98 protein-coding genes and 1 pseudogene (2 of these 99 running past the window's edge) are annotated in these 114,333 nt (G+C 73.6%); 60 read left to right on the top strand and 39 right to left on the bottom strand.

All coding sequences use genetic code 11. From position 1 onward, the window contains the following. Together nadE and ftsH are read right to left on the bottom strand one after the other, a co-directional pair. Nucleotides 1–276, bottom strand: partial view of an ammonia-dependent NAD(+) synthetase gene (nadE, locus tag AB0O91_RS06390; protein WP_363428479.1) — the 5' portion only. 564 nt of this gene lie to the left of the window's left edge; only the first 276 of its 840 coding nucleotides appear in the window; the start codon lies at nt 274–276; its stop codon lies off the left edge, out of view. A 270-nt stretch (nt 277–546) separates the two neighbouring features. After that, entirely contained in the window at nt 547–2,547 is a 2,001-nt protein-coding gene (gene ftsH, locus AB0O91_RS06385; protein WP_363428477.1) for an ATP-dependent zinc metalloprotease FtsH, read from the bottom strand. Nucleotides 2,548–3,110: 563 nt separating this feature from the next. Between ftsH and AB0O91_RS06380 the strand changes: the two genes are divergently transcribed. Beyond that, nucleotides 3,111–3,710: a DUF1707 domain-containing protein gene (locus tag AB0O91_RS06380; RefSeq protein ID WP_363428475.1), complete on the top strand. Its 600-nt coding sequence runs from the start codon at nt 3,111–3,113 to the stop codon at nt 3,708–3,710. 18 nt (nt 3,711–3,728) lie between these two features. On the opposite strand, the gene AB0O91_RS06375 is transcribed toward AB0O91_RS06380, so the two are convergent. Next, nucleotides 3,729–4,343, bottom strand: a complete 615-nt coding sequence (locus AB0O91_RS06375; protein WP_363428589.1) for a DsbA family protein — start codon at nt 4,341–4,343, stop codon at nt 3,729–3,731. Between the two features lie 172 nt (nt 4,344–4,515). Beyond that, the gene (locus AB0O91_RS06370; protein ID WP_363428473.1) at nt 4,516–6,087 is read right to left on the bottom strand and encodes an alpha/beta hydrolase; all 1,572 of its coding nucleotides are present in this window, start codon (nt 6,085–6,087) and stop codon (nt 4,516–4,518) included. A 470-nt stretch (nt 6,088–6,557) separates the two neighbouring features. Between AB0O91_RS06370 and AB0O91_RS06365 the strand changes: the two genes are divergently transcribed. Next, nucleotides 6,558–6,986 (top strand): PadR family transcriptional regulator, encoded by a 429-nt coding sequence (locus AB0O91_RS06365; protein ID WP_363428471.1) that lies wholly within the window; start codon nt 6,558–6,560, stop codon nt 6,984–6,986. Then, nucleotides 6,983–7,582, top strand: a complete 600-nt coding sequence (locus AB0O91_RS06360) for a hypothetical protein (protein ID WP_363428469.1) — start codon at nt 6,983–6,985, stop codon at nt 7,580–7,582. Before AB0O91_RS06365 ends, AB0O91_RS06360 begins: the two co-directional genes overlap by 4 nt. A gap of 436 nt (nt 7,583–8,018) precedes the next feature. Here the strand turns inward: AB0O91_RS06360 and AB0O91_RS06355 are convergent, their stop codons facing one another. The 3 genes from AB0O91_RS06355 to AB0O91_RS06345 all read right to left on the bottom strand — a co-directional run bounded on the left by AB0O91_RS06355 (nt 8,019) and on the right by AB0O91_RS06345 (nt 10,971). Continuing rightward, nucleotides 8,019–8,696 carry a DUF6461 domain-containing protein gene (locus AB0O91_RS06355; protein ID WP_363428467.1) on the bottom strand — a complete coding sequence of 226 codons (678 nt, stop codon included), beginning with the start codon at nt 8,694–8,696 and terminating at the stop codon, nt 8,019–8,021. Nucleotides 8,697–8,903: 207 nt separating this feature from the next. After that, nucleotides 8,904–9,332, bottom strand: a complete 429-nt coding sequence (locus tag AB0O91_RS06350) for a hypothetical protein (protein ID WP_363428465.1) — start codon at nt 9,330–9,332, stop codon at nt 8,904–8,906. A 184-nt stretch (nt 9,333–9,516) separates the two neighbouring features. Further along, nucleotides 9,517–10,971, bottom strand: coding sequence for a cytosine permease (locus tag AB0O91_RS06345; protein ID WP_363428463.1), 1,455 nt, complete (start codon nt 10,969–10,971; stop codon nt 9,517–9,519). A 71-nt stretch (nt 10,972–11,042) separates the two neighbouring features. On the opposite strand from AB0O91_RS06345, the gene AB0O91_RS06340 reads away from it, so the two are divergent. From AB0O91_RS06340 to AB0O91_RS06325, 4 genes are all read left to right on the top strand, one after another. Continuing rightward, nucleotides 11,043–11,708, top strand: a complete 666-nt coding sequence (locus AB0O91_RS06340; protein WP_363428461.1) for a TetR family transcriptional regulator C-terminal domain-containing protein — start codon at nt 11,043–11,045, stop codon at nt 11,706–11,708. 173 nt (nt 11,709–11,881) lie between these two features. Next, complete coding sequence (locus AB0O91_RS06335) at nt 11,882–13,579, top strand: amidohydrolase (protein WP_363428459.1); 1,698 nt, start codon at nt 11,882–11,884, stop codon at nt 13,577–13,579. A 358-nt stretch (nt 13,580–13,937) separates the two neighbouring features. Beyond that, nucleotides 13,938–15,353: an erythromycin esterase family protein gene (locus AB0O91_RS06330; RefSeq protein ID WP_363428457.1), complete on the top strand. Its 1,416-nt coding sequence runs from the start codon at nt 13,938–13,940 to the stop codon at nt 15,351–15,353. 148 nt (nt 15,354–15,501) lie between these two features. Further along, entirely contained in the window at nt 15,502–16,509 is a 1,008-nt protein-coding gene (locus AB0O91_RS06325) for a chlorophyllase (protein ID WP_363428455.1), read from the top strand. Nucleotides 16,510–16,573: 64 nt separating this feature from the next. On the opposite strand, the gene AB0O91_RS06320 is transcribed toward AB0O91_RS06325, so the two are convergent. Further along, nucleotides 16,574–17,986 (bottom strand): hypothetical protein, encoded by a 1,413-nt coding sequence (locus AB0O91_RS06320; protein ID WP_363428453.1) that lies wholly within the window; start codon nt 17,984–17,986, stop codon nt 16,574–16,576. A gap of 112 nt (nt 17,987–18,098) precedes the next feature. On the opposite strand from AB0O91_RS06320, the gene AB0O91_RS06315 reads away from it, so the two are divergent. Next, nucleotides 18,099–18,386, top strand: coding sequence for a hypothetical protein (locus AB0O91_RS06315; protein WP_363428451.1), 288 nt, complete (start codon nt 18,099–18,101; stop codon nt 18,384–18,386). A gap of 55 nt (nt 18,387–18,441) precedes the next feature. On the opposite strand, the gene AB0O91_RS06310 is transcribed toward AB0O91_RS06315, so the two are convergent. Beyond that, entirely contained in the window at nt 18,442–19,866 is a 1,425-nt protein-coding gene (locus AB0O91_RS06310; protein ID WP_363428449.1) for an MFS transporter, read from the bottom strand. A gap of 343 nt (nt 19,867–20,209) precedes the next feature. Between AB0O91_RS06310 and AB0O91_RS06305 the strand changes: the two genes are divergently transcribed. Beyond that, on the top strand, nt 20,210–21,334 hold the full coding sequence (locus AB0O91_RS06305) for an MFS transporter (RefSeq protein WP_363428587.1): 1,125 nt from the start codon (nt 20,210–20,212) through the stop codon (nt 21,332–21,334). A gap of 147 nt (nt 21,335–21,481) precedes the next feature. Here the strand turns inward: AB0O91_RS06305 and AB0O91_RS06300 are convergent, their stop codons facing one another. Together AB0O91_RS06300 and AB0O91_RS06295 are read right to left on the bottom strand one after the other, a co-directional pair. Continuing rightward, entirely contained in the window at nt 21,482–24,601 is a 3,120-nt protein-coding gene (locus AB0O91_RS06300) for a phosphocholine-specific phospholipase C (RefSeq protein WP_363428447.1), read from the bottom strand. Nucleotides 24,602–24,837: 236 nt separating this feature from the next. Then, a complete protein-coding gene (locus tag AB0O91_RS06295) occupies nt 24,838–26,043 on the bottom strand; it encodes an amidohydrolase (RefSeq protein ID WP_363428445.1) in 1,206 nt (401 codons plus the stop codon). A 392-nt stretch (nt 26,044–26,435) separates the two neighbouring features. Between AB0O91_RS06295 and AB0O91_RS06290 the strand changes: the two genes are divergently transcribed. Next, the gene (locus AB0O91_RS06290; RefSeq protein ID WP_363428443.1) at nt 26,436–27,065 is read left to right on the top strand and encodes an ankyrin repeat domain-containing protein; all 630 of its coding nucleotides are present in this window, start codon (nt 26,436–26,438) and stop codon (nt 27,063–27,065) included. 65 nt (nt 27,066–27,130) lie between these two features. Here AB0O91_RS06290 and AB0O91_RS06285 read toward each other — a convergent pair whose 3' ends face one another. Together AB0O91_RS06285 and AB0O91_RS06280 are read right to left on the bottom strand one after the other, a co-directional pair. Continuing rightward, the gene (locus tag AB0O91_RS06285) at nt 27,131–27,916 is read right to left on the bottom strand and encodes a maleylpyruvate isomerase family mycothiol-dependent enzyme (protein WP_363428441.1); all 786 of its coding nucleotides are present in this window, start codon (nt 27,914–27,916) and stop codon (nt 27,131–27,133) included. Nucleotides 27,917–27,925: 9 nt separating this feature from the next. Beyond that, nucleotides 27,926–28,456: an SRPBCC family protein gene (locus AB0O91_RS06280; RefSeq protein WP_363428439.1), complete on the bottom strand. Its 531-nt coding sequence runs from the start codon at nt 28,454–28,456 to the stop codon at nt 27,926–27,928. A 296-nt stretch (nt 28,457–28,752) separates the two neighbouring features. Between AB0O91_RS06280 and AB0O91_RS06275 the strand changes: the two genes are divergently transcribed. Beyond that, on the top strand, nt 28,753–29,649 hold the full coding sequence (locus AB0O91_RS06275) for a LysR family transcriptional regulator (RefSeq protein WP_363428437.1): 897 nt from the start codon (nt 28,753–28,755) through the stop codon (nt 29,647–29,649). A gap of 130 nt (nt 29,650–29,779) precedes the next feature. Here the strand turns inward: AB0O91_RS06275 and AB0O91_RS06270 are convergent, their stop codons facing one another. From AB0O91_RS06270 to AB0O91_RS06260, 3 genes are all read right to left on the bottom strand, one after another. Continuing rightward, nucleotides 29,780–30,550, bottom strand: a complete 771-nt coding sequence (locus AB0O91_RS06270) for an N-acetyltransferase (RefSeq protein WP_363428435.1) — start codon at nt 30,548–30,550, stop codon at nt 29,780–29,782. Between the two features lie 288 nt (nt 30,551–30,838). Further along, nucleotides 30,839–31,330 carry a hypothetical protein gene (locus AB0O91_RS06265; RefSeq protein WP_363428433.1) on the bottom strand — a complete coding sequence of 164 codons (492 nt, stop codon included), beginning with the start codon at nt 31,328–31,330 and terminating at the stop codon, nt 30,839–30,841. Nucleotides 31,331–31,429: 99 nt separating this feature from the next. Beyond that, nucleotides 31,430–32,464 carry a YafY family protein gene (locus tag AB0O91_RS06260; RefSeq protein WP_363428431.1) on the bottom strand — a complete coding sequence of 345 codons (1,035 nt, stop codon included), beginning with the start codon at nt 32,462–32,464 and terminating at the stop codon, nt 31,430–31,432. Nucleotides 32,465–32,561: 97 nt separating this feature from the next. Here AB0O91_RS06260 and AB0O91_RS06255 point away from each other — a divergent pair, with 97 nt between their 5' ends. Then, nucleotides 32,562–33,104: a DinB family protein gene (locus tag AB0O91_RS06255; protein ID WP_363428429.1), complete on the top strand. Its 543-nt coding sequence runs from the start codon at nt 32,562–32,564 to the stop codon at nt 33,102–33,104. 97 nt (nt 33,105–33,201) lie between these two features. Here the strand turns inward: AB0O91_RS06255 and AB0O91_RS06250 are convergent, their stop codons facing one another. Next, complete coding sequence (locus AB0O91_RS06250) at nt 33,202–33,417, bottom strand: heavy-metal-associated domain-containing protein (protein ID WP_363428427.1); 216 nt, start codon at nt 33,415–33,417, stop codon at nt 33,202–33,204. A gap of 279 nt (nt 33,418–33,696) precedes the next feature. On the opposite strand from AB0O91_RS06250, the gene AB0O91_RS06245 reads away from it, so the two are divergent. Together AB0O91_RS06245 and AB0O91_RS06240 are read left to right on the top strand one after the other, a co-directional pair. Then, complete coding sequence (locus AB0O91_RS06245; protein WP_363428425.1) at nt 33,697–34,395, top strand: DUF3152 domain-containing protein; 699 nt, start codon at nt 33,697–33,699, stop codon at nt 34,393–34,395. Between the two features lie 147 nt (nt 34,396–34,542). Then, the gene (locus AB0O91_RS06240) at nt 34,543–35,448 is read left to right on the top strand and encodes a glutaminase (RefSeq protein ID WP_363428585.1); all 906 of its coding nucleotides are present in this window, start codon (nt 34,543–34,545) and stop codon (nt 35,446–35,448) included. Between the two features lie 126 nt (nt 35,449–35,574). Here the strand turns inward: AB0O91_RS06240 and glmS are convergent, their stop codons facing one another. Both glmS and AB0O91_RS06230 read right to left on the bottom strand, forming a co-directional pair. After that, on the bottom strand, nt 35,575–37,401 hold the full coding sequence (glmS, locus tag AB0O91_RS06235; protein WP_363428423.1) for a glutamine--fructose-6-phosphate transaminase (isomerizing): 1,827 nt from the start codon (nt 37,399–37,401) through the stop codon (nt 35,575–35,577). Between the two features lie 35 nt (nt 37,402–37,436). After that, a complete protein-coding gene (locus AB0O91_RS06230; protein WP_363428421.1) occupies nt 37,437–37,709 on the bottom strand; it encodes a hypothetical protein in 273 nt (90 codons plus the stop codon). 193 nt (nt 37,710–37,902) lie between these two features. Here AB0O91_RS06230 and asnB point away from each other — a divergent pair, with 193 nt between their 5' ends. The 7 genes from asnB (at nt 37,903) to AB0O91_RS06195 (ending at nt 45,590) form a co-directional block, all read left to right on the top strand. Further along, nucleotides 37,903–39,753 (top strand): asparagine synthase (glutamine-hydrolyzing), encoded by a 1,851-nt coding sequence (asnB, locus tag AB0O91_RS06225; RefSeq protein ID WP_363428419.1) that lies wholly within the window; start codon nt 37,903–37,905, stop codon nt 39,751–39,753. Between the two features lie 287 nt (nt 39,754–40,040). Continuing rightward, nucleotides 40,041–41,156 (top strand): hypothetical protein, encoded by a 1,116-nt coding sequence (locus AB0O91_RS06220; protein ID WP_363428417.1) that lies wholly within the window; start codon nt 40,041–40,043, stop codon nt 41,154–41,156. Between the two features lie 185 nt (nt 41,157–41,341). Beyond that, nucleotides 41,342–42,781, top strand: coding sequence for a pyridoxal-dependent decarboxylase (locus AB0O91_RS06215; protein ID WP_363428416.1), 1,440 nt, complete (start codon nt 41,342–41,344; stop codon nt 42,779–42,781). A gap of 77 nt (nt 42,782–42,858) precedes the next feature. Then, a complete protein-coding gene (locus AB0O91_RS06210; protein ID WP_363428415.1) occupies nt 42,859–43,284 on the top strand; it encodes a hypothetical protein in 426 nt (141 codons plus the stop codon). Between the two features lie 219 nt (nt 43,285–43,503). Next, complete coding sequence (locus tag AB0O91_RS06205; RefSeq protein ID WP_363428414.1) at nt 43,504–43,719, top strand: hypothetical protein; 216 nt, start codon at nt 43,504–43,506, stop codon at nt 43,717–43,719. Between the two features lie 75 nt (nt 43,720–43,794). After that, entirely contained in the window at nt 43,795–45,042 is a 1,248-nt protein-coding gene (locus AB0O91_RS06200; RefSeq protein ID WP_363428583.1) for a response regulator, read from the top strand. A 50-nt stretch (nt 45,043–45,092) separates the two neighbouring features. Further along, nucleotides 45,093–45,590 carry a phosphoribosyltransferase gene (locus AB0O91_RS06195; protein WP_363428412.1) on the top strand — a complete coding sequence of 166 codons (498 nt, stop codon included), beginning with the start codon at nt 45,093–45,095 and terminating at the stop codon, nt 45,588–45,590. Nucleotides 45,591–45,623: 33 nt separating this feature from the next. Here AB0O91_RS06195 and AB0O91_RS06190 read toward each other — a convergent pair whose 3' ends face one another. Continuing rightward, nucleotides 45,624–46,436 (bottom strand): polysaccharide deacetylase family protein, encoded by an 813-nt coding sequence (locus tag AB0O91_RS06190; RefSeq protein ID WP_363428410.1) that lies wholly within the window; start codon nt 46,434–46,436, stop codon nt 45,624–45,626. An 823-nt stretch (nt 46,437–47,259) separates the two neighbouring features. Between AB0O91_RS06190 and AB0O91_RS06185 the strand changes: the two genes are divergently transcribed. Together AB0O91_RS06185 and AB0O91_RS06180 are read left to right on the top strand one after the other, a co-directional pair. Continuing rightward, on the top strand, nt 47,260–47,757 hold the full coding sequence (locus tag AB0O91_RS06185) for a hypothetical protein (RefSeq protein WP_363428408.1): 498 nt from the start codon (nt 47,260–47,262) through the stop codon (nt 47,755–47,757). A 239-nt stretch (nt 47,758–47,996) separates the two neighbouring features. Beyond that, nucleotides 47,997–48,800 (top strand): SAM-dependent methyltransferase, encoded by an 804-nt coding sequence (locus tag AB0O91_RS06180; protein WP_363428406.1) that lies wholly within the window; start codon nt 47,997–47,999, stop codon nt 48,798–48,800. 31 nt (nt 48,801–48,831) lie between these two features. Here the strand turns inward: AB0O91_RS06180 and AB0O91_RS06175 are convergent, their stop codons facing one another. After that, complete coding sequence (locus tag AB0O91_RS06175; RefSeq protein ID WP_363428404.1) at nt 48,832–49,779, bottom strand: helix-turn-helix transcriptional regulator; 948 nt, start codon at nt 49,777–49,779, stop codon at nt 48,832–48,834. Between the two features lie 123 nt (nt 49,780–49,902). Further along, nucleotides 49,903–50,142: a DUF397 domain-containing protein gene (locus tag AB0O91_RS06170; protein ID WP_363428402.1), complete on the bottom strand. Its 240-nt coding sequence runs from the start codon at nt 50,140–50,142 to the stop codon at nt 49,903–49,905. A gap of 382 nt (nt 50,143–50,524) precedes the next feature. Between AB0O91_RS06170 and AB0O91_RS06165 the strand changes: the two genes are divergently transcribed. Next, nucleotides 50,525–51,151 (top strand): hypothetical protein, encoded by a 627-nt coding sequence (locus AB0O91_RS06165; protein ID WP_363428400.1) that lies wholly within the window; start codon nt 50,525–50,527, stop codon nt 51,149–51,151. Nucleotides 51,152–51,201: 50 nt separating this feature from the next. Here the strand turns inward: AB0O91_RS06165 and AB0O91_RS06160 are convergent, their stop codons facing one another. Continuing rightward, nucleotides 51,202–51,429, bottom strand: a complete 228-nt coding sequence (locus AB0O91_RS06160) for a hypothetical protein (RefSeq protein WP_363428398.1) — start codon at nt 51,427–51,429, stop codon at nt 51,202–51,204. 321 nt (nt 51,430–51,750) lie between these two features. Here AB0O91_RS06160 and AB0O91_RS06155 point away from each other — a divergent pair, with 321 nt between their 5' ends. The 5 genes from AB0O91_RS06155 (at nt 51,751) to AB0O91_RS06135 (ending at nt 57,293) form a co-directional block, all read left to right on the top strand. Next, nucleotides 51,751–52,431 (top strand): GNAT family N-acetyltransferase, encoded by a 681-nt coding sequence (locus tag AB0O91_RS06155; protein ID WP_363428396.1) that lies wholly within the window; start codon nt 51,751–51,753, stop codon nt 52,429–52,431. Nucleotides 52,432–52,699: 268 nt separating this feature from the next. After that, nucleotides 52,700–53,962 carry a MurT ligase domain-containing protein gene (locus AB0O91_RS06150; RefSeq protein ID WP_350505619.1) on the top strand — a complete coding sequence of 421 codons (1,263 nt, stop codon included), beginning with the start codon at nt 52,700–52,702 and terminating at the stop codon, nt 53,960–53,962. A gap of 46 nt (nt 53,963–54,008) precedes the next feature. Further along, complete coding sequence (locus tag AB0O91_RS06145) at nt 54,009–54,737, top strand: glutamine amidotransferase (protein ID WP_363428394.1); 729 nt, start codon at nt 54,009–54,011, stop codon at nt 54,735–54,737. 396 nt (nt 54,738–55,133) lie between these two features. Further along, nucleotides 55,134–56,159: a 6-phosphofructokinase gene (locus AB0O91_RS06140; protein WP_363428392.1), complete on the top strand. Its 1,026-nt coding sequence runs from the start codon at nt 55,134–55,136 to the stop codon at nt 56,157–56,159. Nucleotides 56,160–56,297: 138 nt separating this feature from the next. After that, on the top strand, nt 56,298–57,293 hold the full coding sequence (locus tag AB0O91_RS06135; protein ID WP_363428390.1) for a 2-hydroxyacid dehydrogenase: 996 nt from the start codon (nt 56,298–56,300) through the stop codon (nt 57,291–57,293). A 41-nt stretch (nt 57,294–57,334) separates the two neighbouring features. Here AB0O91_RS06135 and AB0O91_RS06130 read toward each other — a convergent pair whose 3' ends face one another. The 3 genes from AB0O91_RS06130 to AB0O91_RS06120 form a co-directional block, all read right to left on the bottom strand. Continuing rightward, nucleotides 57,335–58,603, bottom strand: a complete 1,269-nt coding sequence (locus tag AB0O91_RS06130; RefSeq protein ID WP_363428388.1) for an MFS transporter — start codon at nt 58,601–58,603, stop codon at nt 57,335–57,337. A 62-nt stretch (nt 58,604–58,665) separates the two neighbouring features. Then, entirely contained in the window at nt 58,666–59,700 is a 1,035-nt protein-coding gene (locus tag AB0O91_RS06125; RefSeq protein ID WP_363428386.1) for a GNAT family N-acetyltransferase, read from the bottom strand. Between the two features lie 238 nt (nt 59,701–59,938). Beyond that, nucleotides 59,939–60,619, bottom strand: coding sequence for a class I SAM-dependent methyltransferase (locus AB0O91_RS06120; RefSeq protein WP_363428384.1), 681 nt, complete (start codon nt 60,617–60,619; stop codon nt 59,939–59,941). Nucleotides 60,620–60,813: 194 nt separating this feature from the next. On the opposite strand from AB0O91_RS06120, the gene AB0O91_RS06115 reads away from it, so the two are divergent. Genes AB0O91_RS06115 through AB0O91_RS06050 form a run of 14 tightly spaced genes read left to right on the top strand, consistent with a single transcriptional unit; the run spans nt 60,814 to nt 76,710 of the window. Further along, nucleotides 60,814–61,068 carry a phosphopantetheine-binding protein gene (locus tag AB0O91_RS06115; protein ID WP_363428382.1) on the top strand — a complete coding sequence of 85 codons (255 nt, stop codon included), beginning with the start codon at nt 60,814–60,816 and terminating at the stop codon, nt 61,066–61,068. Then, nucleotides 61,065–62,402 carry a hypothetical protein gene (locus AB0O91_RS06110; protein WP_363428380.1) on the top strand — a complete coding sequence of 446 codons (1,338 nt, stop codon included), beginning with the start codon at nt 61,065–61,067 and terminating at the stop codon, nt 62,400–62,402. The genes AB0O91_RS06115 and AB0O91_RS06110 overlap by 4 nt, the downstream gene beginning before the upstream one ends. Continuing rightward, nucleotides 62,399–64,690, top strand: a complete 2,292-nt coding sequence (locus AB0O91_RS06105) for a condensation domain-containing protein (RefSeq protein WP_363428378.1) — start codon at nt 62,399–62,401, stop codon at nt 64,688–64,690. Before AB0O91_RS06110 ends, AB0O91_RS06105 begins: the two co-directional genes overlap by 4 nt. After that, nucleotides 64,687–66,363, top strand: coding sequence for a GH3 auxin-responsive promoter family protein (locus tag AB0O91_RS06100; protein WP_363428376.1), 1,677 nt, complete (start codon nt 64,687–64,689; stop codon nt 66,361–66,363). Before AB0O91_RS06105 ends, AB0O91_RS06100 begins: the two co-directional genes overlap by 4 nt. Continuing rightward, complete coding sequence (locus tag AB0O91_RS06095; protein ID WP_363428374.1) at nt 66,360–67,409, top strand: phytanoyl-CoA dioxygenase family protein; 1,050 nt, start codon at nt 66,360–66,362, stop codon at nt 67,407–67,409. The genes AB0O91_RS06100 and AB0O91_RS06095 overlap by 4 nt, the downstream gene beginning before the upstream one ends. Further along, the gene (locus AB0O91_RS06090; protein WP_363428372.1) at nt 67,402–68,256 is read left to right on the top strand and encodes an alpha/beta fold hydrolase; all 855 of its coding nucleotides are present in this window, start codon (nt 67,402–67,404) and stop codon (nt 68,254–68,256) included. Before AB0O91_RS06095 ends, AB0O91_RS06090 begins: the two co-directional genes overlap by 8 nt. Before the next feature lie 34 nt (nt 68,257–68,290). Further along, entirely contained in the window at nt 68,291–69,535 is a 1,245-nt protein-coding gene (locus tag AB0O91_RS06085) for an enolase C-terminal domain-like protein (RefSeq protein WP_363428370.1), read from the top strand. Next, nucleotides 69,532–70,296 (top strand): SDR family oxidoreductase, encoded by a 765-nt coding sequence (locus AB0O91_RS06080; protein WP_363428368.1) that lies wholly within the window; start codon nt 69,532–69,534, stop codon nt 70,294–70,296. The genes AB0O91_RS06085 and AB0O91_RS06080 overlap by 4 nt, the downstream gene beginning before the upstream one ends. Continuing rightward, nucleotides 70,293–71,102 (top strand): SDR family oxidoreductase, encoded by an 810-nt coding sequence (locus AB0O91_RS06075; protein WP_363428366.1) that lies wholly within the window; start codon nt 70,293–70,295, stop codon nt 71,100–71,102. Before AB0O91_RS06080 ends, AB0O91_RS06075 begins: the two co-directional genes overlap by 4 nt. A gap of 40 nt (nt 71,103–71,142) precedes the next feature. After that, nucleotides 71,143–72,576, top strand: a complete 1,434-nt coding sequence (locus AB0O91_RS06070; RefSeq protein WP_363428364.1) for a 3-isopropylmalate dehydratase large subunit — start codon at nt 71,143–71,145, stop codon at nt 72,574–72,576. A 12-nt stretch (nt 72,577–72,588) separates the two neighbouring features. Next, nucleotides 72,589–73,203: a 3-isopropylmalate dehydratase small subunit gene (locus AB0O91_RS06065; protein WP_363428362.1), complete on the top strand. Its 615-nt coding sequence runs from the start codon at nt 72,589–72,591 to the stop codon at nt 73,201–73,203. A gap of 4 nt (nt 73,204–73,207) precedes the next feature. Further along, a complete protein-coding gene (locus AB0O91_RS06060) occupies nt 73,208–74,218 on the top strand; it encodes an NAD(P)-dependent oxidoreductase (RefSeq protein WP_363428360.1) in 1,011 nt (336 codons plus the stop codon). Then, complete coding sequence (locus AB0O91_RS06055) at nt 74,215–75,789, top strand: amino acid adenylation domain-containing protein (protein ID WP_363428358.1); 1,575 nt, start codon at nt 74,215–74,217, stop codon at nt 75,787–75,789. Before AB0O91_RS06060 ends, AB0O91_RS06055 begins: the two co-directional genes overlap by 4 nt. Nucleotides 75,790–75,837: 48 nt before the next feature. Beyond that, entirely contained in the window at nt 75,838–76,710 is an 873-nt protein-coding gene (locus tag AB0O91_RS06050) for an FAH family protein (protein WP_363428356.1), read from the top strand. 6 nt (nt 76,711–76,716) lie between these two features. On the opposite strand, the gene AB0O91_RS06045 is transcribed toward AB0O91_RS06050, so the two are convergent. The 3 genes from AB0O91_RS06045 to AB0O91_RS06035 all read right to left on the bottom strand — a co-directional run bounded on the left by AB0O91_RS06045 (nt 76,717) and on the right by AB0O91_RS06035 (nt 79,676). Next, a complete protein-coding gene (locus AB0O91_RS06045) occupies nt 76,717–77,445 on the bottom strand; it encodes a hypothetical protein (protein ID WP_363428354.1) in 729 nt (242 codons plus the stop codon). Nucleotides 77,446–77,601: 156 nt separating this feature from the next. After that, nucleotides 77,602–78,882, bottom strand: a complete 1,281-nt coding sequence (locus tag AB0O91_RS06040; RefSeq protein WP_363428352.1) for an aminotransferase class I/II-fold pyridoxal phosphate-dependent enzyme — start codon at nt 78,880–78,882, stop codon at nt 77,602–77,604. A gap of 32 nt (nt 78,883–78,914) precedes the next feature. Next, complete coding sequence (locus AB0O91_RS06035) at nt 78,915–79,676, bottom strand: iron-containing redox enzyme family protein (protein ID WP_363428350.1); 762 nt, start codon at nt 79,674–79,676, stop codon at nt 78,915–78,917. Between the two features lie 611 nt (nt 79,677–80,287). Here AB0O91_RS06035 and AB0O91_RS06030 point away from each other — a divergent pair. After that, nucleotides 80,288–80,791, top strand: a complete 504-nt coding sequence (locus tag AB0O91_RS06030) for a DinB family protein (RefSeq protein WP_363428348.1) — start codon at nt 80,288–80,290, stop codon at nt 80,789–80,791. Between the two features lie 100 nt (nt 80,792–80,891). Here the strand turns inward: AB0O91_RS06030 and AB0O91_RS06025 are convergent, their stop codons facing one another. Next, complete coding sequence (locus tag AB0O91_RS06025; protein WP_363428581.1) at nt 80,892–81,794, bottom strand: UTP--glucose-1-phosphate uridylyltransferase; 903 nt, start codon at nt 81,792–81,794, stop codon at nt 80,892–80,894. 202 nt (nt 81,795–81,996) lie between these two features. After that, complete coding sequence (locus tag AB0O91_RS06020; RefSeq protein WP_363428346.1) at nt 81,997–82,974, bottom strand: NAD(P)-dependent oxidoreductase; 978 nt, start codon at nt 82,972–82,974, stop codon at nt 81,997–81,999. A gap of 201 nt (nt 82,975–83,175) precedes the next feature. Here AB0O91_RS06020 and AB0O91_RS06015 point away from each other — a divergent pair, with 201 nt between their 5' ends. Together AB0O91_RS06015 and AB0O91_RS06010 are read left to right on the top strand one after the other, a co-directional pair. Further along, nucleotides 83,176–84,183 (top strand): cytochrome c oxidase assembly protein, encoded by a 1,008-nt coding sequence (locus AB0O91_RS06015; protein ID WP_363428344.1) that lies wholly within the window; start codon nt 83,176–83,178, stop codon nt 84,181–84,183. Between the two features lie 109 nt (nt 84,184–84,292). Next, on the top strand, nt 84,293–84,931 hold the full coding sequence (locus tag AB0O91_RS06010) for a YdcF family protein (RefSeq protein WP_363428342.1): 639 nt from the start codon (nt 84,293–84,295) through the stop codon (nt 84,929–84,931). Nucleotides 84,932–85,009: 78 nt separating this feature from the next. On the opposite strand, the gene AB0O91_RS06005 is transcribed toward AB0O91_RS06010, so the two are convergent. Further along, a complete protein-coding gene (locus AB0O91_RS06005; protein ID WP_363428340.1) occupies nt 85,010–87,229 on the bottom strand; it encodes an NADP-dependent isocitrate dehydrogenase in 2,220 nt (739 codons plus the stop codon). Nucleotides 87,230–87,643: 414 nt separating this feature from the next. Between AB0O91_RS06005 and AB0O91_RS06000 the strand changes: the two genes are divergently transcribed. Both AB0O91_RS06000 and AB0O91_RS05995 read left to right on the top strand, forming a co-directional pair. Next, the gene (locus AB0O91_RS06000; protein WP_363428338.1) at nt 87,644–87,940 is read left to right on the top strand and encodes an SAV_915 family protein; all 297 of its coding nucleotides are present in this window, start codon (nt 87,644–87,646) and stop codon (nt 87,938–87,940) included. Continuing rightward, nucleotides 87,937–88,266: a hypothetical protein gene (locus tag AB0O91_RS05995; protein WP_363428336.1), complete on the top strand. Its 330-nt coding sequence runs from the start codon at nt 87,937–87,939 to the stop codon at nt 88,264–88,266. Before AB0O91_RS06000 ends, AB0O91_RS05995 begins: the two co-directional genes overlap by 4 nt. Before the next feature lie 30 nt (nt 88,267–88,296). Here AB0O91_RS05995 and AB0O91_RS05990 read toward each other — a convergent pair whose 3' ends face one another. Both AB0O91_RS05990 and AB0O91_RS05985 read right to left on the bottom strand, forming a co-directional pair. Next, nucleotides 88,297–88,545, bottom strand: coding sequence for a hypothetical protein (locus AB0O91_RS05990; protein WP_363428334.1), 249 nt, complete (start codon nt 88,543–88,545; stop codon nt 88,297–88,299). A gap of 77 nt (nt 88,546–88,622) precedes the next feature. After that, on the bottom strand, nt 88,623–89,504 hold the full coding sequence (locus AB0O91_RS05985) for a DMT family transporter (protein ID WP_363428332.1): 882 nt from the start codon (nt 89,502–89,504) through the stop codon (nt 88,623–88,625). Between the two features lie 454 nt (nt 89,505–89,958). On the opposite strand from AB0O91_RS05985, the gene AB0O91_RS05980 reads away from it, so the two are divergent. Then, a complete protein-coding gene (locus AB0O91_RS05980; protein ID WP_363428330.1) occupies nt 89,959–91,617 on the top strand; it encodes an APC family permease in 1,659 nt (552 codons plus the stop codon). A 66-nt stretch (nt 91,618–91,683) separates the two neighbouring features. Here the strand turns inward: AB0O91_RS05980 and AB0O91_RS05975 are convergent, their stop codons facing one another. After that, nucleotides 91,684–93,309 (bottom strand): FAD-dependent monooxygenase, encoded by a 1,626-nt coding sequence (locus tag AB0O91_RS05975; RefSeq protein ID WP_363428328.1) that lies wholly within the window; start codon nt 93,307–93,309, stop codon nt 91,684–91,686. 324 nt (nt 93,310–93,633) lie between these two features. On the opposite strand from AB0O91_RS05975, the gene AB0O91_RS05970 reads away from it, so the two are divergent. The 9 genes from AB0O91_RS05970 (at nt 93,634) to AB0O91_RS05930 (ending at nt 100,393) form a co-directional block, all read left to right on the top strand. After that, entirely contained in the window at nt 93,634–94,800 is a 1,167-nt protein-coding gene (locus tag AB0O91_RS05970) for a SchA/CurD-like domain-containing protein (RefSeq protein ID WP_363428326.1), read from the top strand. Nucleotides 94,801–94,832: 32 nt separating this feature from the next. Continuing rightward, nucleotides 94,833–95,258, top strand: a complete 426-nt coding sequence (locus AB0O91_RS05965) for a cupin domain-containing protein (RefSeq protein WP_363428324.1) — start codon at nt 94,833–94,835, stop codon at nt 95,256–95,258. Further along, nucleotides 95,255–96,511 (top strand): beta-ketoacyl-[acyl-carrier-protein] synthase family protein, encoded by a 1,257-nt coding sequence (locus tag AB0O91_RS05960; protein WP_363428322.1) that lies wholly within the window; start codon nt 95,255–95,257, stop codon nt 96,509–96,511. The genes AB0O91_RS05965 and AB0O91_RS05960 overlap by 4 nt, the downstream gene beginning before the upstream one ends. 5 nt (nt 96,512–96,516) lie before the next feature. Beyond that, a complete protein-coding gene (locus AB0O91_RS05955; protein ID WP_363428320.1) occupies nt 96,517–97,758 on the top strand; it encodes a beta-ketoacyl synthase N-terminal-like domain-containing protein in 1,242 nt (413 codons plus the stop codon). A gap of 36 nt (nt 97,759–97,794) precedes the next feature. Next, entirely contained in the window at nt 97,795–98,055 is a 261-nt protein-coding gene (locus AB0O91_RS05950; protein WP_363428318.1) for an acyl carrier protein, read from the top strand. 1 nt (nt 98,056) lies between these two features. Further along, the gene (locus AB0O91_RS05945; protein WP_363428316.1) at nt 98,057–98,512 is read left to right on the top strand and encodes an SRPBCC family protein; all 456 of its coding nucleotides are present in this window, start codon (nt 98,057–98,059) and stop codon (nt 98,510–98,512) included. Then, nucleotides 98,509–98,838, top strand: coding sequence for a TcmI family type II polyketide cyclase (locus tag AB0O91_RS05940; protein WP_363428314.1), 330 nt, complete (start codon nt 98,509–98,511; stop codon nt 98,836–98,838). The genes AB0O91_RS05945 and AB0O91_RS05940 overlap by 4 nt, the downstream gene beginning before the upstream one ends. A 324-nt stretch (nt 98,839–99,162) precedes the next feature. Next, a complete protein-coding gene (locus AB0O91_RS05935) occupies nt 99,163–99,594 on the top strand; it encodes a hypothetical protein (RefSeq protein WP_363428312.1) in 432 nt (143 codons plus the stop codon). 115 nt (nt 99,595–99,709) lie between these two features. Further along, the gene (locus AB0O91_RS05930; protein WP_363428310.1) at nt 99,710–100,393 is read left to right on the top strand and encodes a class F sortase; all 684 of its coding nucleotides are present in this window, start codon (nt 99,710–99,712) and stop codon (nt 100,391–100,393) included. Between the two features lie 65 nt (nt 100,394–100,458). On the opposite strand, the pseudogene AB0O91_RS05925 reads toward AB0O91_RS05930, so the two are convergent. Beyond that, a pseudogene (locus AB0O91_RS05925) lies at nt 100,459–101,460 on the bottom strand (methyltransferase); the annotation flags it as partial. A 59-nt stretch (nt 101,461–101,519) separates the two neighbouring features. Continuing rightward, nucleotides 101,520–102,605 (bottom strand): right-handed parallel beta-helix repeat-containing protein, encoded by a 1,086-nt coding sequence (locus tag AB0O91_RS05920; protein WP_363428308.1) that lies wholly within the window; start codon nt 102,603–102,605, stop codon nt 101,520–101,522. 388 nt (nt 102,606–102,993) lie between these two features. Here AB0O91_RS05920 and AB0O91_RS05915 point away from each other — a divergent pair, with 388 nt between their 5' ends. Beyond that, nucleotides 102,994–103,938 carry a deoxyribonuclease IV gene (locus tag AB0O91_RS05915; protein ID WP_363428306.1) on the top strand — a complete coding sequence of 315 codons (945 nt, stop codon included), beginning with the start codon at nt 102,994–102,996 and terminating at the stop codon, nt 103,936–103,938. 143 nt (nt 103,939–104,081) lie between these two features. Here the strand turns inward: AB0O91_RS05915 and AB0O91_RS05910 are convergent, their stop codons facing one another. Continuing rightward, entirely contained in the window at nt 104,082–104,300 is a 219-nt protein-coding gene (locus AB0O91_RS05910) for a hypothetical protein (RefSeq protein WP_363428304.1), read from the bottom strand. A gap of 351 nt (nt 104,301–104,651) precedes the next feature. Here AB0O91_RS05910 and AB0O91_RS05905 point away from each other — a divergent pair, with 351 nt between their 5' ends. Further along, complete coding sequence (locus AB0O91_RS05905; RefSeq protein ID WP_363428302.1) at nt 104,652–106,109, top strand: amino acid permease; 1,458 nt, start codon at nt 104,652–104,654, stop codon at nt 106,107–106,109. A 95-nt stretch (nt 106,110–106,204) separates the two neighbouring features. On the opposite strand, the gene AB0O91_RS05900 is transcribed toward AB0O91_RS05905, so the two are convergent. Further along, nucleotides 106,205–114,333, bottom strand: partial view of a hypothetical protein gene (locus AB0O91_RS05900; RefSeq protein WP_363428300.1) — the 3' portion only. Its footprint extends 4,873 nt past the window's final position; only the last 8,129 of its 13,002 coding nucleotides appear in the window; its start codon lies beyond the right edge, outside the window — the gene reads right to left on this strand; it ends in the stop codon at nt 106,205–106,207.

Below are 114,333 nucleotides of genomic sequence, written 5' to 3'. Positions count from 1 at the left end.
CGCCTGGACTCCGTAGGGGAGCCGCATCGCCGTGAAGGAGGCCTGGTACCCCTCGGCGCGGAGCCGCTCGACGGCGAGCTGGCAGAGCCGACCGGTGGTGGTGGAGTCCACCCCGCCGCTGATGCCGAGCACCAGGGTGCGCGCGCCCGACGCCCGCAGCTGGTCGGCGAGGAAGGCCACCCGCCGCTCGGCCTCCTTCGCGGGGTCGGCGGTGGGCACCACCCCGAGGGCCAGGGCGATCTCGCGCTGGACGGTCGCGGGCAAGGGTTCGGTCATGGCGGGCTCCTTCAGGTCGGTACCCCGCCATCATCCACCCGGGCCCCGCACGGGCCTGCGGCGGGCCCCGGTCGGGACCGGGGCGTGACCGGGGCGGGGGCTGGCCCCGGTCGGGGCGGGGGGCGGGGCAGAGCCTGGTCGGGGACCGGGGCGGCCGCAGCCGCGCCTCAGGTCGCCGTCCCGGCGTCCGGCTCCGACACCGGCACCGAGACCGGGCCGGCTCCCTGCCTCGGCCAGCGCTGACCCCGGACGTCACTCCTGCACCGGACCTCACTCCTGGCCCGGTATCTGCCCACCTCCGGAGCCCGACGCCGGGTGCCCTTCCGACCCCGGCCCCGGGTGCCCCAGGATGTCGAGCACCACACCGCCGTCCACCGTCTCCTGGGCCACCAGGAGCGCCGCCAACTCGTCCAGATGGTGCCGGTGTTCGCGCAGCAGTCCGATCGCCCGGCGCTCGGCGCCGCGCAACAACCCGGCCACCGCCTCGTCCACCGCGCGCTGGGTCTGTTCGGAGTACGGGCGGCGCAGCAGGTCGTCGGGGTGGTCACCGAGGTACTGCGGGGAGCCGCTGGAGTAGCCGACCGGTCCGAGGTCCGGGGAGAGGCCGAACTCGCGGACCATCCGGGTGGCGACCGAGGTGGCGTTGGCGAGGTCGTTGGCCGCGCCGGTCGATCCCTCGCCGAAGACCACCAGTTCGGCGGCCCGCCCGCCGAGCTGGACGGTGAGCAGATCGGTCAGGTAGCTCTCGCTGTACAGGTGCCGCTCCGCCTCGGGCAACTGCTCGGTGGCACCGAGCGCGACCCCGGCCGGGAGGATGGTCACCTTAGCGACCGGATCGGCGTGCTCGCACAGCGCGGCCATCAGGGCGTGCCCGGACTCGTGCACGGCCACGGCGTGCCGCTCCTCGGGCAGCAGCGCGTTGGAGGACTCCCGACGCCCGAGCAGCACCCGGTCCCGGGCGTCGTCGAGGTCGGCGGCGGTGATGGTGGCCCGTTCGGCACGGACGGCGTTGATGGCGGCCTCGTTGACCAGGTTGGCGAGGTCCGCGCCGGAGAAGCCGGGGGTGCCGCGCGCGATCCGGTTCAGGTCGGTCTCCGGGGCGAGGGTCTTACCCCGGGTGTGCACGGCCAGGATGGCGGCCCGCTCGGCCTGGTTGGGCAGCGGCACGGTGACCTGCCGGTCGAACCGGCCCGGGCGCAGCAGCGCCGGGTCGAGGGCGTCCGGCCGGTTGGTGGCGGCGATCACGACGATGCCGGTGCTCTGGTCGAAGCCGTCCATCTCGGAGAGCAGTTGGTTGAGGGTCTGTTCGCGCTCGTCGTTGCCGCCGATCCGGGTGCCGCCCGCCCGGCGGCCGCCGACGGCGTCGATCTCGTCGATGAAGATGATGGACGGCGCGCGCTTGCGGGCCTCCTCGAAGAGGTCGCGGACCCGGGAGGCGCCGACGCCGACGAACATCTCCACGAAGCCGGAGCCGGTCACGGACAGGAAGGGCACCGAGGCTTCACCGGCGACCGCCCGGGCGAGCAGCGTCTTGCCGGTGCCCGGCGGACCGACCATGATCACCCCTCGGGGGCCCTTGGCCCCGGCGGCGGCGTAGCGCTCGGGGTTGCGCAGGAAGTCGACCACCTCGCTGACCTCCTGTTTCACCCCCTCGTACCCCGCCACATCGGCGAAGCCGGTGGCCGGCCGCTCGGCCTCGATGATCTTCGCCCGGGACCGCCCGGTCGCGCTCAGCCCACCGCCCAGCGAGCGCGCGGCCAGTCGGCCCGACCAGAGAAACAGCCCGCCGAAGATCAGCAGCGGCAGGAACAGCAGCAGGGTCGACCAGATCGAGCTGCCCCCGCCGGAACGGCTTCCGGTGACGTTCACATGCTGGCTGGACAGCGCCTGACTGAGCTGGGAGGTGTCCAGGGCGGTCGGGATCTGGCTGGTGAAGCGGGTGCCGTCCTTGAGGGTGCCGGACACCCCGCCCGTGTCGCTGACGTCCACGGTCTGCACCTGACCGGCGTCGACGCGGTTCAGGAAGTCGGTGTAGCCGTAGCGCGGGCCGGTCGGGCTTGGCTTGGAGAGCAGCACCAGCAGGAGCAGGGTGACCAGCACGGCGACGGGCAGCAGCCAGCGGCGCAGCGTCGGCGGGGGCGGTTTGGGCGGTGTGCCACCGGGGCCGGGCCCCTGTCCCGGTGCGCCGCCCGGGCCGCGCCACGGGCCGGTCCCCCGGCCGGGCGGGGTCGCAGGGTGACGAGCGCCCCTCAGCCAGGTTCGTGCGATCATCCACGCTCACCTCCTTTCCGACACTGCGGACACCTCGGACCCCTCGGACACTTCTGACGCCGCCGGCACCGCCGGGCTTCACTCCGCCCCCGCCCGGAGCCTTCCTCTCCATGGTCGACCCCTCCGGCCCAGGACGGGAGCCCGAGCAAGGGCCGGCGGAACGCCACCTGCCCGTCCGGCACGGATCGTCGCCGTACTGTCACCCACCGCTCCTCCTCCTTGGCCACCGGGCCCTGCTCGCTCCCACCTCGCGCCCCACTCCCCTGTTGACCGTCATCCTCGTGCGCCGCGGCCCGCCCACACATGTGCCGATCGGGAGGTTCCGCACACCGAAATCCGGCTCAGGGAGTGCCGATCGGCCCAGATGCCCAGCTCGGCCCAAATCAGGCCACCTCGGCCCGGAACGGGGGACCGGCGCCACCGGGCCCCTACCGACCCCGACCACCGGAACCCTGCTGATTCATGCGAGCCCGGCCACGCGCCGCGGCCCTCAAGGAGCCGCAGCGGACCGGCCGCTGACCCATCGCCGACCTGCGGCGACGCCCGTGCCCTAGAGTCCTCGCATGAACGACCACGACCACGCCCCCGCCCCACTGCCGATACCGACCGCCCCGGCAGCCGCAGTGGAGCCCCGGGCCGCGGACGCCGACCGGGAGGCGGTGGCCGACCGGCTGCGCACGGCCGCCGGGGAGGGCCGGATCGATCTCGGCGAGTTGGAGGAACGTCTCGACCGGGCCTACGCGGCCCGGACCTACCCCGAACTCGACGCCCTGGTGGCGGATCTGGGCGGCCGACCGACCGCCGGGAGCGAGGACGGCACCGACGTGCTCGTCCTCAAGCCCACGATGAGCAGCATCAAGCAGACCGGCCGGTGGACGGTGCCCCGGCGGATCGTGGCCGAGTGCCGGATGATGTCCATCGCGATCGACTTCACCGAGGCCGACTGCCCGCACCGCGAGGTCACCGTCGAGGCGACGTGCCGCTCGGGCCACATCCGGCTGGTCGTGCCGGCCGGCTGGGGCGTCCGGATCGACGGCTCGAGCACCAACACCGGTCACATCATCAACAAGGCCGCCGCTACGGCCGAGCCAGGAGCTCCGACCATCACCCTCGTCGGCCACCCCGGGTCGGGCCGGATCAAGATCAAGCAGCACCGCCGCTGATCCGGCCCCGGACGGTCGTCACGAGAAGTCGAGCGACCCCGTGCGGGTCCGCTTGAGCTCGAAGAACTTCGGGTACCCGGCCAGCAGCCGCACGCCCTCGAACACCTTCAACGCGTCCTCCCCGCGCGGGATCGCGCTCAGCACCGGGCCGAAGAACGCGGTGCCGTCGACGTGGACGGTCGGCGTGCCGACCTCCTCGCCCACCGGGTCCATCCCCTCGTGGTGGCTCTTGCGCAGCGCGGTGTCGTACGCCGTACTGCCGGCCGCCTCGGCGAGTTCCTCGGGCAGCCCGGCCGCGACCAGCGACTCACGGATGACGCTGTCGTCGGCCGGGCGGTCATGGTCGTGGAAGCGGGTGCCGAGCTGGGTGTAGAGCTCGCGCAGCACGTGCTCGCCGTGCTGCTCCGCGGCGGCGATGCAGACCCGGACGGGGCCCCAGCCGGTGGTCATCAGGCGCTGGTAGCGCTCCGGAAGGTCGGTCCGGCCCTCGTTGAGGACGGACAGGCTCATCACCCGGAAGGTGAGGTCGAGTTCGCGCTGACGCGCGACCTCCAGGATCCAGCGGGAGGTGATCCAGGCGAAGGGGCAGACGGGGTCGAAGTAGAAGTCGACCCTGGTGGGCCTGTCCTTCACCGCCGCCTCGGCCTTCGCCTCGACCTCCGCACCCTCGTTCTCGTTCTCGTTCTCGATCGGGTTCCCGATCGCGGTCCGGTTCTTGTTCCCGTTCGTGTTCACGAGGTCGATCCTAGAAGGCAATTGGACCACTACCCAGGGCCAATCAAGGTCAACTGCAGTGGTCCACTTCTCAGCTGCACGTGGTCCCGTCGGCCGGCACCGTGCCGTCCAGCAGGTAGGCGTCCACGGTCTGCTTCAGGCAGGGATTGCCGGTGTTGTACCCGCCGTGGCCCTCCCCGTTGAGGGTGACGGTGACGCCGACGCCCGCACCCAGCTGCTGCGCCATCGCGTGGGCGCCCTCGACCGGCGTGGCCGGGTCCCCGGTGGTGCCGACCACCAGGATCGGGGCGGCGCCCTGGGCGGAGACGTCCGGGTGGTCGGTCCGGCCGGGGACCGGCCACCCGGTGCAGCCGGTGAGGCCCCAGGCGGTGAAGGCCCCGAACACTGGGGAGGCCTCGCGGAACTGCGCCAGTTGCTGTTCGACGTCCTGGTCGGAGTAGCGCTGCCGCGCGTCCACGCAACTGATCGCCCGGTTGGCCGCGTTCAGGTTGTTGTAGTGGCCCTGGGGGTCCCGCCCGAGCAGTGAGTCGGCGAGCTCGAGGAGGGTGTCACCGGTGCCCGCCTGCATCGCCTCGGTGAGTCCGGAGGCCAGCGCGGGCCAGGTCTGCTTGCTGTACAGGGCGCCGGCGATGCCGGTGACGGCCAGGCTCTCGGTGAGCTTGCGCCCACTGCTGGTGGGCAGCGGCGACTGCTCGAGCTTCTGCAGCAGGTCGGTGATCCGGGCGGTGCCGTCGGCGCCGCCGTTGCCGGTCGGGCAGGCGGCCGTGTCCTGGGTGGCGCAGGCCTTCATGAAGTCGTCGAGGGCGAGCTGGAAGCCCTGGGCCTGGCCGAGCGCGCTCTGCTGCGGGTCCTTCGTCGGGTCGACCACCGAGTCCAGGACCACCCGACCGACCTCCTGCGGGAACAGGTGCGCGTAGACGCCGCCGAGCTGGGTGCCGTAGCTGATGCCGAAGTAGGAGATCTTCTGGTCGCCGAGCACCTGCCGCATCAGGTCGAGGTCCCGGGCGGCGCTCTCGGTGTCCACGTACGGCAGCACCGGGCCGGAGTTGCGCTCGCAGGCGGCGGCGAACTGGGCGTTGCTGTCGTCCAGCTCCTTGACCGCGGCGGGGTTCTCCGGGGTGTTGTCGACGGCCGCGTTGACGTCCATCGCCCGGTCGTCCAGGCACTTCACCCCGGCGCTGTCGCCGACCCCGCGCGGGTCGAAACTGACCAGGTCGTAGCGGGTGTTGAGGGAGGCGTAGGCGGGGCCCAGGGCGGGCAGGGTGGCGACACCGGAGGCGCCGGGGCCACCGAAGTTGAAGAGCAGCGAGCCGATCCGGTGCTGTTCGTCCTTGGCCTTGCTGCGGATCAGTGCGAGGTCGAGGGTCTTCCCGTCCGGCTTGGCGTAGTCCAACGGGGCCTTGAGGGTGGCGCACTCCCAGTCGCCCGCGGGCGCGGTGCCGCCGCCCTGGGCGGCGCTCGGGGCCGGACAGGCCTTCCAGTCCAGCCGCTGGGCGGCCAGGCCGCTGGCGCTCGCACCGGTGACCGGGGAGCTCGGCGCGGGTTCGACCACGGAGCGGCTGTCGCCCTGGCAGCCGGAGACGGGGGCGATCAGCAGCGCGACCAGGCCTAGCGCGCCGGCACCGCGGACGACGGTGTGCATGGGGCGGTCCACCTCTCGGGTTGGCCCGGCGGGGTGCGCCGGAGCGGCCGGACGGGTGCGGCGGCGCACGGAAGGACGGCGTACGCCCTGGTGTGTCAGGGAGGCGTACGCCCCGGCGCTCGGCACCGTCGGCGCACCACAGACCCTAGGGGCCGACGCACGTCGACGCCCGTCGGAGTCTCCGGACGGGGGGCGTGCGCCGCCCGGACTGCCACCCGCCGGGCGGGTGAGGATTCAACCCGCCCAGGGGCGGCCTCACCACCGACGGTGGCCGACACCGCTGCGTACACCTCCTGCTCCGACTGCGCGACGTCGAGCCGGACTTCCGCCGCCCCGGCCACTGAACGGTCCCCGGCGAGGGCAGCAGCAGGGCCGGGCGGAACACCGGAGCAGGCGGAGCGACAGGACCGGAGGCAGCCGACCGGAGAAGCGGCTGGGCCTATCTTGCTTCGCCTGCTATCTTGCATTGCATGGTACCTGGCATCGCAAGCACCGACGCGGACGGCGACGACGGGCCCGGCAGGCCCGACGGACGCATCCAGCCCGGCGGGCTCGGCGCGCCCGACGGTCCCGTGGCGACCCAACTGCGCAAGGGCGTCCTGGAGTACTGCGTCCTCGCACTGCTCCGCGACGGCCCGCGCTACGGCGTCGAACTGCTCCAGGAGCTCGGCCGCCACCCGATGCTCGCGACCAGCCAGGGCACCATCTACCCGCTGCTGTCCCGGTTGCGCCGCGCCGGGCTCGCCGACACCTTCCTGCGCGACTCGGCCAGCGGCCCGTCCCGCCGGTACTACACCCTCACGCCGGAGGGTCGGAGCGCACTCGCGGAGTTCACCGCGCTGTGGCCCGCCTTCCGCGCCACCATCGACCACGTCCTCGCACCCGGAGAGCACCCGTGAACAACCCCGTCGAGCACCCCCTGGTCCGCGCCCACCTCGATGCGGTCGCCCGCGGTACCGCCACGCTCCCCCCGGAGCGCCGCAACGAGCTGCTGGCCGACCTGCGCGAGCACATCGAGGTCTCGCTCTCCGAGGCCCCGCTCACCGAGGAGGCCGTCCGCTCCGTCCTGGCGCAGCTGGGCACCCCGCGGCAGATCATCGACGCCGCCCTCGCCGAGGAGGGACAGAGCGCGCCCACCGCGGAGACGGCGGGCTGGACCAACCTCACCCTGGCCCTCGCCGTGCTGGCCCTGCCGCTGGCGCTGGTCCCGGCCCTCGGACCGGTGCTCGGGTTCGCCTCCGCCGTCGTCGCGGCCATCCGGGTGACCAGGTCTCGGCAGTGGACGCGGCGGGAGAAGTGGCAGGCGACGCTGCTCCTGGTCTCGCCGCTGCTGCTCACCCCGGTGCTTGCCGCGGTGGTCAGCATCCTGTCCGGTGGGCTGACCCCCGGCGCCGTGCTCGCCGTCAGCGCGCTGGGCTTCTGCCCGAGCCCGGTCGCGGCGGTCCGGCTGTCCCGCTCGGCCGCCCGGCTGCGCGCGGTCGGCCTCGCCGCCTGAGAAGGAGGACGGCGGCCCGGTTCCGCCCGACAGCGCCACGCACCACGGCCACGGCCGACCGTGACGACCGCGGCGACCACTGGGTCACGCGGCGTCGCGGGTGTCGCGGGCGCCGCCCGGCGGTGCCTTCCCGAGCGGCGGCTCCACCCTCCACCCGTTCACACCTCTTCTCTTCCCTGCGCTCCCTCACCGGCGGCGCGGGCTGCGAGACGCCACACCCGACGCACACCCAGGGCAGCCGATCGGCACCCCCGAGCCGGATTTCTCCTCACCGGAACCTCCCGTTCGGCACATGTGTGGGCGGCCGGCGGCGCGCAAGGATGGCGGTCATCGAGGCCCCGCCGTCGGGGCCCGGGAAGGGAAGGCCCCCATGTCCGCCGTCATCTCCCACATCCTGTCCGCCCGCACCGGCAGCGCCGCGCTGCCCCGGCTCAGCTCACCTCGGCTCCAACCCCGGCCGGCCCCGCACCACGTACGCCGGCAGCCGCAGTTCGCCCAGTACCGTCTGCGGCAGGCACAGCCCGAACCGCCGCCCGACCGCGCCGAGCGTCCGCCGGTGGACGCCCACGAACGGCGCACCCCCGAGGCTGCAGGGGGTGACGCCGTCGGCTTCCAGAACACTCGCGGCGACCAACTCGGGGACGAGCAGGTCCGGCTCCTGGCCCCAGCGCCAGCGCTCCTGGCCCAGGCCGAAGCCGCACAGCACGGCCCCGTCCCGGGCGTAGTCGAGCAGAGCGGGCGGCTGCTCCGGCATCGGCCGGAAGTGGACCACTTCCACGCCCTCGCCGGCTATCTCGGTGAGCAGCTCACCTCCGGTCGAGTCCCCGTACTCGATCGCGAAGGACCAGCCGTCCGACTCGCCGACCCTGATCACGCCGTCCCCGACGTCTCCGGGGCGGTAGACCTCGATGTCCAGCTCCCAGATCTCCCGGCCGCTGATCGGCGCGGTGGCGGCAGCCGGATCGGCCCCCATCCGACGGGCCAGTTCCCGGGGCGGGATCCCACGGGCGAACACCACCCCGTCGACTTCCCCACCGGCGTCCGCCAACCACTGGATGCCCTCACCGCCCTGCTCCCCGGCCCCGCGCGGATCGTCACCGACGACGTCGATCATGGCGCCCCTCCCCTCGCGCCGGCCCTGCGACGGCCAGGCGCAGCCGGACCGCACCCTAACCGAGAACACCGACAGACGACGCCGAACGGCCGGGCGGAGGATGGTGGCGTAGCGGAAGTCATATGGGGCGCGCCGCCGTTCGCCCACCTGCGCTGCCCCTGACCCCCGCCCGGAGCACGGGGCCGCCAACTCCCCAGCCGGGCTGGCCTACCGCGCGTCCCCCACCACCCAGGGCGGAGGAACGCCGGGACCGGACAGCACTTCAACGGTCAGCGGCTCGTACTCGTGCGGGCTCTCCCGAGCCGCGAACCCGGCGGATTCCAGAATCCCGATCACGGCCGCGATCATCGCCCGATGCACCACCCCGCTGTGACGGAACGCCGCATCGTCCCACCGGTTCGACCGGTAGGCGTCCCGGGAGCAGTCCTGGAGTCGCGGGTGGCAGTTCCAGGAGACGGCCACCTCGCTGAAGTCCTCGTCGGTGGTCTCGTCGACGCTGACCAGCGCTCCCGCAGGCACCACCGGCGCCTCGGTCGGCAGTACCACCGGCAGGCCGGCGGCCCTCAACTCCTGGCGCACCCGTTCGGCCAACCGCTCCCGTTCCGCCACGACCTCTGCGCTCGCCTCTCCCATCATCCCGGCACCCTAGCCGACGTCCCCTCAACTCCCGACAGCGACAAGGAAAGGAGAAGCGCCCATGACCGCCAGCACCCTCAGCACCCTCAGCGCCCTCTGCCCACTCCGGCCGCCCACCCACCCCCGAGCGGGCAGGAAGTCGGGCCGGCCGACCTCCTGCGCGCCCGCCGGACCGCCCCCGCCGTCAGGCCCTTCCGTGCCGCTTCGCCCTCCGCATCAGCAGGGCGTAGACCGTACCGGCCACCGCGATCCCCACCGGGAGGGCCAGGTCGACGCCGGTCAGGGCCGCGATCGGGCCGGTGTAGAGGGTGTCGACACAGAGCGCCGAGGTCGTCACGCCGGCCAGCAGGGCGAGGGCACCGGCCGGATTGACGCCCGCGCGGTACCAGAAGGGCCCGCCGGGGCTCTCGTCGGTCAGGGCCCGGCCGTCGTAGCGGTTGCGGCGCAGCAAGATGTCGGCGGCGTAGATGGCGGTGCTGGGGCCGAGGAGGACGACGGTCAGCTGGAGCACGTTGCTGACCGTGTCCAGGAAGTTGGACACCAGCAGCGCGTAGAGGGTCAGCGCAACGGCGACCGTGCCGTCCACGAGCACGCTGAGCGTGCGGCGGATGCGGATGCCGACGGCCTGGAGGGCCAGGCCCGCGCTGTAGGCGGTGAGGGCGTTGACCGCGATGGTGCCGACGACCAGGGAGAGCAGGAAGACGGGGGTGAACCAGCCGGGCAGGATCTTCTGCAGGGCGGCCTGCGGGTCGGTCATGTCGACGGCGGTGGCGCCCAGCACACCGAGGCTGCCGACGACGACGCTGGGCAGGAAGCCGCCGAGGGCGGTCCAGCCGAGGACGGCCCTCGGGGAGGTGGTGGCCGGCAGGTAGCGCGAGAAGTCGGCGCTGGTGGTGTACGAGAGCGGGCCGGAGGCGATCAGGGTGACGCCGGCCAGGACCGCCGCCCACAGCCCGCCGCCGCTGAGCGGTTCGGGCTGGCTCCAGCCGAAGTCGGCGTGCCGGAGGATCGCGTACCCGACGACGGCGAAGGAGGCGGCGAGGGCCAGGGTGATCGGCAGGTAGAGCCGCACGATCATGGCGTGGCCGTACACGCTGATGGTGAGCGTGAGTACGACGATCGCGATCACGATGGCGATCTTGATCGGGGTGTCCGGAGTGATCCCGACCTGCTCCGCGAGGGAGAACGCCGCCACGGCGGCCGCGGCGAGGTTCAGCGCGAAGTAGCAGACGGAGATCATCCAGCCGGTGACGGCGTTGTTCACCCGGTTGCCCCGGACGCCGTACAGCGCGCGCGTGATCACCTCGCTGGGCGCGCCGGCGGCCGGCCCGGAGACCGCCAGCAGGCCGGTGCTCAGCCAGAACAGGTTGCCCACCACGACCACGGCGAAGGCCTGCCACGGGCTGAGCCCGGTGAGCACCAGGGAGCCGCCGACCACCAGGTTCAGGTAGTTGACGCTGGCCGCCGCCCAGACGGAGAAGAGTTCGCGGGCGCGACCGCGCCGTTCGGTCTCGGGGATGTGGTCGATGCCGTGGACCTCGACCCGGCCGCTCCGCTCCTGCTGCGGATGCGGGGGCTGCTGGAACGGTGGTCCGGCGGGGGAGTCGGACTGGGGGTGGTCCGGGAGCGTGGACGCCATTGGGGGCCCTCCGTGGGGGTGTCGTGCCCACCTGCTTGCTTATTGGTCGCACACTCAATAGCATCCGCCACATGACGTCAAGCGTTCAGCGCAAACGGATCCGGAAGTCACCCGACGACCGCCGGGCGGAGATCGTCGGAGCGGCTGCCGCGGTCGCCCTCACCGAGGGTCTGGAGTGCATCACCCTGCGCCGGATCGCCGACGAGCTGGACGTCAGACCCGGTCTGATCAGCCACTACTTCCCGGCTGTGGAGGACTTGGTCGCCGAGGCCTTCGGCAGCGCCGCCACCGCCGAACTGGAGACGCTGCTGCCCGCCGACCCGCCGGACGGGTCCTCGCTGAACCACCTCGCCCGCTTCTTCGCCCACACCACCGGGCCGGACTACGACGACATGAGCCGGCTCTGGCTCAACGTCCGTCACCTCAGCCGCTACCGTCCCGTGCTGCGCGAGCGGGTGCTCGGCCAGGAGACGCTCTGGCGGGGCCGCCTCGGCGGCGTCGTCCAGGCGGGCGTCGACCGGGGCGAGTTCCGGACCGAGGACGCCAACCTGACGGCCGTCCGGATCCTGGTGGTGATCGACGGTCTCGCCTCCCACGCCAACACCGGCCTGGGCAACCACCCCTCGTCCGTCACCCGACTCGCCGCCGCCACCGCCGAACGCGAACTCGGCCTGCCGGACGGCGCCCTCACCCTCCCCGAGCCCCCGGCCCGAACCTCCACCGACGAACAGTCCTGACCCCGGCCCCCGACTCCCCGCCTTCCCGACTCCCCGACCCCGGTTTCACCCCCGACCCCGGTTTCACCCCCGACCCCCACCCCCTGACCCTCAGCCCCCGACTCCCCGACCCCGGCCCCGCCACTCCCCCATCACCGTCGAATCCCCCACCCCGCGCCCCCGTTGGAGCCGCAGTGAGCACCTCCCTCGTCCTCCTCTCCGCCCGCCTGCTCGACCCCGCGTCCGGCGGCTTCCTCCCCCAGACCGCGCTCGCCGTGGTCGACGGGAGGATCGCCGCCCTCGGCGACGACCGGACGATCCGCGAACTCGCCGACGCGGCAACGACGGTGATCGACCTCAAGGGCGCGGTCGTCACCCCCGGCCTGGTCGACGGCCATCTGCACCCGGTCACCGGCGCCGAGCTGACCCACGGCCTGGACCTCTCCGGCTGCACCGACCTCAGCTCCGTCCGGGCCGCCCTCGCGGCCGAGGTCAGGAGCCTCGCCCCGGGCGCCTGGCTGCACGCCTGGGGCCTGGACCCGAACGCCTTCGGGGACCGCCCGGTCGAGGCGGCCGCCCTCTCCCCCGTGCTGGACGGCGTCCCGGCGCTGCTCCAGCTCTTCGACGCCCACTCCATGCTCGCCAGCCGGCGCGCCCTGGAGCTGGCCGGCATCGACGGCCCCCGCACCTTCGCCCAGGCCGCCGAGGTGGTCTGCGACGCCGACGGCCGTCCGACCGGTCTGCTACTGGAGGCCGCCGCCTGCGAGCTGGTCGAGCGTGCCGCCCCGCAGCCCACCCACGCCGAGCGCCGGGAGCGCCTGGCCGCCGCCCTGCGCGCGATGGCCGCGAGCGGCCTCACCGGCGGCCACGCGATGGACGCGGGCGGCGACAGCCTCGACCTCTACGCCGAGCTGGACAGCGCCGGCGAACTGCCGCTGCGCCTGCGGGTCGCGCCCTGGTGCCAGCCCGGCGTGGACCGGGACGGGCTGCGCGCGCTGATCGAACTCCAGGGCCGGGGCGGCGAGCTGTGGCGGGTGGACGGCGTCAAGCTGTTCATGGACGGCACGATCGACAACGGCACCGCCTGGCTGGAGCGCCCCGACTGCCACGGCGAGTCCACCCACGCCTTCTGGCCCGACCCGGCGCACTACACCCGCGTGATCGAGGAGTTGCACCGGGCCGGGGTTCCGACCGCCACCCACGCGATCGGCGACGCGGCCGTCCGGCACGCCCTCGACGCCGTCGAACAGGCCACGCTGAAGGCCAGCACGACGACCACCGCGAGGGCCACTTCGACGACCACCGCGACGACCGCGGCCGACGGGTCGCCGGACCGGACCGCTCCCGTCCGCCACCGGATCGAGCACATCGAGACCGTCCCGGACCAGTTGGTCGGCCGCTTCGCCGAGTTGGGCGTGATCGCCTCCATGCAGCCCACCCACTGCTGCGACTTCACCCGGGCCGACCACACCGACAACTGGTCCCGCCGTCTCGGCAAGGAGCGCGCCGATCGCGCCTGGCGCTGCCGCGACCTGTGGGACGCCGGTGCCACCGTCGTCCTCGGCTCCGACTGGCCGATCGCCCCCTACCCTCCGCTCGGCGTCATGGCAGGCGCCCGCCACCGTCGCCCCACCCGTGACCTCGGCCGGCCCCCGCACAACCCGGGCCAGGCCCTCACCGCCCTGGAGGCGCTGCGCGCCATGACCGTCAACGCGGCCTTCGCCGCGGGCGAGGAACACCGCGCGGGCCGGATCGCGGTCGGCCACCGGGCCGACCTCACCGTCCTGGCCGCCGACCCGCTCACCACCCCGGCCACCGCCCTCGCGGAGGTCCCCGTGCTGCTCACCGTCCTGGACGGGCGGCCGACCCACCGCGCCGACCAGCTCTCCTGAGGAACACCTCGACGGCACCGACCTGACACCACTGCTCCGGCCGCACCGGCAGCAGCGGTGTCGGGCGGGCCCCGAACGCCGTCACCCGCTACCAGCAGGCCGCCCACCCGTCCAGGTGGCCCCAGGGGAACCGCCCGGGGTGCCCCAGGGGCCCCGCCCGGGTGGGGTATACCCCCGGAAGATCATGGCGGCCCTCCCCAGCGCGCCCGACCCCCTCCTCGGCGGAGGATTCTCTCACCGGCCAAGAGCGCCGGACGAGTTGAACCGACGCGGGTCGACCTGAGCCGACATGAGCCGACGACGACCGACGTCGGCCCTCCTCGACTCACGACGACCCACCAGCCGAGGAGTACCCATCATGACCGTGTCCCGGAAGCCGATCGCCCGACGGACCGTGCTGGCCGCCACCATGGGCACCGCGGCCGTCGCGACCAGCGCTCTGCTCGCCCCGACCACGGCCACCGCCGCACCCACCGGCACCGCAGGGGCCGCCGCCACGCCCGCCGCACCCGGGTCGGCCCCGTGCCCCGCGGACGTCTCCGAGGCCCTGGGCCGGCTCGCCCACCCGCTGCGCTCCACCGAGCCGGACGCCCCGACCGCCGGCCTGCGCGCCCTGGGGTCGATGATCGGTGCGGCCCGGGTGGTCGGCCTGGGCGAGGCGACCCACGGCTCCCATGAGTTCTTCACCATGAAGCACCGGGTGTTCCGCTACCTGGTCGAGGAGAAGGGCTTCACCGTCTTCGCCCTGGAGGCCAGTTGGTCGGCGGGCCTGCTGATCGACGCGTTCGTACAGGGCCGGGGCGACCGTGACGGCAACGGCGACGCCCGGCAGCTGGTGCGCCGGGTGATGGCCGGATCGCCGTGGCAGCGGGAGGAGTTCGCCGACCTGATCAACTGGATGCGGGCCTACAACCGGACCCGCCCCCAGCGCCCGGTGCACTTCGTGGGCACCGACCTGGGCTTCCCCGGGATCGGCGACCAGCCCTTCAGCGAGGTCACCGACTACCTGCGGAAGGCCGCCCCCGCCTCGCTGTCCGGCGTCGAGCAGCTGTACGCCGGCCTGCGCCCGTTCAACGACGCCCTCGGCTACCTGACCCGGATCCCGGTGCCCGAGCGGCAGCGCAACGCGGACCAGGCGCAGCAGGCGCTGGAACTGGTCACCGCTTCCGGGAAGGCCGGCGACAAGGACTACGAGCTGGCCGTCCAGCACGCCCGGAACATCGCCCGGACCTTCGCCTTCTGCGCCATGCGGGTCGACGACACCGCCTCCGCGTTCGCGGCGCAGACGCTCCGCGACCGCGCGATGGCCGACAACACCCTGTGGTGGCAGCGCCGCTACGGCGGCAAGGTGCTGCTCTCGGCGCACAACGCCCACGTCAGCCTCCGGTCGGCCGACCCGCAGCAGTTCCCCAGGCCCGAGGGCGCCCTCCTGCGCGAGGCGCTCCGGGGGGACTACGTCGCCGTCGGCTTCACCTTCGGCAGCGGTTCCTTCCTCACCAAGGCCGACACGTTCACTGACGACTGGCGGAGCACCACCGTGGCACCGGCCACGCTCGGCATGAACGAGTACCTCCTCGACCGGGTCCGGCCGCGCGACTACTACCTCGACCTGCGCCAGGCCCCGCCCGCGGCCCGCACCTGGCTGGACACGGCCCGCCCGACCTACGACGCCGGGGCGACCTTTCGGAGCGACCCGCTGCCCACCCTCGCCCTCGGCCCCGCCTACGACGTGCTGATCCACCTCCACCGGGTCCGCGCGGCCGGCAAGCTCTGACCAGCGCCCCCGAGCCCATGGCCCGCGCCGGCCGACACACCCCGCCCGCGCCCGGACGACGACTGGCCAATCGGAACCGTGTTCCGTATCGTATTCGGAACATGGTTCCGCTTTGTCTCCGATCGACGTACGGAAAGGGAAAGCCCTCATGACCACGTCGCCCCACCCCGCCAACCCCGCCGGTTCCGCCGGCACCGCCACCGAGCCCGTTCCGATCCTCTCGGTCAGCCCGGTGGTCCTGCCGGCCCCCGGCCGCGCCGTGGACCTGCACCTGCGCGTCACCGCCCCGATGACCGGAACCGACCTGCCGGTCATCCTCCTCTCGCACGGCCAGGGCCCCTCGAACCACCTCTCCTCGCTGAACGGCTACGCCCCGCTCGCCGACCACTGGGCCGCGCACGGCTTCGCCGTCGTCCAGCCCACCCACCTCAGCTCCCGGTCCCTGCGCCTGGACCCCGGCACCCCCGGCGCTCCCCTGTTCTGGCGGTCACGGGCCGAGGACATGACCCGCATCATCGACCGCCTCGACCTGATCGAGAGCGCCGTACCCGGGCTCCGCGGCCGCCTGGCCCGGGACCGGGTCGCCGTGGCCGGGCACTCCATGGGCGGGCACACCGCCGCCCTGCTGCTCGGCGCCCGGCTCACCGACCCCGACGACGGCACCGAGGTGGACCTGAGGGATCCCCGGATCACGGCCGGCGTCCTGCTCGCCGCCCCCGGTCGGGGCGGCGACGCCCTCACCCGCGCCACCGCCGAGAACTACCCGTTCTTCCTGACCACGGACTTCTCCACGATGACCGCGCCCGCCCTGGTGGTCGTCGGCGACGACGACCCCTCCCCCCACCTGACGGTCCGCGGCCCGGCCTGGCACGCCGACCCCTACCTGCTGGCCCCGGGCCCGAAGTCCCTGCTCACCCTGTTCGGCGCGGGACACGGACTCGGCGGGGTCTCCGGCTACGACGTCGCCGAGACCACCGACGAGAGTCCGGAACGCGTCGCCGCCGTCCAGCACCTCACCACGGCCTACCTGCGCACCGCGCTCCACCAGGGAAACCCGGGAAACCCCGCCTGGTCGACCGCCCGCGACCGGCTCGCGGCCGAAACCCGACCGCTCGGCAGGATCGAGTCCAAGGAGCGCCCCGCGAAGACGAGTTGACCGAACCGTCCGCCCGGCCATCCGTCACCGGCGGCGGACAGCACCCCGGCCCCCGGCACCGGCCTCACCCGGAACCTCCGGACCCACCCCACCCACCACGCCCACCACGCCCGACGAGCCGTCGGTACCAGGGCTGCGGAGGACACCGGTCCGATCCACCGGTGCTCGGGACGATCGGGACGAACCGACTCTCGATCCTGGCATCCCACTCCACCAGCAGGGCGGGGAACCAGGTGACCGGCTTGGTGTCGTCCCGCGCGTTGGCCCAGGCGGCCACCCGCTCGGCGACGTCCTGACCGGACAGCAGTCCACGCCCGTCGATGTCGACGCCGAGCTCACGCACGCCGTCCCGGTACAGGCCGTTGCAGAGCCAACTGTGCAGCAGACCGTGGTCGTAGCCGAGCACTTCCCACCCGATCCCGCTCCCGCCCTCGGCGACCGCGCCATCGGCCACCCCACCATCCGGTCGTCCGCCTCCGGCAGGGCCGTCGAGGGCGTCGAGCAGCACCGGTTCGTACGTCGCGGCCGCGCGGATGTCGGAGACGAACCCGGCGACGTGACGGCCCGGCACCATCAGGGCGTACAGCCGTGCCGCATCCGGCACTTGGACCCCGGCGCAGGCCGTCCGGGCCTCCTCCGCCGTGTCGAACCAGCAGCCGTCCAGCGGCAACCGGTCGATCAGGCAGTCGGAGGCCGTGGTCAACCGTTCCGTCCTCGGCAGGCTCTCCCCCACCAGCGATTCGGGAACCGCCACGAAGTACCCGGCGAGCAACGGCGCCCCGTCGTCGGCCCGCGCCGGGGGTGCGGTCGCCGTCGCAGCCGTCGCAGTCGCCGCAGCCGTCGTCCCGGAGCGGGGCCGGGGCCGGGACGGTTCCAACAACGGCAGCGACTCGCCCGCGCCCGACGGACGGCCCTCACCGAGCCGGAAGAGGTAGCCGCGCAGGTAGTCCTCCAACCCGTCGTCCAGGTGGGCGATGTAGTCGCGCAGCCCCTGGGCGGCGTCCCGGTAGTGCTCGCGGTACTGCCCGCGAACCCGCGACCACCGGTGGGACGTCGTGACGGCCCACTCCCGCACCCGCCCGCGCTCCTGCCACCACGCGCGCACCGCCGGGACCGTCCAGTGGTCGTCGCCGTCCATCGCGTAGCCGCCGAAGGCGCAACCCTCCAACAGGTCGCCCACCTGCTCCGGGTCGACCGGCTGGCGGTAGACGAACTCCCGGCCGTGCAACGGTCCCAGGGAGTCGTCGTAGGCGAGGTGGAACGGCGCGTCGAGCCGGCCGACCTGGAGGCTGTCGGTTCCTGCCCCGTAGAACGGCCCGGGGACGTTGCGCCAGTTGCGCTCCTCCCACTCCCCGTCGAAACAGTTCAGGCTCGGCTCCCCGGCGAGCAGCCGCCGGGCGGTCGGCAGCGGATCCCAGTACCCGCCGGATCCACCGGGTCCGCCAGGTCCGCCGTACTCCCCGTCGCCGCCCACCACTCGGACCCCGCTCCCTCCGCTGCCGTCCCCCTGCCGATCACCGACCGCCAGTGATATCAGAGGCGTCGCCGACCAGTTGGTTCGGGGTCGACCGATCGTGGAGAATGCCCTGGTGAAGAGATGGACCGACGACCTGCCGCAGATACCCTTCCCCTACCGGGGCCTGCCCCCGGACGGCCCCTGGATGACCATGGAGGAGGCGGCCGCCCGTCTCGGCGTCGGCCACTACCGGATGAACCTGCTGACGGCGGGCACCTACCGGATCGACATCGTCCGCACCACGGGCAAGGAATTCGCCGTGACCCGCGCGAGCGTCGAGGCGGAGAGGAACTGGCGCACCACGGCCACCGTCCCGCAGAAGCTCTGGCGTCTCTTCAAGGACGCCCTCACCTTCCTGTGACGACGAACCGGCCCGGCCCGACCCCCGACCCCAGACACCCGACCCCCGACACCCGTCACTCGGGCGGCAGGACCGGGAAGGCCCGCAGCCGCCGGACGTCCTCGGTCAGGATCAGCGGCAGGCAGGACAGCAGCCCGATTCCGGCGATCAGCCACAGGGTGGGCCGGGTGCCGAGCACCGAGCCGAGGTAGCCGCCCGCCACCGCCCCGATCGGCCGGGTGCCCCAGATCGCGAAGCGGACGGAGGCGTTCATCCGGGCCTGCATGCCGCTGGGGGTGATGGCCTGGCGCAGGCTCACCTGGCCGATGTTGTAGACGGTGATGCCGCAGGCCATGATCCCGGTGGCCGCGATCAGGGTGGGTACGGCCCGGGCCGGGGCCGCGGTGGCCAGGATGAGCACGGCGATGCCCGACATGGACTTGGCCACCAGCAGGACCCGGCCGAGCCCGGCGCGCCTGATCAGGCGGCCGCTGACGGTGGCACCGAGCAGCGCGCCGCAGTTGCCGACGGTCAGGGCCAGTCCGAGCTGACCCGGGGACAGCTTCAGGTCCCTTATGGCGAACGCGGTCAGCACGGCGGCCAGCGCGCCGCCGAGTCCCACCAGATTGCTGATGCCGGTCGCCAGAGCCAGGGACCGCAGGGTCCGGTGACGGAAGACGAAGCGCAGCCCCTCGGCGATCTGGGTGCGCATCCTGGTCCTCCCCGGGGCCTGGACGGCCTCCGGCCGGGGGGTCCGGATGAGTCCGAGGAGGAGCGCGGAGAGCAGGTAGCTCAGCGAGTTGGCCACCAGGATCAGGGGCGCGGCGACGGCCTGGAGGAGCAGCCCGCCCAGGCTGGGGCCCGCCAGTTCCGCCGTCGAGCGGGAGAACTCCAGTCGGCTGTTGCCGTCCGGGGTCTGCTCCCGGGCGACGACGGTCGGCAGGAACGCCTGGTTGGCGATGTCGAAGAACACCGTGAACAGCCCGATGACGAAGCCGACGAGGCAGAGGAGGGGGACGGTCAGCAGGCCGAGGAAGTAGCCGATCGGCAGCAGGGCCAGGGCCACGGCGCGCCCGACGTCGGTCACCACCATCACGCGCCGGCGGTCCCAGCGGTCGAGCAACGCGCCCGCCTGCAGCCCGATCAGCAGGAAGGGCAGGCTCTCCATGGCCGAGATGAGGCCGAGTTGGCCGGTCGACACGGAGAGGGTGGTCAGGGAGAGCACGGGGATGACGAAGAACGTTATCTGGGTGCCGAACTGACTGACCGTGTGGGCCGACCACAGGGCCTGGAAGTTCCGCTGCCGCCATACGCTGACCGGCCGATCGGCGGCGGCCGCCCCCACCCCCACCCCCTGGGCCGACGCGGAACCCCGCTCCGGCCCCGAACGCTGAGCCGGAGCCGGAGCCGAGCCCGACCCCTGTGCCGGAGCCGTCCCCGGGGCCTCGGCCGTCGCCGAGGCCGAGCCGGCCGCATCGAGTCCGGTGTCGACGTCCGTCATCCCGCGTGTTCCTCGCCTTCCGGTCGGTGGACGCGGCGGACCCACTGCTCCGCACGCGAAAGGGGTTGTCGCTCCTTGCTGAAGGGGCTGTCGCTCCCCGGTGTTGTACACCACCCCGTTGCCCGCGCCGGTTCCAGTCGGATTTTCCGTTCATGGGTGTGGCGCCGGTCCCATCCGGGTCGTCACCCGGTGGCGTACCGCCGGTCGGCCCAGCGCGCGCCGGTGTGCCCTGGGGCGGGACGGGTGACGCGCCTATCGTGTGCTGGTGACCGATCATCGGACTGTTCAGCCCGCAGTCACCCGGACGGGCTATCTCCTGGCCGCCCTGGCCTTTGCCGTCTGCATGGCCGGAACGACCCTGCCGACCCCGCTGTACGGGCTGTACCAGGAGCGGATGGGCTTCTCCGAGCTGACCGTCACGGTCGTGTTCGCCGTGTACGCCTTCGGCGTCATCGGCGTCCTGCTGCTGGTCGGCAACGTCTCGGACACCGTCGGGCGCCGTCCCGTCCTGTTCTGCGGGCTGGCCTGCGCGTCCGCCAGCGCGGTGGTCTTCCTGGTGGCCGACGGCGTGGCACTGCTCTGCCTCGGCCGGCTGCTGTCCGGCCTCTCGGCGGGGCTCTTCACCGGCACCGCGACCGCGTACGTGCTGGAGCTCGCCCCGCCGCGGCAGCAGGGCCGGGCCGGTTTCGTGGCGACCGCCGCCAACATGGGGGGCCTCGGGTGCGGGCCGCTGCTGTCGGGTCTGCTGTCCCAGTACGCGCCGCACCCGCTGGTGCTGCCGTTCGCGGTGCACCTGGTGCTGCTGGCCGGCTCCTTCGGGATCGTCCTGCGGCTGCCGGAGACCGTGGCGGGTGCCCGTCCGCTGCGCACGGCGCGGCCGAACCGGCCCGCGCTGCCGCCGGAGGTCCGCCGGGTGTTCGTGCCGGCCGGGATCGCCGCCTTCGCCGGGTTCTCGCTGCTGGGGCTGTTCACCTCGGTCAGCCCGGCCTTCCTCGCCGAGGGGCTGGGCGTCCACAACCGCGCGACCGTCGGCGTGGTGGTGTTCCTCGCCTTCCTGGCCTCCACGCTCGGCCAGTTGCTGGTGCCCCGGCTGGGGACGGCGCGGGCCGTGCCGCTGGGGTGCCTGGTGCTGATCGTCGGGCTGGCGCTGCTGGCGGGTTCGCTCGCCTGGGCCGTGTTCCCGCCGCTGGTGCTCGCCGCGCTGGCGGGCGGCGCCGGGCAGGGCATGGGGCTGCGCGGCGCGGTGGGCGAGGTCGCCGCCGCGAGCCCGAGGGAGCATCGCGGCGGCGCCCTCTCGGCGCTCTTCGTGGTGGCCTACTTCGGCATCTCGATCCCGGTGATCGGGGTGGGCCTGCTCACCGGGCTGCTCGGCCTGGCCCACGCGGGCCTGGTCTTCGCCGCCTGCATGGCCCTGCTCGCCGCCGCCTCCGGGGCCTACCTGCTGCGCCAGGCCCGCGCCGGAGCGTGAAGCAGGGCACGAGCCCGGGCGTGAAGCAGGGCATGAGCCCGGACGTGAAGCAGGGCATGAGCCCGGGCGTGAAGCAGGGCATGAGCCCGGGCGTGAACCGGGGCACGTGAACCGGGGCGTGAACCAGGCCTGTGCTCAGCCCTCCGGTCAGCCCGTGATCGGGCGGCTGTCCAGCCGGATGTGGTCCACCGCCCAGTACCAGTTGTTGCCCGCGTCGTACATCCGGAACTTCAGCGTCACCGTCCGCGCGCCCGCCGGCACCGCGATCTGCCGGACGACGGCGGTGTTCTGGACGTCCTTGCCGGCGTTGTCGTTGCCGGTGGCGTCCGAGCTGTAGAAGACCAGCCGGGTCTCGGTGCCGTTGTCGAACACGGCGGTGACGGACGCCTTCTGCGGGGCCTCCTGCCGGTAGTGCGAGTCGAAGGCCAGGTGCAGGGTGTCCGTCCCGGCCGGGATGCTGACGGCGGGCGAGACCAGGGTGGAGTCGAAGACCCCCTTGCGGGAGGGCGAACCGGTGTCGTCCCAGTCGTCCGGGTCGGCGACGGCGACGATGCCGAGGGCGCGGGTGAAGTTGCCGCGGTCCTGGCCGGCCGGGACGGTCCACTCGCGCTTGGTGTGGAAGGTCCAGCCCTGCAGCCGTACGGTGCCCTGCGGCATGCCGGGGGCGTTGACCACCGACCAGCCCTTCGGCGCCTGGGCCGTCCAGCCGAGCACACCGCCCTCCGGCTGGAGCGCGCCGGCCAGCGACTCGAAGTCCTCGTCCAGCAGGTGACCGGTCATCGCCGGGGCGGGCCGGGCGGCGATCTCGCCGTCGGCGACGGCGAAGCGCCCGCCGGCCAGGGCGCGCGCGGTGACCAGCAGACGGTGGGTGGCCCCGGCGGGCAGCTGGGCGGGCGGGGTGACCTCCCAGACGGCGGTCGCGGTGGCGCCTGCGGCGAGGGCGGCGGGCGGCGCGGTGACGACGGCGGCCGTCCAGCCGGGCGGGAGCACCGGCTGCGCCTCGAAGCGGGTGAGCGCGGCGGTGGCGGTGAAGGTCGCGGTGACCTTGGCCGGGCGGCCGGGCAGCAGCACCGGCTCGTCGATGGTGCCGGAGGCGGCGCCGAGGGCGACCCCGACGGTGAGCGGGTCGGCCAGGCCGAGCGCCGGGTCGGTCACCGTCCGGTCGTCCCACGGGAAGCGGCCGGCGATGCGGCGGCGGAAGGACAGGTCGCCGAGCACGCCCACCGCGACGTCGTACCAACCCTCCGGCCCCACGGCGAGGTTGACGGTGCGGTCGTCCCCGGCCGCGACCCGCACCTCGCGCAGCCCGTCCCCGTAGGCGAGGTCGCCGACCAGGAAGGTCTGGGCGGTGCGCGAGCGGTTGATGACGTCGACCTCCAGCACCTTGCCGTTCCGCTCCTCGGAGAGCGACACCTCGTACGCCGAGGCGGTGTCGCCGCGCAGGTGCCACAGCGCGCCGTTGGGGCCGTGCACGCGCAGGTCGTAGCCCTGCGGCCCGACCTTCCAGACGTCCGACAGCCGGCTCTTCGCCGCGACCGTGTAGAAGCGGGGCGCCTCGCCGGGGGCCGGGTAGAGCGCGAACACCGCGCCCTGGCGGCCCTGGTTGACGAAGTCCAGGGTCAGCTCGTCGCCCTTGAGCCGGGGCTTGACCAGCAGGTCGTACGGTGCCGGGCGGGCCGAGCGGGTGCCGCGCTGCTGCTGCGGGAAGGTCTGGGGGCTGGGCACGGTGGGGGCGGGCAGCTTGCCGGTGTCGACCACCTTCTGCCGGTTGCCGCTGGTGTCGGGCAGTTGCGGCCAGACGGGGTTGCGGCCGGAGAAGTCGAAGACGTCGGTCAGGTCGCCGCACACCGAGCGCCGCCAGGGGCTGATGTTGGGTTCCTGGACGCCGAAGCGCTGCTCCAGGAAGCGCAGCACCGAGGTGTGGTCGTAGACGGTGGAGTCGACCACGCCGCCGCGGGTCCACGGCGAGACCACGACCATCGGCACCCGCACGCCCAGGCCCATCGGGTACGGGCCGGAGACCAGGGTCTCCCCGGCGGGCAGGCTGTCGGACCAGGTCAGCGAGCCGTCGGCGGCCTTCACCCGGTACCGGCCGTCCTGGCCGACCACCCGGTGGTAGGTCTTGCCGCCCTTGCTCACCCGGACCACGACCTCGCCGTCCACCGGGACGTTGGACTTGCCGCGCCCGGCGGCCAGCGGCGGGACGGGCGGCAGCTGGTGGTCGAAGAAGCCGCCGTGCTCGTCGTAGTTGAGGATGAAGACGGTCTTCTGGAACACCTCCGGCTTGGCGGCCAGCGCCGACAGCAGCCGGGCGGTGAGGTGTTCGCCGTTCGGCGGCGCGTAGTTGGCGTGCTCGGAGAGCGCGGCCGGGGCGACGATCCAGGAGACCTGGGGCAGGGTGTCGGCCTGGACGTCGGCGGTGAAGGCGTCGACCAGGGCGTCGCCCATCGCGAAGGGGTCGTTCTTCTTCGCCGGGTCGCCGACGGCGCGCATGCCGCGCTCGTAGAGCGGCTCACCCGGCTTGGCCTTGACGAAGGGGGCGAACCAGGCGAGCGCGTTGTCGTCGAAGTTGTCCAGCGCCTGGTAGGTCTTCCAGCTGACGCCGGCCCGCTCCAGGCGCTCGGCGTAGGTGGTCCACTCGTAGCCGCCGGGGATCTCGGTGTTGTCGGTCACCGGGGTGTCCCGCACCGTCCCGCCGCTCGTCCCGGTCATCAGGTGTTCGCGGTTGGTGTTGGTGTTGCACTGCACGGACGCGTAGTAGGCGTCGCAGACGGTGAACACTGAGGCCAGCGCGTGGTAGAAGGGCATGTCCGCGGACTCGTAGTAGCCCTGGCCGAGCCAGCCCGAGGAGCGGCGGGTGACCGAGCCGTCGGCCCGGCCGTCGTTCCAGGCGTTCATCGAGTCGACGAAGCCGAACGCGGGCGCGCCCTGCTGGTAGGCGTTGGTGTGGGCGGCGTTCATCGCGAAGGGCAGCAGGTAGCCCTCCTTGCGGCCGGGGTCCGGCTGGTGGAACACCGACCGCCCGTCGACGCCGCGCACGGCGGTGCGGTCACCGAATCCCCGAACGCCCGTCAGGGTGCCGAAGTAGTGGTCGAACGCGCGGTTCTCCTGCATGAACACCACGACGTGCTGGATGTCCGCGAGACGACCGGGGCGGGCGGGCGCGGCGAGGGCCTGCTGGACGCTGAGCGGGAGGGCGGACAGCACCGCGGCCGCCGCCGCGCCGCCGAGGAGGCTGCGGCGCGACAGTTCGGGCTTCGGACTCATGGGGGTGGGGCTCCTTGCTGACGGACCCTGGGCCTTCGGTACCGGCCCGGGACTGGCCGTTCGTGCCAGACCCGTCAGGTCTACGAGACCCAGGTGGACGCAGCGGCAGCGCCCGATGGCCAGTCGGTGTCGGTCAAGAAACCCCGAGCTGTACAGACAACTTGACGTCCGATGATCAAGCCGACGGACGAGGACGACGGCCGGACCGGGCCGACCGGCGGACAGTCGGCCCGGACTCAGCCGGTGAAACGGCCGTCGCGGGCGACCTCCCGGCCCGCGCGGACGACCAGCTCCCGGGGCGGGAGGTCGACCACCAGCTGCGGCAGGCACTCCCCGGTCAGCAGCATGAAGTCGGCCGGCGAGCCGGGCGCGAGGGTGACCGCCGGCAGGCCGAGCAGTTCGGCGCCGCCGTCGGCGGCCAGCGCGAAGCAGTCGGCCAGCTGCTCGTCGGTGCGGGCGTCGGTGGTCCAGCCGAGCAGGTGGGCCCGGTGCAGCATGTCCGCGTTGCCGTACGGGCTCCAGGAGTCGCGCACGCCGTCCGAGCCCAGCCCCACCCGCACGCCGTGGGAGCGCAGCGTACGGAACGGCAGCACCTGGTGGGCCGAGGGCGCGACAGTGGTCAGGCCCACCCCCGACTCGGCCAGCAGGGCGGCGAGTTCGGCCAGCGGCGGGCCGGTCAGCTCGGGCACGCAGAAGGCGTGACTCACCACGACCCGGCCGGCGAGCCCGGCCGCACGGGTCCGTTCGGCGATCTCGTGCAGCGGGCCGAGGCCGCGCCCGCCCCGGTCGTGCAGATGGATGTCGAGCTCCAGGCCGTGCTCCTCGGCGAGGCCGAACAGCAGATCCAGCTGGGCGGGCCCCTCGCCGTCCGGTCCGCCGTCGAAGCCGGCCGGGTCGATCCCGCCGATCGCGTCGACCAGCCCGCTCGCGGCCGCCTCGGCCAGCAGCGCGGCCGCACCCGGCGTGCGCCGCACCCCGTGCTGGGGGAAGGCGACCAGTTGCACGTCCAGCGCACCGGCCAGCCGCTCCCGGGCCTCCGCCAGCCCGGTCACCCCGGCCGGCCCGAAAGCGGGCGCGACGTCCACATGGGCGCGCACGGCGCGGGTGCCCCGGGTCACCGCGTGGGCCAGCAGGCGGTGCGCCCGCTCGGCGAGCGGGGTGCGCTGGTGGCGTGCGAGGTCCACATCGCCCCGGACGTACTCGGGCAGCGATCCGGCCGGGCGGCGGCTGTACCAGGGCTCGCCCCAGGCCGTCTTGTCGGGGTGGATGTGCGCGTCGACCAGGGTGGGCAGCGCGATCCGTCCGGCGCCCTCGACGACCCTCGGCACCACGCCCTCCGGGACGCGTTCGGCCAGGACACCGTCCACGGCGATCAGGTCGACGGCCCCGGGGGCGCCGAAGGGACGGACGTCCCGGAAGACGGTGACGGTCGGGGTGCTCATCGGCTGCTCCTCGTGACCTGACGCGACGGCGGTTCGGCCGGTCGCCCGTCCGACGCCTTCGCCGGCGGTTCGTCCAGCGCTGTGTCCAGCGCCGTGTCCAGCGCCGTGTCCAACAGGCAAAAGACCCTACCCTTTCCTCAACAGTTTGTTGATCACTCGGCGGTTCCCCTTCCGGGGCCGGCCGGATCGGCGGACACCCGGCCGCCACCCACGCTCCTGGTGGCCGGTCCGCTTCCCACTCTCCTGGTGAAGGGCGGCGGCCGGGTCAACCGATCGGTCGACCCGGCCGTCCACCGTTCCGCTCGACGGGGCCGACCGACCCGCCGACCCCACCGGACCCCCGGACGCGGCAGGCTGGTGCCGCATCCCGCCGACCGCCACAGGAGCCCGCCATGACCGACCGACCGCTGTCCCCCGCCGACCGCGCCCTGCTGGACGCCGCCTCGCACGGCGACCCCGACGCCGTCCGGGCGGCCCTGGCGGCCGGCGCGGACGTCGAGGCACGGGACGCCGAAGGCCGCACCCCGCTGCTCCGGGCCGCCTTCGCCGACCGGGTCGCCGCCGCCCGACTGCTGGTCGGGGCGGGCGCCGACGTCAACGCCCAGGACCCGCAGCTGAACAGCCCGTGGCTGGTCACCGGCATCACCGGCAGCGTGCCGATGCTGCGGGCGCTCCTTCCCGGCGGGCCGGACCTCGCCCGGCGCAACCGCTACGGCGGCGTGTCCGTCATCCCGGCGGCCGAACGCGGCCACGTCGGCTACGTGCGCGCGGTGCTCGCGGAGACCGACATCGACGTGAACCACGTCAACGACCTCGGCTGGACCGCACTCCTGGAGGCGGTCCTGCTCGGTGACGGCGGCCCGGCCCACCGCGAGATCGTCGACGTCCTGCTCGCCCACGGCGCCGACCCCCGCCTCCCGGACGCCGACGGCAGCACCGCCCGCACCCACGCCGAGCGGCGGGGCTTCCGGGAGATCGCGGCCGCCCTGCGGGAGGCGGAGGACCGGGCGGCCGGCGCCTGAGGGTCGCTCACGCCCGGCCGGACGCGCGCCCGCCCCTCACGCCCGGCCCCGCGCCTGCCGTCCCCTCACGCCCAGCCCGGCACCGGCGGCAACGGCCACGGCGGGAGCGCCGGGAGCGCCGGGAGGGCTGGGAAGGCCGGCAACGCCGGGAGCGCCGACTGTTCCGCCGCCACCGGCACCCCGTCCAAGCACAGCGCCCCCGCCGCCGGACCGCGCCCGGCGAACCAGGCGAGCAACGCGTGCCCGGGCCCGCGCAGCACCGGGCCCGACCCGCCGACCGGCCAGTCCTGTCCGAGGTCCGCCGCCTCGACCCGGGCCAGCGGCACCCCGCGCGCGCCCAGCGTCGCCGTTGTCTCCGTGAGGGCCTGCCGCACGAAGGCCTCGGGCCAATCGGCCGGTGCACGACCGGAGTTCAGGTCGACGTGGTGCACCTCCAGCTCCCGCCAGGCCCGCCACAGCAGGTACCAGGCCGGGTGCCGCCACCCCGCCAACGCGGGGACCAGCACCGCCCGGCGCCCGACCGGCAGCTCCGCCGCGTCCCGCAGCAGCCCGTCCAGGCTGTCCCGCAGGTCGGCGGCCAGCGCGCCCGCGCCGCGCCCGGCGCCCTCGCGCAACCGCCGGTCCAGCTCGGCGGCGTCGGCCCGCGGCCCGGGAGCGCTGCCGGTCCGGGCCAGGGCGAGCGTCCACCGGTACGCGTCGGCGCTGCGGGCGAGGTGGGTGAGCACATGGCCGCGGCTCCAGCCGGGGAGCAGTGACGGCTCACCGGCCCGGCGATCGGTCAGTGCGCCGGCGTCCGCGCCCAGTCGGGCCGCCGACGCCCGGACCTGCCGGACCAGCTCGTCGAAGTCCACGGCGCTACCTCACCCCCCTGCCTCGGCCGTCGACTTGATGCCGTCCAGGGTCACCGTCATCCCGGTCCGCAGCTCCCCCAGCCGGTGGGCGACGATCTTCTCCTCGGCCTCGGGCCGGGCCTCGATGGCCTGGAGGACGCCGCTGGGGCCCGGGCCGATCACCGCCGAGAGGCGCACCCGGGTGCCGCCGTCCTCGGGGGTCAGGTCGAAGCGCCAGCGGGCGGCCGCACCGGCCAGGTCTGTCACCGGGGTGCCGAACCGGCCGTCCGCGTCCATCACGGCCCAGCCGAAGGTGCGGTGCTCGGCCAGTTCCACCACCTCGGAGACCGTCCGCCAGTGCGGGATGCTCGCCCGGCTGTTGTGCCCCTCGAAGCGCGCGCCCGACGCGGGGCCGTCCGCGCCGTCCAGCCAGGCGACCCGCTGGAGTTCCGGGCTGAACCGGGCGGGGACCTCGATGTCCGTCACCAGCGCCCAGACCCGTTCCACCGGCGCCCGGACGACCACCTCGCAGTGCGTGCCCGGACCGTCCGCGTACCGCATACCCATTCCCCTCCGACCGCCCGACGCACCCGTCCGTGCTCGTCCGTACCCGTCCGTGCTCGTCCGTTCCGTACCCGTCCGTGCTCCCGGGCCGTCGGGTCGACACCCGCCGTGCCCCCGCCCCGGTGTCCGGAACACCGCGAAGGCAGCGGGCGGGTTGCCGCCCTGCTCGCGGGCCCTGCCATCGATGATCGAGGCTGCCGAACTTCCAAGTCAATCCGCCGATTTCCTGGGGAACACCCAAGCTCCGGCTTGGGTCGGACCGCCCTGCGGGGCCCGCAGTACGCTGGGCCCTCGTGACCCTCGACGACCTCCGCGTCTTCGCCGCCGTCTGCCGGGCCGGCTCGCTCAGCGCCGTCGCCCGGGACCTGGCGTGCAGCCAGTCCGCCGTCAGCCAGCACGTGAAGCGGCTGGAACGCGAACTGGGGCTCACCCTGATCGAGCGGCACCCGCGCGGCGTGGTGCCCACCAAGGCCGGACGGCACCTCCAGAGCGCCGTGGCCACCGGCCTGGGCGGCATCGACCACGCGCTGCGGACCATCGCCGAACTCGCCCGCGGCGAGGGCGGATCGGTGCGGATCACCACCGGCGCCACCAGCATCCGGCACTTCATGTCCGCGGCCGTGGTGGACTTCCGCGCCCGGTATCCACTGGTCAGCCTGGAGTTCCAGACCGGGGTCTCCAGCCGCAACTGCCTGGAGGCGCTCACCGCCGGCCAGGTCGACCTGGCCTGGATCACCCTCGGCACCCCGGTCCGCGGCGTCGAGCAGCGGCCGGTGGCCGACCTGCCGTGGGTGCTCGCCGTGGCGGCCGGCGACCCGCTCGCCGACCGGGACCGCCTCGAACCCGCCGACCTCCAGGAAGCCCGGCTGATCGGACTGCCGCAGAACTCGGTGTCCCGCTCCCAACTCGACGACTGGCTGGGCAAGTCCGGCATCCGGCCGGTCTTCGACACCAGCGTGACCGACTGGGACACCGCGATCCTGCTGGCCGAACTCGGCCTCGGCCACGCCGTCGTGCCGGCCCTGCCCGAGTGGCAGGGCCCCGGCCATCCCGGCCTGCGGCTGGTCCCGCTGCCGGACCTGCCCGGCCTCACCGTCGGCTGGGCCGCCCGCGACTGGGACACCCTCTACCCGCTCGCCCGCGCCTTCGCGGACACCGTCGCCGCGCACTGCGGGCCGGGAACGCCGTAGGTCAGGCCGTGCCCTCCCGGCGAGGCGGCCGGGCACTGACCGGAGGGCTGAACTCCGGCCGCTCGGCGACCGACCCCCGCTACCGGTCAGCTCCCGCGCCGCTCTCCCGCCCCGACGGCTCCGGGGCCGGTCAGCGCGTGTGGAAGGAGTGCTGGCGGCCGAGCTCGGCGAAGCCCCGTCGCGCGTACCATCCGCGCGGCCAGTCGGCCGTGTCCGCGAGGAGGAACAGCTGCGGGATCCCGGCGGCCGCGGCCAGCGCCAGGCCGCTGGCCAGCAGGGTGTCACCGTGGCCCGCGCCGCGCCGGCGGACGGCGGTGACCAGGTCCTCCAGTTGGGCCAGTCCGGCGGCCGGTTCGAGGTAGAGGTCGACCCAGGCCGCGATCGCGCCGTCCGCCGCCCGGGCGGCCAGGAAGCGCACCTGCTCGGCACCGCGCAGCCGGGCCGGTCGGCGGTCGGTGAGCTGCCGGATGAGCTCCTCGCCCTCGTACCACTCCGCCTGCTGCGCCAGCACGGCCGCCCGCAGCTCCGCGAACTCCGTGGGCAGGGCGGCCGGTTCGGGCAGCGCGCAGCCCGCCGTGGGCCGGGCCATCACCGCGGCGGTGCTCCGGTCGTACCCGGCCGCGGTGAGCACCGGGGTGACCCGCTCCCCCCACTCCTCGTCCAGCACCGTGATCGCGTACTGCCCGCGCTGCCCGAGCCAGCGCGTCGCCAGCCCGGGCAGCGCCGCCGGGTCGGTGCCGGGCCCGGTGACGATCAGGTGGTTGTGCTCGTGGGAGAGCGCGAACTCCGGGTTCCGCACGGCGAAGACGGCCGGGAATTCGGGCAGTTCGACGACCTCCGTCGCCTGACGGCGGGCGAAGGCGACATGGAAGGCGGCTACCCGCTCCAGCAGATCGGACACCCCGCCATGATCTCCCCGCCCGTCACCGCGGGCCAACCGAATATCCATCCACCGCCACCGCCCCACCGGCGACGGACGGACCGGGCGCCGGGTGCGCGAGCCGTCCGGGAGGGCGGGCGGCCGCCGCGGTGGGCGCGCGGCGGACGGCGCGGTCCGCCAAGCCCCGCTCCTCATAACGGAGTTCACCGAACGGAACGGCCGCGTCGACCAGGCCCGGCCCGGCGCGGCCGCCGCCGCGCACCGCCGAAGGGCGGCGGGTAGCCGAGCGAGGGCTCGGCGCATCCGTCCTCAATCGAAGCCGACCTCGGTGAAGGCGCAGCCCCCGCGGTCGGCGTACTCCAGCATCGGGCCGGCCACGTGCCGCGGCGCCTGCCGGAAGTACTGCCGGAAGCCGGAGGCCCGGAACTTCAGCTCGAACGCGTGGCCCTCCAGGTGCCAGAGCGGGTATTCCGCCCGCCCGTCCGGCGGCGCCAGCCGGTGGATCCCGTCCAGCTCGAGTTCCGGCGCCAGGCCCTTGAAGTCGAGGCTGCCCTCCAGGTCCCAGACCTCCTCGAAGACCAGCGTGGCCGGGGCGACCCAGAAGGTGAAGGGATCCCGCCGCCGTACCGGCGGCACCCAGCGGACCGGGTAGTCCAGGTCGAGGAGCAGCCGGGACGCCATTTCGCCCGGTTGGAGGAACAGGGCGTGGACGGTGGCGTCGTGCCAGCCCATCTCCTCGAGGTCGGCGTCGCTCCAGACGCTCTTCGACAGGCCCGACTCCTCATGATCCTTCTTCGTCATCCCCGTATCCAAGCAGGGCCGGCGCCGAACGCCCACCGGTTTCGGAGGCGGCCCGGGACCGACGCCCCGCCCCCTCCGGCGCCGCCGCCCGGGCCCGCATCAGCGGTCGGCACCGCCGGCCTCCTCCGCACCCCCGTCCGCCGTTCCGTCCGCACCCCCGTCCGCCGCTCCGTCCCGCTGCGCCGCCCGCCCGAAGCGGGTCGACCACTCGCCGATCAGCTCCCGGAGCTCCGGCGGGTGGACGACCCGGAACTCCGCGCCCAGGGAGCCCAGGGCCATCGCGGGCCAGTCCAGCGTGTCGGCGGTCATCCGCAGCCGGCAGCGGCCCCCGCCGAGCGCCTCGACGTCGCCCCAGCGGCCGACGTGGGCGCGGACGCGGGCGGCCGGGGCGTCGACGACGGCCTCGATCCGGTTGCTGCGGGGCATCCCGCTGAGGCCCGCGCGGACGTACTCGGCGGCGTCGGCGGCCGGCAGGGTGCGCGGGGCGAAGCGGGCGCCGGTGCTCTGGGCGGCGGTGAGGCGGTCCAGCCGGAAGGTGCGCCACTCGCCGCGGTCGAGGTCGTACGCGACGAGGTACCAGCGCCGGTCGAGGCAGACCAGCCGGTGCGGTTCGACGGACCGCTCGGTGCGGCGGGCGGAGGCGGCCGTGTACGAGAAGCGGAGCCGCTCGCTGTCGCGGCAGGCGAGGGCGACGGCGGTGAGGGCGTCCGGGTCGACGCCGGACCCGGCGGTGGCACCCCAGTCCACCGGTACGGTCACGGCGCGCAGCGCCTCGACCCGTCGGCGCAGCCGGGCCGGCATCACCTGCACCACCTTGGCGAGCACCCGGACGGAGGCCTCGGCGACGCCCTCGACCGGGCTCTCGGCGGCCGCCTGCAGTCCGACCGCGAGGGCGACCGCCTCCTCGTCGTCGATGACCAGCGGCGGCAGCGCGGCGCCGGCCGCCAGTTGGTAGCCGCCGTCGACGCCGCGCTGGGCCTCGACGGGGTAGCCGAGTTCGCGCAGCCGGTCGACGTCGCGGCGCAGGGTCCGGACGGAGACGCCGAGCCGGTCGGCGAGTTCCTCACCGGGCCAGTACCGGTGGGTCTGGAGCAGGGAGAGCAGTCGCAGGGTCCGGGTGCTGGTGTTCGCCATGCCCCGATTCTGGCCGCAATTCAGGACAGGAACTGGCCGCATTGCTCCGTACCGTGGTTCCTGTCCGAGAGAGCAGGAACCGAACGGAAGGCCCGCCATGACCGGCACCACCACCCCCCGCACCACCCCCGTCTCCGGCGAGCACGCCGACCTCCTGGCCGCCCTGGAGAAGCAGCGGCACTTCCTCCGCTTCACCACCCGCGACCTCACCGACGAGCAGGCCGCGCTGCGGACCAGCGCGAGCGAGCTGTGTCTGGGCGGGCTGGTCAAGCACGTGAGCTCGGTCGAGCGGCTGTGGGCGGCGTTCATCGTGGAGGGCCCGTCCGCGATGCCCGACTTCTCCGCCATGACGGAGGCCGACTTCGCCCGCCGGGCCGACGAGTTCCGGCTGCTGCCCGGCGAGACGCTGGCGGGCGTGCTCGCCGAGTACGCCGACGTGGCGCGCCGCACGGACGAGTTGGTGGCCACGCTGCCCGACCTGGACGCCGCGCAGCCGCTGCCGAAGGCCCCCTGGTTCGAGCCGGACGTGAAGTGGTCGGCCCGCCGGGTGCTGCTGCACGTGATCGCCGAGACGGCCCAGCACGCCGGTCACGCCGACATCATCCGCGAGTCCCTGGACGGCGCGAAGAGCATGGGCTGAGCCGGGTGGGGTCCGCCGCGTCACGGCGGCGGACCCCGGAGCCGGCCCCGGGTCAGACGCCCCCGGGGCGAGCAGCCCCGGGTCAGGCAGCCCCGGGTCAGGCCTGTCCGACGAAGGTGAACCCGGTCCCGTCCACCGCGTCGCGCAGCAGCGTCTCCTCCAGCGGCCCGGCGGAGGCCACCGTGACCCGGCCGCTGGGCGCGTCGGCGACGACGTCGGTGACCCCGGGGAGGGCGGCCAGCCCTGCGCTCACCGTCCGCTCGCAGTGGCCGCAGCTCATCCCGGAGACGGTGAGGACGGTGGTGACGGACATGGCGGTGCCTCCGATGGCGGTTCGGGAACGGGGTGGGTACGGGGTGGTCGACCGGGTCGACCCGCACCACGACACCCGATTCCGGCGGCGATCCCCAGGGACACGCCGCCCGGGTGGCACCTTCGAGTGGTTCCGGGAACCGGCCGGGCCGCCCGCCCGACGGGGCGCGGTCCGAAGCAGGCCCAGCCCCCCGACCGGCCCGGTCTGAACCGATCACCCGCTCCCGCGCGTCCCTCCTGGTGTCCCTGTCAGGCCCGGTCCAGAAAGAGCCCCACCGCGATGTCCGCCACCCCCGCCGCCCCGCCCCGCCGTCGAATACGCCGCGCCGCGCCCGCCCTGGCCCTGGTCGCCGCGGTGACCGCGGGCCTGCTCTGGTGGCGGCCCTGGCACCAGGAGCCGGCGCCGCTGGCCTTCACCACCGCCCCCGGCGGCTCCGCCCGGTTCGGCACCGGTGAGCACCTGTACCGCTACAAGGTCCGGGTGGAGGACGGGATCGCCGAGGCGCCGCAGCAGTTCGCCGCCGAGGTGGACGCGATCCTCGGCGACACCCGGCGCGGCTGGGCGGCCGGCGGCACCGCGTCCTTCCAACGGATGCCCGCCGACCCGGTGGACTTCACCGTCTACCTGGCGACCCCGAAGTCCACCGACCGGATCTGCGGCCAGTACGGCCTGGACACCGGCGGCTGGGTCAACTGCGGCGTCACCCACCAGGTGGTGATCAACCTCAAGCGCTGGACCGAGCTGTCCGAGTTCTACCAGGGCCAGCCGGAGCTGTACCACGCGCTCGCGGTCAACCACGAGGTCGGCCACATCCTCGGCAACGGCCACGTCGACTGCCCGGGCCCGGGCGACCCGGCGCCGGTCATGATGCAGCAGATCAAGGGCCTGCACGGCTGCGTCCCCAACGGCTGGCCCTACTCGGACACCGGCACCCTGCTGACCGGTCCCGAGGTCCAGGCGCCGAGCAACGCACCCTGACCTCCACGGCACTCCCCCGACCACGGATAATCACTGGTCGGACCGCGTGTCGCCGCCCGGCGGCCGCCGTCCCCGACCGTGTCCGTGAACCGTCCGTGCGTGGAGTGAAGAACCTTGTTCGATGTGGAACCCCTCGATTACCCGGTCCTGCTGGAGGCCGCCGAGGCGGCCGCCCGGGCGACCACGGGCCGGGGCCACGTCGCCGACTACATCCCGGCCCTCGCGGCGGCCGACCCGGAGTCCTTCGGGATGGCCGTGGCCACCGTCGACGGCGAGCTGTACGGCGTCGGGGACTGGCAGCAGCCGTTCTCCGTCCAGAGCGTCTCCAAGCTGTTCTCGCTCGCCCTCGCGCTCGCCTACAGCAGCGACGGCGGTGAGGACCTCTGGCGGGGCGTCGGCCGCGAGCCCTCCGGCAACCCGTTCAACTCGCTGGTGCAGCTGGAGACCGAGCACGGCATCCCGCGCAACCCCTTCATCAACGCGGGCGCGCTGGTGGTCACCGACCGCCTCCAGTCGCTGACCGGCGACGCCTCGGGCGCCGTCCGGGAGTTCCTGCGCCGCGAGTCCGGCAACCCGCTGCTCGACACCGACCCAGTGGTCGCCGCCTCCGAGGCCGAGCACGGCCACCGCAACGCCGCGCTCGCCCACTTCATCGCCAGCCACGGCAACCTGCAGAACCCGGTCGAGACCGTCCTGGAGCACTACTACGCCCACTGCGCCATCGCCACCAGCTGCCGCGACCTCGTCCTGGCCGGCGCCTTCCTCGCCCGCTACGGCGTCCGCACCGACGGCACCCGGCTGATGACCCGCAGCGAGGCCAAGCGGATCAACGCCGTCCTGCTCACCTGCGGCACCTACGACGCGGCCGGCGAGTTCGCCTTCCGGGTCGGCCTGCCGGGCAAGAGCGGCGTCGGCGGCGGCATCCTCGCCATACTCCCCGGCCGCGCCGCCGTCTGCGCCTGGGGCCCCCGCCTCGACCAGGCCGGCAACTCGGTCGCCGCCGTCACCGCCCTGGACACCCTCACCACCCTCTCCGGCTGCTCGGTCTTCTGACCCCGGCCGGGCCGCACGCGCGACCGGGCACGGCCGCACGGGCACGGCGGCACGACCGCACGGCACGACGGGCCCGGCCGCGGAACACCACGCGGCCGGGCCCGGTCGTCCGCCGGAGGAAGGGGCCTACTCCACCGTCACGCTCTTCGCCAGGTTGCGCGGCCGGTCCACGTCCCGGCCGAGCGCGACCGCCGCGTGGTAGGCGAGCAGCTGCAGCGGGATGTTGAGCAGCAGCGGGTCCAACTCCGGCTCGCTCTTGGGCACCAGGATGCAGTGGTCCGCGAGCTTCTCCTCGGGCCGCCGGTGGCCGACGGCGATGACGCGCCCGGAGCGGGCCTTGATCTCGCCGAGGGTGGTGAGGTTCTTGTCGAGCAGCTCGTCGTCCGGGACGAGGGCGACGGTGGGCAGTTCGGGGCTGATCAGGGCCAGCGGGCCGTGCTTGAGCTCGCTCGCCGGGTAGGCCTCGGCGTGGACGTAGGAGATCTCCTTGAGCTTCTGCGCGCCCTCCCGGGCGACGGGGTAGCCCCGGACCCGGCCGATGAACATCATGCCGGCCGAGTCGGCGTACTCGGCCGCGAGCTTGGCGATGTCGTCGCTCTGCTCCAGCACCTCGCGGATCTGGTCCGGCAGCGCCTGGAGGGCGGAGACGATCCGGCGGCCGTCGGCGGGCGAGAGGTCGTGGATCCGGCCGAAGTGCAGGGCGAGCAGCGCGAAGGCGACCACCGTGGAGGTGAAGGCCTTGGTGGAGGCGACGGAGACCTCGGGCCCGGCGTGCAGGTAGATGCCGCCGTCGCACTCGCGGGCGATCGCGCTGCCCACGGTGTTGACCACGCCGAGCACCCGGCCGCCCTTGCGCTTGACCTCCTGGACGGCGGCGAGCGTGTCGTAGGTCTCGCCGGACTGGCTGACCGCGACGTACAGGGTGTCGGCCTCGATGACCGGGTTGCGGTAGCGGAACTCGGAGGCGGGCTCGCTGTGCGCGGGGATGCGGGCGAGCTCCTCGATCAGCTGCGCGCCCATCTCGCCCGCGTAGTAGGCGGACCCGCAGCCGAGGATCTTCACCCGGCGGATCTCGCGCAGCTCCCGGGCGTCCAGGTTGAGGCCGCCCAGGTGGGCGGTGGCGAAGCGCTCGTCGAGCCGGCCGCTGAGGGTGCGCTCGACCGAGGTGGGCTGCTCGTGGATCTCCTTGAGCAGGTAGTGGTCGTAGCCGCCGGTGTCGAAGGAGTCGATCTCCCAGTCCACGGTGGACGGCTGGCGGTGGGTGGTGCGGGCGTCCGCGGTGAAGGTGCGGAAGCCGTCGGCGCGGACGGTGGCGAGCTCGCCGTCCTCCAGGTGCACGACCTGGCGGGTGTAGCGGACCAGGGCGGAGACGTCGGAGGCGGCGAACATCTCCTTCTCGCCGATGCCGAGCACGATCGGGCTGCCGTTGCGGGCGACCACGATGCGGTCGGGCTGCTCGGAGTCCAGCACCGCGATGCCGTAGGTGCCGACGACCCGGCCGAGGGCGGCGCGGACGGCGTCCTCCAGCTCGACGCCCTCGGTGGCGTGCGCGGCGATCAGGTGGGAGAGCACCTCGGTGTCGGTCTCCGAGCGGAACACCGCGCCGTCGGCGGTGAGCTTGGCGCGCAGCTCGTCGGCGTTCTCGATGATGCCGTTGTGGACGACGGCGATCCGCTCGGCGTGGTCGAGGTGCGGGTGGGCGTTGGCGTCACTGGGCACGCCGTGGGTGGCCCAACGGGTGTGGCCGATGCCGGTGTTGCCCTTGAAGCGGGCCGGTACGGCGGCGGCGAGGTCGGCGACCCGGCCCTTGGCCTTGCGGAGCTTGATCCCGCCGGTGCGCCCGGTGACGGCGACGCCGGCCGAGTCGTAGCCGCGGTACTCCAGCCGGGCCAGGCCCTCCAGCAGGAAGGGGGTCGCGTCCTTGGGGCCGATGTAGGCCACGATTCCGCACATGCGTGGACTCCTCCACTAAAGGTTGGGACGGCTGCTCAGCCGTAGACGATCCGGCGCAGCTGACGGGCCGAGAGGTCGGGCGCCGCGACCCGGCGGGCGGGCAGTTCCTCGGCGAGCCGGGCGAAGATCCGTTCGTTGGTCAAACCGCGTGCCTGGAGCTCGCCGTGGCGGCGCCGGACGTACTCCTCGGTGGTCTCGGAGAAGTACGCCAGCACCTCGGCCACGACCCGCGCCGCCTCCCGGGGCCCGAGCGGGCTGGTCCGGGAGAGGTGGGCGAGGAGGTCTTCGTGAGGGTGGGAGCTCGACACGAGGGAGACTCTAGGTCGCTTCGCGCGCCGAAGCCAAAGATCTTGCCCGATTTCGGGCAGGCTTGGGGAGTTTCACCGCGAGTAACCAGGTGGATCTTCTTCCGCTACCTTCCCGACAGACTCTTGATGCCGCGCCGACTCCACACGTAGCGTGACCTTCGGTACACGTAGCGGAAGACCGGAGGGCTTGCTGATGTGCGGGATCACCGGATGGGTCGCCTTCGACCGCGACCTCACCGCCGAACGGGCCGTCCTCGAAGCGATGACGGCCACTCAACTCCGCCGCGGCCCGGACGCCGGCGGCGTCCTCCTGCAGCCGCACGCCGGACTCGGCCACCGCCGCCTCGCGGTGATCGACATCGAGGGCGGCGTCCAGCCGATGACCGTCGAACACGACGGCCGGCTGCTGGCCGCGCTCACCTACAGCGGCGAGGTCTACAACCACCGCGAGCTGCGCGCCGAACTGGAGGCGGCCGGGCACCGCTTCCGCACCCGCAGCGACACCGAGGTGGTGCTGCGCGCCTACCTGGAGTGGGGCGAGGGCCTCGCCGAGCGGCTCAACGGCATGTTCGCCTTCGCCGTCTGGGACGCCCGGCGCGAGGAACTGCTGCTGGTCCGCGACCGGATGGGCGTCAAACCGCTCTACTACCACCCCACCCCGGACGGCGTGCTCTTCGGCTCCGAGATCAAGGCGATCCTGGCCCACCCCTCGGTGCGCCCGGTGGTCGACCTGGACGGGCTGCGCGAACTGCTCGGCCACACCCGCACCCCGGGCCTCACCCCGTACCGGGGCATCCTGGAGGTCCGGCCCGGGCACGTGGTGCGGGTGCGCCGCAGCGGCGTCTCGGTGCGGCGCTACTGGGCCCTGGAGGCGCGCGAGCACACCGACGGCCTGGACTCCACGATCGCCACCGTCCGGGCCCTGCTGGACGACATCGTGCACCGCCAGCTGGACGCGGACGTGCCGCTCTGCTCCCTGCTCTCCGGCGGCCTGGACTCCAGCGCCATCACCGCCATCGCCGCCAAGGAGCTGACCGCCGGCGGCGCGGGCGCGGTGCGCTCCTTCGCGGTGGACTTCGCCGGGCAGCCCCACAACTTCCACGCCGACCCGGTCCGCCAGACCCAGGACGGCCCGTTCGCCCGGCTGCTCGCCGACCACGTCGGCGCCGACCACAGCGTGATCGAGCTGGACGCCGCCGAACTCACCGACCCGGCCCAGCGCACGGCCGCGGTGCGCGCCCGCGACCTGCCCAACGGCGTCGGCGACATGGACGTCTCGCTGCTGATGCTGTTCCGCGACATCCGCCGGCACTCCACCGTCGCGCTGTCCGGCGAGTCCGCGGACGAGCTCTTCGGCGGCTACCGCTGGTTCCACGACCCCGCGACGGTCGCCGCCGAGGACTTCCCCTGGGCCGCCAGCCTCGCCGCCATCGCCGGCTCGGGCTCCGCCCCGCGCGAACGGCTCCTCGACGCCGAGCTGCTCCGCAAGCTCGACCTGGACGGCTACCGCCGGACCCGCTACCAGGAGGCGCTCGCCGAGGTCCCGCACCTGGACGCGGCCGACCCGCTGGAGCGGCGGATGCGCGAGATCTCCTACCTCAACCTGACCCGCTTCGTCTGCATCCTGCTCGACCGCAAGGACCGGATGAGCATGGCCCACGGCCTGGAGGTCCGGGTGCCGTTCTGCGACCACCGGCTGGTCCAGTACGTCTTCAACACCCCGTGGGCGATGAAGGCCTTCGACGGACGGGAGAAGAGCCTGCTGCGGGCCGCCGTCCGGGACGTGCTGCCGCCCGAGGTCGCCGACCGGGTGAAGAGCCCGTACCCGGTGTCGATGGACCCGCTCTACCCGGCGCAGCTGCGCGCCGAACTCGCCCGGCTGACCGCCGCGCGCACCTCCCCGGCCCTCGACCTGCTGGACGGCCGGCGGCTGACCGACGCGCTCGCCCCGGACACCGACCCGCAGTCGGTGCGCCTCGCCGTCGACCTCGCGCTGGACCTCGATGCCTGGCTGACGGAGTACCGGGTGACGCTGGAGCTCTGAGCGCACCCGCGCCCGGACGGCGCGGTGGCGGCCCCCCGGCCCGCCGCTGCGCCGTCCGGGTGAAGACGGCGAACCGGCCGCCCCGGCCGACGGTTGACCACCCCGGACGGCCGACCCACCGTCAACCCCCTTGACGTCCGGGAGCCGTCCCGCCCGGCCGGGGCGTGCGGGCGATGCGGTAGCGTCGCCGACACCTCCCGAATGGCGGGCGAAAACGCGGGATCGCGCTCCCCGTGCCGTCAGGATGGGAGCGAACCGTTCACCTCGATCCGCCGGGGGATCCCGTCATGCAGCCGCGAGTCTTCGCGATTCTCACCGCCGTGCTCCTGGGTGTCCTGGGGCTCGGGTCGGTGGCCGTCACCGACTGGTCGCCCGCCGCGGCCACCACCTCGCCCGCCGTCTCCACGGCCCCCGGGGTCTCCGGCGCCCGGGCGGTCGGGCCCGGCGCCCCGAGCGCCACCCCGACCGGCGACCCGGCGGTGTGGACCCGCTCCACGCTGCGCAACAAGATGATGGCCGAGATGGACGCCACCGACCCCGGTGTCGCCCTCGCCGACCTCGACCGGATCACCAAGGAGAAGCCGTACACCGTGCGCTTCTGCCACCCGATCGCGCACGAGCTCGGCCACGCGGCGGTCAAGCGCTTCAACGCCGACTTCCAGAAGGTCATCTCCTTCCCGCACGAGACCTGCGCGGCCGGCTACCTGCACGGCGCGGTCGAGGAGATGCTGAACGCCTCCCCCCAGCCCGAGGTGGACCTGCTCAAGCTGTGCGCCCCCAAGAACACCGGGCCCTGCATCCACGGCGTCGGCCACGGCACGATGTTCGTCGCCAAGCAGGACGTCGCCAAGGCGCGCGAGCTGTGCAACAAGTTCACCACCGACCAGAACCGGATCCGCTGCTCCGAGGGCCTGTTCATGCAGCTCTTCGGCCCGGACGAGGAGGACGAGCAGGCCAAGGCCAACCTGCCCGCCGACAAGCTCGCCCAGGACCCGCTCTACCCGTGCAAGGACCAGCCCTCGCTGTTCCAGTCCGCGTGCTTCTTCTACGCGCCGACCTTCTACCTCTCCTCGCACGACTACCCGAACCACCCCGAGGTCTACGCCGACGCCCTCAAGTGGTGCCTCAACGGCAAGGCCAGCGGCGGGGCCGTGGACTGCAGCCGCGGCGTCGGCTCGCGGACCATGAAGTACAACCTGGACCGCGAGGACTGGGCCGCCCAGCAGTGCGCGACCGCCGCCGACGGCTGGCAGCGCAAGGCCTGCGCGGAGGGGCTGGTCAGCTACTACACCGTCAACTACACCGACGGCGGGGCGTCCGGACGGCTCTGCGCGAAGATCACCAACAAGGAGATGCAGGGCTACTGCCGGTCCGCGGGCGGGCTGTCCGGCTCGCTCGACTGACCGCCCCCGCGGGGCCCCCGGTCCGCCGCGGTCGGTCCGCCGGCCCCGCTCCGTCCCCGTCCCACCTGTCGGGCCCGCGCCGCACGGCGCGGGCCCGGTTGCATAGGATCACCCGATCATCCGCCTGATCAGGGTGCGCCGAGGACGCCGCGCCTGCCCGCCCCTCCGGCCTCCTGGAGCACGCCATGACCACCGAGGACCCCCGCGACGCGGACTTCCGCACCGCCGCCCACGCCACCGCCGACCTGGTCGCCGACTACCTCGCGGCGCTGCCCGCCCGCCCGGTCTGGCAGCCGATGGACGACGCCGCCCGGCAGGCCCTGCTCGACGCCCCGCTGCCCGCCGAGGGCCGCCCGCTCACCGAGCTGCCGGCCGCCATCGCCCGGGACGTCCTCCCCCACCCCATGGGCAACGGCAACCCGCGCTTCTTCGGCTGGGTCAACTCCGCCCCCGCCCCCGCCGGGGTGCTCGCCACCCTGGCCGCCGCCGCGATGAACCCCAGCTCGGCCGGCGGCGACCACGCCGACGTCCACCTGGAGCGCGCCGTGGTCCGCTGGATCGCCGAACTCGTCGGCTTCCCGCACCCGGCCGGCGGCGGGCTGCTCACCTCCGGCACCTCGATGGCGACCATCGTCTGCGTCGCCGCCGCCCGCAACCGGGCCGCCCGCCGGGCCGGGTGGGACGTCCGCGAGGACGGCCTCGCCGGCCTGCCGCCGCTGGTCGGCTACGTCACCGGCGAGACCCACTCCTGCGTCCGCAAGGCCGCCGAGCTCCTCGGCCTGGGCAGCCGGCACCTGCGCACCGTCGCCGCCGGTCCCGACGGCCGGCTCGACCCGGCCGGGCTGCGGGCCGCCGTCGAGCGCGACCGCGCCGACGGGCTGCTGCCCTTCCTGGTGGTCGCCTCGGCCGGCACCGTCGGCACCGGCGCGGTCGACGCCTTCGACCCGATCGCCGACCTGTGCGCGCAGCAGGGCCTGTGGCTGCACGTCGACGGCGCCTACGGCGCCTTCGGCCGCCTCGACCCGGCCATCGCCCACCGCTACGCCGGTCTGGAGCGCGCCGACTCGCTCGCCCTCGACCCCCACAAGTGGCTCGGCGTCCCGGTCGACTGCGGCTGCGCGCTGGTCCGCGACACCGAGGAGCTGCGCGGCACCTTCAGCCTCGTCCCGTCCTACCTGCGCGACGAGGATGCCGGGGCGCTCGGCTGGTTCTCCGAGTACGGCACCGAGCAGACCCGCCCGTTCCGTGCCCTGAAGGTCTGGGCCACCATCGCGCACCGCGGCCGCGCCGGCCTCGTCCAGGACATCGCCCGGTGCACCGCCCTGGCCCGCCGACTCGGCGAACTCGTCGACGCCGACGACGAGTTGGAGCTGCTCGCAGAGGTGCAGACCTCCATCGTCGCGTTCCGCCACCGGGCCACCGGGCTGGACGAGGAGGCCCTCGACGCCCTCAACCGCGACCTGCCGCTCGCCGTCCAGCGGCGCGGACGGGTGTTCCTCACCGGCGCCCGGCTCGGCGGGCGGGAGATGCTCCGCGCCTGCCTGCTCAACGCCGCGACCACCGAGGAGGACCTCCGGCTGCTGCTCGCCGAGGTGCGGGCCGCGGCCCGCGCGCTCCTGCCGTAACACACCCGGCCGGACCTTAACCACCAGGTCACGGGCGGTTCGCGGCCGGGAAACACCGGTCGGGCACGGTGGAGGGCATGGAGCACCCGAAGCCTTCCTTCCCCCGTGCCCACCGCTGGCGCCGGGACACCGTCGAACTCGCCGCCGTCTTCCTCTCCGTCACCGCGGCCGACCTCGTCGCCAAGCTCGTCGTCGACGGCCCGGACGGCCCGGTCGTCCTGGCCGGCTCCGCCGTCGCCCTGCTCGTCACCGCACTCCTGCACGCCTGGTGGTCCCCGCACGCCCCTCCCCCGACCACCCTCTGGCGGGTCCGCACCACCGCCCTCGCCCACACCCACACCACCCTCGCCGACCACCGGATCACCCTCCTCTCCCTGCACTCCCACCCCACCGCCGACGAACTCTTCCTCCGCACCCCCCGCTCGCTGAGCCCGGCCGCCCTCACCACCCTGCTCACCACCAGCGGACACACCGTCGAGGACGCCCCGACCCGGATCGCCTGACCCGGAGCACTTGCCCAGGACCACTCGCCTCCCGCCGCCCGGGACGGCGCCCGGGACGGCGCACTCGGGGAGCGCCCGGTGTTGCCGATCGGTGTTTCCGCCCCGGAAACGGCGGCGCAACGGCGCCCGGACCTCCATGCTGTGACGCATCGCCGGACCACCCGGGCCGGCGGACAGGTCGTGGCCGGCGCGGGCCGCCACGGATCGAGGAGGTACGAGGTGCAGCCTGCGCTGCTGTCGACCAGGGCGGCCCTGGTGCTGCTGATCGGGGTGCTCACGGGGGTCGGCGCGGGCGTCCTGGCCGCCGCGGGGGGCACCCACCCGGCCCGGTGCGCCCTGTACGGCGTCGGCGCCTTCGGCGTCGGCGTGCCGTTCGTCAACCGGCTCGTCGCCGGTCCCGGCCGGGAACCGGCCGAGGACGAGCCCGCTTCCTGACCGCCGGGCGGCCCGGGCCCGCCGGGCTCCGGGCCGCGACCGACCCGATACCGCACGGAGGGTGGCGTCGTGGAGATGCTCGGGACACCAGGGGGCGACCGCGCGGGGAGCCTGCAGCCGCTCAGCCCCGATCTGAACGAGGAGTGCCGGGCCTTCGCCGAGGCGCTGCGCAGCCTGTTCGCGGGGCTGCGGCCGGCCGTGTCGGTCCGGCGCTACAGCTCGCGCCGGCACCTGAGCCCGGGCGCGCTCTCCCGCTACCTGGCCGGCCAGCGCATCCCCGCCTGGCAGTTCGTCCAGGACCTGCTCACCGATGTCGGCGCCGATCGCGGCAGCGTCGCCACCCCGGAGACGATCGGGCTGCTCCGCTCCCTGCACGCGGCCGCGCAGCAGACCAGCGCCTCGGTCGGCCACGCCGTCCAGCAGCTGCAGTTCCAGCTGGCCCAGGCCGACCGGCTCTCGCGGCGCTCGGCCGCCCACAGCGACCTCCTGGGCGACGCCCTACTGGACCGGAACCACCGGATCGCCGACCTGGAGCTGCGCCTCAACCAGTTGGAGGGCGACTGGGCGCGCGAGCGGGCCCGGGCGGACGAGATCGCCCTGCACGGCGGCGACCGCCAGGGCCTGCTCCGGGAGAAGCAGGCCCTGGAACGGGAGGTCGCGCGGCTGGAGGCCGAGCTGGCCGAGGCACTGCGGCGCCGGCTCGCCGCCGAGGCCCGCTGCGAGCTGCTGGAACGCCAGCTGACCACCGCCGAGCAGCAGGTCGGCGAGGACCCGCTGCGGATCGAGGCGCCCGCCGCCGCGCCGGCCGGCGCCGGTCGGCCCAGGGTCCTCGTGGTCGACGACCAGCCCACGAACCTGGTCGCCCTGGAGGCCGTCCTCGCGGCCGCCGACTGGGAGGTCCTGGCCGTCGCCTCCGGCCCGGACGCCCTGAAGGCGCTGCTCCAGCACAGCGACATCGCCGTCATCGTCCTGGACGTGCAGATGCCCGGCATGGACGGCTACGCGACCGCCGCCCACATCAAGAGCCGGGCGCAGACCCGCGACATCCCGATCATCTTCGTCACCGCGATCGGCTCCGACCCGGAGAACACCCTGCGCGGCTACGACGCCGGGGCGGTCGACTTCATCGTCAAGCCGTTCGACCCCTGGCTCCTGCGCGCCAAGGTCACCGTCCTGACCGGCATGTACCTGAGCTACCGGGGCACGCCCCGGACCGCCGCCCCGCACCCGCCCGCGCACACCGCCGGCGGCTGGCTGCTGCCCTCCACCCGCCGCCCGCACCCACCGTCCCGAGCGCCCGGACCAGGGGCGCAGCGGTCCTGAGCGGGCCCCCCTGTTCGCGGCCCGGCCGACAGTCGAGCACAATGAACGCCGTGACTGATGTACGCGAGATCCTGGACTACCAGACCTTCGGCCGGGCGATGCGCGAGCTCGCGCAGACGATCGCCGACGACGGCTACGAGCCCGACCTCGTCCTGAGCATCGCCCGCGGCGGCGTGTTCGTGGCGGGCGGCCTGGCGTACGCGCTGGACTGCAAGAACATCCACCTGGTGAACGTCGAGTTCTACACGGGCGTGGGCACCACCCTCGAGATGCCCGTCATGCTGGCGCCCGTCCCGTCCGCGATCGACTTCACGGACAAGAAGGTCCTGATCGCCGACGACGTCGCCGACACCGGCAAGACGCTGAAGCTGGTCCACGACTTCTGCCTCGACCACGTCGCCGAGGTCCGCTCCGCCGTCATCTACGAGAAGCCGCACTCCCTCGTGAAGTGCGAGTACGTGTGGAAGCGGACCGACGACTGGATCGAGTTCCCGTGGTCGGGCGAGGGACCGGTCGTCAAGCGCCACGGCCAGGTGCTCGACGCCTGACCGGCGGCCGGTCCGGCACCGGCCGTCGCGGGCTCAGGGGGTCGTCTGGACCGGGAAGCCGGTCGGACGGCCCTGGGCCTTCAGCCAGCCGAGCACCTGGTCGAGGGCCTCGACGGTCTGCCGGCGGTCGCCGCCGCCGTCGTGGAACAGGACGGTCGGCCCGTTGCCGAGCTCCTTCTTCACCGTCTCGACGATGGCGGCCGTGCCGGGCTTCTCGAAGTCCTTCGAGTCGACGTTCCAGCCCAGCGGGCGCATCCCGTTCGCGGCGGCGATGCGCCGGCTGTCGGGGGTGAACGAGCCGCCGGGCGCCCGGTAGTACAGCACGTGGGCGCCGCCCGCGGCGTCCTCGATCATCTTCTTCGCGTCCAGGATCTCCTTCTCCTGGTAGGCCACCGGCTTCTTGTCCATGGTCGTGTCATGGTCCACCGTGTGGTCGCACAGCCGGTGACCGGCCGCCACCACCTGCTTCACCAGGTCGGGGTGCGCCTTGGCCTGCGGGCCGATCATGCAGAACGTCGCCTTCACGCCGTAGCGCTTGAGCACGTCCAGGACCTTCGGCGTCCAGACCGGGTCCGGACCGTCGTCGATGGTGATGTTGACGGCGTTGCCCCCGGCCTCGGAGGCGTGGGCGATGCTCTCCGGCACCCCGCCCGACTGCTGCTGGGCACCGGCGCCGTCGGCCTGCGAACCGTCCTCCTGGGCGCCGTCGCCCTGGCCGTGCGTGACGCGCTGGTCGGCCGCGACGGAGGTCGTGGCCGTGACCGTCGGCACCACCCAGGCGCTCGCCGCCACCACGACGACCCCTGCCGCGAGGGCCACCCGCGAACGGTTGCCCAGCTTTGCCATGCGCGCCCTGACGTCCATCAACGACCACTCCCCGATTCCACTGCGCGTTCTCTGCGGCCGATGACGTCACCTCCGACCAGGCGGGTTCCGCCGTTCCGGCGCCCGTGACAGGACGGTGACGACTCGCTGACCTTGTCCCGGTCCGTGCCCCGCGGATCGACGGCGGCCGGCCGCCGTGCCCGAACCCCCCGGTCGACCGAACGCGGGCATGAACAGGGGAACATCCGCGCGAGCGGAGGGCGTCAATAAGCATCCCGGCAACGTGGTTTTGCAGGAGGGTCGTTGACGGCCTACCGGGCCAACTTTGCCCAGTACATTGATGCCCGGCCCCAGGACCGGGGCCCCGGGGGCGGGTGGAACCGCCGGCCGGGACCACTGCGATCGAGAGAGCTCCCGAACGTGCCCGACCGAGCCCGGGGGGCGGCGCGTGGACGCGCCCTCCCAGCAGCCCCACGCTGTCAGCAGCTTCGCCCCGGCCCAGGAACCGTACGGGACCGGTGCGTCGGGCGCCGCGGTCCCCGACGGCGCCGTTCCCCCGGACACCGGGACGTCCGCACCGGCCGCGCCACGGCCGACCACGGGTCCGGCGATCCCGACGGTCCCGACGGTCCCGACGAACGGAACCGTCCGACCACCCCCGCCGCAGGGCGCCCTCGTCCACGGGCCGTGCGCACTCCCCCGCACCGCCACCATCCGTCGGCCGCACACCAGGAACGGCCGACGCCCGCGCGACCCACCCGTCCCTGACGGTGCGGGCCGCCGCCCCTCGATCCGTCGCACACCGCTCGCCCGTCCAGCGGCCCACGGTGAGGAAGAGACGCGCATGGAGCACGGCATTCCGGCAGCACCGGTCAACCCCCACCCCGCGGCCGCCGGTCGCACGCCCCTGGGATTCGGGGCGTTCGTCACCCTCTCCCGCAGCCGCTACCTGATGTACGCGCAGGCGAGGCTCCAGGACGACCGGGCCGGCCAGGCCGCGGTGGCGGAGGCCCTGCACCGCACCCACTCCCGGTGGGAGGTCGTCCTCCGGAGCCCCAGCCCGGCGCAGGAGGCCTGGTCCGCCCTGCGCTGCTCGGTGACCGCCGCGCGCCGCGGCCGCGACGACCTGGGCACGGCCTCCGGCGAGGACCTGCTGCACCGCCTGCTGCCGGGCCCGATCGCCGACATCGTCCTGCTGCGGCACCGCCTCGGCCTGTCCCCGGAGGCCGTCGCGACCCTCATGGGCACCGAGGTGTCCGTGGTCGAGGCGGGGGCGCTGACGGCCAAGCGCCTGCTCCACGCGTACCTGTCCGACCTGAGGGAGGTCATCCCGCGGATCTGAGCACGGTCGGCGACGGCTGAACTCCACGGAACCCGGCGGACGTCGACCGAACCCGGCCGACGTCCAGGGGCCGGAGAGCAGTCCGAAACCGGTACTCCAGAACGCCGGAGAGCGACCAGCAGTTCCCTCTCCGTATCCGCGCCACCCCATCGGGTGATGGCGCCGACTGGCATGCCTTCTCTACACTGATCGGCAACTGCCCTGCCGACGGACGGGGTTGGCGACCGTTGAAGGGCCCGATGGGGATCAAAGGCGACGGCATCGACGTGACCGTGCCCAGTGATGCCAGAGTCTATGACTGGCTTCTGGGCGGGTCGATCAACTTCCACTCCGACCGGAGAGCGGCCGAGCGACTGCTCCAGATCGCGCCGACCAGTAGACAACTGGTCCTGAGCAACCGGTGGTTCCTCCAACGGGTGGTCCACACGCTGGCCGCCGAGTACGGCGTCCGCCAGTTCCTCGACTACGGCTGCGGGCTGCCGCTGGGGGACAACCTCCACCAGGTCGCCCAGCGCGTGGATCCGGCGTCGCGCATCGTCTACGTCGACAAGGACCCCATCGTGATCGCCTACGGGCGGGAGTCCTTGGACGAGAACGACCGCACCGCACTCGTCAGGGCCGACATGACCGACACCGACGCCGTGTTCGGCCACCCCGCGGCACTGGACCTGATCCACCCGGACGAGCCCACGGCCGTCCTGTTCGCCGCCGTCCTGCACTGCCTGCCGGACGAGCAGGACCCTGCTGAGCTCATCCGGCAGGTCACCGCGCGGCTCGCCCCCGGCAGTTTCGTGGTCGTCTCCGAACTCGTCAGCGACGACGCCGGCGTGCGCAGCGGGGTCACCGAGCTCATGAACCGGCAGGTGCCGAGGCACTGGGGGCGGGTCCGCGAGAAGCGGGAGGTCCGCTCCTACTTCGACGGGCTGGAGATCGAACCCCCCGGACTGGTCGACGTCACCGACTGGCGGCCGGTGTCCGACCTCCAGCAGCGCCAGCGCAGCCGGGAACTCACGGCGTTCGGCGGCCTGGCCCGCGTCCCGTGAGTCCGTCCGGCCGATGCGCGGACGAGTCCTGCTAGGAGTACTTCTCGACGGCGCCCTCGATCAGGCGCATGCTCTGGACCCGGGTGGCGGCCCGCGCCTTCATCTTCACCAGCAGTTGGAGGTGCCGCTCGTAGTCCGCGCCGTTGTTGCGCCCGCCCGCGACCCCGGTGGCCTTGGGGCGGTAGTCCGCGCTCTCGTACCCCTCCAGGTAGATCATGGGCGGCGGCCCGCCGACCTCGAACTCCAGGTGGGTGATCGAGGCCATCTGCAGGCCGATGATCCTGGCCATCGGCACGACCCGGAGCTTGATGCCGGGGGTCATCGCCATGTCGTACAGGTGGCGCATCTGCTCGGCCATCACGCTCTTGTCCTCCACCAGCGGCTGCAGGACGAACTCGCTGATCAGGATGCTCGCCAGCTCCGGCGGCGAGGCCAGGAAGCGGCGCTTGCGCTCCATCCGCAACCCCACCGCCAGCTCCACCTTGTCCTGCTCGCTGGTCAGGAAGTGCCGCTCGATCATGTCGCGCGCGTACGCCTCGGTCTGCAGGATGCCCGGCACCACGAGGGCCTCGTAGGTGTCGACCCTGCGGGCGGCCTCCTCCAGGCCGATGTACGTGGTGAGGTAGCCGGCCGTCGGTTCGAGGTACCGCGACCACCACACCGGCCGGCGCGCCTGCGCCGCCAGCTGCATCAGCTGCGCCTCTTCCAGGGCGCTCACGCCGTACACCCGGGCCAGCGCCCGGACGTCGACCTCCTCGGGCGGGCTCTCCCCCCGCTCCAGTCGCGAGAGCGTGGAGTTGGAGAAGCCCGTGCCGCGGGCGGCGGCCGACTGGATCATGCCCCGGCTCTCCCGGAGCGCCTTGAGCCGGGCACCGAGGATGAGGGCCGCGGCCGGCGGGTTGTTGGCGGGGTCCGCGCCCGTCCGGCGGTGCGGAATCACTCGGGCGAGGTGATCGCCGTTCTCGAAAAGGGTGGGCACGGGGGCTCCAGGTGCGACTTCATTTTGCTCATCGTCGCATATTCGAAGCCCCCGCGCCCCATCCTCACACGAGTCCGATCGAAACAGGTACCGCCGTCGACCGGACGTCGTAAAATGCCGGGATTACGCGACAAACATGTGATCGAATTCGCCGTTCCGGACGCCGCCGAAGAACACCTCGATCTCCCTCGCGGTGAAGATCAGGGCGACGCCCTCCGGGTCGGTGGAGTTGCGCACGGCGGCTCCACCGTGCGGCAGGCGGGTCATCTCGACACACACCCCGGTGTCGGCGCTGGCGGCCGCCTTGACCCAGGTCGCTCCCTCGATGTCCCCGGCGGGCATACCATTGACAAAAGCCTTCATCGGATCATCCTTTCCATACAACAATGTGGAAGTATCCCGGCGCATGCCCGTTCCGGGCATGCCGAGAATCGACCGCAGGGCCGATAGTCGGCCTGCCGCAATTGCAGCGGACCGACTAATGGGAATGCTAGCCAGATGGGTTCGCACACGGCACGCCGCCAAATGGGGGGATAAATTCGGGGTTCGGGTTTTATCGGTTGACCGGAATATTCGATCGACATCCTGTCTGCCTGCGCCGGAGGCGGCCGGGCACGTCCGCCGGGCAGGTCCGCCGGGCGCGGAGTTGACGGGATCGTTCGTCCTCGGAAGCATGTGTCGCCGCGCGTGCGTGACGGCGTACGGCCGGGCCGGGAGCGGATCGCTTTCCCGAGGTGTGGGGGTCATGACGTTGGTGGGGTCCGAGCAGGTCAGGGGAAGGACCGGCCTCGCCGTCGGGGCGGCGCTCGCCCTGGCGGCCTGCGCCCTCGTCGGGGGTGGCGGCACGGCGGCGGCCGCTCCGCCCGGGCCCGGCCCGGCGGTGCACGGGCCGGTGGAACCCGGGCCGGTGGCCCCCGGAGCGGCGCCCCTCGGGTCGCGCTCCCCGGCCGACGCCGCGACCGGCGTCTCGATCACCGAGGGCGAGGTCGGCGAGGTCGGCCCGCGGGGAACAATCACCTACCCGTCGGTGACCAGCTGCCTGGTCGTCACCGTCTACCTGCGGGACGGCGGCAAGGTCGGCGGCCACGCCAGCCTGTTCCAGGTCCCGGGGAAGTACGCCTCCGACGAGATCCTCCCCGCCCTCCGGCGCGCCGTCGGCCACCGGCCGGTCCGGGCCGTCGATGTCAGCGGGGCCGTCGGGGCCTGGAACCCGTCGTACTTCAGGAAGGCCATCGAGCGGTACACCGACGGAGCGCCCCCCGGCCCGACCGGCGACGCCCGGCGGATCGGTGACACCGTGGCCGAACTCCTGGGCCTGCACAGCGAGAAGGTCACCGTCCGGGACGTGCCGGACGGTGACCTCACCAGGTGAACCGGCCCGACCGGTCGGGTGGGTGCGGGCCGGGTCTCCGCTCGGGCGGTTCAGCTCCCGTTCGCGGGCTGGACCACGCACACCGCGTTGCCCAGCATGCTGCCGAAGCCGCCGAGCAGGGCGCTGGTGACGCTCTTGCAGGCAGCCGCCTCCTGCGGGGTCTTGGGGCCGTTGTTGCTGTTGCTGCTGTCGGCGGCGGCCGACTGGGCCAGCGCGAGCGGCAGCACCAGCAGCAGGGCGCAACAGGCCGTGGCCAGTGCGGAGTTCTTCGAGAGCATCGGGAAGGCCCTTCGGGTCGGGACGGATGTCGGGACGGGCGTCGGGCCCGGCCCGAGACGGGCTCGGACCGGGCCGGCGGGAAAGCCGAGCCATCCCTATCCGAAGGGGCCGCTCAGGGCACGGATCCTGGGCCATCCGTGAGCGTGTCCGCGTCAGGCCACAGCGGCGGACCCGTGGTGCGCCCGCCGTCCCGACCACCTGAGGCACCGGTCCGGGCCTCCGCCGGGCTCGTCCCGCCGCCCCGCCCGCGCACCCCCGGGCATTCGTGCGTTCACGATCACGTAACCGGCCGGAAGCGCGCCGTCGGTAGCGTCGGCGCCATGACGGCATCCCGCACTCGCCTCGAACGGCTCTGGCACCGGCCCTTCCACAGGTCGAAGCACAGGTGCGCACTGCCCGAGGGCCAGACCGCCCGGCCGCCCGCGCACACCGGCGTCCCGCACCGCCGGCCCCGCCCCCCGCACGGCGCCGGTCCGGCCGAGGAGGCGGTGTCCCGGCTGCCCCTGCCGGACGGGACCGAGCTGCTGCTGCGCCCCGCCGTCCCCGCCGACCGGGCGGCGGCCCGGGCGATGCACGACCGCTGCTCCCCCACCGCGCTGCGGCTGCGCTACCACGGCCCGGTCCGCGACGCCGACCGCTACCTGGACCACCTGCTGGACCCCCGCCACGGCCGCAGCCTCGCCGTGACCGCCCCCGACGGGCGGATCGTCGCCCTCGGGCACCTGATGTGGGACGAGGACGAGGCGGAGCTGGCCGTCCTGGTCGAGGACGCCTGGCAGCGGCTCGGGCTGGGCCTGGCCCTGCTCCGGCGGCTGACCACGGCGGCCCGGGCGGCCGGGGTCGACGCGGTGTACGCGGTGACCCAGGCCGGCAACGCCGGGCTGATCGCCGCGATGCGCGGACTGGGCGCGCCGCTGGACTTCCGCTGCGAGGACGGCACCCTGGTGATCACCGCCACGTTGGCCGCCGACGCCGCCCCCGCGCCCGGCCCGGGCCGTTGACCCGCTCTTTCTTCACCACATCCTCACCCGGCGGCCGGGCCGCCCCGGTCGCCGGACACCGGGCACCGGCCCGCTCCGGCCCCACGGACACCGGGCCCCTCCGCGGTTGACGGACGGTCAGCCGTCCCGTCGCGGTGTCGCAGCAGGCGGCGTGGGGTCCGGATCGTCCGGTCGGGCGACGGAGTCGGTAGGCTGGCCCCGTCCCCGCCGCCCGACGGCCCGTTATCCGGCCCACGGGCGGTGCCGCAGCAAGGAGGAACCACTGAGCATGGCAGGCACCGAATCGGAGCCCACAGGCGCACGCGACGCCTCGCTGCCGGCCCGCGCCAAGATCGCGGTCACGGCCGGCAAGGTCGCCGCCGCCGTGTCCCGGAAGGCCGGTCGCGGAAGCGGCTCGGTGATCGGCGGCAAGGTCGCCCTCAGGCTCGACCCCGACCTGCTCGCCACCCTCGCCGACCACCTCGACGTCGTCCTGGTCAGCGCCACCAACGGCAAGACCACCACCACCCGCCTGATCGCCGAGGCGCTGCGCGCCGCCGGCCCGGTGGTCTCCAACGCCCTGGGCGCCAACATGCCGGCCGGCATCACCTCCGCCCTGGCCGGCGGCACCGACGCCCGCTTCGGCGTGATCGAGGTCGACGAGAAGTACCTGGCGACGGTCGCCCGCGACACCCGGCCCAAGGCGATCGCCCTGCTCAACCTCTCCCGCGACCAGCTGGACCGCGCCGCCGAGACCCGCATGATGGCGGAGAAGTGGCGCGAGGGCCTCCAGGACACCGAGGCCGTGGTCATCGCCAACGCCGACGACCCGCTGGTGACCTGGGCCGCCTCCTCCTGCAAGAAGGTGGTCTGGGTGGCCGCCGGACAGGCCTGGAAGGAGGACGCCTGGTCCTGCCCCGCCTGCGGCGGCGTGATGCAGCGCCCCGGCGACGACTGGTTCTGCCAGGACTGCGGCTTCCGGCGCCCCAACCCGCACTGGGCGCTCCAGGGCACCCACGTGATCGACCCGCAGCGCGGCGCCTGGCCGATCCAGCTCCAGCTGCCCGGCCGGGCCAACCTGGCCAACGCCACCAGCTCCGCCGCCGTCGCCGCCGTGTTCGGCGTCTCCCCGCAGGTCGCGCTGGAGCGGATGCGCTCGGTGAGCGCCGTGGCGGGCCGCTACGACGTGGTGCAGTACCAGGGCCGGGACATCCGGCTGCTGCTCGCCAAGAACCCGGCCGGCTGGCTGGAGACCTTCTCGCTGATCGACGGCCCGCCGGCCCCGGTGATCCTCTCGGTCAACGCCCTCGACGCCGACGGCACCGACACCTCCTGGCTGTGGGACGTCGACTACGAGCGCCTGGCCGGGCACCCGATCTTCGTGATGGGCCAGCGCAAGCTGGACCTGGCCGTCCGCCTGGAGGTCGCCGGGCTGCAGTTCCACGTCGTGGACACCCTGGAGCAGGCCGTCCGGATGGCCCCGCCCGGCCGGATCGAGGCCATCGCCAACTACACCGCCTTCCAGCAGCTGCGGAAGGTCGTGGCCGGCTGATGCCGCGCCCGCACACCAGTCTTTTCGTGATGGAAGGCCTTCGAGGATGAGTGAGAGCAGCCTGCGCGTGGTCTGGGTCTACCCGGACCTGCTCAGCACCTACGGCGACCGCGGCAACGCCCTGGTCGTGGAGCGCCGGGCCCGCCAGCGCCATCTCAACGTGACCCGGATCGACGTCCGCTCCGACCAGGCGATCCCCACCAGCGGGGACATCTACCTGATCGGCGGCGGCGAGGACCGCCCCCAGCGGCTGGCCGCCGAGCGGCTGCGCGCCGACAGCGGCCTGGTGCGGGCCGCCGAGAACGGCGCGATCATCTTCGGCGTCTGCGCCGGCTTCCAGATCATGGGCCACGAGTTCATCAACGACCTCGGCGAGCGCGAGCCGGGCCTCGGCCTGCTCGACGTCTGGACCACCCGCGGCGAGGGCGCCCGCTGCGTCGGCGACGTGCTCGCCGACGTGGACCCGCGGCTCGGCCTGCCGCAGCTGACCGGCTTCGAGAACCACCAGGGCGTCACCCACCTCGGCCAGGGCGTCCAGCCCTTCGCCACCGTCACGGTCGGCCGCGGCAACGGCACCGGCGACGGCACCGAGGGCGCCTGGCGGGACACCGTCTTCGGCACCTACCTGCACGGCCCGGTGCTGGCCCGCAACCCCGCCGTGGCGGACATGCTGATCAAGCTGGCGCTGGACGTCAACGCCCTGCCGCCGGCCGACACCACCTGGTACGACGCCCTGCGGGCCGAGCGCATCGCCGCGACGACCCGACCCTCCTAGGGCTCCGCGCACCACCCCGTAGTACCCCCCGAACGCCCCACGGCGGACGACCGAACGCCCCGCCCGGGTGCCCGCGATGCGGTCACCCGGCCCGCGGGCCGCCCCGGACGTACGACAATGGGGCTGCCGGCTGCACACCCTCCTCGGCAGCAGGCTGCAATTCCGCGCGGGGGCGCCGACGGCGCCGCTCCCGCGTCGGCTCCTGCCCGGCCGGACCAGGGGCCGTATGCTCGACTTCACGGCCGTTTTCGGGCGTTCTGTCCGGATCGGCCGGTCCTTCACCCCGCGGCCACCTCCCCGCCACCACGGCGTGGGAGGGCCTCGCTACGGTGTCGGCTCGTCGTCCCAGCCTGTAGTCCGGCCGTTCCTCGGTTCTGCTCGGGAGTTGCAAAGCTAATGCGTATCGGAGTGCTGACCAGCGGCGGTGACTGCCCCGGCCTGAACGCCGTGATCCGTTCCGTGGTCCACCGGGGGGTGGTCGACCACGGCGACGAGATCATCGGGTTCGAGGACGGCTGGCGCGGTTTCCTGGAAGGACACCACCGCCCCCTGACCCTGGACTCGGTGAGCGGCATCCTGGCCCAGGGCGGCACCATCCTCGGCTCCTCCCGGGTGCAGCCGAGCCACCTGCGGGACGGCGTCGAGCGGGCCAAGAAGTACTGCGCCGACCTCGGCCTGGACGCGGTGATCCCGATCGGCGGCGAGGGCACCCTGAAGGCCGCCAAGCTGATGAGCGACGCGGGCCTGCCGATCGTCGGCGTGCCGAAGACCATCGACAACGACATCGCCGCCACCGACGTGACCTTCGGCTTCGACACCGCCGTCTCGGTCGCCACCGAGGCCCTGGACCGGCTGAAGACCACCGCCGAGTCGCACCAGCGGGTCATGGTCGTCGAGGTCATGGGCCGGCACACCGGCTGGATCGCGCTGAACGCGGGCATGGCGGCGGGCGCGCACGCCATCGTCGTCCCGGAGCGCCCGTTCCACATCGAGAAGCTGACCGACGTCGTCCGCGAGCGCTTCGACCGGCAGAAGAAGTTCGCCATCGTGGTCTGCGCCGAGGGCGCCAAGCCCGAGCCCGGCACCATGCACTGGGAGGAGGGCAGCAAGGACATCTACGGCCACGAGCGCTTCACCGGCATCGCCACCCAGCTCTCCCGCGAGTTGGAGCACCGCCTCGGCAAGGAGGCCCGCCCGGTGATCCTCGGCCACACCCAGCGCGGCGGCACCCCGACCGCCTACGACCGGGTGCTCGCCACCCGCTTCGGCTGGCACGCCGTCGAGGCCGTCCACAAGGGCGCCTTCGGGCACATCACCGCGCTGCAGGGCACCAACATCAACCTGGTGCCGCTGGCCGAGGCCGTCGCCGAGCTGAAGACCGTCCCGCAGGAGCGCTACCAGGAGGCCGAGACGGTCATCTGACCCCCGTCTCCCCCGCACGACGGGAGCCCCCGGCCGCCGGACCCCCAGTCCCGGCCGGGGGCTCCCGTGCACCCGGCGGGCGTTCCGGCGACCGCGCCGTTAGCGTGGGCGGCAGGAGTCCGACCGGAAGGACCGCAGATGGAGATCCTGGCCTACGGCGTACAGGCCGACGAGCGACCGCTGCTGGAGCGCGCCTTCGCCGGCCGGCACGCACTGCGCTGCCTGGACGTGTTCCTCAACCGCGACACCGCCCCGCTCGCCGCCGGCTACCCGGCCGTCAGCAGCAGCGTCAACGCCGTCCTGGACGCCGAGACCCTCGCGGTGATCGCCGCCGGGGGCACCAAGCTGATCGCCCAGCGCTCCACCGGCTTCAACAACATCGACCTGGCGGCCGCCGCCGACCTCGGCCTCACCGTCGCCCGGGTCTCCCACTACAGCCCGTACGCCGTCGCCGAACACGCCTGGACGCTGGCGCTGGCCGTCAACCGGCGGATCGTCCGGGCCGCCGGGCGCACCCGCGAGTTCGACTTCCGCCTGGACGGCCTGCTCGGCCGGGACGTCCACGGGATGACCGTCGGCGTCATCGGCACCGGCAAGATCGGCGAGTGCTTCGCCCGGATCGCGGCCGGCTTCGGCACCGAACTCCTCGGCTGGGACATCACCGAGAACCCGGCCTGCCGCGCACTCGGCATGCACTACACCGAACTGCCCGAACTCCTCACCCGCGCCGACCTGGTGAGCCTCCACGTCCCCCTCCTGCCGGCCACCCACCACCTCATCGACACCGCCGCCCTCGCCCGGATGAAGCCCGACGCCATCCTGATCAACTCCAGCCGCGGCGGCCTCGTCGACAGCGCCGCCCTGGTCGAGGCCCTGCGCGCCGGCCGCCTCTCCGGCGTCGGCCTGGACGTCTACGAGGAGGAGACCGGCGTCTTCTTCACCGACCGCTCCATCGAGGGCATCGCCGACGACACCCTCGCCCGCCTGGTCACCTTCCCCCAGGTCCTGGTCACCAGCCACCAGGCCTACTTCACCCACACCGCCGTCGGCCAGATCATCGACGCCACCGCCCGCAACATCGACGACTTCGCCACCGGCCGCACCAACGAGAACACCCTCGTACCGAAGAGCTGACCCGCGGCGGGAGCCCGAACCCCCGGGCGGACGACCGGGGTTCAGGCCTCCTGGGGTGCCCGGTCCGCGTCGAGGCCGTCCTCGTCCGTCCGCGTGCGGGTGCCGTCGCCCATGCCGCGGACGTCGGGTGCGAGCACGAGGAGACCTCGGACCACGAGATTGGCCACCGCGGCGGTGACCAGGATGGCGGTCGGGCCGACGACCGGGATCAGGACGCCGGTGACGGCCATGCCCAGGGGGTTGAGCGCGAGGGAACCGATCCAGTCGTAGGAGCTGACCCGGGACATCGCCTCGGAGGGGACCTCCCGCTGGAGGGTGCTGTGCCAGAGGGCGTCGCTCATGGTCACGCCCGCAGCGCCCAGGAGGGCGACGGCGGCGACGGACTCCACACCGGCGGCCAGGGTGAGGGCCAGCAGGAAGAAGGAGTCCAGACCGACCAGGAGGTTCGAGGCGAGCAGCGGACGGGCGGGCCTCCACCAGAACAGCAGCACGCTGCCGAGCAGGGCGCCGATCCCCTGCGCGGCGATGACCAGGCCCCAGGCGGTGGCACCCATGCCGTCCTTGCCGACCGCCAGGACCGGGCCGACGACGTAGATCGCGGGGCGCACCACCCCCTGGTAGAAGCCGAAGCTGCTCACCATGGACCAGACCCAGCTGCGCCCGGCGAACTCCCGCCACCCCGCGACCAGGGACTGGCGCAGGCTCTCCTTCCGTGCGGTGCCCGACGGCTTCAGCGGAAGGCGGGCCAGCAGGGCGGCGCTGATCAGGAAGAACACCGCGTCGCCGAGCACGATGTAGCCCGGGTTCCAGAACAGGAGCAGGCTGCCGGCCGCCGCCGGTCCGCAGATCGAGGTGATGCTGCGGCTCAGGGTGATCAGCACGTTCGCGTCGTGGATGCGCTCGACCGGGACGAGGTCCGGGACGACGCCGGTGTTGGCCGGGGTGAAGAAGGCGCGCGCCGTGCCCCAGACCGCCTGGAGGACCAGCAGGAGGCCCAGGTCCGCGTGCCCGAGGACCACCAGGAGGGCCGTGCACGCCTGGCTCCCGGCCATGACCAGGTTGGTCGCGATCATGATCGTCCTGCGGGCGCGGTCCCCGACCGCTCCGCCGATCAGCAGGAACAGCACCTGCGGCGCGGTCTGTGCGGCGAGGACCAGGCCGAGGTCGGACGCCGACCCGGTGGCGTGCAGCACGGCGAAGGCCAGCGCCACCGGCGCCATGGTGGCACCGAACATGTTGAGGGCCCGGGAGAGCAGGTAGAACGGGAATCCGGGGACGTCGAGCATCGCCTTGCGGCGCAGGGTCTGCATGGTTTCCGTTCTGCTCCGATGGGAGGTGACCCGGTGCGCCGCGTCGGGTCCGGGGGTGCGGCTCAGGCGGGGCTGACGGCCCATGCCGTGCCGATGACGGCGCCCCGGAGCTGCTTGACGGCGCTGGAGCCCAGGCCGAGGTCGATGCTGCGGCAGCCGTGCCGGAGGGCGTAGCGGACCGGGCCGTGGATCATCGCCTGGAGGTAGCTGTGGTCGCGACCGGGCATCTCGTCGGCCAGGCCGATCTCGTAGCTCTCCAGGAGCGTGTCCTGCCGGGCGAAGAAGGAGGCGACGAGCAGTTCGCCGTCGGCGCTGCGGACGGTCGACGCCCGGCAGGCCTCGGGCCCCAGCGTGCGGACCCACTGCCGCAGGCGGTACTCGCACAGGCGTGGATGGTCGGCCACCCCGTACTTGCGCTTGACGGCGCAGACCAGCGGGGCGGCCTCGGTGATGACCTCCTCGGCGGGGACGCAGTCCGCGTGGTGGCCCAGGGCGGAGAACTTCCGGCGGTCGCGGCGGCAGGCCTCGCGCTGACGGGAGGTCAGTCCGGCGGTGTGCTCGTCCTCGTCGGCGCCGGTGACGGGCAGTTCGGCGGTGGTGTCGAGCGGGCGCACGGTGGCCCGGTCGGCGAGGCCCGAGGCGAAGGAGTCGACCTCGCGGTCGCGCACGTACAGGGCGACCGGGTAGTTCCCCGCCGCCTCCGCCCGTCCGAAGGCCTCGGAGGTCAGGGCGGCCCGCACCTCGGCGGCCTCGCCCGGGGGCAGTTCGTCGGAGGTGAGCACCCCGGCGGCGAGCTCGCCGCTGCTGCCGACGAACACCCATCGCGTGGGGTCCTCGGGGACGGCGCCGCCGAGCAGGTCGGCGCGCGCGCCGAGGTCGTGGGGGCCGTCGGCCGACCGGGGATTGCGGGGGCTCCGGCTGCTCACGGCGCCGAGGAGGCGGCCCTGCGACCTCGCCACCGTCCATCCGGTGGTCCACCGGGCGTCGTCCGCCGCGGCGAGCATCCGGCCTGGTGAGAGCGCCGGCGCGCCGAACTGCCAGCCACCGCACCGAAGTTCTTCGGGCACCTCGCCGAGGGTCTCGATGGTCAGCTCCATGATCGGGAGGCTACCAACTGTCCTGTACACCGCACCACCGTGCGTCTCGCGATGCAAGACGGCACGGTGGCGCGGTGCGCAGGGGGTCCGTGGTTCCCGCGCGGCGCCGGAACGGGTCGTTCCGACGGGCCGTCGGAGCGGTTTCCGGCCAACGCCCCGCCGGGCCGGTTTTCGGCCAACGCACCGTCAGGGTCGTTTCCGGACACCGTGTCCGAGTCGCGGGGCGGCGGGCGGCGGCTCAGACCCAGGCCCCCAGGACGGCGAACCGGTACCGCTTGTAGAAGCAGTCCGCCTCCCGGAACCCCGCCTCCGCCAGCCACTCCAGGTGGGTGCGGACCGGCACCGAGCGGTCGTACGCCATCCGTGCCCTGGCCTCGGCCAGTTCGCCGTCGCTCGCGTTCCGGCGGGCCACGTCGCGCGACCACATGTCGTCGTAGAGGGTGTCGAGGCGGGCCGTGGGACCGGCGACCTGCTCGGCGTGGACGAAGGCACCGCCCTCGGCCAGCACCTCGCGGATCCGCGGGTACAGGGCGCGTTGGTCCTCGTGCGGCAGGTGGTGGATGGCGAGGGCGGAGACGACGAGGTCGAACGGGCCGGCCGGGAGGGGGCCGCGCATGTCCGCCTCGACGATCTCGTGCCGGACGGCGTACAGCGCGAGTTCACGACGGGCGATCGCGAGCATTCCGGGCGAGGAGTCCAGGAGCGTGTAGGAGGCGTCGGGCAGGAGGGCGGCCAGCTCGGCCGTCATCAGGCCGGTGCCGGCGCCCAGGTCGAGGATGCGCACCGCGGGGTCGCGGGCCGCACCGGCCGCGATGTCGACGGCCGTCTCGTAAAAGGGCGTCAGATCCGGTACGAGCCTGGCCCTGGCGCGGTCGTACGTCTCGGCGCCTGAGTCGAACAGGCGGGATGTGTCCAGCATGGAGGGTTCACCGGTCGTTCGAGGAGGGGGTGTTCATCCTACAGAGGCGCACGGTTCAACCGGAGCGCCCAATAGTCGGGGTCTCTCATTATCTGGAATGGCTGTTGCGCTATTCGGACAAGGTCTCTAGGTTGACGAAAGATCAAACTCCCGCCGCTCGACCGTGGGTTGAGCGTCCTCCGAGAGGATCACCCGTGACCGCTGAGCAGTCGCCCGAGTCCGTCGTCCGCGCCCGCTGGTGCGCCGTGCTCGGAGTTGAGGAAGCGTTACCCGAGGACGGGTTCTTCGAACTGGGAGGCCACTCGCTGCTGGCCATCGAGCTGCTCCAGCAGGTCGAGGCCGATCTGGAGGTGGAGATCCCGGCCGACGTCCTGTTCCTGGACGGAACGCTGGCCGCACTCCTGGACGCGGCCCGGACGGCGACGGCGCAGAAGGCGACGGCGCAGTGAAACCCCGGGTGGGGGTGCTGTTCTCGCCCCGGGGTGCCGCCTCCGCCCGCGACGTGCTCGTCGCGGCGGCCGACGACATCGAGATCGTCCCGCTGCTGCGGTCCGGTTCCGGCGAGCGGCACCCCGCCCTCCCCCTGCTGATCGACCGGCTGTTCGGCGCTCCCCTGGAGATCGACGAGGAGCACCTGGCGGACCCGGGCCGGCCGCTGGCCGGCGTGGTGACCTTCGCCGACGCCGAGCTCGAACTCGCCGCGGCGTTCGGCGCGCACCTGGGCGTCCGGCACCGGGACGCGGCCTCCGCCGACAAGTACCGCCAGCGCACGGCCGTCGGCGGGGCCGGCCTCTCCCGGATCGCCGCCCACCCCGTGGACGGTGCGGCGGACCTGGCGGAGGCGGCCGCCCTGCTCGGGTACCCGTTCGTCGTCAAGCCGCGACGCGGCGCCGGCGGCACCGACGTCATGATCGTCCGGGACGCGGCGCAGGCCGCCGCACTCAGCGCCTCCTGGCGCTGGGCGGGCGGCGCGCTCTACGCCGAGCAGTTCATCCCCACGGCCGACCCGCTGCCGGGAGCCTGGCGGGCGGACTACGTCTCGGTGGAGGTGCAGAGCACCGGCGGCCGCCACGACGTGATCACCGTCTTCGACAAGTTCCCCGTCCACGAGCGGAGTTCGGCGACCCGGCAGGGCGGCCGGATGGCCACGACCGGCGACATCCTGCCCTGCGGACTGCCGCCCCGCCTGCGCACCGGGATCGAGGAGCTCGTCCTCGGCGCACACCGGGCGCTGGACATGGACGACGGCATCACCCACACCGAGGTCAAACTCGGTGCCACCGGCCCGGAGATCATCGAGATCAACTGCCGGGTGGGCGGGCACCTGAGCCGGGTGCTCAAGCGCCGCTCCGGCTTCGACCTGGTCCGCCAGGCCCTGCTGATCACCGCCGGACTGCCCACCCAGCCGCTGCCCGACAACACGGGCGAGCGCCGGGTCGCCGGGCTGTTCGTGCCGTTCGCCGACACCGACGGCGAGGTCCGCTCGCACGTCTCCCCCCGGGCGCTGCGCACTCCCGGGGTGGCGGCCGTCGACGAGGTCGCCCGCGCGGGCGCGGCCCGGACCGACACCGACGCGATCGCCTGCAACGTGGTCCTCGACTGCCCGCAGGAGGAAGACCTGCGCCACGCCACGGCCGAGTTCCTGGCCCGCGTCGGCGAACTGTTCGCCGAGGACGGCGTCGGCCACCGCGACTGGACCGCGGAGATGAGCGCGAGGCTCGGCGCCGAACCGTCCGCGGCCCCCGCGCCGCGTCCCACGTCCTCATCTGGCAGGAGCCTATGAACGCCCAGGCACAACAGCACGCCATGCAGGCCGTCCTGCTCGCCGCACTGACCCGCAAGGCCGGCGGTGACCCGGCGGGCCTCAGCACCGCGCGCTCGTGGGCGCAGAACGGCGGCAGCTCGCTGGACGCCTACGCCGCGATCATGCGCATCGAGGAGGAACTCGGCCTGGTCGTGCCGGTGGCACGACTGCTCGGCCCGCAGCCCCTGGACGAGCTCATCCGGCAGGCCGACGCCCCCGCCCCCACGGTGCCGGCGGGAGTGGCGTCCGACGGCGCGGTGGCCGCGACGGCCTCGCAGCGGCGCCACTGGCGCCATGCCCAGGGCGAGGGCTCGGCCGCCTTCCTGAACATGGGCCGCGCCCTGCGCTGCGCCCGGGACTTCGACGCGGACCGTGCCGAGGCCGCCTTCCGCGCGCTCGTCGCCCGCCACGAGTCGCTCCGCAACCGCTACGTCGCCACCGCCGACGCGCTCCTCCTGGAGGAGGTCGCCGACTGGCCGGAGCGCGTCGCGTTCGTCCGCCACCCCGAGGCGGTGGACGCCGAGGCCGCGACGGCCCTGATCCGCGCGGCCCTGGCCCCGGCCTTCCCGCTGGCGGAGGAACCGCCGGTCCGCGGCGGCTGCGTCCCGCTGGGCGACGGCGGCGCCGTGCTGTACCTCGGGGTGCACCACATCGCGGCCGACGGCTGGACCATCGACCTGCTCGTCGGCGACTTCCTCGCCCTCTACACGGGCACCGGCGACCAGCTCGCCCCGGCGACCCCCTTCAGCCGGTACGCGGCCGGCCTGGACGCCGCGGCCCGCTCCGGCGTCTACGCCGAGGACATCGCCTACTGGCGGGAGAAGTTCGCCCGGCTCTCGCCCGACTTCACCGTCGCCCGGCGCACCGGCGCCGCCGCGGCCGGCCAGCGGGCGGGCACCTCCCGGCTGCTCTGGGACGGCCCCGGCGAGGCCGACGCCCTCCGGGAGCGGGCCCGTGCGCTGGGCGTCACCACGTACAGCCTGCTGCTGTCCGCACTGCTGGCCGCCGCCCGGGTGCTGTCCGGCGAGGACGAGGTCGTGGTGATGAGCGGCGTCGCCAACCGCAACCGCGCCGAGCACCGCAACACCGCCGGCCTGTTCACCAACCAGATCTTCTTCGTCGGCGACTTCCGCGCCCCGGGCGACGTCGAGGACTACGTGCGCCGGGTCCACGACGACGTGGTCGAGAGCCTGGCCCGCTCCCAGCTGCCCGTCGAGGTCGTCCTCGACGCGATGGGCGCCTACGACGCGGCCCGCACCCTCGCCCCCTACGCCAACATCCTCTTCCAGGCCGCCGAGGCGCCCATCGACCCGCCGGTGCTCCGCGACGGCAGCTGGCGGTCCCACCCGCTGGGCAGCGGCAGCATCAAGCGGCACTGCAACATCCACCTGGAGGACGACGGCGCCGACGGCCTCGCCCTCGAACTGGACTACAGCCTCGCCCTGGTGGGCGCGCACGACGCGGCCCGGCTGCTGCGCGCCCTGCGGGCCGCCGCCGACCGCATCGTCCGCGGCGGTGACGGCCCGGTGACGGAGCTGCTGACCGCGGCCCGGGAGGCGGCCGGGGAGCCCGCGCCCACCCTGACCGTCTTCTCCGTGGACTACCCCGGTGCCCGGGCCGAACCGGCGCTGGCGTCCGTCGTCCGCGACAGCCTCCCCGGCGCCGATCTCGTCGAGCTCCCGGTGCCGCAGAGCCTGGACGCCGAGGAGATCGAGGAGTGCCGGCGCCGGGGCCACGCCCTGCTGGCGCGCGACACCACGGGCCCGGCGGCCGTGCTCGGCTACTGCTCGGCCGCCTCCTGGGCCCGGCACCTCGTCGCCACCCTGGACGGGGAGACCGGCCCGGCCCTGCTGACCGTCAACGGCAACGACCCGACCGAGACCGACTGGTACGAGGAGTTCGCCCACCTCATCGGGAGGTTCGACGCCGAGGCCGACCTCACCGAGGTGGCTCCCGAGCGGATCGCCCTCCCGCGCGACGGGGACCTGCGCAGCCGGTGCGCGGCGGCCCGCGACACCCTCGCCGTCATGCGCAGGCTCCTCCAGGGCGCGGTGGAGCGGCGCTTCGGCGCCCCGCTCGGCCGGGTGGCCCGGGAGACCCTGGACGTCCAGGTCAAGTGGCTGACGTACCTGGGCAGTTGTGTGGTCGTCGGGGCGGGGGCGGACCGCCCGGAGGAGCGCAGTCTGCCGGACCTGCGACTGGACCGGAGCGAGCAGGTCGCGGCGTGGCTGCACGCAGAACTCGATCCCGACGGATTCCTGTCGTGAGCGGGGACGCCTTCGTCCGACAGATGTTGGCGGCCCATCACCTCCAGCGCCGGTACTGCCGCGAACCGCACCCGGTGAGCCGCCGGGTGTTCGCCGACATCCTGGGGCAGGCCCGGGACACGGCCTTCGGGCGGCAGCACCGGCTCGGCCCGGTGCGGACGCCCGCGGACTTCAGGGCGGCCGTCCCGATCGGCGGCTACGAGTCCTTCCGGGGCTACGTGGAGCGCATCAGGGCGGGTGAGCAGAAGGTGCTCACCGAGAGCCGCCCGTACGCGCTGCACACCACGTCCGGCACCACCGGGCGACCGAAGTACATCCCGACCACCCGCCACTGGCGCAACCGCTACCGGGGGCCGGCCCTGTACGCGCAGTGGGGCCTGTACTTCCAGCGCCTGGGCCTGGAGCGCTACCGCCCCGGCAACGTCCTGGACATGTCGTGGGAGCGGTCCGTCATCGAGCACCTGCCGGGGCCGGACGACACGGTGCCCGTCTACAGCATCACCAAACGGCCGGCCGCCGTCGGCCCGCGCGACTGGAACCCGCCCTGGTACGGGGAGCCGTGGTTCCTCGACGACAGCGGCAGGTTATCCCTCTACGCCAAGCTGCGACTGCTGGCCGGCTCCGACGTCCGGATGGTCGTGGCGGTCAACCCCTCCCGCATCACGGCCCTCGGCGAGCTCCTCAACGAGGAGTTGGAGGCGCTCCTGAAGGACCTGCACGACGGCACCCTGTGCGGTAAGGCCTTCCCCGGTCTGGCCCCCGCCCGGGAGACCGCGTACCGGCTGGAGGCCACCCACTCCTTCGGCGGGCGCGTCACGCTGGTCGACCTGTGGCCCCGGCTCTCGCTCCAGGTGTGCTGGAACTCGGCCTCCGCCCGGTACTACCGGGGCTGGCTCGACCGCCTCGCGCCCGGCGTCCCGCTCATCCCGTTCAGCACGACGGGCACCGAGGGCATCGTCACGATGCCGGTGGACACCCACCCCTCGGCCGGTCCGCTCGCCGTCGACCAGGGCCTGTTCGAGTTCGTGCCCTGCGCGCCGGAGGACCCGGGCGAGCCCCTGCCGCCCGACGCGGCCACGGTCGGCCACGACGACCTGGTCAACGGCGGCACCTACCGCCTGGTCATGAGCCAGGCCAACGGCCTCTACCGGTACGACTCCGGCGACATCTACCGGGTGGTGGGCCGGGTGGGCCACCTGCCCCGGATCGAGTTCGAGGGGCGCGGCGGATCCGTCAGCTCGTTCACCGGGGAGAAGCTGACCGAGTCCGACGTGCACGCGGCGATCCGCGCCGCCGTCGGGAGCGCCTCCGTACCCAGCGTCTACAGCCTGGTGCCGACCTGGGGCCGACCGCCGGGCTACACCCTGGTCATGGAGTGGCCGGACGGCCCGGGACCGGCGAGCGAGGCCTTCTGCGACCGCGTGGACGCCACGCTCTGCCGGGTCAACTCCGAGTACGCCGAGAAGCGCGGCTCCGACCGGCTCACCCCGGTCCGCGGCCGCACCGTCCCGCCGGGCACGTTCCGCGCGTTCGCCGAGCGCCACATCGCCCGGGGCGCCTCCGCTGCCCAGGTCAAGCACCGCTGGCTGCACACCGATGACGCCCTGCTGGCCGACCTCCCTCCGCTCATGACCGGCGCGTTGCCCACCGACTACGCAAAGGACCGCACATGACCGATCTGGACACCCTCGCCGAGGACTTCCACCGCGACGGCTACGCCGTGGTGCCGGGCGTGCTCGACGAGGACGACTTCACCGACGTCCGGCAGGAGTACGCCCGCCTGTTGGACGAACGCGCCGGGCAGTGGCGCCGCTCGGGCGCCCTCACCGGCGGCGAGGACCTCGTCGGCAAGCCCTTCGACGAGCACCTGGTGGCCCTCGCCGCGCTCCCCGGCTTCGACACCGCGCTGATCAGCGAGCTCGACATCACCCTGCCGCACATGCCGTTCACCTCGCTCCAGCCGCAAAGCCGGGTGCACACCGGGCCCGGCGTCCTCGGGCTGCTCCGCAACCCCCGGGTCCTCGACGTCGTGGGGCGCCTGGTCGGCGAGGAGATATCGGCGAGCCCCAACCAGCACGTGCGGCTCAAGCTGCCCGCCACGAAGCCGCAGGGCGGGTTCGGCGCCCGACGCGGCGAGACCATGCACGCGCCCACCATGTGGCACCAGGACGCGATGACCCAGATCCCGCAGTCCGACGACACCACCCTGGTGACCTGCTGGATCCCGCTGATGGACGTCCCCGCGGAGCTCGGCTGCCTGCTGGTGGTGCCCGGCCGGCACCGGGAGGAGAACCTGCTGCCCTGGCCGATGGGCCCCGAGGTCGTCCAGGAGCTGGAAGCCGCCGCCGTGCCGCTGCCGGTCGCGAAGGGCGACCTCGTCCTGCTGCACAAGCGCACCCCGCACGGCTCCACCGTCAACCGCTCCGAACGCCTCCGCTGGAGCTTCGACTTCCGCTTCTACCCCTCGCACGAGCCCTCGGACCGGCCCTGGTTCCCGTCCGTGGTGGCCCGCAGCGCCGCCGAACCCGCCCTGACCACCACGGACGCCGCGCACTGGCGGGAGCGGTGGGAGCAGGCCCGGGACATGTTCGTCACCTCGGGCCAGATGGTCCCCGGCCGCCGGGAGTTCTCCCAGCTCGTCGCGGAGTCGCTGATCACCCGCTGGGAGAAGGGCGACATCCCCCGCCTCGCCCCGACCGGAGCGGCCGCCGATGCGTGAGCCGACCACCCGCCCGGGCCCGGTCCTCACCCGGTTACGGGTCGGCGGGGAGACCCTCGCCCGGCACACCTGGGACGACGGACGGCCCGGTCTGGCCGACCTGTTCTACGTCCACGGCCTGCAGAGCCACGCGGGCTGGCTCTTCGAGACCGGGCCCGCCCTGCTGGAGCGCGGGGTCCGGCTGACCGCGCTCGACCGCCGGGGATCCGGCGCCAGCACCGGCCCGCGCGGCCACCTGCCGGACGCCCGCACCGCGCTCGACGACTACGCCGCGGCCCTGGCCGACCTCGCCGACGCCGCCACCGACCCGGTCACCGTGCTCGGCCAGAGCTTCGGCGGCAGCCTGGTCGCCGCCATGGTCGCCTCCGGCCGCGTCCCGCAGGACTCGGGCATCGTGCTGTGCGCCCCGGCCCTGGGGCAGCAGCGCGCCCGCCTGGACGAGGCCGCCCGCCTCCGCGTGCGCAGCGGCGGCGGCCTCGCCGCCTCGGTCGTGCGGATCGAGGACGAGCAGTACACCACCGTGCCCGGCTACCTCGGACTGATGGCCAACGACGCCCTGATGGTCCGCTCGGTGACCGATTCCTTCCGCGCCGCCATGGTCGAGACCGAGGACCTGTACACGGACGCGGGACCGGCTCCCTGGGCGGACCGCGAGGTCTGGGTGGCCTACCCCGACCAGGACTCGATCATCGACCTGCGGGCCACCGAGGCGGTGCTCGCCGACCTCGCGCCGCAGGCCGTGTCACGGCACTTCCCGGTCGCCTCCCACTACCTCGAGTTCACCGACGTCCAGGAGCAGTACTGGGACTGGCTGGCCGCGGTGGTCCGCAGCGGAGCCGGGCGGTGAGCGCCCGGTGTCCCGCGGCCGGGGCGGGTTCCCCGTGCTGACGCTGACGGTGCACGAGGCGCGGATCGCGATGGGACGCCCCTTCCGGCACGCCCGGATGACCCGCCGGGAGACGGCCTCCGTGCTGGTCGCCGCGGAGTACGACGGGGAGACCGGCTGGGGGGAGGCGGCGCCGCGGGAGTACGTCACCGGGGAGTCGGTCGACTCGGTCCTCGCCGCGCTGCACGGACGTGAACTCCCTGATGCGGTAGTCGAGTTGCTCACGGCCCCGGTGACGGAGGCGCTGGTCGGGCTGGCCGCGCTCGGGCTGCCGGAGCTCCTCGGGGAGCCCGGCCGACCCGCCCCGGCGGCCGCGGCCGCCCTGGAGACGGCCCTGTTCGACCTGATCTGCCGCCGGCACGGGGTGGACGGCCTCCGGGCCCTGCACCTGGCCGGGTACGGCGACGTCCTCGCCCCCGAACCCGCCCCCATGCCGGTGTCGACCGTGCTGGATCTGAGCGGTGCGCCCGTGGCCCGGCTCAGCGCGCTGTCCGGCGCCGCCCGGGCGGCGATCCCGCACGTCAAGCTCAAGGCCGGTCCCGAAGCGGCCCCGGTGGCCGACCTGGTGGCAGAGGTCACCGCCCTGCTGCCGGACGCCACCGTGTCGGTCGACGCCAACTGCGCCTGGGAGGCCGAGGAGGTCCTCGCCCAGGCCCCGCGCCTGCTGGCCGCGGGACTCTCCTGGCTGGAGGAGCCCCTCGCCGCGCGCCGCTGGGGCGAGCTGGCCCGGCTGCGCCGGGCCGGGCTCCCGGTGATGCTCGACGAGTCCTTCTCCTCGGCCGACGACCTCGCCCACTGCACCGCCCACCGGGCGGCCGACCTGCTCAACCTGCGCGTCTCCAAGTGCGGCGGTCCCTTGCAACTGCTGGAACTCGCCCGCGCCGCGCGCACCGCGGGCCTCGGCGTCCAACTCGGCGTCCAGGTCGGCGAGGTCGGCCCGCTGTGGGCCGTGGGCCGCCTCATCGGGACGGCCCTGCGCGCACCCGTCGCCGTGGAGGCGGGCCGGCAGGACGAGTGGTTCCCCGACCTTCCGCCGCTCACCGCCCCCGCCTACCGGGTGGACCGCGCCGCCTCCCGCGCCCCCGCCCTGGGCGGCCCCGGCATCGGACTGCGCCCCACCCGGGCCCTGTTGGACCTCTGCACCCCCGGTTTCCGGCGCCCGTGGACGGCGCCCCGACCGGACGCCCCGCACCCCGCGAGGCCCACCGCCCAGGACAGCCCACCGGAAGGACGACAGTGAGCACGGACCCGAGCCGCCCACTCCCGGCGCGCCGCGCCTGGGTCACCGGCGCCGCCTCCGGCATCGGCACCGAGGTCGCCCGGCGCCTCGCCGGAGAAGGCGTCGAGGTGGTCATGATCGACCGGGACCCGGCCGCCCTGGAGGCCGCCCGGCACACCGTGCCCGGGGCACGCCCGCTCCTGCTGGACGTCACCGACACCCGGGCCGTCACGGCGCACGTCGAAGCGGCCGACCCGGGCGCGCTCCCCGACATCCTGGTCAACGGCGTCGGCGGCGACACCCGCCGCATCCCCCTGGAGGACCTCCGCGAGGAGGACCTCTCCGCGGCGATCAGCCACAACCTCCTCGGCTGCTTCACCCTCACCCGGCTGTGCGCCCCCGCCATGCGCGACCGCGGCCGGGGCCGGATCGTCAACCTCGCCTCGATCGCCGGGCGCACGTACTCGATCTTCAGCAACGCCGCCTACGTCGCCGCGAAGGCGGCCGTCCTCGGCTACACCAAGCAGTGCGCCTATGAACTGGCCCCCTACGGGGTGACGGTGAACGCCGTCGCGCACGGCCCCATCGCCACCGAACGCCTCGTCGCGGCCTGGGAGGACATGCCGCCGGAGCGGCAGGCCGAGGTGCGTGGCCGCCTCCCCATGGCGCGCTACGGAACCGTCGGCGAGGCGGCCGCCGCCATCGTCCATCTGTGCGGCGAGGAAGCCGGATACACCACCGGCGCACTCGTCGACGTCAACGGAGGTCTCCACATCTCATGACCGTTCACACGCCCCCCTCCCCCGGCAGCGACCTCAAGGACGCCGTCGTCATGGTCACCGGCGCCGGCAGCGGCATCGGCCGTGCCACGGTGGCCGCCCTCGCCCTCGCGGGCGCCCGCGTGGTGGCCGCCGGACGCCGGGAGCACACCCTGCGCGAGAGCCTGGAGCTGGCGGGCCTGGAGCGCGACCGTGGCCTCGCCGTGACCTGTGACGTCACTGATGAGGAAGCTGTCGCCGCGTCAGTTGATATGGCCGTCTTGGAATTCGGACGCCTGGACGCGGCCGTGAACACGGCTGGTATGTTCGGCCCCAGTGGGCTCTTGTCAGAAGCGCTCCAGAAGGATGCCGTCGACGTTATGTCCGTCAATCTCATGGGCATGTGGCTGTGCCTGAAGCATCAGTCCCGGGCGATGATCCGGTCAGGTGGGGGAGCGATCGTCACAACGGGCTCCGTGGCCTCCTTCCTGGGGCACTCGGGCAGTCCCATGTATGCGGCGACCAAGCACGGCGTCGTCGGACTGACCAAGGCCGCGGCACTCCAACTCGCCCCGCACGGGATCAGGGTGAACGCGGTCTGCCCGGGATCCACCGACACCGCCATGCTGCGCGAGCTGTACCCCGAGGAGGGGCAGTTGGCGGCACGGGCCCGGCGCGCACCCCTCGGCCGGATCGGCCTGCCGGAGGAAGTGGCGGCGGCCGCCCTGTGGTTGGCCGGGCCGGCGTCGAGTTATGTGACCGGGCAGGCGCTGGCCGTGGACGGCGGCGTGACCGCCGGATCCGCCGCTCCCGTCAAGTCCACCGCATAACCGTTCATTTCTTCGAGACGACAAACGAGGAAGAAAGCTCATGGGTTCAACCCTGTACAACAAGGTGTTCGATCTGCACACCGTGCGCGACTACGGCGACGACCGGGTGCAGCTCTTCATCGGCCTCCACCTGGTGCACGAGGCGACCAGCCCGCAGGCCTTCGCCATGCTGAAGGAGCGCGGCCTGGGCATCGCCATGCCGGAGTGCAACGTGGCCACCGCCGACCACGTCATCCCCACGGACACCATCGCCCGCCCCCTCCTGGACCAGCTGGGTGAGGACATGCTGGCCCGGCTGGAGGCCAACACGGCGGACTTCGGGCTGCGCTTCTTCTCGCCGAGCAGCGGCGACTACGGCATCGTCCACGTCATCGGGCCGGAGCAGGGCCTCACCCAGCCGGGCATGACCATCGCCTGCGGCGACTCGCACACCTCCACCCACGGCGCCTTCGGCGCGGTCGCCCTCGGCATCGGCACCTCCCAGGTGCGCGACGTCCTGGCCACCCAGACCGTGACCATGAACCGGCTCAAGGTGCGCCGCATCCAGATCGACGGCGCCCTCGCTCCCGGCGTCACCGCCAAGGACGTCATCCTGCACGTGATCCACGAGCTCGGCGTCGTCGGCGGGGTGGGCTACGCCTACGAGTTCTCGGGCTCCGTCATCGAGAACATGTCGATGGACGAGCGGATGACGGTCTGCAACATGGCCGTCGAGGGCGGAGCCCGCTGCGGCTACGTCAACCCCGACGAGACGACCTTCGCCTACCTCAAGGGCCGGCCCGCCGCCCCCACCGGCGAGGCGTGGGACCGCGCCGTGGCCTGGTGGCGCTCCATCGCCTCCGACCCGGACGCCACCTACGACGACGTCGTGGTGATGGACGGGGCCGCCATCCGGCCCATGGTCACCTGGGGCATCAACCCGGGCCAGTCCGTCCCGGTGGACGGCTCGCTGCCCTCCGTCGAGGGCGCCGCGCCCGAGGTCGCCGACTCCTACGCCGAGGCCTACGAGTACATGGGCATGAAGCCCGGCGACAAGCTCGGCGACCACCCCATCGACGTCGCCTTCATCGGGTCCTGCACCAACGGCCGGGTCTCCGACTTCGTGGAGGTGTCCGAGGCGCTCAGGCGCAGCGGCGCCCGGGTCTCGCCCGGGGTGCGCGCGCTCGCCGTGCCCGGTTCCAACGCCGTGCGCGAGGAGCTCGTCCGCCTGGGCGTGGACAAGGTGCTGGAGGAGGCCGGCTTCGAGTTCCGGCTGGCGGGCTGCTCGATGTGCCTGGCCATGAACATGGACAAGCTGGTGGGCCGCGAGCTCGCCGCGTCCTCCTCCAACCGCAACTTCAAGGGCCGTCAGGGCTCGCCCACCGGCCGGACGATGATCATGTCCCCGCTGGCGGTGGCCGCCGCCGCCGTCAACGGTTCGGTCTGTGACCCGGCGACCGTCTTCGGTCCCGCGTCCGTCGTCTCTTCCTCCTAAGGAGCCCTCGCAGTGACCAGCGCCATCGATTCACGCATCAGCACCGTCACCGGCACCAGCGTCGTGCTCAGCGGCAACGACATCGACACCGACCGGATCATCCCGGCCCGGTTCCTCAAGCACCTGACCTTCGACGCGCTCGGCGAGCACGTCTTCGAGGACGACCGCAAGCAGGACCACGCCCGCGGCGTCACCCACCCCTTCGACCAGCAGGAGCGCTCGGCCGGCAGCGTCCTGCTGGTCGCCAAGAACTTCGGCTGCGGCTCCTCCCGCGAGCACGCCGCGCAGGCCCTGTACCGGTGGGGCATCCGCGCCGTCGTCGGGGAGAGCTTCGGTGAGATCTTCCGCGGCAACTGCGGCACCATCGGCCTGCCCTGCGTGAGCCTCGCCCCGGAGCACGCGGAGGAGGCGCGCAGCATCGGCCTGGCCGACGCCGGAGCCGTCGCCGAGGTGGACCTCGGCAAGGGCGTCCTGCGGATCGGCGACCGCGAGTTCCCCGTGCAGATCCAGGCGTCGCTGCGGGACGCCTTCCTGGAGGGCACCTGGGACACCCTCGCCGAACTCCTGAAGAACGCCGACCAGGTGAGCGGGACGGCTGCCAAGCTCCCCTACCTGACCGGGTTCTAGTCGGATGCCGTCCATAGTCCCGCCGTCCGGCCACCGTGTCTTCGTCGGCACCGACCGGGTCCTCGACGAGCTGCTCGACGAGATCGCCGGGCAGCTCGCCGCCCTGGGCCACCAGGTGGTCCGGGCGGCGGATCCGCGTGAGGTCGCGGACGGCCCGCTGGACGCCCTGGTGCTCACCTCCCGCACCCCCGTCGGCCCCGAACTCCTGGACCGGCACAAGGAGTTGAAGGGCGTGGTGTTCGCCTCCAGCGGCTTCAACTCGATCGACGTCCCCGACGCCACCCGGCGCGGGATCGTCATCGCCAACGGGGCGACCCCGGAGAACCACGGCAGCATGGCCGAGGCCACCGTCATGCTCGCCCTGGCCCTGCGGCTGCGGCTCGCGGACCGCCTCACCGCCGTGGCGGAGCAGCGCCCCCGCCCCCGGCCGGCGGAGCTCGACAGCCACTCGCTGCGCGGGGCCACCCTGGGCCTCATCGGCTTCGGCCGGATCGCCCGGGAGGTGTGCACCCGCCTCGCGCCCTGGGGCACCGGCCCCGTGCTCTGCCACACCCGGACCCCGAGGCCCGAGGACTGGCCCGAGGTGGACTTCTGCTCGCTGGACCGCGTCCTGACGGAAGCGGACGTCATCAGCGTCCACCTGCCGCTCAACGCCGCGACCCGCGGCCTGATCGGCGCGCCCGAACTGCGCCGCATGCGCAGCAGCGCCGTCCTGATCAACACCGCGCGCGGCGGCATCATCGACGAGGCGGCCCTGGCCGACGCCCTGCACCGGGGCGTGATCGCCGGTGCCGCCATCGACACCTTCGAGGTCGAACCCCTCCCCGCGGACAGCCCGTTGCGCGGAGCCCCGAACATCCTGCTCACCGACCACGTGGTGGGCCACACCGTGGAGATGTACCGCTCCCTGGTGCCGGCCGCCGTCGGGAACACCACGTGCATCCTGCGCGGGGAGTCCCCCCCGTACCTGGTCAACCCGGACGCCCTCGCCCGCCCTCAGGAAGGGACCGCATGAGCAGCAGCAGCACCGCGCCGCCGTCCGCCGCACCGACCCGCCTGTCCGGGCTGGTCGAGGCGACGGCCGCCCGCCACCCCGGGGCGGTCGCCCTGGAGACCCCGGGCGAGAACCCCCTGACGTACCGCGAACTGACCGCCGAGGCGGAGCGCCTGGCCCGCGCCATCGCGGCCGACCACGGCCCGGTGCCGCCCCGGATCGGCCTGATCGGCACGAAGTGCGCCCGGACGTACGTGGCCTACCTCGCCGTCCTGAAGCTGGGCGCCACGATCGTCCCGATCAGCAACGCCGCCCCCGCCGACCGCATCCGCGCGATCGCCGCGGCCGCCGACCTGACGCTGGTGCTGACCGACGACCCCGGGGGGCCGGCCGCCGCCCTGGCCCCGGACGCCGCGGAGGCCCGCCCGCGCCTTTTGGAGATCCCCGCCCTCGGCACCCTGGCGGACGGTGCCCCGCTCCGGGCTCCCGCCGCCCGGTCCACGGCGTACATCCTCTTCACCTCGGGCAGCACCGGCCGGCCCAAGGGCGTGCCCGTGTCGCACGCCAACGCCCTCAGCTTCGTGAACCACAACCTCGCCCGGTACGGGGTGGGGCCCGGCGACCGGATGTCGCAGAACTTCGACTTCGCCTTCGACGTCTCGGTCTTCGACCTGTTCGTGGCCTGGGGCTCCGGCGCCGCCCTGGTCGCCCCCTCCTCCCGGGACCTGATGCACCCGGTCCGCTGGGTCGAGGAGCGCTCCCTCACCCACTGGGCCTCGGTGCCCTCCGCCGTCTCCACCGCCCTCGGCCTGGGCGAACTCGCCCCCGGCGCCATGCCGTCGCTGCGGACGAGCCTCTTCCTCGGCGAGCAGCTCACCGTCGAACAGGCCCGGGCCTGGCACGCCGCCACCCCGAACGGGGTGGTGGAGAACGTCTACGGTCCCACCGAACTGACCGTCTACGTCTCCGCCTACCGGTTGCCCGACCGCGCCGAGGACTGGCCCGCCACCGCCAACGGCACCGTCCCCATCGGCCATGTCTACCCGCACCTGGAGTCCGTCGTCGTGACGGACGGCCGGGACGCCGACGAGGGCGAACTCTGCGTCCGGGGCCCCCAGCGCTTCGACGGCTACCTCGCGGCCGAGGACAACACCGGCCGCTTCCTCGCCGCCGACGACTCCGTCGGCTTCGCCCCGGTCACCGGCCGCCCGCCGGTCCCCTCCGACTGGTACCGCACCGGCGACCTCGTCCGCCGCGCCCCCGACGGCACCCTGACGCACCTCGGCCGCCTGGACTCCCAGGTCAAGATCCGCGGCCACCGGGTCGAACTCGCGGAGATCGAGGGCGCCCTGCGCCGGCACGAGGAGCTCGCGGACGCGGTGGTCCTGGCCTTCCCCGGCCCGGTCGGCAGCCTCGACCTGATCGCCTTCTACACCGGCGGCGAGACCGACTCCCGCACCCTGCGCAGCCACCTGGCGGCCGCGCTTCCCCCGTACATGATCCCCCGGCGCTTCGTGCACCTGGACGCGTTCCCGCTCACCGGCAACGGCAAGATCGACCGCCTCGCCCTCCGGGCCGCCGACGGTCGATAGGACCGCAGCACCGGCAACCCACCCGTCCTTCCCAGGAGGCGATTCCCGATGATGGTGCTCACCGAGTACGACTACGAGGGACGGTCGTACTTCGCCGTCGGCGCGGCCCGGAGCGGGGCCGCACTGCGCCTGTACCCGCTGTTCGAGGAGCAACTGGCCGTACTCGTCCGGGAGTCCGGCGGGGACGCGGCCGCCCTGACGGCCGGCCGGGAGCCGGTGGACGTCCCGGCCGGGGAGTCGGCCGGGCTGCGCCCGCGGGTGCCGTGCTTCCCGGGCCACCCCGGGGACGCCCTGGTCGGCGGCTTCATGATGACCCACAACGTGAAGGTGGACGAGACCACCCCGGACCAGCCGACCTGGTTCTTCAAGGGCCTCGGCGACACCCTGAGGCTGCCGGGCGAGCCGCTGGACGTGCCCGGTGGCGCGCTCGCCGTGTGCGAGGAGGCGGAGGTCGTCCTCGTCTACGTGGGCGACGAGGAGACCGGCCGGCCCCGCTACCTGGGCTACACCTTCGGCAACGACCTGACGGACATCGGCCGGTTCAAGGCGCACAACGGCCACCTGTCGTACGCGAAGCTCTGCAGCGCCGGCATCTCCCCCGCCCTGCACCTGGGCCCGCCGCCGGCTCTCGTCACCGGCGAGACCACGATCGAGCGGGACGGCACCCCCGTCTGGAAGGGCACGTTCACCACCGGAACCGACGCCCTGTACTACGACCTGGACACCATCACGGCGGGGCTGTTCGTCCACGAGGCCCTGCACCGGCCCGGCCGCGTGCACTACGTGTACATCGGGGCCGACCGGAGCAGCTTCCACGGCGGGCACACCATGCTGGACGGCGACCGGGTCACCCTCGACTTCCGGAGCCACGGCGTCACGCTCACCCACCCGCTCGTCTGGACCGCCGGGCCGGGCCGGTGACCGGCGTCAACGTGCCGACCGGGCGGGCGCGGTGGTGTCCGGCCGGTAGCTGAAGCGGGGCAGGAAGTACTGGGTGACCGGGCCGACCAGCAGGGCGTACAGCACGGTGCCCACGCCGACGCTGCCGTCGAGGAGCCAGCCGATGCCGAGGACGGTGAGCTCGATCAGGGTGCGGACCAGGCGGATGGACCGGCCGGTCACCTCCGCCATGCCGGTCATCAGACCGTCCCGGGGGCCCGGGCCGAAGCGGGCGCCGACGTAGACGGCGACGGACAGGCCGTTGAGCACGATGCAGACGGCGACCAGCGCGATCCGGACGGGCAGGCCGAGGTGGTCGGGGACGAGTGCGAGGCCGAGGTCGGAGGAGGCCCCGACCACGGCGATGTTGGCGACGGTGCCGAGGGCGGGCTTCTGTCGCAGCGGGATCCAGAGCAGGAGGACGAGCACGCCGAGGACGGCGCTGATCATGCCGAAGCTCAACGGCGTGTGGTAGTGCAGCCCTTCGTACAGCACGCTCCACGGGTTGACGCCCAGTGAGGTGCGGACCATCAGCGCCAGGCTGAAGCCGAACAGGGCCAGGCCGATGATGAGTTGGGACAGGCGGAGGAACGGCCGCTCGGCCAGCGGCAGGTAGCCGAGGGCGGGCGGGGGCGGGCCGGTGCCGCCGGCGGATCCGGGGTCCCGTTCCGGCCGACGGCGCGGGAGGCGCAGGACGTGGTTGCCGCTGGTGTCCACGGTGGGTCGCCTCCCGGCGCTCGTCGGGTCGTGCGTGGAACAGGGTCGTGCGTGGAACGGGTCGTACGTGGAACGGGCCGTGCGTGGGGCAGGGTCGTGCGTCCAGCAGGCCGTGCGTGGAACAGGGTCGTGCGCGACCCGGTTCCTACCCCCGGGTCAGGGGTTCAGCCGCTCCACCGCCGCCCGGATCCTCCGGGCCGCCTCGCCCAAAATACCGCCCGAGCGGCCGCAGTTGATCCGCACGTGGTGGTCCAGCGGGTGCCCGTCCGTGAAGTGGGTGCCGCAGAGGGTCGCGACCCCGGCTTCGGCCAGCAGGAACTGCTCGGCGGTGGCGTGGCCCAGTTTCCGGTAGGCGTCGGCGTGCGCCGAGAAGTCGGCGAACAGGAAGTAGCCGCCCTGGGGGAGGTCGATGCGCAGGGACGGGACGGTGCGGAGGTCCGCCAGGACGGTCTCCAGGTTGGCCCGGGCCGAGCGGGCCCGGGCGACGGGCACCTCGTCCAGGTCGGGACTCAGCGCGATGTGGGTGGCGAACTGGCCGTAGGTGGAGGCGAAGGAGGTGAGGTTGACCTGGGCCCGGGCGGCGGCGTCGACCAGGTCCGGCGGGCCGTAGAGGTAGCCGATCCGGTCGCCGTGCATGCCGTAGGTCTTGCCCGGGCCGGTGACGTGCAGGGTCCACGGCCTGACCGGTACGGGGGTGCCGTCGGGCAGCCGGGGTTCGAGCGCGGCGAAGGTCGCGGCCCGGGGCCCGAGGATGTGGGCCTCGTACGGGGTGTCGAAGACCACGTGGACGGGACTCCGGCCGTCGGCCTCCCGCCTGCTGTTGTGCCGGGCCACTACCTCGGCCAGCACGGTCAGTTCGGCAGTGGAGTAGACCTTGCCGGTGGGGTTGATGCAGTCGCCCAGGATGGCGATCTTGGTGTCCGGGCCGAGCGCCCCGGCCAGCGCCGGCGCGGTCAGCCCGCTGGCCGCGTCGGTCGGCACGGTACGCGCGGTGGCCCCGTGCAGCCGCACCATGTCGGCGTAGTGCGGCCAGTTGGGCACCGGGATGACGACCTCGTCGCCCGGGTTCAGCAGGGCGTGGAAGACCACCGAGATCGCGCCCTTGACCCCGCCGGGGGTGACCAGGATCTCGGTGTCCGGGTCGTAGTCGACGCCGTGCAGCCGCCGCGCCCGCGCGGCGATCGACTCCCGGAGGAAGCGGAACCCGCGGACCGGCGCGAAGGCGTGCGCCAGTTCCGGGCTGTTCCGGATGAACTCCACCAGCCCGTCATCGATCCGGGTGTCGGCGGGGGTGTCCAGCGCCCCGATGCTGAGGTCGATGATCTGCTGCCCGGCGGGACGGCCGCGGTTGAGCTCGGCGAGCTTCGCGGCCGTGCCGTGGGTGACCGAGTCGGGGAGGTTCAGGACGGCGTCGGCGATGCCGCGGTTCTTCTGCACGGTTCCCGGGTCCGCCTCTCCTGCTCCGGCCGTCACCGCGCCGCCACGGCCTTGGCCATCGCGGTCCACATGGTCAGCTGGATGTCCAGCGTCTGCTGGGCGCCGAGCGTGACCTCCGCCAGGTCGGCGTCGGTGCGGCAGTTGTTCACCACGCACTGCCGCGCGTCCGCCGCGTGGCGCTCCTCGACGCCCTCGTCGCCGACGTGGACGTTGAAGTAGACCTCCACGGTGTCCACGAACGCCTTCTCGGGCAGGTTCTTGCGGGCCTTGCGGAAGGCCGTGCGGCAGGTCTGGAGCATCGGGTCGGCGTGGGACTCCAGGGCCATCGCGACGCCCAGCATGCGGTGGTAGTTGGCGGTCAGGAGGTCGAGGGTGCGGTCCCGGTACTCGACGGTCTCGGGGATGACCAGCTCGCTCTCGCGGGACTCCCGCACGGTCAGCGGGGTGAGGCCGAACTCGGCCTCCCCGTAGTGGTTGTGGGCGTGCTCCATGAGCACCTCGTGGCAGTGCTCGGCCCGGCCGTCACCGGTCTCCTCGTTGAGGATGTGGGAGAACAGCACGAGCGTGTCGCGGTCGTCGTGGGCCGCCGCCTGGGCGCAGACGTGGGCGATGCCCTTGACGGTGCCCTCGGTGCGGTGGAAGAAGTTGGCCCGGTGGAAGTCGTAGACCGGGCCGGTCCACGGGTCGTCGCGCAGGATCCGGAAGTACTCGTTGCCGTAGACCCGATGGTTGGCCAGGTCGTCCATCAGGGCGGTGACCCGCTCGCGCATGGCGGTGTCGGTGGTGGCGGTCATGTCGCTGCTGCTCCCTGTCTGGGCAGGATGTGCACGGCGGATGGGAGTGCCGGGGCGCGGCCGGGCGTGCCGGACCCGACGGCCCTGGCGGGGTCTGTCGACCACCGCCGGACCGGTCGGTCCACTGTTCACTGGAGTCGCCGCTCACCCGCGCACGCTGACGCGGTGTCCGCCGCCTCCCCCTCCACTACCCCTCCACGGGGCAACCGGGAGCCGGCCCCGCGCATCGGCACTGCGGGACCCGGAGGCACGGCGGTTCGCTCACGACCATGGTGCCCCGGGAGCCGTTGACGGGGGCAGGCCATTTCTGGTCGCTCCGCCGGGGCGGGCGGGACGGGCCCCGGCGCGGGGGCCCGCCGCCGGGGAGCGCCGCCCTCCGCCCCCGACAACCCCAGCTCACCCGGGGCCCGGCCGGGGCCCCGCCGGGCCCGCCGCCACCGCCCGGGCCGGACCCGGCCCCCTGGTGCCGCTGAGCCGCTCGTGGGCAGCCGGGGCCCGGCGGTTCCGGCGGGCCCCGCCCGTCACCGGCGGACGAACGGCCGGATCCGGACGCCGACGGCGGGCGAGGCCTCCCGGCGGACGGCCCGGCCGGCTCTGCTACCGTCCCGCGCATGGTCACGATCGTGCCGTTCACCGGCGGCGAGAAGGAAAGCCTGCACGCGGCCCTCGACCGGCACCGCGACGCGGTGCTGTGGAAGGTCCGCGGCCTGGACGACGAGCAGCTGCGCCGGCCCCTGACGCCCTCCGGGACGAACCTGCTGGGCCTGGTCAAGCACCTCGGCGGCGCCGAACTCGGTTGGTTCCGCCAGACCTTCGGCCGGGCGACGGGGCCGCTGCCGTTCGACGTCGACGCCGACGACGGCTCCGACCTGCGGATCGAGCCGCACGAGTCGACGGCGGAGGTGCTGGCCTTCTACGCCCGTGCCAGGGCCGCCTGCGACGAGGTGATCGCGGAACTCGACCTGGACGACACCGGCACCTCGTGGTCGGGCCGGACGGTCTCGCTGCGCTGGGTGCTCATCCACATGACCACCGAGACCGCCCGGCACGCCGGCCACCTGGACATCCTGCGCGAGCTCACCGACGGCGCGACCGGGGACCACGACCGGAGCTGACCGACCCACGGCCCGCGGTGGCGGCGCCCCGCAACGGCACCGCCGCGTCACACCGCGGTCACGTCACGACGCCGTCACACCGCAGCGCCCCCGGCCGCGCTCACTCCCCGGGTGCGAGCTCCGCGGCCAGCCGGCACAGCTCGGGCCCGTACTCCGGGTTCGCCAGCGCGGCGGCGAACTGCGCCCGCAGGTAGGCGGCGGGGTTGCCGGTGTCGTACCAGGTGCCGGCGATGACCTGCCCGTAGACCGCCCGCCGGGCCGCGTAGGCGTTGATCGCGTCGGTCAGGTAGACCTCGTCCTCCGGCTTCTCGTGCCACCGGCGGGTGAGTTCCCGCAGTTCGTCGACGATGCCGGGGGTGATGACGTACCCGCCGATGGCCGCGTACGCGGAAGGGGCGTCGGCCGGCTTGGGCTTCTCGACCAGGCCGGTGATCCGCAGCGAACCGCCGCCGAGGTCCTCCTTCACCACCGGCACGCCGTAGCGGTACGAGTCCTCGGGGGCCATCGGCATCAGCGCGAGCACCGGCGCGTTGGTCTGCTCGAACGCCCGGATCAGCTGCTGCGCCCGGGGCACGTCGGCGACGAACACGTCGTCCGGCCAGAGCACCAGGCAGGGCTCGTCCCCGAAGTGCCGGGCGGCGTTGAGCACCGGGGTGCCGTTGCCGTACGGGCCGTGCTGGTACAGGTAGCTGATGTGCCCCTTGCGGGACAGCTCCCCGACCTCCTCGACGGCGTCCGCGAACGCCGCCTTGCCGTCCCGGCGCAGCTGCTCGACCAGCACCGGGTTGGGGCGGAAGTGCTCCTGGATCAGGCCCTTGTCGCCGTTGACGACGATGGTGATGTCGGTGATGCCGCTCTCGATCAGCTCGCGCACGGTGTGCTCGATCACCGGCTTGTCGCCGACCGGCAGCATCTCCTTCGGGGTGGCCTTGGTCAGCGGCAGCAGGCGGGAGCCGAGTCCGGCGGCGGGGATGACGGCTCGACGGATGGTCCTGGGGGCCATGTGATGCTCTCTCATGTCGACGGTGCTGCGCCGCAGTTGGGCGGCACGACGGCCGACGCTACCAAGATCGCGACATGATCACTTACCCCGGCGGACGGCGGCGGGGAATCCGCGCCACCGCCCGCTCCCCCCGTTCACCGGCGCCGGGTATCCTCCGCCCCGCCCTGGCCCGGGGCCGCCCCCGCCCCGCCCGCCCGGGTCCTCAGGCCCCTGCGCCGCCCCGGCCCTCGATCCCCAGCACCGCCCGGTACCAGGGCGCCGCCCCCGCGAGCCGGGCCAGCGGCCCCGGGCCGGGCGGGCAGTCGGCCAGCCGCCACACCTCGTCGCTGCGGTACCAGTGGTCGCCGACGACCATCCGGAACTGGTGCTCGGAGACCCGCCCCGGCGTGGCCGCCAGCCGTCGGCGGCACTCCTCCCAGGGCAGCGCGGGCCCGTCCGGGGCGGGCAGCAGCCCGAGCCCGGCGAGGGCGGCGATCAGGTCGGCGCCGCGGACCGGGACGGGGTGGCAGGCGTGCCGGACGCCCGCCGGCGGCGGCGTCGCGGCCAGGGCGAGCGCGGTGACCAGCCGGGCCAGGTCCGTCCGGTCGACCAGGGAGAGCCGGGCGTCGCCGCCGGCCCACCGGCCGGGGACCCGACGGGCGAGCTCGGCAAGGGCCGGGACCACCCAGCGGTCGCCGGTGCCGGTGACCAGCGCGGGGCGCAGCACCACGGCGCCGGCCGCGAGGGCGTGACGCTCGCCGAGCAGCCGGGTGCGGCTGGTGGCGGACCGCGGCGCGGTAGGCACCCCGTCGACGCCGAGGTCCGTGTGCGGGCCCTCGCCGTACACCGCGGTGGTGGACAGGTGGACGATCCGCCGGATCCCGGCCCGGTCGGCCGCCGCCATCAGCGCCGCCGTGCCCCGGTCGTTCACCGCCGCACACTCCTCGGCGTCGCCGCCGACCCGGGAGGCGAGGTGCATCAGTACGGCGGCGCCGTCGCAGAGCCCGGCCAGGGCGGCCGGGTCGGCGAGGTCGCCGGACACCCAGTCGGTGTGCCCGTCGGCGACGGGCTCCCCGCGCACGAGGGCCCGCAGCGGGACGCCGCGCGCCGCGAGGTCCGCCCGGACGGCCGAGCCGATGAAGCCGGTCGCCCCGGTGAGGGCGACCGCGGTCCGTGCGTCGGGCCGCCGCGACGCCGCCATGACTGGCTCCTCCCTGCCGACCGGCCGGTCAGTCTAGCGAGCGCGCCGCCCGCCCGGCAGCCACCCGTACGGAGGGGGCGGCGGTAGGTCCCAGGTAAGGCCCGCCTAGGCTGTATGCCAAGCAAAACGGGCGAACCGGACCCCCAGCGGGGACCACGAGGACGGAAGCGGGACCCGCCGATGGGCGACGGAATGTCAGGAATGCACCACCACGGCGGGATGACCCAGCTAGGCCCGTTCACCCTCTCCAACGTGTGGACGTGGTCCCCCGACTGGGTGTTCCTGCTGGGCGGCCTGGTCGCGCTCGCGCTGTACCTGACCGGTGTGGTCCGGCTGTACCGGCGCGGGGACCGCTGGCCGATCGGCCGGGTGGTCGGCTGGGTCGCGGGCGTCGCCAGCATGCTGCTGGTGACCTGCACCGGGCTGAACGGCTACGGCATGGTGCTGTTCAGCGCGCACATGATCCAGCACATGGTGCTGTCCATGCTGACGCCGATCCTGCTGCTGCTCGGCGCCCCGATCACGCTCGCGCTGCGCGCCCTGCGCCCGGCCGGCAAGGGCCGGCCCCGCGGGCCGCGCGAGCTGCTGGTGGCGCTGCTGCACAGCCGGTACGTCCGGGTGATCTCGCACCCGGCCTTCACCATCCCGATGTTCATCGCGAGCCTGTACGGGGTCTACTTCACCCCGGCGTTCGACTTCCTGATGCAGTACCGGCTCGGGCACATCTTCATGATGGTCCACTTCCTCATGACCGGCCTGACCTTCTTCTGGCCGATCATGGGCGTCGACCCGGGCCCGCACCGCCCCGGGCACGTGATGCGGATCATCGAGCTGTTCATGGGGATGCCGTTCCACGCCTTCTTCGGCGTGGCGGTGATGATGGCCAGCCACCCGCTGGTGACCACCTTCACCCTCCAGGGCGCACCGCCCGGGACGGACCTCCTGGAGGACCAGAAACTCGCCGGCGGCATCACCTGGGCGTTCGGCGAGATCCCGACCGCGATCGTGCTGATCGCCCTGGTCTACCAGTGGATGGGCTCCGAGCAGCGACACGCCCGCCGCCGGGACCGCGCCGAGGAGCGCAGCGGCGACGCGGAGCTGGAGGCGTACAACGCCTACCTGGCCTCGCTGCACAAGAAGGGCCCGCGCCCGGCCGCCGCCCCCGCGACGCCCACGCCCCCCGCCGCCCCGGCCGCCGAAGCCGGCTGACCCGGCCGCCGGGAAGCCGACGGAGCCCACGTCCCCACCCCGGGGACGTGGGCTCCGTCATGTTCGGGCCGCTCCGGAACAGTGCTCCGGCCGGACGCGTTCGAGGGGTATGCACGCCCTGTTCCTCCTCGCCGTCCTGCTCGGCGGGTACGTCCTGCTCTGGCTGCTCGGCTTCCTCGGCTGCGCGCTGCGCCAGCGCCGCCGGCCGGTGCCCGCCGGGGCCGACTACCTGGTGGTGCTGGGCGCCGCGCTGGACGGCTGCGAGCCCGCGCCCACCCTCCGGGCCCGGCTGGACGCCGCGCTGGAGCGCTTCGCCGCGGAGGAGGCTGCCGGGCACGCCCCGCTGCTCCTGGTGACCGGCGGCAAGGGCCCGCACGAGGACTGCACCGAGGCCGGCGCGATGGCCCGCTACCTGCTCGCCCGGGGCGTCCCGGCCGAGCGGATCCGGCGCGAGGAGCGGGCCGTGAACACCGCCGAGAACCTGCGGTTCAGCGCCGCGCTGATGGCCGCCGAGCGCCCCGGCTACCGCTGCACCGTGGTCACCAGCGGCTTCCACACCGTCCGCTCCGCCCTGGCCGCCCACCGGGCCGGCGCCCCCGCCCGGGTGCTCGGCGCGGACGGACCGCTCGCGCACGGCCCGTACCAGCTGCTGCGCGAGGCGGTCGGCACGGCCCTCGCCCTGCCCCGCGCCAACGGCGCCGCCCTGCTGCTGCTGACCGGCACCGGGGTGGTGCTGGGGCTCGTCTGACCGGCCCGACACGCGGGGAGGCCCCCGGGTCCGTCGGTGACGGACCCGGGGGCCTCCCGGTGCTTCGGCCCTCGGGGATCAGCCGAGGTTGGCGAGCGCCTCGTTGAAGGTCTTGGACGGGCGCATCACGGCCGCGGCCTTGGCCGGGTCGGGCTGGTAGTAGCCACCGAGGTCGACGGCCGAGCCCTGGACGGCGTTCAGCTCGTCCACGATGGCCTTCTCCTGCTCGGTGAGCGCCTTGGCCAGACCGTCGAAGGCCTGGGCCAGCTCGGCGTCGGCGGTCTGCTTGGCCAGCTCCTGGGCCCAGTACATGGCCAGGTAGAAGTGGCTGCCGCGGTTGTCGATGCCGCCGAGGCGGCGGCTCGGCGACTTGTCCTCGTTGAGGAAGGTGCCGGTGGCGCGGTCCAGGGTGTCGGCCAGCACCTGGGCGCGGGCGTTGCCGGTGGAGCCGGCCAGGTGCTCGAAGCTGGCGGCCAGCGCGAAGAACTCGCCCAGGCTGTCCCAGCGCAGGTAGTTCTCCTTGACCAGCTGCTGGACGTGCTTCGGGGCGGAGCCGCCGGCGCCGGTCTCGAACAGGCCGCCGCCCGCCATCAGCGGGACGACCGACAGCATCTTGGCGCTGGTGCCCAGCTCCAGGATCGGGAACAGGTCGGTCAGGTAGTCGCGCAGCACGTTGCCGGTGACCGAGATGGTGTTCTCGCCGCGGCGGATGCGCTCCAGCGAGAACGTGGTGGCCTCGACCGGGGACATGATCTCGATCCGCAGACCGGTGGTGTCGTGCTGCGGCAGGTACGCCTTGACCTTCTCGATCAGCACGGCGTCGTGGGCGCGGTCGGCGTCCAGCCAGAACACGGCCGGGTCGCCGGTGGCGCGGGCGCGGGTGACGGCCAGCTTGACCCAGTCCTGGATCGGCAGGTCCTTGGTCTGGCAGGCGCGGAAGATGTCGCCCGGCTGGACGGCCTGCTCCAGCACCACGTTGCCCTCGGCGTCGACCAGGCGGACGGTGCCGGCCTCGGCGATCTCGAAGGTCTTGTCGTGGGAGCCGTACTCCTCGGCCTTCTGGGCCATCAGGCCGACGTTCGGGACCGAGCCGATGGTGGCCGGGTCCAGGGCGCCGTGGGCGCGGCAGTCGTCGATGACGGCCTGGTACACGCCGGAGTAGCTGCTGTCCGGCAGCACGGCGAGGGTGTCGGCCTCCTGGCCGTCCGGGCCCCACATGTGGCCGGAGGTGCGGATCATGGCCGGCATCGAGGCGTCGACGATGACGTCGCTCGGCACGTGCAGGTTGGTGATGCCCTTGTCCGAGTCGACCATGGCCAGGGCCGGGCCGTCGGCCAGCTCGGCCTCGAAGGAGGCCTTGATCTCGGCGCCGTTCTCCAGGGCGTCCAGGCCGGCCAGGATGCCGCCGAGGCCGTTGTTCGGGTTCAGGCCGGCGGCGACCAGCGCCTCGCCGTACTGGGCGAAGGTCTTCGGGAAGAAGGCGCGGACCACGTGGCCGAAGACGATCGGGTCGGAGACCTTCATCATGGTGGCCTTGAGGTGCACCGAGAACAGCACGCCGTCGGCCTTGGCCTTGGCGACCTGGGCGGCCAGGAAGTCGTTCAGGGCGGCGGCGCGCATCACCGAGGCGTCGACGACCTCGCCCGCCAGCACCGGCACCTTCTCGCGCAGCACGGTGGTGGCGCCGTCCTGGCCGACCAGCTCGATGCGCAGGGCGCCGTCGGCGGCGATCACCGCGGACTTCTCGGTGGAGCGGAAGTCGTTCTCGCCCATGGTGGCGACGTTGGTCCTGGACTCGGCGGTCCAGGCGCCCATCCGGTGCGGGTGGGTCTTGGCGTAGTTCTTGACCGACTGCGGGGCGCGGCGGTCCGAGTTGCCCTCGCGCAGGACCGGGTTGACGGCGCTGCCCTTGATCTTGTCGTAGCGGGCGCGGACGTCCTCGTCCTCGGCGGTCCGCGGGTCGTCCGGGTAGTCCGGCAGGGCGTAGCCCTGGGCCTGGAGCTCCGCGACGGCCGCCTTCAGCTGCGGCACCGAGGCCGAGATGTTCGGCAGCTTGATGATGTTGGCGTCCGGGGTCTTGGCCAGCTCACCCAGCTCGGCCAGGGCGTCACCGATCCGCTGGGCCTCGGTCAGACGCTCCGGGAAGCTGGCGATGATCCGCCCGGCCAGGGAGATGTCACGGGTCTCCACCCGTACACCCGCCGTCGAGGCGTACGCCTGGACCACCGGCAGGAACGAGTAGGTCGCCAGGGCCGGAGCCTCGTCGGTGTGCGTATAGATGATGGTCGAGTCAGTCATCGGTACTCCGCTTCACGTCTCCAACGTCTTGACGTCAAGATATCTCGTCCCGGGCCCCTCGCTCCACCTCCCCCCGCCCCGGAGCGTGCGCCGGTCCGATCCGGGGGCCCGCGCGGCGCGCCGCCGGGGACGGATCCACCGTGGTCCGGAGCGCGCAGCGCGGCAAGCGGAGCGCCCCCGGGCCGTACGGGACGGGCGGGGTTGGGCCGGTTGTACGACCCCGTTCGGGCCGAGTTCGGGCCCGCGCGGAACTGGTGTAGTCCAATCGGGTGAGTCGGGTGTCAGGAGTGCGTCAACGCACCACCCCATTCGGTCAACGCTGCGTCAGGACCGGCGACGCCCGGCACGAGCCGACCTAGCGTCGGAGAAGCAGTTCCGGCAGCCACACCACCACCCCTACCCGGGAGCATCCGCATGGCCTGCGTCGTCTGGCACGTACCGGTGACCACCACCGGCACCGGAAGCACCACCGCCCTCCGTCTCTTCCGCATGCGCGACGGCCGCCGCTGCGCGATCGGGTTCTCCAGCCCCGAGGGCCTCACCGCCCTCCTGGGGCCGGAGCAGGCCTACACCGAGCTCGGCGAGGCCGCCCTGCGCACCCTCATCAGCCCGCTCGGCGTCGACACCCTGGTGCTCGACCCGCGCCTCGTCGCGCCGCCGGTCGGCGCGGCCGCCTCCCCGACCCCGACCGCCAGCCTCCAGCACCGGTGACGGCCCCGCTCCGCCTCGTCCCGGACGGGCTCGAACCCGCTCCGGGACACCCCGGGCAGGCCCGGGCGCTGCACGCGATCGCCCGGATCAGCCACGGGCCGGTCCCGCTCGACTTCGACCGGCTGGCGGCGGAGTTCCCCGCCGTCCAGAGCGGCCTCGCCCTCGCCGGGGACGCCGACCTGGAGCTCCGCCTCGCCTGTACCGGCCCGGAGGAGCTGCGGGAGGTCTCGGCCGCCCTGCACCGGGCCGGCGCCGCCAAGGTCCGGATCGACCTGGTGCTGCGGGCGCTCACCCCGGCGCCGGTCACCCTGCGGCCGGTGCCGTGAACCGGCCGCGGCGCGGGCCCGGGCCGCGCCTCACTCGAAACCGGGGCGCGGGTTCGGGTTGACCGCCTGGCCGTCGATCTCGGCGCCCCAGGCGTCCTCGCCGCTCGCGTCCACGCAGTAGCCGCTGCCCTCGACGTGGCCGCCCGCGGCCCGGCAGGTGGCGGCGGTGACGTCGCGCCGTCCGCCCGCCGCCGCGGTGGCGGGGGCGGCGGCGCCGACGGCGAGGAGAGCGGTGGTCGCGGTCGTGACGGCCACCCGGGCCGCGCGTGAGATCGTCATGCGGCTCACCACAGCACGGCGGCGCGCACCCGGCGACCACAGCTCGCCCGCCCGGGTGCACGCCGCCGCGCGCCGGGTCACGCCCGGGCCAGCGCCGCGATCGCGGCCAGCAGCAGCACCGACCCGGCCAGCAGGCCGGCCGTGACCGGCTCGCCGAGGAACAGCACGCCGATCACCGCCGCCGTGGCCGGCTCCAGCAGCACCAGCACCGAGGCGGTGGTGCCCGGTACGGCCGTCAGACCGCTGAAGTACCAGCGGTAGGCGAGCAGCGTCGGCACCGTCCCGAGGAACAGCAGCGCTCCCCCGGTCAGCGCCGGCTGCCCGGTGCTCGGCAGCACGCCCTGGAGCGCCGCGAACGGCAGCAGGCAGAGCAGCCCGGTCGTGAACGCGCCGGTGCTGGCCCGGGCCGAGCCGCCGCCCCGGGCCCACAGGGTCAGCCCGCTCTGGCCGGCGCCCGCGACCACCGCCAGGGCGATGCCCAGCGCCGGACGCGGCCCGGCGGCCGGCGAGGCCACCAGCAGCGCCAGCCCGCCGAGGGCCAGCGCCACGGCGGCGGCCGCCCGCCCGGTGAGGCGCTCACCGAGCAGCCGGTGGGCGCCCAGGCTGGTGAGCACCGGCCCGGCGCCGATCGTGATCAGGGTGCCCAGCCCCAGGCCCGCGCACTGCACGGAGCCGAAGTAGGCGCACTGGCTGACGGCCAGCCCCAGGCCGGTCAGCCCGGCGGCGCCGCGCTTCCCGCCGGAGGCCGCCGCAGGCCCCGAGGCACGCGGGGCGCCCGAGGGCAGCAGCGCCAGACAGAGCGCCGCGACGCCGAAGCGCCAGCAGGAGACGGCCACCGGGCCGAGGCCGCTGGTGCGCATCAGCAGCGCGGCCACGGCTCCGCCCACCCCCCAGGCGACGGCGGCGGCGGAAATGGACAACAGGCCGTGCCGGAACGGCACGGTGGTGTACGAGGTCATGCGTCGGTGCTCCACGATGATCGCCGGTTCAGGTCCGCGGGGTACGCGGGCGGCAGTCATCGCCCCGGCACCGAGGGGCTCTCCCGCTCGGCCGGGTCGGTCGGATGGCCGCCCGCTAGCGGACCGGCGGCGGGAGGATCACGAAACGCACCGGACCAGCCTACGCCGCCCGGCCCGCGGAATGGCTATGCGGGCCGGATCATTCCTATGAATCAGCGGGCGCTCCACAATGCCGGATCCCACCGCGGAGCTCAATTCGTGCTCAAATACTGGACCGGCTCACCGGTCGCGTAATACACCCAGGAACAGACCGCCCCCTACCTGCACGGATATCCGGCAAAGAAAGTAAACATTCAGCAATGGAATCTGTGCAGAGGTCTATGAATAGCCCTACTGTGTGGCAACTCTCCGCGCTCCGCCCACCCCGGAGCCCCCACAGACAGAGAGACCATCCATGGCTTCCCTCCACCAGATGTCGCCGCCCGGCCGGAGCACGGACCCCAGCGGGACCACCCACCGGTCGCTCAAGCGCCACGTCGGCCTCGTCGGCCTCATGTGGGCCTCGGTCGGCTCGATCATCGGCTCCGGCTGGCTCTTCGGCGCCAAGAGCGCCGTCACCGCGGCCGGCCCGGCGGCGGTCGTCTCCTGGGGCATCGGCGCCGTCGCGATCGTGCTGCTCGCCCTCGTGCACGCCGAGCTCGGCGGGCTCTTCCCGGTCTCGGGCGGCACCGCGCGCTACCCCCACTACGCGTTCGGCGGCCTGGCCGGCATGTCCTTCGGCTGGTTCTCCTGGCTCCAGGCGGCCACCGTGGCACCGATCGAGGTCGAGGCCATGATCGGCTACGCCAAGGACGCGCCCTGGGCCGGCGGGCTGCAGAACGCCAACGGCACCCTCACCACCAGCGGATTCATCGTCGCCACCCTGCTGATGGCGGTTTTCGTCGCGGTCAACTTCCTCGGTGTGAAGGTCCTCGCCCGGACCAACAGCATCGCCACCTGGCTGAAGATCTTCGTCCCTCTGTTCACGATCTTCGTGCTGGCGCTCACCAACTTCCACGGTTCCAACTTCACCTCGCACGGCTTCGCGCCCTTCGGCGCCAAGGGCGTGCTCGCCGCGATCAGCACCAGCGGCATCATCTTCGCGCTGCTGGGATTCGAACAGGCCATCCAGATCGCCGGTGAGAGCCGCAATCCCAAGCGCGACATCCCGCGCGCCGTCCTCGGCTCGGTCGCCATCGGCACCCTGATCTACACCCTGCTCCAGGTCGTCTTCATCGGCGCGCTGCCGGTCGGCGCCTTCGCCGGGGGCTGGGCGAAGCTCGACTTCCCCGGCATCGACGGGCCGTTCGCCGGCCTGGCCACCCTGGTCGGCCTCGGCTGGCTGTCCTACGTGCTGAAGGTCGACGCGGTGATCTCCCCCGCCGGCACCGGTCTGATCTACACCACCTCCACCTCGCGGATCTCCTACGGCCTGAGCCGCAACGGCTACGCCCCGCAGAAGTTCGAGCGGCTGGACCGCAACGGCGTGCCCTGGTTCGGCCTGATCGTCTCCTTCGTGACCGGCGTGGTCTGCTTCCTGCCCTTCCCCAGCTGGCAGCAGTTGGTCGGCTTCATCACCTCGGCCAGCGTGCTGATGTACGCCGGCGCCCCGCTCGCCTTCGGCGCCCTGCGCCGCCGGCTGCCCGACCGCGAGCGCTCCTACCGGCTGCCGCTGGGCGGCGTGATCTCCCCGGCCTCCTTCGTGGTCGCCAGCCTGATCATCTACTGGGCCGGCTGGCAGACCCTGTCCCGGCTGGGCATCGCGATCGTGCTCGGCTACCTGCTGCTCGGCGGCTACGCGGCGTACGCGATCAGGAAGCGCCTGCCGAACGCGCCGCGGCTCAACTGGAAGGCCGCCCAGTGGCTGCCGGTCTACCTGCTCGGCCTCGGGCTGGTCTCCTGGCAGGGCGGCTTCGGCGACGGCACCGGCCGGATCCCGATGTGGTACGACATGGCGATCGTCTCGGTGTTCTCGCTGGCCGTCTACTTCTGGGCGATCCGGGTCGCGCTGCCGGCCGAGGAGATCGAACGGGAGGTCGCCGACGTCGAGGTGGTCGACGCGGGCGGCCACTGATCCCCGTCGGCCGCACGGACGGGCCCGCCGGTCGCACACTCGACCGGCGGGCCCGTCCGCGTCGTCCTACAGGTCCAGCACCGCCCGCAGCGCGGCCTCCACCGCGGCCTCCGGGTCGGCGACCGGGCCCGGCGAGCGCCAGGCGACGAAGCCGTCCGGGCGCACCAGCACCGCACCGCCCGGGCCGACGCCGTGCAGCTCGGCGAAGTCCGTGCCCGGCTCCGGCGCCAGGTCGTCCTCGGCGCCGTCGCCGATCCGGTAGGCGTCCAACGGGACGGCCAGCCGGTCGGCCGCCCGCCGGGCGCCCTGCTGCCAGGCCGTGCCCTCGGGGTCGGTGAGCAGCACCATCGCCTGCTCGTACAGGTCCAGGGTGGACAGCCGCACGCCGGCGCAGAGCAGCCACTGGTGCGGGGCCCGGCTGCCCGGCTCGCCCGAGGAGGCGAACTTCTCCGGCACCACCGCGCCGTCCGGGTCCGCGCCGAGCACCGCGCCGCGCGGGTAGCGGTAGCCGAGCGCCACCGCCAGCACCCCGGCCTGCCGGCCGACGCCCGGCACCACCGCGTAGCCCGGGTGGCTGTGCTCGGCGGAACGCGCCGAGGCGCGCGCGCTGGTGACCTCGGCGACCGGACGGCGCTCCTGCCCGTACGTCTCCAGCAGCCCGGGCCCGGCCCAGCCGCACAGCACGGCGGCCAGCTTCCAGGCCAGGTTGTGGGCGTCCTGGATGCCGGTGTTGGACCCGAAGGCGCCGGTCGGGGACATCTCGTGGGCGGAGTCCCCGGCGAGGAAGACCCGCCCGGCGCCGTACCGCTCGGCGACCCGTTCGGCGGCGTGCCAGGGCGCCCTGCCGGTCACCTCCACGTCCAGGTCGGGCAGGCCGACGGCGGTGCGGATGTGCCGCTCGCAGCGCTCGTCGGTGAACGCCTCCAGCGGCTCGCCGTGCTCCGGGTGCCAGGGCGCGTGGAAGACCCACTCGGACTGGTTGTCCACCGGCAGCAGCGCGCCGTCCGCCTCCGGGTTGGTCAGGTAGCAGGCGATGAAGTGCCGGTCACCGACCACGTCGGCCAGCCGCTTGGCGCGGAAGGTGATGCTGACGTTGTGGAACAGCTCGCCCTTGCCGGTCTGGCCGATGCCGAGCCGGGTCCGGGCCGGGCTGCGCGGGCCGTCCGCGGCGATCAGGTACTCCGAGCGCACCACCCGCTGCTCACCGGTCTCCCGGCTGCGCAGCAGCGAGGTGACGCCGTCCGCGTCCTGCTCGAACGAGACCAGCTCGGTGCTGAACCGCAGGTCGCCGCCGAGCTCGCGGGCCGCCCGCAGCAGCACCGGCTCCAGGTCGTTCTGGCTGCACAGGCACCACGAGCTGGGGCTGAACCGGGCGAGCTTCCCGCCCGGGTCGATCTCCCGGAACAGCCACTCCTGCTCCTCGCCGGTCAGCGCGGGGGTCTGCAGGATGCCGTGGTTCGGGGCGAGCACCGAGGCCGCCTCGCGGATCGCCGGCTCGATCCCGGCCACCCGGTACAGCTCCATCGTGCGGACGTTGTTGCCTCGCCCACGCGGGTGATGCGAGGTGTCCGCGTGCTTCTCGACCAGCAGGTGGCGGACACCCAGCCGCCCGAGGAACAGCGCGGCCGACAGCCCGACCAGGGAGCCGCCCACGATCAGGACCGGCACCCGGTCGTCAACCTTCGGATTCATCAATTGCTCCACCCTGTAAGGGGATTCAAGGGAATTCCGCGGCCCGGCGACTGGGCCTGGTGCCGCATCCGACGGGCCCGCTCGACCGGGGGCCCCGCTCTTCCATCCCCCGCCCGGGGGCCGCTGTGCCGCCCCTTCGCCCGGATGGCCCGCAAATCTCGCGCCGCGCCCGGGCGGCCGCTCACGATCGACCTCAGGCCTGGCGCCGACCGCCCGGGCCGACCGCACCGCACCTCCCCCTCCAGACCGAGAACCCAGGCCGGGAGCACCTCCGGACGCGGCCGACACGGCCCGCCGCGTGCGGCCGAGAGCAGAAAGTGGATCATGACAACTCTGTCCGAACCGCAGCCGAAGCAGCACGAAGACTCCGACACCCGGCTGAGGGTGGTGCTGATGCTGGAGATCCAGGACGGCGCCCAGCAGCGTTTCCTCGATGTCTACGAGCAGCTGCGCCACCAGGTGGCCTCGGTGCCCGGCCACGTCAGCGACCAGCTGTGCCAGTCCATCAACGACCCCCGCCAGTGGCTGATCACCAGCGAGTGGGAGGACCAGGAGACCTTCCTCCAGTGGGTGGACAGCCCGGCCCACCGTGAGATGGTCAAGCCGATGCACGGCTGCGTCAGCGACAACTTCCGTTCGCTGCGCTACGCCGTCCTGCGCGAGACCTCGGCGGCCGGCTCCACCGGCACCCGCGCCCCGATGGAGGTCCCGCCCGGGCTGCCGCGCAGCGAGCCCGCCGGGCACGTCGGCCCGCCGCGGGCCGAGCCGGGCCCGGACGGCGTGGTGCGCCACGCGCTGACCTTCACGGTCAAGCCCGGCAGCGAGGCCGAGGTGGCCCGCATCCTGTCCGGCTACACCTCCCCCCGGGCCGAGGTGGACGAGCACACCCGGCTGCACCGCACCTCGCTGTTCATGCACGGCAACCGGGTGGTGCGGGCCGTCGAGGTGATCGGCAACCTGGGCGACGCGCTGCGCCACGTGGCCATGCAGCCCGAGGTGCGGGCGGTCGAGGAGGAGCTCAACCCGTACCTGGAGGAGGCCCGGCAGCTGGGCGACCCGCAGTCCGCCCGCGCCTTCTTCGCCAAGGCCGCGCTGCCCGCCCGGCACCAGGCGATCGCCAGCTCCGCCGCCTCCGGCCGGCTGCACCGGCACGCCGTGCTCTACCCGGTCCGCCCGGGCCGGGGACAGGCCGTCGCCGAGCTGCTCTTCGACCACGACAACCTCGCCACCGCCGACCCGACCGGCCCGGTCGCGGCGGCCACCGTCTTCCAGCGCGAGGACACCGTGGTGCGCCTGGTCGACCTGCGCGTACCGGCCGAGGCCGAGCCGGCCGCCGCACTCGGCGTGGCGGGCGACCAGGAGGCCGCCGAACTGGCCGGGCTGCTGGACCTCGGCCCGACCGGCGACCTGCGCACCGTCGCCGGCCTCAGCGCCCTGCTCGCCGCCCGCGCCATGAGCCCGGTCACCGACCGCAGCTCGCTGGAAGCCTGACGCGTCGTCAATTCCGTTGGAGGAAAGCCATCATGACCACGCAACTACCGCCGATCATCGGCGTCGACGACGCCCCGGAGAACCGCCGCCACGGCGCCGAGCTGCGCACCATGCTCACCCCGCCCAGCTGCGGGGCGACCAGCGGCTTCATGGGCCTGGCGATCGTCAAGCCCGGTGAGCGGATCAACGAGCACTACCACCCGTACTCCGAGGAGTTCGTGTTCGTCATCTCCGGGGACCTGGAGGTGGACCTGGACGGGCACAGCCGGCCGCTCAAGCCGAACCAGGGGCTGATGATCCCGATCAACATGCGGCACCGGTTCCGCAACGTCGGCGACACCGAGGCCCGGATGGTCTTCCACTGCGGCCCGCTCGCCCCGCGCCCCGACCTCGGCCACGTCAGCACCGAGGGCACGGCGGCGGCCGGCCCGCCGGAACCCGCCAAGGTGGGCTCGTGACGCGGCGCGTCGCCGTCACGGGGATCGGTGTGGTCGCACCCGGAGGGATCGGCATCCCGGCCTTCTGGGACCTCCTGACGGCCGGCCGCACCGCCACCCGGGGCATCACGCTCTTCGACCCGGCCGGGTTCCGCTCCCGGATCGCGGCCGAGTGCGACTTCGACCCGGAGGCCCACGGGCTGACCCCCGACGAGGTCCAACGGGCCGACCGCTACGTGCAGTTCGCGATGGTCGCGGCCGCCGAGGCGGTCGCCGACGCCGGGCTCGACCTGGCCGCCGAGGACCCGTGGCGGATCGCCGTCTCGCTCGGCACCGCCGTCGGCGGCACCACCCGGCTGGAGCACGACTACGCCCTGGTCAGCGCCACCGGCGCCCGCTGGGACGTGGACCACCGGCACGCCGAACCGCAGCTGCACCGGGCCTTCGCCCCCAGCACGCTGGCCTCCGCGGTGGCCGAGCGGGTCGGCGCGCACGGCCCGGTGCAGACCGTCTCCACCGGCTGCACCTCCGGGCTGGACGCGATCGGCTACGGCTTCCAGGCCGTCGAGGAGGGGCGCGCCGACATCTGCGTCGCCGGCGCCTCCGACTCCCCGATCTCGCCGATCACCGTCGCCTGCTTCGACGCCATCAAGGCCACCAGCGAACGCAACGACGACCCGGCGCACGCCTCCCGCCCCTTCGACGCCCACCGGGACGGCTTCGTCCTCGGCGAGGGCGGCGCCGTCCTGGTGCTGGAGGAGCTGGAGCACGCCCGCCGCCGCGGCGCCCGGATCTACGGGGAGGTCGGCGGCTTCGCGACCTTCGGCAACGCCTACCACATGACCGGCCTCACCAAGGAGGGGCTGGAGATGTCCCGGGCGATCGACCACGCGCTCGACCACGCCCGGGTCGACCGCACCGACGTCGACTACGTCAACGCGCACGGCTCGGGCACCAAGCAGAACGACCGGCACGAGACCGCGGCGGTCAAGCGCTCCCTCGGCAGCCACGCCTTCGGGACGCCGATGAGCTCGATCAAGTCGATGGTCGGGCACTCGCTCGGCGCGATCGGCGCGATCGAGGTGGTCGCCTGCACCCTGGCGCTGGCCCACGGCGTGGTGCCGCCGACCGCCAACTACGAGACTCCCGACCCGGAGTGCGACCTCGACTACGTGCCGCGCACCGCGCGCGAGCTGCCGCTGAGCCACATCCTCTCGGTCGGCAGCGGATTCGGCGGATTCCAGTCCGCCGTCGTGCTCAACAGAACGGGGTGAGTTCCATGACGTCACGTCAGCAGGGCCGCCGGGCGGTGGTCACCGGCCTCGGCGTGGTGGCGCCGAACGGCGTCGGTGCCGATGCCTTCTGGAAGGCCACCAGGCAGGGCGTGAGCGTCCTCGACCGGATATCCCGTGAGGGCTGCACCGAGATGCCGCTCAAGGTCGCGGGCGAGGTGCGGGAGTTCGACCCGGCTTCGGTGATCGACAGCCGCTACCTGGTGCAGACCGACCGCTTCACGCACTACGCGATGGCCGCCGCCGACCTGGCCGTGGCCGACGCCGGGTTCCGATCCGACCCCGAACAGCCCTTCGCGGTCGGCGTGGTGACCGCGGCCGGGTCCGGCGGCGGCGAGTTCGGCCAGCGCGAGCTGCAACAACTCTGGGGCCAGGGGCCGAGGTTCGTCGGACCGTACCAGTCCATCGCCTGGTTCTACGCGGCCAGCACCGGCCAGATCTCGATCCGCGGCGGCTACAAGGGCCCGTGCGGGGTGGTCGCCAGTGACGAGGCCGGCGGCCTGGACGCGCTCGCGCACGCCGCCCGCTCGGTGGGCCGGGGCACCGACGCCGTGGTGGTCGGCGCCGCTGAGGCCCCGCTGGCGCCGTACTCCATGGTCTGCCAGCTCGGCTACCCCGAACTGAGCCTGGCCGAACGACCCGAGGCCGCCTACCTGCCGTTCACCGCGCAGGCCTGCGGCTTCGCCCCCGCCGAGGGCGGCGCGATGCTGCTGGTGGAGGACGAGCAGGCGGCCCGGCGGCGCGGCGCCACCGTCCGGGCCCACCTGGCCGGGCACGGCGCCACCTTCACCGGGGCCTCCCGCTGGGAGGAGTCCCGGGAGGGACTGGCCGCCGCGATCCGGATCGCCCTGGACGAGGCCCGGACGGCGCCCGAGGAGGTCGACGTGGTCTTCGCGGACGCCCTCGGCGTCCCCGCCGCCGACCGGGCCGAGGCCCTGGCGCTGGCCGACGCGCTCGGCCCGGCGGCCGAACGGGTCCCGGTCACCGCCCCCAAGTCCGGTACCGGGCGCGCCTACTGCGGCGCCCCGATGCTGGACGTGACGGCCGCCGTGCTGGCCATGGAGGACGGCGTGCTGCCGCCCACCCCCAACGTCACCGAGATCTGCCACGACCTCGCCCTGGTGACCGGCCGGGCCCGCCCGGCCGAGCTGCGCACCGCGCTGGTGCTCAGCCGCGGGCTGATGGGCTCCAACTCCGCGCTGGTGCTCCGGCGCGGGGAGCGGCCCTGAGCCCCCGATTCCGCAGTCTCTTCGAAGGGAACCCCCGTGAGCAACACCCTCAGCTATTCCGACCTGGCCGGCCTGCTCCAGGCCCGGGCCGGCGTCACCGTCGACCCGGGCGACCTGGAGCAGCCGGGCGCCCAGTTCGACGACTTCGGCGTCGACTCGCTCGGACTGCTCGGCGTCGTCGGCGAGTTGGAGAACCGACACGACCTCAAGGTCACCCCCGGCGCCGAGTCCGCCAAGACCCCGCACGAGTTCCTGGAGCTGGTCAACGGCTCCCTGTCCGCGAAGGCGGGTGCCTGAGATGCCCGGACACACCGACAACGAGATCGTCATCAACGCCCCGATCGACCTGGTCTGGGAGATGACCAACGACCTGGAGAACTGGCCGGAGCTGTTCAGCGAGTACGCCTCGGTCGAGGTGCTGGAGCGCGACGGCGACCGGGTGCAGTTCCGGCTCACCATGCACCCGGACGAGAACGGCAAGGTCTGGAGCTGGGTCTCCGAGCGCGAGACCGACCGTTCCTCGCTGGCGGTCCGGGCCCGCCGGGTCGAGCCCGGCCCGTTCGAGTTCATGGAGATCCGCTGGGAGTACGCCGAGGTCCCGGCCGGCACCAGGATGCGCTGGATCCAGGACTTCTCGATGAAGCCCACCGCGCCGGTGGACGACGACGGCATGGTCAACCACATCAACCGGAACTCCCGGATCCAGATGCAGCTGATCCGCGAGAAGGTCGAGAAGCGGGCGGCCGAACAGTGACCGGAACCCACCGCGCCCTGATCGTCGCCCGGATGAAGCCCGAGGCGGCCCCGGACATCGCCGACGTGTTCGCCGACTCCGACCGCGGCGAACTGCCGCACCTGATCGGCGTCACCGGCCGCAGCCTGTTCCAGTTCGGCGACGTCTACCTGCACCTGATCGAGGCGGACCGCCCGCCGGGCCCGGCCGTCGCCAAGGTCCTCGGCCACCCGGAGTTCCGGACCGTCAGCGACCGCCTGACCGCCTACGTCCAGGCCTACGACCCGGCCACCTGGCGCGAGCCGAAGGACGCCATGGCGCGCGAGTTCTACCGCTGGGACCGCTGACCGCCCGCCGCTGTCCGCAGTCCCGTCTGGGCCCGCCCCCGGCCGTGCGCCGGGGGCGGGCCCATGTGCGCGTACCACCCGACGGCGGCCCGGCGCGGCCGCAGCGCCGGGCGCCCACCAGGATTCACCCGGATCGCCGGGGCACCCGGGTGAACACGCCCGGGACACCACCCGAAGGGCGCACAGCCCGTACCGGCGCCGCCACGCTCCGGTGGCAGTCGGCCGCACCGTGGTTGACGGTGGATCAGGCGCCACTTCCCGCGAGTCCCCTTGACCGGCACCGTGCCGGCGGTCGCGGTCCGCGCGCCGGAAGGATCACCCACCATGCGTTCTGCACGCACGCTGCTCGCCGGAGCGGCCGTCGCCGCCGCCCTCACCGTCGGCACTCCGCTGGCCTTCGCCGACGGCTCCTCCTCGGACCAGGGCAAGAACCTCACCTGGCAGGAGAAGCAGCCCGACCGCGGCTCCGACAACTCGAAGGGCTACGACGACAAGAAGTCGGGCGGCTCGGGCGAGCACAAGGGGAACGACGACCACAAGGGCAACGACGAGCACAAGGGCAACGACGACCACAAGGGTTCCGACGGCCGCGAGGACGAGCACACCTCCCCGCACGGCGGCGTGCACACCGGTGGCGGCGGCCTGGCGCTGTCCGGCGGCGGCCTCGCCTCCGGCGCGGTGCTGCTGCTCGGCGGCCTCGGCGCGGGCGCCATCGCGCTGCGCCGCGGCCGCCGCACGGCCGGCGCGGCCGCCTGACCCCTGCCGCACATCGCCGCCCCTGGGCGTCTCCCCCGGCCGGGGTGGGGCGCACGGGGGCGGCGGCCCGTCGCGGAACGGGCTCCTGGTGACGGACTTCCAGCGGAGGACAGGAATGACAGGCGGTCCCGGCTCCGGAATGCCCCGGCTGCTGCGCGTCGGAATGGGCGCCGCGGCGGTCGGCCTGCTGCTGATCTACAACTCGGTGGACACCCGGGCCGGTGAGGAGCAGCCGGCCGGTCAGGCCGCTCCCCCGGCGGCCCTCGCGCCCGCCGTCCCGGGGGCGGACGGCGCCCCCGCGGCCCCGGCCGCCGCGCCCGCCGCGCCGGCGCTCAGGCGCGCCAAGCCGACCCGGCTGCGGATCCCGCAGATCGCGGTGGACGCGCCGTTCACCGAACTCACCCTCAACCCGGCCGGACAGCTCAACGCGCCGCCGCCGGACGACAAGAACCTGGTCGGCTGGTACCGGGACGGCGTCACCCCGGGCGAACGCGGCAGCGCCGTCGTCGCCGGGCACGTGGACACCACCAAGGGCCCGGCGGTCTTCCTGCTGCTCAGCCTGCTGAACCCCGGCAACAAGATCGAGGTCGCCCGCGCGGACGGCACCGTCGCGGTCTTCTCCGTCGACGCGGTGGAGACCTTCGCCAAGAACGCCTTCCCGGACCAGAAGGTCTACGGCAGGACCCCGGACGCCCAGCTGCGGGTGATCACCTGCGGCGGGGCGTACGACAAGAAGCGGCGCGACTACCTCGACAACGTGGTGGTCTTCGCCCACCTGGAGTCCTCGCACCAGGCCTGAACAGCCCGGCGGCCGCCGCCCCCCGATCGGGGAGCAGCGGCCGCCGGCTGTCGTGGGCGCCGGGCTCAGCCCCGGACAGCAGCCTCGAAGGCGTGCAGGTACGGGTTGACCGGGCGGACGGCGGCGACGTCCAGGCCGGCCTCCCGCATCAGCTCGATCATGCTCTCCTCGGAGTGCTTGGCCCCGCCCACGTTGAGCATCAGCATCAGGTCCATCGCCGTGGTGAAGCGCATCGACGGGCTGTTGTCGACCAGGTTCTCGACCACCACGACCCGGGCGCCGGGGCGGGCGACGGCGACCACGTTGGCGAGGGTGCGGCGGGTGCTGTCGTCGTCCCACTCCAGGATGTTCTTGATGATGTAGAGGTCGGCGCGCACCGGGATGTCCACCCGGCAGTCGCCCGGCACCAGGCGGGCACGGGCCGAGAAGGCGCCGCCGTCCTGGAGCCGGGGGTCGGCGCCCGCGACGACCTTGGGCAGGTCGAGCAGGGTGCCGTGCAGGGCCGGGTGCTTCTCCAGCAGGCTGGCCAGCACATGGCCCTGGCCGCCGCCGATGTCGGCGACCGAGTCGATGCCGGTGAGGTCCAGGTAGTCGGCGAAGTCCTCGGCGGACTGCCGGCTGGAGGTGGTCATCGCCTTGTCGAAGACCTTCGCCGAGTCGCCGGCGTCGCTGTGCAGGTAGTCGAAGAACTCCTTGCCGAACAGCTCGGGGAAGACGTTGCGCCCGGAGCGCACGGCCTCGTCCAGCTTGGGCCAGGCCTCCCAGGTCCACGGCTCGGTGCACCAGAGGGCGATGTGGCGCAGCGAGTTGGGGGCGTCCTCGCGCAGCAGCAGGGACATCTCGGTGTGCTCGAAGCGGTCGTCGTCGGTCTCGGCGAAGAGCCCGTAGCAGGTGAGCGCGCGCAGCAGGCGGCGCAACTGCCGGGGTTCGGTGTTCAGGCGGGCGGCCAGTTCGGAGACGTCGGCCGGGGTGTCGTCGAGCACGTCGGCGACGCCGAGCCGGGCGGCGGCCCGGACGGCGGCGGCGCAGGCGGCGCCGAAGACGAGCTCGCGCAGGCGCATCGCGGGCTGGGCGGTGGGATTGGCGGGTGCGGTGGTCATGGCTTGTCCTTCTCGATCGGGGGCGTTCAGCAACGGCCGGTCGGCTCGGAGAGCGCGCAGGTGTTGCGGGTGAAGGTGTTGCCGGTGCCGGTGTCGCGGTCGGCGAGGTCGGCCGGGCCGTTGCCGCTGAGGCGGTTGTCGGCGATGGTCGCCCGGGTGTTGGGGATGCCGACGACGCTCCTGAAGAGGACGATGCCGCCGGAGAAGTCGGAGGCGCCGACGTTGTCGCGGACCTCGTTGTCGGTCACCCGGGTGTCCTCCGTGCCGGTGAGCACGATGCCGGCGCCCTGGATGGCGCCGAGGCGCGGGTTGGCCGGGCAGAACTTGTTGTTGGCGACCACCCGGTTGTGCTTGACGTCGAGGTCCCCGGCGCGGGGCACGCCCTCGTCGCCGACAACGAAGACGCCGCTGCAGTTGCCGCTGATCCGGTTTCCCTCGACGGTCAGCACCCGCAGTCGGCGCACGGTGACGCCGACCCGGTTCCCGGTCAGCTCGTTGCCCTGGACGACGGTGCCCCCGGTGTCGGGCGCGCCGCCCTCGCGGTAGGCGTAGTTGGCGAGGAAGACGCCGGACTGGCCGTTGTCGACGGAGCGGTTGCCGACGATGGTGGCCCTGGTCGACATCTCCTGGCTGATGCCCTGCTGGGCGTTGTCGTGGACGTAGGTGGCGCGGACGGTCAGGCCGGTGGTGCCGCTGGCGTCGATGCCGTTCTTCCGGAAGCCGGTGACGGCCAGGGCGTCGATCGTGACGCCGGACAGCGGGGCGGCCTCGGTGCCGGCCACGCAGAGGCCGTGCCCGGCGGTGGCGCAGGCGTTCTCGGTGCCGTCCCCGGGGGTGATCACGGTCTGCGGGCCGGAGCCGCGCAGGGTGAGGCCGGGGGTGGCGATGCGGACGCTGCCGCGGTAGGTGCCGGGGAGGACCTGGATCGTGTCGCCGGGGGCGGCGGCGTCCACCGCCCGCTGAATCGATTCTCCCGGCTGGACGAGGTGCAGCGTGCCGTCGCCGTCGGCGTGCGCCGGGACGGCGGCCGTGAGGGTGGCGAGGGTGGTGGTGACGACGGTGGCGGCGGCCGCGGTGGCCGCGGCGAGGTGGTGGACCCGGCGCGTGGGCATGAGTGGTGACCTGTCTTTCGGCGAGCGGGGTGCGGCGGTGGGACGACGAGGCGGTGGGGTGGTGGGACGACGAGGCGGTGGGGTGGTGGGACGACGAGGCGGTGGGGTGGTGGGACGACGAGGCGGTGGGGCGGTGGGACGACGGGACGGTGGAGCGCGGTTCCGGGGGCCCGGCGGGGCGGCGCGTCCCGGCGTGTTCGGGTGGTGACGGTCGGTGAGTGCGGCCGAGTCGACGGTACGGGCGCCCCGGAGGGGCCGCCACCAGGGCTGGGCTGCCGGGCTGACGGGGCGTCGGCCGCTGGTGGGACGCACCGGCGTGGCGCGCGCCCCCGGCGGGCCGAAGGGCCCGCGCGCCGCGCCCGCCCGGGCCCGTGACATCCTCGGGGGCATGAGCACCGCGCCCGTACCGCCCGCCACCGCCCGTCGCAATCCGATCGGCGCCCACGTCCCGGTGGCCGGCCGCGGCCTGGCCGGCACGGGTCTGGCGTACGCGCGGAAGGTGGGCGCGGAAACGGTGCAGGTGTTCGTGGCCAACCCGCGCGGCTGGGCCACCCCCGCGGGCAATCCCGCGCAGGACGAGGCGTTCCGCACCGCCTGCGCCGAGCAGGGCATCCCGGCCTGGGTGCACGCGCCCTACCTGATCAACTTCGGCTCCGACAACGCGGCCACCCGAGAACGCTCGGCGGACTCGCTGCGGCACTCCCTGCACCGCGGCCACGCGATCGGCGCGCTCGGTGTCGTGCTGCACACCGGCTCGGCGGTCGGCACGGCGCCCGGCGGCGGCTCGCGCCGGGCCGAGGCGATGGCGCAGGTGCGCGCCGACGTCCGGCCGCTGCTGGACGAGCTGGACGCCCTCGGCGACGACGCCCCCTGGCTGCTGCTGGAGCCGACCGCCGGCCAGGGCAGCTCGCTCTGCTCCCGACTGGAGCAGCTGGCCGAGTACGTGGAGGCGCTGGACGGGCACCCCAAGGTCGGCGTCTGCCTGGACACCTGCCACGCCTTCGCCGCCGGGCACGACCTCGCCGTCCCCGGCGGGGTGACGGCCGCACTGGACGCCCTGGCCTCGGCCGCCGGCCCCGGCCGGCTGCGGCTGATCCACGCCAACGACTCGGAGGACGTGGTGGGCGCCCGCAAGGACCGGCACGCCAACATCGGCGCCGGGATGATCGGCGCGGAGCCGTTCCGCGAGCTGTTCGAGCACCCGGAGACGGCCGGGGTGCCGCTGCTGGTGGAGACGCCGGACCGCAAGCACGGCGGTGACGGCACCGGGCACGCGATGGACATCGCGGTGCTGCGGGAGCTGCGCGAGCGGGCGGCCGTGCCGGTGGCCTAGCGACCCCGCCCGGTTCCGGTCCCGGCATCGGCATCGGCATCGGCATCGGCACTGATCCCGACCACGACCCCGCCCCCGTCCACGACAGCAGTGAGCCCGGGACCGCCGTGGCGGTTCCCGGGCTCACCGGTCGATCAAGCGATTCAGCCGCTGAAGCAGTCGTCCTCGGTGTTGTCGTGAACGTTGAGCCAGCTGGCGTGCGGGCCGAACAGGCCGACACCGGCCGAACCCGACTCCAGGCTCTGCGCGGTCGACGAGTGCGACGCGCTGAACGCCATCGCCGGGGCCGGCGCGGCGAGAGCAGCGGCGCCGGCCACGGCGGCGATCACGGCGGCCTTGCGGATGTTTCCACGAAGCGACATCAGATGTCCTCTGGTCCGATTGATCCCATTGCGGTCTCGACCCGCCACCGGAACGGCCGGTACGGCCGCCGGGCAGGCCGGTCGACGCCCCACCGGGAGGCGCCGGGGCAACGTTGGCACACGAACCCGCGACCGCCGGGCGCGCCGCCACCGCGCTGGGGCATCCGGGTGACACATCTCCCCCGGCCGGACGAACGCGGTCGTACACCCGCATAACCGGTCGAACAGCCGCTCGGGGCGCGCCGGACGAGTGCCCGTCCGACCGGCCCGCGACCGCAAGTCTTGCGGTGATCGACCGGACCGGAAGAACAAATCCCGCCGATTTGGTGCAAGGTGCCGCCCGGTCCGAGCATGAACGGTCGCTCCACCGAGCGCGAGCAGGACCACGAAAGGCGCACCACCCTCATGCAGACCAGCCCGCCCGCACCCCGGCAGGCGACCCGACCGGGCGGCCCGACCGGCCCCGTCCCGGTCGATCCGGCCCCGGTCACCCCCGAGCCCCCGAAGGCCGGCCGCCGCTTCGGGCTGCCGACCGCCACCGCCCTGGTGATGGGCAACATCATCGGCGGCGGCATCTTCATGATCCCGGCCGCCGTGGCACCGTTCGGGACGGTCAGCCTGCTCGCCTTCGTCGTCCTGACCGTCGGCGCGATCGCCCTGGCCCTGGTCTTCGGCCAGCTCGCGCGCCGCAACCCGCGCACCGGCGGGCCGTACGTCTACGCCCGCGAGGCCTTCGGGGACTTCGCCGGCTTCCTGTCGGCCTGGTCGTACTGGATCACCACCTGGGTCAGCAACGCCGCGCTGGCCGTGGCCGCCGTCGGCTACCTGGACGTGCTGGTACCGCTTCACCACAGCATCCCGCTGGAGATCACCGCCGCGCTGGCCTTCCAGTGGCTGCCCGCACTGGCCAACCTGGCCGGCACCCGGTTCGTCGGGGCGGTCCAACTCGTCTCCACCGTCCTGAAGTTCATCCCGCTGCTGCTGGTCTCGGTGGGCGGGCTGTTCTTCTTCGACCCGAAGAACATCGGCCCCTTCGACGCCAGCGGCCAGGGCTGGATGGGCGGCATGACCGCGGCCGCGGCGATCCTGCTGTTCAGCTACCTGGGCGTGGAGTCGGCCGCGATGAGCGCCGGGCAGGTCCGCGACCCGGAGCGCAACGTCGGCCGGGCCAGCGTGCTCGGCACCAGCGGCGCCGCGGTGGTCTACCTGCTGGGCACCCTGGCCGTCTTCGGCACCGTCGCGCACCAGCAGTTGGTCAGCTCCAGCGCGCCCTTCTCGGACGCCATGAACGGCATGTTCGGCGGCACCTGGGGCGGCACGGTGATCGCCGTCGCCGCGCTGATCTCGATGACCGGCGCGCTCAACGGCTGGACCCTGCTCGCCGCCCAGGCGCCGTACGCGGCCGCCAAGGACGGGCTGTTCCCGGCCGTCTTCGGCAAGGAGAAGCGCGGCGTGCCGACCTTCGGCGTGATCATCAGCGTCGCCCTCGCCTCGCTGCTGACCATCGCCAACTTCGCCAGCGGCGCCAAGGGCGCGTTCGACATGCTGGTCCTGGTCACCACCTTCACCGCGGTGGTGCCCTACCTGCTGTCCACCGCCGCCCAGCTGTACTGGCTGGTCCGCGGCGCCACCGACAAGGTCAACGGCGCCCACCTCGTACGGGACGCGATCCTCGGCCTCGGCGCCTTCGCCTTCTCGATCTGGCTGCTGGCCGGCGCCGGCTACGCCGCCGTCTACCAGGGCGTGCTGTTCCTGTTCGCCGGCATCCTGGTCTACGTCTGGCTGGCTGGCCGCCGCAGGACCGCCTGATCGGCGGGTTCCGGTAGCTCATGAGAAACGCCCTCGGGCGGTCGGTACCACCGACCGCCCGAGGGCGTTCCGCTGTGCTCCGAGGCCTCCTGCGATCAGCGGCGGGAGCGCCGGGCCGCGATCAGGATGCCGCCGAGCACCAGGAGCAGCAGGGTGACCAGCAGCGCGGGCTGCGAGCCGCCGCTGCCCGTGGGCGGCAGCGGGGGCTTCGGCGACGGGCTCGGGCTCGGGCTCGGGCTCGGCGTCGACTGCACCTCGGTGCTGGTCGAGCAGTTGCCGCCCTCAGCCGCCCGCCGGGCGGCGGTGTCGGCGCCGCAGTTGGAGCCGTCGGCGGTGAGCCGGTTGACCAGCGTCCGGCCGCCCGCGTCCGCCTTGACGGTGACGGTGTAGCTGAGCGTCTCCGTCGCGCCGGGCCGGATGTCCAGCGTCCAGGTCAGCTTCGGCGCGGCGTAGGCCGTCCGCCCGGTGCCGGCATGGGCGTTGCCGCCGTAGACCGCACCGTCCAGGACCCCGGTGAGGTCGTCGGTGATGACGGCGCCGAGGTACGTCCCGCTGGCCCGGTTGGTGGCCGTGACGGTGTAGGTGACGGTGTCACCCGCCTTGGGGTTCGCCGGGGCGGCCTGCTTGGTGAGGAGCAGGTCGTGCTGCACGGTGATCGGCTCGGTCGGGGTCGCCACCGCCGTGTGCGTCGGAGTGACCGGGTCCGGACCGCCGGTGACGGTGGCCGTGTTGGTGGGCGTCACCGTGGCGTCCGGGTCCAGCGTGCCGCTCAGCGTCCAGGCCGCCGCCGTGCCGACCGGGACGTCGACGGCCGGGCAGGTCGCGACGCCGTCCGCGATCGGGCACGGCGTACCGTCCGCGTCGGCCGTCATCGAGGCACCGTTCACCCCGGCCGGCACCTGGTCGGTCACCACCACGTTCCGCGCCAGCGAGGGCCCGTCGTTGGTCACGGTGACCCGCCACTGGATCCGCTGCCCGGCCACCACCGGGGAGGTCAGCAGCACCTTGGCGACGGTCAGCCGGGCCCGGGCCGAGGGACTGCCGCTCGGCGAGGCGACGGCGGTGTGGGTCGGCGTGGCCGGGTCCGGACCGCCCGTCACGGTCGCGGTGTTGGCCGGGGTCACCGTGGCCCCGGGGTCGAGCGTCCCGGTCAACGTCCAGGTGAGCGTCCCACCGACCGGGATCCCGACGGCCGGGCAGGTCGCGGTGCCGTCGGTGATCGGACAGGCCGTCCCGTCCTGCGCCGTCATCGACGCACCGGTCACGCCCGCCGGCACCCGGTCCGTCACCACGACACCGCGCGCCACGGAGGGGCCGTTGTTCGTCACCGTCACCCGCCACTCGATCGGCGCGCCCGCCACCACCGGATCGGTGACCAGGGCCTTGGCCACCGTCAGACTCGCCTGCGGTGACGGCGAGTTGGACGGCGAGGCCACCGCCGTGTGGGTCGGCGTCGCCGGATCCGGACCGCCCGTCACGGTCGCCGCGTTGGTCGGCGTGACCGTCGCCCCGGGGTCCAGCGTGCCGGTCAACGTCCAGGTCCGGGTCGAGCCCACCGGGATGTCGACGGCCGGACAGGTGGCCGTTCCGCCCGCGATCGGGCACGCGGTGCCGTCGTCGGCGGCCATCGAGGCGCCCGCCACTCCGGCCGGGACCTGGTCGGTCACGACGACGTCCCGCGCCGTGGCCGGGCCCTGGTTGGTGACGGCGACCTGCCACTGGATCTGCCGCCCCGGCACGACCGGGTCCGTCAGCAGCACCTTGGAAACGGTCAGCCGCGCCTGCGGGGAGGGACTGCCACTGGGCGAGGCGACGGCGGTGTGCGTCGGCGTCGCCGGGTCCGGACCACCCGTCACCGTCACCGTGTTCGTCGGCGTCACGGTCGCCCCGGGGTCCAGCGTCCCGGTCAACGTCCAGGTGAACGTCGCCCCCGCCGGGATCTCCACCGCCGGACACGTCGCCGTACCGTCGGCGATCGGGCACGGCGTCCCGTCCTGCGCCGCCATCGAAGCGCTGGTCACACCCGACGGCACCTGGTCCGACACCACCACGTTCCGGGCCCGCGACGGACCGTTGTTCGTCACACTCACGCGCCACTGGATCTGCTCACCCGGCACGACCGGGTTCGTCACCAGCACCTTCGACACCGACAGGTTCGCCTGCGGGGAGGGACTGCCGCTGGGCGAGGCGACGGCGGTGTGGGTAGGCGTGGCCGGGTCCGGACCACCGGTCACCGTCACCGCGTTCGTCGGCGTGACCGTCGCCCCGGGGTCCAGCGTCCCGGTCAACGTCCAGGTGAACGTCGCCCCCGCCGGGATCTCCACCGCCGGACACGTCGCCGTACCGTCGGCGATCGGGCACGGCGTCCCGTCCTGCGCCGCCATCGAAGCGCTGGTCACACCCGACGGCACCTGGTCCGACACCACCACGTTCCGGGCCCGCGACGGACCGTTGTTCGTCACGCTCACCTGCCACTGGATCTGCTCACCCGGCACGACCGGGTTGGTCACCAGCACCTTGGCCACGGTCAGGTTCGCCTGCGGAGACGGCGAGTTCGACGGCGAAGCCACCGCCGTGTGCGTCGGCGTCGCCGGATCCGGACCACCCGTCACCGTCACCGTGTTGGTCGGCGTGACCGTCGCGTCGGAGGCCAGCGTGCCGGTCAGCGTCCAGGTGAGCGTGGTGCCGGGTGCGATCTCGACGGCCGGGCAGGTGGCCGTGCCGTTGGCGATCGGGCAGGGAGTGCCGTCCTGCGCCACCATGGCAGCGTTGGTCACACCTGACGGTACCTGGTCCGTCACCACCACGTTCCGCGCCAGCGATGGACCGTTGTTGGTGACACTGATCTGCCACTGGATCTGCTGACCGGGCACGACGGGGTTGGTCAGCAGAGCCTTCGACACGGTCAGGTTGGCCTGCGGCGACGGCGAGTTCGACGGCGAAGCCACCGCCGTGTGCGTCGGCGTCGCCGGATCCGGACCACCCGTCACCGTCGCCGCGTTGGTCGGCGTGACCGTCGCGTTCGCGTCCAGCGTCCCGCTCAACGTGTAGGAGGCCAGCTGCCCGACCTCCAGCTCGATCGCCGGACAGGTCGCGACACCGCTGCCGATCGGGCAGGCGGCCCCGTTCTCGTCCGAGGTCATCATCGCGCCGGACACCCCGCTCGGGATCCGGTCCGTGACCACGACGTTCCGCGCCCGGGACGGCCCGTTGTTCAGGACCGTCACCCGCCATGCGATCTGCTCACCCGGTACCACCGGGTCGGTCACCAGCACCTTGGCGACCGTCAGATTCGCCTGTGGTGACGGCGAGTTCGACGGCGAGGCCACCGCCGTATGGGTCGAGGTGCTCGGATCCGGACCGCCGGTCACCAGCGCCGTGTTGCCCGGCACCGTGGTCGCGTCCTGGGCCAGGGTGCCCGAGAGCGTGTAGGTGACGGTGTCGCCGACCGCGATCTCGACCGGCGGGCAGGTCGCCACACCGTCCGAGACGGGGCAGGCCGCGCGGGTCGCGTCCGGCGAGAGCGAGGCCCCGACGACACCGTCCGGGAGGCGGTCGCTGACCACCACGTTCCGGGCCCGGCTCGGCCCGTTGTTGGTGACGCTGATCCGCCAGGCGATCGGCTGCCCCGGCACCACAGGGTCGGTCACCAGCGCCTTCGACACCGTCAGGCGCGCCTGCGGCACCACCGTCTCGCTGGCCTGCGCGGTCGCCGTGTGGGCGGTCGCCGTCGGGTCGGGCCCGCCGGTGACGACGGCCACGTTGACCGGTGTACTGGTCGCCGCCTGGTCGAGCGTTCCCGTCACGGTGTACGAGACGGTCGCGCCGGCCGGGATCTCGACGGCCGGGCAGGTCGCCGTCCCGTTGCTGATCGGGCAGGCCGTCCCGTCGGCGTCCGCACTCATGCTCGGACCGTCGACCATCGCCGGCACGGTGTCGGTGACGACGACGTTCCGGGCCCTGGACGGACCGTTGTTGGTCACCGTCACCCGCCACTGGATCCGCTCACCCGGCACCACCGGATTGGTCAGCAGCACCTTGGCGATGGTCAGATTCGCCTGCGGCGACGGCGAGTTCGACGGCGAGGCGACAGCCGTGTGCGCCGTCGCGCTCGGATCCGGGCCTCGCGTCACCACCGCCGTGTTCGTCGGCGTGGTCGTCGCGTCCGGGGCCAGCGTCCCGGTCAGGGTGTACGAGGCCGTCTGGCCGACCTCCAGCTCGATCGCCGGGCAGACGGCGGTGCCGTTGGTGACCGGGCAGCGGGTCGCGTCGGCATCCGCCTGGAGGACAGCGTTGTCCACCCCGTCCGGGATGCGGTCGGTGACGACGACGTTCCGCGCCCTGGACGGACCGTTGTTGGTCACCGCCACCCGCCACTGGATCCGCTCACCCGGCACCACCGGGTCGGTCAGCAGCACCTTGGAGACGGTGAGACTGGCCTGCGGCGACGGCGAGTTCGACGGCGAGGCGACGGCCGTGTGCGTCGGCGTCGCCGGATCCGGACCACCCGTGACCGTCGCCGTGTTGGTCGGCGTCACGGTCGCGTCCTGCATCAGCGTGCCGGTCAGCGTGTACGCGGCCGTCTGGCCGACCGCGAGCTCGATCGCCGGGCAGACGGCCGTCCCGTCCGCGACCGGGCAGACCGTACCGTCGGCGGCGGTCATGCTCGCACCGCCGACCCCGTCCGGGACCCGGTCGGTGACGATGACGTTGCGGGCCCTGGACGGACCGTTGTTGGTCACCGCCACCCGCCACTGGATCCGCTGCCCGGGGATCACCGGGTCGGTGAGCAGCACCTTCGACACCGACAGGTTCGCCTGCACCGATGGCGAGTTCGACGGCGAGGCGACGGCCGTGTGCGTCGGCGTCGCCGGATCCGGGCCACCGGTGACCGTGGCCGTGTTGGTCGGCGTGGCCGTCGCATCGGAGGCCAGCGTGCCGGTCAGCGTCCAGGTCACCGTCTGACCCACCGGGATCTCCACCGCCGGGCAGGTAGCCGTGCCGTTGGCGATCGGACAGGCCGTCCCGTCCTGCGCCGCCATCGACGCATTGGTCACACCCGCCGGAACCTGGTCACTCACCACCACATTCCGCGCCACCGACGGGCCATTGTTGGTGACGCTCACCTGCCACTGGATCTGCTGACCGGGCACCACCGGATTCGTCACCAACACCTTGGCCACGGTCAAGTTCGCCTGCGGCGACGGCGAGTTCGACGGCGAAGCCACCGCCGTGTGTGTCGGCGTCGCCGGATCCGGACCACCCGTGACCGTCGCCGTGTTCGTCGGCGTGGCCGTCGCATCGGACGCCAGAGTGCCGGTCAACGTCCACGTCACCGTCTGACCCACCGGGATCTCCACCGCCGGGCAGGTAGCCGTGCCGTTGGCGATCGGACAGGCCGTCCCGTCCTGCGCCGCCATCGACGCATTGGTCACACCCGCCGGAACCTGGTCACTCACCACCACATTCCGCGCCACCGACGGGCCATTGTTGGTGACGCTCACCTGCCACTGGATCTGCTGACCCGGCACCACCGGATTCGTCACCAACACCTTGGCCACGGTCAAGTTCGCCTGCGGCGACGGCGAGTTCGACGGCGAAGCCACCGCCGTGTGCGTCGGCGTCGCCGGATCCGGACCACCCGTCACCGTCACCGTGTTCGTCGGCGTGGCCGTCGCATCGGACGCCAGCGTGCCCGTCAACGTCCAGGTCACCGTCTGACCCACCGGAATCCCCACCGCCGGACACGTCGCCGTTCCACTCGCGATCGGACAGGGGGTGTTGTCGGTGTCGGACGTCATACTCGCACCCGAGACACCTGCCGGAATCTGGTCCGTCACCACGACATTGCGAGCGCGCGACGGACCGTTGTTCGTGACGCTGACCCGCCACTGGATCTGCCGACCGGGCACGACCGGGTTGGTCACCAGCACCTTCGACACGGTCAGGTTCGCCTGCGGCGAGGGCGAGTTGGACGGCGAGGCGACAGCCGTGTGGGTGGAAGCCGTCGGATCCGGGCCACCGGTGACCGTCGCCGTGTTCGTCGGCGTGGCCGTCGCATCCGGGGCCAGCGTGCCCGTCAACGTCCACGTCATGGTCTGACCGACCGGGATCTCCACCGCCGGACACGTCGCCGTGCCACTCACGATCGGGCAGACGGAACCGTCCGAGCCCGCCATCGAAGCGTTGCTGACCCCCGCCGGAACCTGGTCGCTCACCACCACGTTCCGCGCCACCGACGGGCCATTGTTGGTGACGCTCACCTGCCACTGGACCTGCTGACCCGGCACCACCGGATTCGTCACCAACACCTTGACCACGGTCAGGCTCGCCTGCGGCGACGGCGAGTTGGACGGGGAGGCAACGGCCGTGTGCGTCGGTGTCGCCGGATCCGGACCACCGGTCACCGTCGCCGTGTTCACCGGCGTGGCCGTCGCATCCGAGGCCAACGTGCCCGTCAACGTCCAGGTCACCGTCTGACCCACCGGAATCTCCACCGCCGGGCAGGTAGCCGTGCCGTTGGCGATCGGACAGGCCGTCCCGTCCTGCGCCACCATCGAAGCATTGGTCACACCCGACGGCACCTGGTCACTCACCACCACATTCCGCGCCACCGAGGGCCCGTTATTGGTGACACTCACCTGCCACTGGACCTGCTGACCCGGCACCACCGGATTCGTCACCAACACCTTGGCCACGGTCAAGTTCGCCTGCGGCGACGGCGAGTTCGACGGCGAAGCCACCGCGGCATGAGTGGAAGCCGTCGGATCCGGACCACCCGTCACCGTCGCCGTGTTCGTCGGCGTGGCCGTCGCATCGGACGCCAGCGTGCCCGTCAACGTCCAGGTCACCGTCTGACCCACCGGAATCTCCACCGCCAGGCAGGTAGCCGTGCCATTGGCGATCGGACAGGCCGTCCCGTCCTGCGCCACCATCGAAGCATTGGTCACACCCGACGGCACCTGATCCGACACGACCACGTTCCGCGCCACCGAGGGCCCGTTATTGGTGACGCTCACCTGCCACTGGATCTGCTGACCCGGCACCACCGGATTCGTCACCAACACCTTGGCCACGGTCAGGCGCGCCTGCGGCGACGGCGAGTTCGACGGCGAAGCCACCGCCGTGTGCGTCGGCGTCGCCGGATCCGGACCACCCGTGACCGTCGCCGTGTTCGTCGGCGTGGCCGTCGCGTCGGAAGCGAGCGTGCCCGACAGCGTCCACGTCATGGTCTGACCGACCGGGATCTCCACCGCCGGGCACGTCGCAGTCCCGTTGGCAATCGGACAGGAGGACCCGTCCGATCCCGTCATCGTCGCATTGCCGACCCCCGCCGGAACCTGGTCGCTCACCACCACGTTCCGAGCACGCGACGGACCGTTGTTGGTGACACTCACCTGCCACTGGATCTGCTGACCCGGCACCACAGGATTCGTCACCAGCACCTTCGACACCGACAGATTCGCCTGCGGCGACGGCGAGTTCGACGGCGAAGCCACCGCCGTGTGCGTCGGCGTCGTCGGATCCGGCCCACCGGTGACCGTCGCCGTGTTCGTCGGCGTGGCCGTCGCGTCCGAGGCGAGGGTGCCCGTCAACGTCCAGGTCACCGTCTGACCCACCGGAATCTCCACCGCCGGACAGGACGCCGTGCCGGAGATGATCGGACAGGCGGCCCCGTCGGCATCAGCCCGCATCGAGGCGTCGTTCACACCTGCCGGCACCTGATCCGTGACCGCGACGTTCCGCGCCACCGAGGGACCGTTGTTGGTGACACTCACCTGCCACTGGACCTGCTGACCCGGCACCACCGGATTCGTCACCAGCACCTTCGACACCGACAGATTCGCCTGCGGCGACGGCGAGTTCGACGGCGAGGCAACGGCCGTGTGGGTCGGCGTGGCGGGGTCGGGCCCACCGGTGACGGTGACCGTGTTGGTCGGGGTCACGGTGGCGTCGGAGGCGAGGGTGCCCGTCAGCGTCCAGCTCGCGGAGGAGCCGGCCGGGATCTCCACCGCCGGACAGGTCGCGGTCCCGTTGCTGATCGGACAGGCCGTCCCGTCCGCAGCCGCCATCGAGGGGTCGTTCACGCCGGCCGGCACGGTGTCCGTGACCACGACGTTGCGGGCCAGCGACGGACCGCCGTTGCTGACGGTGACCCGCCACTGGATCTGTCGGCCGGGGATCACCGGGTCGGTGAGCAGCACCTTGGAGACGGTGAGACTGG

It is taken from the genome of Kitasatospora sp. NPDC089797 (genome assembly GCF_040684795.1).
Lineage (GTDB): Bacteria > Actinomycetota > Actinomycetes > Streptomycetales > Streptomycetaceae > Kitasatospora.
Note: the sequence above shows the minus strand (reverse complement) of the source record. Positions and strands in the feature narration are given on the sequence as shown.

Excerpts from the sequence above, each read along its gene's own strand:
- AB0O91_RS05945 (WP_363428316.1), top strand. The coding sequence starts at position 98,057 with ATGCCCGGACACACCGACAACGAGATCGTCATCAACGCCCCGATCGAC.
- AB0O91_RS06030 (WP_363428348.1), top strand. The coding sequence starts at position 80,288 with ATGGTCACGATCGTGCCGTTCACCGGCGGCGAGAAGGAAAGCCTGCAC.
- AB0O91_RS05970 (WP_363428326.1), top strand. The coding sequence starts at position 93,634 with ATGACAACTCTGTCCGAACCGCAGCCGAAGCAGCACGAAGACTCCGAC.
- AB0O91_RS05910 (WP_363428304.1), bottom strand. The coding sequence starts at position 104,300 with ATGTCGCTTCGTGGAAACATCCGCAAGGCCGCCGTGATCGCCGCCGTG.
- AB0O91_RS06340 (WP_363428461.1), top strand. The coding sequence starts at position 11,043 with ATGACGTCAAGCGTTCAGCGCAAACGGATCCGGAAGTCACCCGACGAC.
- AB0O91_RS06345 (WP_363428463.1), bottom strand. The coding sequence starts at position 10,971 with ATGGCGTCCACGCTCCCGGACCACCCCCAGTCCGACTCCCCCGCCGGA.
- AB0O91_RS06300 (WP_363428447.1), bottom strand. The coding sequence starts at position 24,601 with ATGAGTCCGAAGCCCGAACTGTCGCGCCGCAGCCTCCTCGGCGGCGCG.
- AB0O91_RS06055 (WP_363428358.1), top strand. The coding sequence starts at position 74,215 with ATGAGCAGCAGCAGCACCGCGCCGCCGTCCGCCGCACCGACCCGCCTG.
- AB0O91_RS06365 (WP_363428471.1), top strand. The coding sequence starts at position 6,558 with ATGGTACCTGGCATCGCAAGCACCGACGCGGACGGCGACGACGGGCCC.
- AB0O91_RS06020 (WP_363428346.1), bottom strand. The coding sequence starts at position 82,974 with ATGGCGGCGTCGCGGCGGCCCGACGCACGGACCGCGGTCGCCCTCACC.
- AB0O91_RS06290 (WP_363428443.1), top strand. The coding sequence starts at position 26,436 with ATGACCGACCGACCGCTGTCCCCCGCCGACCGCGCCCTGCTGGACGCC.
- AB0O91_RS06245 (WP_363428425.1), top strand. The coding sequence starts at position 33,697 with ATGTCCGCCACCCCCGCCGCCCCGCCCCGCCGTCGAATACGCCGCGCC.
- AB0O91_RS06280 (WP_363428439.1), bottom strand. The coding sequence starts at position 28,456 with ATGCGGTACGCGGACGGTCCGGGCACGCACTGCGAGGTGGTCGTCCGG.
- AB0O91_RS06310 (WP_363428449.1), bottom strand. The coding sequence starts at position 19,866 with ATGACGGACGTCGACACCGGACTCGATGCGGCCGGCTCGGCCTCGGCG.
- AB0O91_RS05975 (WP_363428328.1), bottom strand. The coding sequence starts at position 93,309 with ATGAATCCGAAGGTTGACGACCGGGTGCCGGTCCTGATCGTGGGCGGC.
- asnB (WP_363428419.1), top strand. The coding sequence starts at position 37,903 with ATGTGCGGGATCACCGGATGGGTCGCCTTCGACCGCGACCTCACCGCC.
- AB0O91_RS06150 (WP_350505619.1), top strand. The coding sequence starts at position 52,700 with ATGGCAGGCACCGAATCGGAGCCCACAGGCGCACGCGACGCCTCGCTG.
- AB0O91_RS06305 (WP_363428587.1), top strand. The coding sequence starts at position 20,210 with ATGGCCGGAACGACCCTGCCGACCCCGCTGTACGGGCTGTACCAGGAG.
- AB0O91_RS06140 (WP_363428392.1), top strand. The coding sequence starts at position 55,134 with ATGCGTATCGGAGTGCTGACCAGCGGCGGTGACTGCCCCGGCCTGAAC.
- AB0O91_RS06120 (WP_363428384.1), bottom strand. The coding sequence starts at position 60,619 with ATGCTGGACACATCCCGCCTGTTCGACTCAGGCGCCGAGACGTACGAC.
- AB0O91_RS06155 (WP_363428396.1), top strand. The coding sequence starts at position 51,751 with ATGACGGCATCCCGCACTCGCCTCGAACGGCTCTGGCACCGGCCCTTC.
- AB0O91_RS06000 (WP_363428338.1), top strand. The coding sequence starts at position 87,644 with ATGGCCTGCGTCGTCTGGCACGTACCGGTGACCACCACCGGCACCGGA.
- AB0O91_RS06185 (WP_363428408.1), top strand. The coding sequence starts at position 47,260 with ATGGAGCACGGCATTCCGGCAGCACCGGTCAACCCCCACCCCGCGGCC.
- AB0O91_RS05955 (WP_363428320.1), top strand. The coding sequence starts at position 96,517 with ATGACGTCACGTCAGCAGGGCCGCCGGGCGGTGGTCACCGGCCTCGGC.
- AB0O91_RS06025 (WP_363428581.1), bottom strand. The coding sequence starts at position 81,794 with ATGGCCCCCAGGACCATCCGTCGAGCCGTCATCCCCGCCGCCGGACTC.
- AB0O91_RS05915 (WP_363428306.1), top strand. The coding sequence starts at position 102,994 with ATGAGCACCGCGCCCGTACCGCCCGCCACCGCCCGTCGCAATCCGATC.
- glmS (WP_363428423.1), bottom strand. The coding sequence starts at position 37,401 with ATGTGCGGAATCGTGGCCTACATCGGCCCCAAGGACGCGACCCCCTTC.
- AB0O91_RS06380 (WP_363428475.1), top strand. The coding sequence starts at position 3,111 with ATGAACGACCACGACCACGCCCCCGCCCCACTGCCGATACCGACCGCC.
- AB0O91_RS05985 (WP_363428332.1), bottom strand. The coding sequence starts at position 89,504 with ATGACCTCGTACACCACCGTGCCGTTCCGGCACGGCCTGTTGTCCATT.
- AB0O91_RS06215 (WP_363428416.1), top strand. The coding sequence starts at position 41,342 with ATGACCACCGAGGACCCCCGCGACGCGGACTTCCGCACCGCCGCCCAC.
- AB0O91_RS06325 (WP_363428455.1), top strand. The coding sequence starts at position 15,502 with ATGACCACGTCGCCCCACCCCGCCAACCCCGCCGGTTCCGCCGGCACC.
- ftsH (WP_363428477.1), bottom strand. The coding sequence starts at position 2,547 with ATGATCGCACGAACCTGGCTGAGGGGCGCTCGTCACCCTGCGACCCCG.
- AB0O91_RS06265 (WP_363428433.1), bottom strand. The coding sequence starts at position 31,330 with ATGACGAAGAAGGATCATGAGGAGTCGGGCCTGTCGAAGAGCGTCTGG.
- AB0O91_RS06255 (WP_363428429.1), top strand. The coding sequence starts at position 32,562 with ATGACCGGCACCACCACCCCCCGCACCACCCCCGTCTCCGGCGAGCAC.
- AB0O91_RS06015 (WP_363428344.1), top strand. The coding sequence starts at position 83,176 with ATGCACCACCACGGCGGGATGACCCAGCTAGGCCCGTTCACCCTCTCC.
- AB0O91_RS06180 (WP_363428406.1), top strand. The coding sequence starts at position 47,997 with ATGGGGATCAAAGGCGACGGCATCGACGTGACCGTGCCCAGTGATGCC.
- AB0O91_RS06145 (WP_363428394.1), top strand. The coding sequence starts at position 54,009 with ATGAGTGAGAGCAGCCTGCGCGTGGTCTGGGTCTACCCGGACCTGCTC.
- AB0O91_RS06220 (WP_363428417.1), top strand. The coding sequence starts at position 40,041 with ATGCAGCCGCGAGTCTTCGCGATTCTCACCGCCGTGCTCCTGGGTGTC.
- AB0O91_RS06210 (WP_363428415.1), top strand. The coding sequence starts at position 42,859 with ATGGAGCACCCGAAGCCTTCCTTCCCCCGTGCCCACCGCTGGCGCCGG.
- AB0O91_RS06190 (WP_363428410.1), bottom strand. The coding sequence starts at position 46,436 with ATGGCAAAGCTGGGCAACCGTTCGCGGGTGGCCCTCGCGGCAGGGGTC.
- AB0O91_RS06050 (WP_363428356.1), top strand. The coding sequence starts at position 75,838 with ATGATGGTGCTCACCGAGTACGACTACGAGGGACGGTCGTACTTCGCC.
- AB0O91_RS05930 (WP_363428310.1), top strand. The coding sequence starts at position 99,710 with ATGACAGGCGGTCCCGGCTCCGGAATGCCCCGGCTGCTGCGCGTCGGA.
- AB0O91_RS06125 (WP_363428386.1), bottom strand. The coding sequence starts at position 59,700 with ATGGAGCTGACCATCGAGACCCTCGGCGAGGTGCCCGAAGAACTTCGG.
- AB0O91_RS05990 (WP_363428334.1), bottom strand. The coding sequence starts at position 88,545 with ATGACGATCTCACGCGCGGCCCGGGTGGCCGTCACGACCGCGACCACC.
- AB0O91_RS06260 (WP_363428431.1), bottom strand. The coding sequence starts at position 32,464 with ATGGCGAACACCAGCACCCGGACCCTGCGACTGCTCTCCCTGCTCCAG.
- AB0O91_RS06165 (WP_363428400.1), top strand. The coding sequence starts at position 50,525 with ATGACGTTGGTGGGGTCCGAGCAGGTCAGGGGAAGGACCGGCCTCGCC.
- AB0O91_RS06170 (WP_363428402.1), bottom strand. The coding sequence starts at position 50,142 with ATGAAGGCTTTTGTCAATGGTATGCCCGCCGGGGACATCGAGGGAGCG.
- AB0O91_RS06330 (WP_363428457.1), top strand. The coding sequence starts at position 13,938 with ATGACCGTGTCCCGGAAGCCGATCGCCCGACGGACCGTGCTGGCCGCC.
- AB0O91_RS06130 (WP_363428388.1), bottom strand. The coding sequence starts at position 58,603 with ATGCAGACCCTGCGCCGCAAGGCGATGCTCGACGTCCCCGGATTCCCG.
- AB0O91_RS05965 (WP_363428324.1), top strand. The coding sequence starts at position 94,833 with ATGACCACGCAACTACCGCCGATCATCGGCGTCGACGACGCCCCGGAG.
- AB0O91_RS06370 (WP_363428473.1), bottom strand. The coding sequence starts at position 6,087 with ATGCACACCGTCGTCCGCGGTGCCGGCGCGCTAGGCCTGGTCGCGCTG.
- AB0O91_RS06075 (WP_363428366.1), top strand. The coding sequence starts at position 70,293 with ATGACCGTTCACACGCCCCCCTCCCCCGGCAGCGACCTCAAGGACGCC.
- AB0O91_RS06250 (WP_363428427.1), bottom strand. The coding sequence starts at position 33,417 with ATGTCCGTCACCACCGTCCTCACCGTCTCCGGGATGAGCTGCGGCCAC.
- AB0O91_RS06355 (WP_363428467.1), bottom strand. The coding sequence starts at position 8,696 with ATGATCGACGTCGTCGGTGACGATCCGCGCGGGGCCGGGGAGCAGGGC.
- AB0O91_RS06105 (WP_363428378.1), top strand. The coding sequence starts at position 62,399 with ATGAACGCCCAGGCACAACAGCACGCCATGCAGGCCGTCCTGCTCGCC.
- AB0O91_RS06295 (WP_363428445.1), bottom strand. The coding sequence starts at position 26,043 with ATGAGCACCCCGACCGTCACCGTCTTCCGGGACGTCCGTCCCTTCGGC.
- AB0O91_RS05935 (WP_363428312.1), top strand. The coding sequence starts at position 99,163 with ATGCGTTCTGCACGCACGCTGCTCGCCGGAGCGGCCGTCGCCGCCGCC.
- AB0O91_RS05920 (WP_363428308.1), bottom strand. The coding sequence starts at position 102,605 with ATGCCCACGCGCCGGGTCCACCACCTCGCCGCGGCCACCGCGGCCGCC.
- AB0O91_RS06160 (WP_363428398.1), bottom strand. The coding sequence starts at position 51,429 with ATGCTCTCGAAGAACTCCGCACTGGCCACGGCCTGTTGCGCCCTGCTG.
- AB0O91_RS05980 (WP_363428330.1), top strand. The coding sequence starts at position 89,959 with ATGGCTTCCCTCCACCAGATGTCGCCGCCCGGCCGGAGCACGGACCCC.
- AB0O91_RS06200 (WP_363428583.1), top strand. The coding sequence starts at position 43,795 with ATGCTCGGGACACCAGGGGGCGACCGCGCGGGGAGCCTGCAGCCGCTC.
- AB0O91_RS06095 (WP_363428374.1), top strand. The coding sequence starts at position 66,360 with ATGACCGATCTGGACACCCTCGCCGAGGACTTCCACCGCGACGGCTAC.
- AB0O91_RS06350 (WP_363428465.1), bottom strand. The coding sequence starts at position 9,332 with ATGATGGGAGAGGCGAGCGCAGAGGTCGTGGCGGAACGGGAGCGGTTG.
- AB0O91_RS06135 (WP_363428390.1), top strand. The coding sequence starts at position 56,298 with ATGGAGATCCTGGCCTACGGCGTACAGGCCGACGAGCGACCGCTGCTG.
- AB0O91_RS06090 (WP_363428372.1), top strand. The coding sequence starts at position 67,402 with ATGCGTGAGCCGACCACCCGCCCGGGCCCGGTCCTCACCCGGTTACGG.
- AB0O91_RS06060 (WP_363428360.1), top strand. The coding sequence starts at position 73,208 with ATGCCGTCCATAGTCCCGCCGTCCGGCCACCGTGTCTTCGTCGGCACC.
- AB0O91_RS06070 (WP_363428364.1), top strand. The coding sequence starts at position 71,143 with ATGGGTTCAACCCTGTACAACAAGGTGTTCGATCTGCACACCGTGCGC.
- AB0O91_RS05905 (WP_363428302.1), top strand. The coding sequence starts at position 104,652 with ATGAACGGTCGCTCCACCGAGCGCGAGCAGGACCACGAAAGGCGCACC.
- AB0O91_RS06035 (WP_363428350.1), bottom strand. The coding sequence starts at position 79,676 with ATGACCGCCACCACCGACACCGCCATGCGCGAGCGGGTCACCGCCCTG.
- AB0O91_RS06005 (WP_363428340.1), bottom strand. The coding sequence starts at position 87,229 with ATGACTGACTCGACCATCATCTATACGCACACCGACGAGGCTCCGGCC.
- AB0O91_RS06010 (WP_363428342.1), top strand. The coding sequence starts at position 84,293 with ATGCACGCCCTGTTCCTCCTCGCCGTCCTGCTCGGCGGGTACGTCCTG.